Below are 115,343 nucleotides of genomic sequence, written 5' to 3' on the forward strand. Positions count from 1 at the left end.
GACTATTGATATTCGTAATTTGAATCAAGGAACATATATTTTGCAGATAAAAACCAGTGAAGGTACAGTAGGCAAGAAAATATTTAAGCAATAAAATGTAACCTGATACTTCCGCATCGAAGTTTATTCCGATGCGGAAGCGTCGGGTTACATTTCAATTCCAATGCCTTTCATCAATAAACTGGCATTAAAACTATGACAAACACCTGCTCGAAGTTTATAATCAAAAACTAAATCACCATTTACTACTTCCGAAGAAAAGCTATAATTCGCTACAAAACCTTGCTTTTCAAATTCATCCCCCAATTCCACATCATGCGTTGAAATAAAGCCCGAAGCCCTTGTTTTGTGTAATTGCAACATCAAAGCTTTTGCTCCATCATGGCGGTCTTTTGAGTTCGTTCCCTTCAAAATCTCATCTAAAAAGTAAAAAACAGGGAACTGATAACTGTTAACTGCTAACTGCTGACTGTTAACCGCCTGAATCAACGTCTTTAAACGTTTCAATTCTGCATAAAAAGAGGAGGTATCTTCTTCCAAAGAATCTTGAGTACGCATACTCGTAAAAACCTGTACGCACGAACACGCAAACGCATCTGCACACACCACCGAACCCGCCAAAGCCAAGATAAGATTTACGCCCACAGTTCGCTGAAAGGTACTTTTTCCTGACATATTTGAGCCTGTAATGATGACCGTTTTTCCTTCGCCTTCTATCTCAATACTATTCGTAATTCGCTTCGCTTTCCGTATCATCGGATGACCCAAATTTGTCGCTTTTAAAGTAATGGAATCATCCAAAATTTCGGGTTTTACAAAATCTGGATTGGCAAAATGTAAGCCCGCTAAACTGTTTAAGGCTTCAAATTCTGCAATGACCAAAAGCCATTTTGAGAGGTTTTCTCGGTGTTGACGTTTCCAATTTTCCAGTTTGATAAAATATTGAATATCCCACAAAGTAGGAATTCCCACAATAAACATAAAAAATGGATTGGCTCTATTTCCTAATTTGTTCAAAATATCTTCCAAAGCCTTAATCGCTGGACTTGCTTCTGATAATTCTGATTGTAATTGAGTAAGTTTTGGATACGTAAATTGCTCATTTACAATGATTTCAGAGAGATTCGCATAAGCTTTTAAAGCTCCCGTTATTCGCATTGTTTGGTCGAGAGCATTGGAAACTGTCTCATAAATTTGCTTGCCAATAAACCCATGAATTATCAACATCAAAAGCGGATAACCGATGGGTAGAAAATCAAATGCCCAAGCTAAAATTAATGGAATAGTAAGGTAAGGAAGGTATTTGCCATACTGAAAAATAGGCTTTTTAATTTCCTCATTTTCAGGAGATTGACTCCATTGTAGTAGTTTGTCTGTTGGTTCTGCAACTTCTTCAATCAAGATAGCGGAGGCTTCTAAATTTTGTCTAAAATCAATTTTAGAAGACAATTCTGCAATCATTTCCTGTCGGATTAAAATCTCTGATTTTTCAGCAGGACATTTCAACCATTCTGCCAACATACCCGCACCTGTATAAGTATGAGTACGATTGAGAAGTTTGAAAACGGATTGTTTTCCGAAAATATCTAAATCTGAACTATAAAAATGGTTGGTTTCGTTAAATTGTTCACCTGTTTCTGAACGAGTAAAAATATTATCTAACCGCTTTAATTCGTCTTCATTAAGCAATGACAATGCTTTGTTTTTGTCACGCAAGTGTTTTATTTTTAGATGATTAGATACAGAAGCTAAGAAAATAGAAATGCCAATAATTACGACAGGAATTACATAGTTTCCACCCCAAAATTGATATGTGACATAGCTAATAACGATTGTAGCAAGAAATAAAATGGCTCGAAAAATTGCCCATTGATTATACTTTTTTTGGAAATTATCAGCGAGATTTTGGAAGGTGTTTTGTCTATTTTGAAAGGTTTGGATTGGAGACATTTTGATTAGATATTGCTACTATTTACTATGGATTAATTGGGGATTTTCCCGTAACACAGACTTCAGTCTGTAAGTTTTGATAATATTCACAGACTAACTTCTGTAAGTTTTGATAATATTCACAGGTTAAATACAGTGTTTAATAAGTTTTCTGAATAATTTTCACCCTAAAATGTTTGATTGGAGAACTTCCCGAAAGTTCTAAAACTTTCGGGAAGTTTAAATAACTTATTAAACAGTGTACTAAAGTCTGTGTTACTAAATTTTATCGGATTCAATAAAATGAACCCCACTAATGCCTTGATTTGCCAGTTTTTGCATAGACTCAGCCACTTTTGATGCTTCTACGCCACGATATTTTTTGAGTCCACCAAGCAGAAAAGGCGATAATATTGTCATTAAAACAGTTCCAACTTTCTCGCCAAAACGAATATCTTTTCTGTTGCCAAGTAGTAAAGAAGGACGGAGACTAACAAAGTTTTCAAAGCCTAAACTTTTAATTTTCTGTTCCAAATCGCCTTTTGTTTTTAGATAAAAACTGTATGAATTGGCATCTGCCCCGATTGATGAAACCAAAATGTATTGCTTTATTCCATTAGCTTTGGCAATTTTTCCAATCTCGTAAGGATAAGTACAATCAATTTTATATTGAGCATCTTTAGAACCAGCCTTTGCCAAAGTTGTTCCAATAGCACAAAATAAATCATCCCCGACAATCTTTGAAGCATCGAGTTTGTCAAAATTAATGACTTCTTGTACAAGTTTAGGGTGGCTGATTTCCAGAGGTTTACGCAAAAGTAAAACTACTTTTGAATAATGAGGATTTTCCAAAATCTGCTCAACTAATTCACCTCCGATGAGTCCAGTTGCCCCAATAATAATTGCTATTTTCATATTTTACAATAAATTCCAACCAATTCCCATTTTTGCCAAACGGTAGCGGAGGGAAACTCTTAACACACCCAAGCCATATTTTGAACTTCGGGCAAAATTGATAGAAGATGCTTCATCAAAATATTTAGTCGGACAAGTAATTTCTGCTATCTCGAAGCCTTTCCAGAAAATCTGAGCAATCATTTCATTATCGAAAACAAAATCATCATCGCATTTCATAAAAGGGACTTTTTCTAATACTTCTTTTGAAAATGCACGGTAACCTGTATGATATTCCGATAATTTTTGAGAAAGCATTATATTTTGAAAAAGTGTCAAAAAACGGTTAGCAATATACTTATACATTGGCATTCCGCCTTTCAAAGCTCCTTTTCCTAATATACGAGAACCGAAAACCACAGGATAGAGGTCGTTGCCGATAATAGTAATCATCGCAGGCAGTAGGAGAGGCGTATATTGATAGTCGGGATGAACCATAATAACGATATCAGCCCCCAATTCAAGGGCTTTTGTATAACACGTTTTTTGGTTTCCTCCATATCCTTTATTTTTGTCGTGACGGATAATGTGCTTGATTCCTAAGGATTTAGCTACTTCCGAAGTGTTGTCGGGACTATGGTCATCAACTAAAATAACATCATCAACAAGGTCGAAAGGAATTTCACGATAGGTTTTTTCGAGCGTGAGAGCAGCCTTATACGCAGGCATTACAACAATAACTTTTTTATTATTATACATTTCAGGAATTGATTTCTATGGTTTTCTGATGCTAAATATTTAAACAGGGTCTATATATTACAAAGACCTACACAAAATGAATGCCATTTATATTTGATATGCAATTGATGCTATTTATTAGTAAATTTGACTATACACAATGTTGAAAATAATGAAAATGCTTGGAAAAATAACATTTTTTTTCGGTAAAGAATCGTCTCTTTCTACAATTCTTTGGTTTGGGATTGTACAGAGAATCCTAATTTTTATAGCGATGAATCCACAAAATCCAGACCCGCACCACGAAGTTTTGGAATTTATCGTTAAAAATGAACGATTGCCTTTATCCAATGAGCTTTTCTTGGCTTGTCATCCACCACTTTATTATTTGTTGGCTTTACCTTTTTATATTTTGGGAGGATTAAAATGTGTAGAGTTTTTTGGACTAATAACTTCGTGTATAAATCTTTGGGTGATGTCAAAATTGCTCAAAATGACAATTGAGGATGTTCTAATACGTAATGTAAGTTTTCTATTAGCGACATTTTTAGGAACTTACGTTATTTATTCCTTATTTGTTTCAAATGATACACTTTCTGTTTTGATGGGAACTTGGTTTTTTTATAATCTTGCAAAATATCTCAAAAATCAGACATTGAAAAATGAAGTAATTCTTTCATTATCAGCAGGTTTGTCTCTTTTGACAAAATTAACGTTGCTTCCTTTTATACCCATAACCTTACTCATGATTTTCTTGGTGAGAGTGCGAGGGGCGTTTATGAAAATGCTTTTTACGATGATTTTATGTGGAGCAATTATTGGCATAACTGGAACGTACAAACAATTTCAAAACTATCGAACACAACGTCAATTTTTTATCCATAATCTTGATATTTTTCCACTTCCGAGCAATTCCATTTTTTATCAAGGACCTAAAAGTTGGTATGATGTTAATATCTTGACACTCATAAAAGACCCCAATTTATCCTCTCGAAATCCCAGTATTCATTCTGCCCCGCTATTGTTGTATGGTACATTTTGGTACAAACATATCTATTTTGAAAATAACCTAACTTTTGGAAATTATTCGGGTTTTAGGTACATCGGAAGTTTATTTTTTATCATTGGAATATTACCTACACTACTGATTTTGATTGGTTTAGCTTTAATAATTCGGCAAGGGTTTATGTTATTATTTACTTGGTTTAAAAACTTTGGTACGGAAATATTTTGGCAAAATCTCTTCAAAGTAACCTGTACCATTTTGTTATTGGCGAGTCTTGCCACGATGTTTACAGGCATTATTAAGTATAATGATTGGGCATTTATGCACGTTAGATTGTTAGTTCATGTGTTTTATCCAATTGTGTTATTATTGGCTACAGGATTGAGTTTTGTCAAAGCCCATTTTCCTAAATTACTAAAATATACCGTTCTTAATCTTACGCTTTTTGCAGGATTAACGATTGTGTATTTTTCAGTAGAAAGTGGCGTTCTTGTATGGAATTACTTGAATTATGGCAATAAAGATGAAATTCAATGGTACGTGAACAAAAGTTTAGGATTATAAACAATACCCAAATTGGCAGAAAATACGCTACAAACAATTCTAAAATCGTATCAAAAAAGACTGACTAATCTGACTTCAAGAAACAAGTCATTATTGTTGCTCAGTCTTTCTTCGGAACAGTTTTTAGACATCAATGAACTTGATTTTTTACAAAATAAATCTTCATTCAACGTCATTGAGCAACTAATTGCTCAAAAAAATACCATTTCTCTTTGCGATACTCACGACCCACGCTATGAACGTGTCAATGAGGTCAGTAAACGCCTACGCAAAATTGCAAGAACCGAAAAATTTATTGAAGAAGAGCGTGGTTCGGAGGATTTGTACGTGGGTTTTCCGATGGTAAAAGGTAAGTTTTCAGACGGAACAGTAGTGCGTTGTCCGCTGATGTTTTTTCCTGTTCATCTCACGCAAAAAAATGAAACTTGGCAATTAAAAACTCGTGATGAAGCTGTTACGCTCAATCGGAGTTTTTTGTTGGCGTATTCTCATTTCAATCAAGTTCAGATTTCAGATGAATTTTTAGAGCAAAGTTTTGAAGATTTTTCAAAAGATTCGCTTGAGTTTAGAACGCAATTGTATGAATATCTACGAGACTCTCTGCTAAAAATAGATTTTAATAAAGACTTGTTTGTCAGTCAATTAAGCTATTTTGAAAAACTCATAAAAGCTGATTTAGAATTAACTGAACGTAATGGAGAATTAAAATTATTTCCGCAAGCAGTTTTAGGCATTTTCCCACAGGCAGGTTCATTTTTAGTGCCAGATTATGAGGAATTAGTAGGGGAGTTAAGAGTTGATGAGCTGGCAGATGTTGAGGGATTAATGACTCCTCTCGCCAATATTAATAAATATGAGAATAATTTAGAATCTTTATTTCCCAAACCTTTAACCTCAAACTCCCAACTCCCAACCACTATTAAAGAAGAAAACCTTCTAATGCCTTTCGCCGTTGATGCCACTCAAGAATTAGCTTTGCGACAAGTAAAATCGGGGGCTTCGTTGGTGGTTCAAGGACCTCCAGGAACGGGTAAATCTCAACTGATTTGTAATTTGGTGGCAGATTTTACGGCACGAGGCAAAAAAGTTTTGGTCGTTTGTCAGAAACGAGCCGCTCTTGATGTGGTGCAAGAACGCCTTTCACAAGCGGGTATGCGTGCCTTCGTGGGTAATGTGCATGACTTTAAGAATGACCGTAAAGATTTGTACGAGCAGATTTTACATCAAATTGAACAAATTGAAGAATATCAAAAGTTAAATAATAGTCTTGATGCCATTTTTTTAGAGCGAAATTATACCCAAGAAAGTCGTCAAATAGATAAGATTTCGGAGGTTTTACAAGAGTTTAAATACGCACTTTTTGATAGTTCAGAATGTGGAATTTCTGTAAAAGAGCTATATCTGACAAGTTCGCCAAATCAGGTAAGTCTGAATTTAAAAAATGAATATAAAAACTTTAAATTCAATGAAATAGAAGATTTCATAAGAACGTTCATTCAGTATTTGAATTATCAAAATAGACTATCTTTTACAACCGATACTGAAAATATTGAACCCAATGTTTTTTGGCAAAATAGACTTTCCTTCCAAAATCATAAATACTCAAATATTGCCCCAATAAATCAAGTAATAGATGAAGTGTTCAATTTTGTACAAAACCTTGAAAGCTTTTCTTCTAAAAAGTGTGATGACTTTGAAGATTTGAAAGCAATTTCTTGTGAAAAAGAGACTTTACAAGCCATATTGAACCTCTTGAAAAATGAAAAATCTTATCAGCTTTTCACTCGATTAATCAATGAGAAATCAAAAATAAATTCCTCAAAAGTAGTAGAATTAGAAGCACAAATGGGACAGTTTTTTGCAGGGCAAGGCATTGAAATTACGTTGCCAAGTACCAAATTACTACCTATTTTATCCAAAATAAACGAAGCAATTGACACAAAATCTAATGCTTTGGGAGGATTGTTTTGGGGATTTTTCTCAAAAGAAAAAGCTGAAATTAAAGATGTTACAACCGCAAATGGTTTGAGTCTTTCTTTGGAAGATTTACAAAAACTAAGAGAAAGAATCCAGAATAGAATTGGCTTAGAAAAATGGTGGAATGAATGGGCTGATTTATTCGAGAATAAGCAAAATAATGCTGAAGATGAACCTGTTTGGCTTCGAAAAGGCTACCGTTGGTTTGAGCGTAATTTTCAGCAATTATATCAAGTTGTTGATGCCATCAAATATTGGAAATCTTTAATAAAAAAATTGAAAAATAACCGTGAATTGTCGGTTCAAATTCTGGCTGATTCTCTTAATTTATCGTTTTCTGATTTTCAAAAACGTATTAATTATTTTGTCCAAAAATCGAATCAATTGTCTGAAAGTCAAATTGTTTGGAAACAATATTTGTCGCAAGAACAAATGGATTTATTGGCAGATTATACCAATTCAGAGCAAATCAAAACGTACTTGAAAGATAATTTTGAATTGCTCCAAGAATCCGATGAACTGAAAGCTTCGTTTGGCAGAACTGAATGGGAAATTATCGAAAAGTTTCTGCCTGAAAATGAGCCTGTTAACACATTTTTGAACAGTTTGAAATTAGCTTGGATTGAACACATCGAAGAAAAATATCCGATTTTAAGAAGTGTTAGTTCTTTGAAAATCAGTCAATTAGAAAGTGATTTGCAAGAATCGGTTAGAAAAAAACAAGCATTTAGTCAGGAGATTCTATTGCTTAAATTAAGAGAAGAAACGTACCGAAATTTAGAGAAAAATCGGCTTCAAAATGTGGTGACTTATCGAGATTTAAAGCACCAAGTTTCCAAAAAACGCAAACTTTGGTCGGTCAGAAAATTGATTTCCGAATATTCTGAAGAGCTTTTTAAACTCGTTCCGTGTTGGTTGGCATCGCCCGAAACCGTTTCTGCAATTTTTCCTTTACAGACCAATGAAAAAAAAGCATTTTTCGATTTAATCATTTTCGATGAAGCCTCTCAATGCTTTGCTGAACAGGGTATTCCTGCTTTGTTCAGAGGCAAGCAAATTGTCATTGCGGGCGATTCTAAACAGTTGCAACCCAACGATTTATACCGAGTTCGCTTTGAAAATGAAGCAGATGATTTACCCGAATTAGAAATTGATTCGCTCTTGGATTTGGCTTGTCAATACCTTCCGCAAACGCAATTGAAAGGGCATTATCGCAGTCGTTCTTTAGATTTAATTGATTTTTCTAACCGATATTTTTATAAAAATACTTTGTCTTTATTGCCTAATTTTGAGGATATTAATCTTCAAACACCCGCAATAAATTATATAAAAGTTGAGGGTGTTTGGGAAAATAATACAAACCCAACAGAAGCAGAATCCGTAATTAGTTTAGTAGATAAATTGACGGTACAATTTCCCGAAAAATCAATCGGAATAGTTACCTTTAACGCCAAACAACAAGGTTTGATTCAAGATTTATTAGAAGCAAAAACTCGAATTTTCAAGCATTCGCTTTTCGTCAAAAATATTGAAAATGTGCAGGGTGATGAACGAGATTTTATCATTTTTTCGGTAGGTTACGCTCCCGATGCGAAGGGAAAAATGAGTATGCAATTTGGCTCTTTAAACGCACAAGGAGGCGAAAATAGACTAAATGTTGCCGTAACCAGAGCCAAAGAAAAAGTATTTGTGGTGAGTAGCATTTTGCCCAATCAGTTGCGGGTTGAAGATGCTCAGAATGAAGGGCCAAAACTGTTGAAAAGCTATTTAGAATATGCTCTCATGGTGTCGGAAGGGAAATATGAATCAAAGCCTTTTCGTTCTGAAAAATATCAAGCTAACTGGTTATTGAAAGAGCAATTATTGAAAGCTAATTGTCTGTATTACAAAGAATTACCTTTCGCAGATTTAACCGTAAAAAACGCTCAAGAATACGAATCTTTAATCTTGACGGACGATGATTTATATTATGAGAGTTTATCCCCGAAAGAAACTTTTGCGTACATTCCTGCGGGTTTAAAAGCCAAAGGTTGGACTTTTGAAAGGGTTTTTAGTCGACAATTTTGGAAGAAGTAAATTTTGGCACGCAGATGACACAGATGCTTCGCAACGCAGATTTCCACAGATTTCAAAAAGAAATGATTGATTCTTGTATATAATTTTAAATGAATATTTTTTACAGCAGTTATAAAAATCTGTATAAATCTGCGTTGCGTAGCATCTGTGTTATCTGCGTGCCATACTTACAACAACATGAAAAACATCATCCTTCATCTTCGCATTCCATTTTCATTCTTTTTGATGCCTGTATTTTGGTTTGCGTTGAGCCAAAGTCAACATCCTTCGTGGGGTATTGCGGTTGGTCTTTTTATCTTGTTGCACCTGTTTATTTATCCTGCATCCAATGCTTACAATAGCTATTATGATAAAGACGAAGGAGCAATTGGCGGTTTAGAAAATCCCCCGCCCGTGAGTCGTGAGTTGTTTTATGTGGCTTGGATTTTGGACATTATTGCAGTCGTAGCGGCTTATTTTTTGAGTGGTTGGGTTTTGAGTGTTGCCTTATTTGTGTATAGTAGCATCTCAAAAGCATATTCAAATGATAAAATTAGGCTGAAAAAGTATCCCATTTTGAGTTGGTTGACCGTCGGATTATTTCAAGGAGCATTTACGTATTTAACCGTCATTCAAGCAGTTGATAATATTCCTTTGTCGGATTTATGGCAAGAAAAATACCTTTTTCCTTCGGCATTGAGTAGCTTAAATCTTTTAGGTTTTTATCCGATGACGCAAATTTATCAGCACGAAGAAGATGCTAAACGAGGAGATTTGACGATGAGTAGATTATTGGGAATTAAAGGAACGTTTCTTTTTACGGCAAGTATATTCTTGATTGTTACGGTTGGTTTTTTTGTTTATTTTCAAAATGTTCAAATCTTTAATATTCAAGCCTTTTTTGTGTATTTGGCAGTAATGTCTCCCGTTTTGATATACTTTAATCTTTGGTTTTTGAAGGTATTAAAAAACGAAAACCAAGCCGATTTTCACCACACAATGCGTTTAAATATGCTTGGTTCTGTTTGTTTAAACCTGTTTTTTATGCTTTTGTTGGTGTAATGTCTGTTCTTTTAAACTAACCCCTAAATCCCAACTCCTAACCCCTATATCACTTCTTCTGAAACTTAAAAAATAATTCATTTCCCGCTCTTTTGCTGAAAGAATTGTAGCAAGTTTCTAAAATTTTAATATCGAATTTCTCTGAAAATAAACCTTCGTATTCTGCTTTATTGCCTCCAAATGGAGGATTTTCTGGAAATTGAACATTGAAGAGTAAGCCAGCCAAAATCCCCGAAGGATTTAATAATTCATACATTTTTTCAACGTATTGAGGTCTTAATGATGGGTCGATGGCACAAAAAAATGTTTGTTCCAATATCAAATCGTAAGAATTTTCATGAGTAAAAAAATCATCACAAACAATATTGATATTTTCGTAATGGCTCATTGAATTTTTCATTTTTTCAACTACCAAAGGGGCAAAATCAACGACGGTGATACTTTTAAAACCTGCTTTCGCTAAATATTCAGCTTCGTAGCCACTGCCACAGCCTGGAATTAAAATGCTAATGTCTTTATTGGTAAGTTGGTCGATATAAGCTTTTAGTGGCGGAGAAACCATGCGTAAATCCCAACCCGTTTGCTCTGCTTCGTAACGGTTGTTCCAATAATCTTTTGTCAAAAAATCGCTCATAATAGTGCTTAATAATTACAATCACAGTGTTCAATACATTCAATCAATTTTATGACTTCACGCTCTTTTAACGAATAAAATACATTTAAGCCGTCTTTTTCAGAACGTAAAATTCCCTTCAATTTCATATTGATTAAATGATGCGAAAGGAGCGATTGTTCACAATTCAAAACCTCACAAATTTCATTGACCGACAGTTTTTCATTTTGCGAAAGTAAATCCACAATCGCCAAACGAGTAGGATGTGCCACCGTTTTTAAAATGAAAGCTGCTTTTTCGAGTTTATCCTTGTTAATTTGGTAGGCTACCGTTGCCATAGTTTTAAAATTTAATTACGATACAAAGATATGGAGAAGCTTTCACGCATCAATTTTTTAAATAAAAACCTCCCTACTAATTGCAACCGATTGAGCAAAATTCGATTTATCCAACTGTAAATCAATGTGTTGTTCTTCAAAGAATTGAATTAAGTTTTGTGTATTGATATTACCGACTAATTCATCTTCCGCCATCGGACAACCGCCAAAACCGCCAATTGCACCATCAAAACGAGTACAATTAGCCTCAAAAGCCGCTTTGATTTTGCCTTCCCAATTATCAGTTCGTGCATGAAAATGTCCTCCAAACTCAATTGTTGGATAGGCAGGAATTAAGCTTTTGAAAAGTGAAGCAATAATTTCGGGTTCAGCTACGCCAACGGTATCCGAAAGAGCAATGATTTTTATGCCCAAATTATTCATTTTTTCCGCCCAGTCTGCTACAATTCCTACATTATAAGGGTCGCCGTAAGGATTTCCAAAGCCCATAGAAAAGTAAACGACTAATTCTTTTTCATGTTTGAAGCAAAGATTTTGAATAGCTTCCACTGTTTTGAAAGCGTCCGCCACCGAGCTATTCGTATTTCTTTGTTGAAAAGTCTCTGAAATGGAAAAAGGAAAGCCTAAATATTTAATTTTCTCAAAACTAACTGCTGTTTCTGCCCCACGAAGGTTGGCAATTATCGCCAAAAGCTTTGTTTGGGTGTTTTCTAAATCCAGAGCATCATAAACATGGGCAGTATCCGCCATTTGCGGAATTGCTTTTGTGGAAACAAAACTGCCAAAATCAAGCGTATCAAAACCTACTTTTAATAATTGATTTAAGTATGAGATTTTTTTATCAGTCGGAATCCAGTTTACCCAACCCTGCATGGCATCTCGTGGACATTCGACTAATTTTATTTTTGATTGATTAAACATAAAAGGAAATCTTAAGTTTGTTGAATTGATAATTCGTTCAATTTATTGATTATCAGCAAACTATACAATCAAATCTTTCGTAAATACTATAAATAATCTAAAAAAAACGTACAATCGGCATAATTCTTGTACAGGATTAACCAAATAAAATTTTGTAAAATAAGTATTTCCAAATGATAATTTTGAATAATGAGTAAAAACCCCTATTCTGAGATGTCCAAACGAATAATGTATTGTTAATATTTGTTAATGGGTATAATTTTTTTATCATTTTGTTGGGAAATATTAACACAACTACTATCTTTGAATTAACCTTTCAGAAAAACTTCAAGAAAGAACAAGAAACGTCATTAAAAAAAATATAAACCGATACAATTTGAGGAAAAGCTTTACGTTAACTAAATAGATTTATCAGAATGGAAAAAGTCCATGTTAACGACAGTGAACTTGTATCACGTTATATCAAAAATAGTGACGAACACGCATTTGAAACTCTTGTTCGCCGTTACAAATCCAAAGTTTATACCACGATTTATTTGATTGTCAAGGATACTTTCGTAGCCGAAGATTTAATGCAAGATACTTTTATCAAAGCAGTAGATGTTCTTCGGTCTGGCAAGTACAACGATGAAGGTAAATTTTTGCCGTGGGTGCTTAGAATCGCACATAACATGGCAATTGATTATTTTCGTCGTGATAAACGCTATCCAAATGTTGTATTTGAGGATGGAAGTAGTGTATTCAACACATTAGATTTTGCAGAAGACTCGTATGAGGACATTCAAATTCGTGAAGAATCACACGCTCATCTAAGAAGCCTGATTAAAATGCTTCCCGACACGCAGAGAGAGGTTTTAGTGATGCGTCATTACGAAGACATGAGTTTTCAGGAAATTGCTGATGCTACTGGAGTTAGCATCAACACAGCACTTGGTAGAATGCGTTATGCGTTGATAAATCTACGCAAAATGATGAGCAAACATTCTCCAAGCTATGATACAAACCTTTACGCAGCATGACGTTATCCGTTACGTCTATCAAGAAACAACGGAAGAAGAAAACCTTTTGATTCAGGACGGATTAGTCCATGATGCCGAAATGTTAGAATTTTATTTAGATATGCTTGATGTTCAAGCGGGTCTGGATAGGAGTTATCGACAACCTTCCGAAAGAAGCATAGACAAAGTGCTTGCGTATTCGAGAAATACTAACAAAAGTCCCCAATTTCACGCTGTTTAGCGTGGATTTGAGGACTTTTGTTTATTTGAAAGGTTTTTAAAATTAGAGTTTAGAACAAGGAATTAAGAGTGGAGAAGTAAAACTTCTAAAATCTACATTCCTTGTTCTGCATTCTGATTTCAAAATTATTTACAATCTCAGCGTATCATGATGCTCCAAGAAATCTTGGTAGGCTAATGCTATGCCTTGTTCTAAGTCAATCGTGTGTTTCCAACCTTGTGCGTGGAGGCGTGATACGTCCATGAGTTTACGGGGTGTTCCGTCTGGTTTAGTGGTATCCCAAATTAATTCTCCTTCAAATCCTACTGTTTTCTTAACTGTTTCTGCCAATTCTTTGATGGTGACATCTGTTCCAGTTCCAACATTGATGAACTCTGCTTCACTATAATTATCCATTAAATACACACAGGCTTCAGCAAGGTCGTCGGCGTGCAAGAACTCACGCATGGGTGAACCCGTTCCCCAAAGTGTAACAGATTCATTTCCAGAGGTTTTAGCTTCGTGGAATTTACGAATCATTGCTGGTAAAACGTGCGATTTTTGGAGGTCATAATTGTCATTTGGCCCATACAAATTGGTTGGCATTACCGAAATAAAATCGCATCCGTATTGACTTCTGTAAGCTTCACACATCTTAATACCCGCAATTTTGGCAATGGCATAAGGCTCGTTAGTTTCTTCCAAAAAGCCACTTAGTAAATATTCTTCCTTGAGTGGTTGAGGAGCTAATTTTGGATAAATACAAGATGAACCCAAAAACATTAACTTCTGCACACTATTTTCATAAGAGCTATGAATGACGTTATTTTGAATCGCTAAATTTTCGTAAAGAAAGTCTGCACGGTAAGTATTGTTGGCAATAATACCTCCTACTTTTGCGGCAGCCAAGAAAACGTAATCAGGATTTTCTGTCTTGAAAAAATCAGAAACTGCTTGTTGATTGCGTAAATCGAGTTCTTTGGAGGTTTTCAGAACGAAATTGGTAAATCCCTTTTCTTGTAATTTTCTATGAATTGCCGAACCCACCATGCCTCGGTGACCAGCAATATAAATTTTTGAGTCTTTTTCCACGAATAATTGAATATTTGGACGATTTAGCGAAATGGAATGAATATTGTTATCTTTACCTTTAAGAATAAAAATAGTAATCTTTCGTTTTACAAAGGTAATACATTCGCTTTAATCATTCCTGTAATGAAAACTCTTTCGCTTTTATTTTCCATATTTCTACTATTATCTGCTATGACTTCATTGGCTCAGTCTGATGAATTTAAAACAACCGCTAAGCCCCAAACAGATACGTCTGCCAAGAAAAAAGCAGGACTTTTAGGAGGCTTGATTCAAACCGATATTTTGGATAATATCAAGAATGCCAAGAAGACCATTAAAGACGTAAAAGAAGATATTAAAAACAATAAAGAAGAATTTAAAAGACTGAAAGGTGAAGCTGGCGACCTTTCAGCCGATTTAGGTTTGAAAATTGGGAAGTCGAAAAAGAAGGCAAAAGTCAAGAAAAAACCGAAAGATGAATATGAAGATATTAAGTTTGAGCTTCGGATTGGAGAATATGGTTCGGGAACGAGATTGACGGTTGAAGAAATAAATGTTTTGCGTAACCCAGACGAAGCAGAGCCGAGTATTTATGCCAAAGAAATTTGGTGGTATGACCCCAAATTGAGACGTGTTACCAATGTTCCGAGAAAAGATAAAGACTATGGAGAGGTTTGTCATGGCCCGTACAAAAAATATGTAAATGATGAATTAGTTGAAGAAGGAAGTTTTTATGTAGGTGTAAAAGATGGACGTTGGGAGACATACACGCAAGACTATCTTTTATTGTCGAAAGAGAAATACAAGGATGGCTTTTTAGCGGATTCAAAGTTTTTTTATTACGATAAAGAGCAAGTCAAAATTAAAGAGGTCATTCCTGTCAAATTCAATAAAGTAACGGGTGAATATCGGTCATTTTATGATGGCGGACAGTTGAAAGAAGAAGGAAAATTTGATGATAGCGTAAAAGTTGGACGTTGGCGAGAATATCATCAATTTGGTTCTCAGGGGCGTTTAAAAAAGGAAACGATGTACGCCAAAGACAAATTTGATAAGTCAGAACCAGAGATTTTAGTCGAGCGAGATACAAAAGGAAAAATCATCTACGAAGCTCCTAAAAAGGCAAAAAAGAAAGATGATGAAGAAAATTAGTTCAGTGAGCAGTAAACAGTTATCAGTTAATATTAATCTGTGGGTAAAAATTAAAGTAATTAATTGAAACTTTAATTTCAAAATTGCCCTGTTTTAACTGATAACTGATAACTGATAACTGATAACTGATAACTGATAACTGTTTACTTTTCCATAAACTTCACGCCTGCATAATTAGTCTTAATCGTGATTTTCGTGGTTGAACCCTTGCCAATTTTACCTTTATAAGTTTTGGTTGGTTGCATTCCCATTTTACGGTCTTCATCATTGTTATCATCTGGATTAACGGTAAAACTCACTTTTCCCGTCGGGTAACGAAAATTGGCATAAGTCGTAGTTACTTCAAAATCAGCGTTACAATCGCCATTTACGGGTAATTTTACAGCCGTATAATTTGAGCGAATATCTAAAGTTTTGAGGGTTTTAGATAATTCAGAAAGTTGTACGCCGTCGGAGTAACTGATTGATAGTTTTCCTGTCTCATTAATTTTCCCAATTTTCCCACTTGAATACTGAAAAGTACCGTCCAAATGATTGATATTATCTAAGGTAACAGAGCCATAATTGTTTCTAAGAAATAGATTGTCCGCTTTGTCAACATTCAGTTTCGAATAAGAAATTTGGAGGTTTCCATCATCCATTTGCTTAATATCTCCCGAACCATATTGAACAAAAATATCCTTGTCCGTCCCTTTTAGTCGGTCGCAAGTAAAACTACCATAGTTAGATGATACCCTTAGAGGAGCATCGAATTGGGGAATAATGGTTTTCCCATATTTATTTGACACGGTAAGAGCATTGGTACGAGGCATATAAATCATATAGTTTATCTCAACCCCTTTTTTCCCATTAGGGCAGTTACAATCTTCTGCTTTCTTTTTGCTTCCCATCCAATTCCAAGCATTTCCCCAATTGCCGTTATCATCAGAACTTATATTGGTTTGGAAAGAAATATTTTCCCCATTGCCTTTGTTTACACTCGCTGAATAAATAGACACATTGTCAATCAAAGCTTGAGCTTTTTCTTCCGAAGTTCCGTAGCCAATAATCGTAATATCAACTTTGATTTCGTTTTTGTTCCAAAGCTCCACTTTTACATCGCCGTGTTGATTATTAATGGTTAGGCGGTCTTTTGCATCTACGGTAAATGATTTAGAAATAACCTTTTTCTTCTCGATGGGATTATCCTGTGCATTTTCCTGTGTTTCGTCAATACTAAAAGAGAAATTTGTTGGAGGAGTTGGTGGGGTCGGTGGAGTTGGGATTTCAACCGTCCAATTTTCTCTATTGCGAGATGCTTTATTTCTAAAAGTAATTACCCGAGTTTCAACTTGTTTTAATTCCTGAGTTAACTTTTCTAATTCGTGCTTTCCATTAATGATGATTATATCTTCTGTCGAGATTCTATTCTTCAAACTATCTTGTCCAAATGTATGAAACAAGATTAATCCGTTGAAAATTATGATGTTATATATCGTTTTCATGATTTTGCTTTGTTATACCAACCCTAAGTAAGTGGTTATTGGTAACTGGTAGATTTGTAAAGTTTTCATGATTAGTTATTATACTTTAAAATCATCCCGAGTAACTTCTAAATACTTTTCATGGGGTTTTGTTTGTACTCTTTTACTTTTTCAATAATTGTTAATTGGCGGTTTAAAATATCCACTTGAACTTGTAAATTTTGAATCATAGCTTTTACTAAGTCTTCCTGATTGGGCGTTGCAGAAAGTTCTGTTTGAAGGTTGTGATAATCTTTATTTAACTTTTCAATTTCCGTTTCAAACTCATTGTACAAAACTGGGTCGTGTTCTTCAATTTGTTTTATTTCTTCTCTTTTCGACTCAATTAAACTGGCATATTGTACCATTTGATTACCGTATTGTGGAGCAATATTAGCGACAATCTGTTCGGTAGAATTCGTTTTTGATTGAAATAAAAATACCGCAAAACACCCAATTAGTAAAATCAAACTGGCTGCCATTGCCCAAAATTTCATTTTAGAAATAGACGATTTCTTGAATTTGATAATAATTTCATCAGATTCTTCATTGGGGGCAATTCCTTTTTTATCGCTTTCACTAAGGGATTTATCAAGTTTATCCCAAAGTCCAGCAGGAACTTCGTGCATATCAAATTCTGCACGATTTTCTCGGATGAATTGTTCTAATCCTTGTGTATTTTTTTGACTTTTCATTTTTGGTAGCACGGGAATCTTTCCCGTGGGCAGGTACTACAAACACGAGAAAAATTCCCGTGTTACTATTTAATTCTTTAAAATTTCTAATAATCGTTTTTTCGCACGAATATATTGCGTGCGAGACGTTGATTCGGCAATTCCCAAAACCTCAGCGATTTCTTCGTGGTCATAACCTTCCAATAAATACAAACAAATAACCGTTCTGAAACCATCGGGGAGTTGCTGAATGGCGTGTTGCACTCGTTGAATGTCATAATTTAGACTTTCTTCGTCGTAAGATTCTTCATCACTAATATCTAAACTCTCGTCAATATCAACCAATTGTACTTTTCGGTTGCGTAACTGATTCAAAGCTCGATTAATCACAATTTGTTTTAACCATGCTCCAAACGTACTGGTTTGTCTGAAATCATGAATTTTCTGGAAAGCATCCAAGAAAGCGTCCTGTAAAACGTCTTCAGCTTCACCATTATGGTTCACAATTCTGACCGCCACGTTATACATAGACTTTGCATAAAGTCGATAAATCTCATACTGAGCCTTGCGTTCGCCCCGACGGCAAGCCTCTACGAGTGGGAGATGTTTGTCTATGTAAAGCGTTTGTTCCAGAGGAAGTTAGTTGTGATTTAGTGATTGAGTGAATTAACTCAAGTTCAAACAAATGACACAGAATGTTTTTAGAATGTTGCAAAAGTGGAAGAAAACTTAGAATAATTTTGAAAATACGACATTTGTCGTTAAATTTATGACAAATATTCAAAAGGGGGCTTGCGCTACCTTTCCTGTCTTATCTCTATGAATAACTAAATAGCGTTTTAAACTTATGCCTTTACCAAAAGTCCTGCCAATCCCGACACTCGTTGTATTGTTGGGTGGGCAAACTATCATCAATCGTCAAATCAGACATGATTTTGACTTGATTGAGATAGCAAAAGAAGGGCTTCCGAAACAAGCCTTAGACGCTCTGGCTCTGCAAATTTCTTTCTCAAACAAAGAAATGGCAGAGGTGTTGAATGTATCCGAAAGGACAGTTCAACGCTACCGAGACGACCAAAGATTAGACAAAGATGCCTCTGCGAAGCTAATTCGTTTGGCAAAATTGTATGAATTGGGTGAGGAAACTTTCGGAAGTCTTACGAGATTCAAAAGCTGGATGCAGTCTCACATTCCCGCATTGGGTGGAAAACGCCCTATGGATTTGTTGGATACGCCATTAGGCTATGAACTCATCGAAAGAGAGTTAATTTACATTGAGCATGGAATCTTTGCTTAGAAAATTTCATGCTCGCCTAATCCTAATAAGGTAGAAATGGAGGTTTTTAGAATTTGTAAGCACAAAAGAGCAAGAGATTTATCGGGTTATGGAGCAAGCCTAAAAGGTGCAAGGTGGAATCGTAGAGGTACTATGTTACTTTATACGGCATCGCACCGGTCATTGGCATTGTTGGAAGTATTGGTTCACATGGGTGAAACTTATCCAGAAGAGGATTACGCTATTGTTACATTAGAGATTCCCGATGATTCCATTATTTTACTTGATACTTCAAGTTTACCCGATGGTTGGTATAAAATATCAGACCCAGCAAGTCAGGCAATGTTTACGGATGATTGGCTGAAAGAAGAACAATCTATTTCAATGGGTGTTCCATCGGCAATTATTCCACAAGAAATTAATTATCTTATTAACCCTCTTCATCCGAACTTTCAAGATATAAAAATTAAATATATCGAAAGATTTAATTTTGATGAAAGACTATTTAAAGATGTCACAGACTAAGCCCGCTCAATTTTATATCAACGCCTACAATATGCAAAGTCATCCCGAAGGTGGATATTTTGCAGAAACCTACCGTTCGGCGGAAACTATTCCTCAAAATGCCCTTTCAAGCCGTTTTAAAGGCGAGCGTAGTTTTTCTACGGGAATTTATTTCTTGTTAGAAAGTCATCATATTTCAGCTCTTCATCGGATAGAATCTGATGAAATGTGGCATTTTTATACGGGTTGTCCGTTGAATGTTTATGTGATTGATAATCAGGGAGAATTGAACATTATTCGTTTAGGGAATAATCCCGAAAAGGGAGAAGTTTTTCAAGCTGTTGTTCCTGCGGGGATGTGGTTTGGTTCTAAACCTGCTGAACCAGATAGTTATTCTTTGGTGGGCTGTACCGTAGCCCCAGGTTTTGATTTTGAAGATTTTGAAATGAAAAGTAGAGATGAGCTATTGACTATGTTTTCACAACATAGAGAAGTCGTGGAAATGCTTACTTATTGATTGGTTGACTGGTTACTGGTGTATTGGTTATTGGTGTATTGGTTACTGGTAGATTGGTTATTGGTAGATTGGTTATTGGTGTATTGGTTACTGGTAGATTGGTTACTGGTGTATTGGTTACTGGTAGATTGGTTACTGGTGTATTGGTTACTGGTGTATTGGTTATAAGAATGCCACATCTGTCGATAACTAATTGACCAATAACCAATCCACCAATAACCAATACACCAGTAACCACTCTACTTGCTCGCCAAAACCTGCGATGTTACTATCGTTTTACCCGCAATATAATCTTTTGCAAATATTTTATAATTATCGAAAATCTGTCTTGTGGCTACTCTAAGTGCTTTTTCGTCAATTTTACTCGTTTCAGGTTGAGCAATTCCTGCTGCATATCCCATCCAAATTGGACGATTTGAGTCGTTCTCTACAAATTGAAGTAATAACGTCCCTTTTCTAAGTCTAACTCTTCTAAGTTCCTCGTTCATATTTTCTTTTCCCAACCCCCTAAATGAGCGTTGAAGAACCGATAAATTTACATCACTTGGAAAAAGAGCATAAAAAACAATAAGATTTGGGCGTTCTTTAGAGTCTTGATAACCCCGAAGTTTCATCTGGTTGCCAATTTCATCAATAACTGCTTGAAATTGATAGGTTGTATCAATGATGTTAAACTGTTTTTCAACTGTTGTAAATGACTGATAATTAGGTTTAAAGACTTCATCTTCAATTTCTCTATGACAAGCAGTGCCTATCTGGAAACCATTTCTATTGCAAGATGTTATTAAAGCAATGAATGCGACAAAAAATAATAAATAGATTTTTTTCATAATAGAGCTGATTTTAATGAACTAATGATTTAACCATCTGATTTTCAGATTGTTTTACATTGTTCTAATAAATTATGGAATTTAAGTAGCTTGTTGTTTTTTATTCGTAAAATAGATATTCACTTTGGTGAAATGTATTAATAAATTTAAACTATTAAATTGTGGCTTATTCGTTAAAGGTTTTCAGAATTGCCTTCAGCTTATGAAATGACTAAATAATGGGTAAATTAGAATTAATAAATTTTAAGATGAACAAAAAAATAAAAATTCGTGTAGATGTGGTTTCGGACATTGTTTGTCCTTGGTGTTATATTGGTAAGCGTAGGTTAGAAAATGCTATTAAATATACACAAACTTCTGATAATGTGCAAGTTGATGACATAGAAATTGTCTATCATCCTTTTCAACTTGACCCTTCTGTTCCAGCCGAAGGAATGGATTTTCAGCTTTATATGGAAAACCGTTTTGGCGGTAATTTTGTTGAGAAATTTCACCAAGTTGAACAAGCTGCTGCAACCGAGGGCTTGTCGTTTGATTTTGCTAATTTACCCAAAAGTATCAATACATTTACGCTTCACAGAATACTTACGGTGGCAGAGCAAGATGGGATTCAGGCGGAAGTGAAAGAGGCTTTTATGCAAGCTTATTTTGTGGATAAAATCGACCTAACTGTGGAGGAAAATATTATTGAAATAATGGCTAAATACGCTTGGAATGAGGCGAAAACCAAAGAGATTATTCATTCAGACGTAGCTTCGGATGAGGTAAAAGAAGAAATGAATTATTATCGTCAATTGGGCGTTTCGGGTGTTCCTTTCTTTATTTTTAATCAGAAATACGCCATTTCGGGAGCGCAATCATCGGATGTTTTTGTAGAAATTATCGAGAAAGTTGCTCAGGAATTAGAAGTGACAAATGTGGAGGGAGAAGTTTGTGATATTGACGGTGAAAATTGTTGAAATTAATAGCCCACAGATAATACGGATGATACAGATTTTCACAGATTTTTTCTTTATCATGTGAAAATCGGTTAAATCCGTATCATCCGTGGGCTAAAATTTACATATTTACCAAAGAATTACCCCTCAAAACTGGTAAAACATCATATAAATCATGTTGCAAACAATACGCTATATCTTTTTGAATACCAAGACGTTGTAATCTTTTTACGTGTGATGAAGAAGCTACGCAAGCCAATAAATCATCTTTACCCAAATTATAAAGACGTTGAGCCATCAAAGCGGCATCTTCTTCTATCATAAATTCGTCTTGCAAACGCTCAACCAAAGCACCCGCAAATAGCGTATCTTCTAAATTTGGTTTGCCTTTCCAACCCGCACAAAGTACCAAAACATCGTATTGTTGGTCTTTTAAATAGGTTGTTAAAGCTCCTAAATTCAAGAATGAACCCACCATTACTTTTACCGCATTTTTCGATTTTGTAATTGCCAAAGTTCCGTTGGTGGTTGTTACACAAATGGTTGAACCTTGTACTTTTTCAGCCATGTAACTAAATGGTGAATTGTCAAAATCGAAACCTTCGGGCGTTTTTCCGTCACGTTCAGCAGCGGCTAAATAGCCTTTTTGCTGATAAGCTATACATTCGTCAATTGTGGCAACGGGAATAATTGCTTCTACGCCATTGGCAAAAGCCGTTGTCATGCAAGAAGTAGCTCTAAAAATATCAACTACCACAACAATTGAATTTTCAATATCGTGAAGATGTAATAATTCAGGGGTTAAGCAAACGTCAATTTTTTTCATTTTGTAATCCGATGTCTCAGCATCGGGGGATAATTGTTCTTATCCGATGCGGAAGCATCGAGTTACACTTTCAAAAACGGCATTTTTGTTACAACTGCCTTCAAATATTTGTTACGGATATTGATATAAATTTCAGAACCATTTTTGATGTATTCTGTGGCAACATATCCCATTCCGATTCCTTTGCTCATGGATGGCGACTGTGTTCCTGAGGTAACTTCACCAATGATATTTCCTGCGGCATCCATGATTTCATAATGTTGTCTTGGAATACCTCTATCAATCATTTCAAAGCCTACCAATTTCTTAGTTACACCATTTTCTTTGATTTTTTTATGGAAATCAGAATTAATGAACTCTTTGTTGAATTTGGTAATCCAACCCAAACCTGCTTCAATTGGCGACGTTGTGTCGTCTATATCATGTCCGTATAAACAATAACCCATTTCGGTACGTAAAGTATCTCTTGCTCCTAAACCAACAGGTACGATATTGAATTCTGCCCCTGCCTCAAAAATGGCTTTCCAGATGGCTTCGGCGTGTTCGTTTGGTACATAAACTTCCATTCCTCCTGCACCTGTATAACCAGTTGTTGCAATTAAAACATCACTAATACCTGCCACTGTTCCTTCTTTGAAAGTATAATATTCCATCGAACCCAAGTCTAAGTCGGTAAGTTTTTGCATCGTTGCCACACCTTTTGGACCTTGAACCGCAAAAAGACTCATGCCTTCGCTAATGTCCTGCATTTCTACACCAAATGAATTGTGCGATTGCATCCAAGTCCAATCTTTCTCTATATTGGAAGCATTTACGACCAAAAAGTATTCATTGTCGTTACGTTTATAAACCAAAAGGTCGTCAACGATACCACCTTTGTCGTTTGGTAAACATGAATATTGAACTTTGCCATCTACCAAAGCAGAAACATCGTTAGAAGTAACGTACTGTAAAAACTCAGTTGCACGCTCGCCTTTTACCACGAACTCGCCCATGTGTGAGACATCAAAAACGCCCACTGAACTACGTACTGCCAAATGCTCTTGAATCAGGTTTGTGTATAAAACAGGCATTGAATAGCCCGCAAAAGGTACCATTTTCGCTCCAAGAGCAACGTGAAGGTCGTTGAGGTGTACAAATTTTAGTTGTTCAGTTTGTTCCATTGAATGATTTGTTCGTTTTTAATGCTACAAAAGTACAATAAAAAAACCTGATAGTCAGAATTGACCATCAGGTTATGTATTTTATCAATGAATAATTTTTAAATTACTCCTGATACAAAACTGATAAAACTGTTTGTCCAACTGCTTTGAGGGTATTTTTATCAATATTACTCAAATTATCTCCATGCGTGTGGTGATATTTCCAGAAGGTTTCAGGAGAATTTGGATGAAGCTCTACAATGTCAATCATTTGTATTTTACCCACTTCATTCACAGCCGTATGGTCGTCGGTTAATCCTCCGCCGTCAGCATCGATAAAAGTAGTAGAATATCCTAAACGGCTGGCAATGTCCCAAATATTTCTTACAATCATAGGAGCATATTGCATCGAAGTGCCTTCGTGTGGGAAAATCGCACCTTTTCCGCCTACCATATCCAATAAAATTCCGTAATAAGCAGTGTAATTTTGTTTGTGTTTATTCGCTGCCCAATATTGAGAACCTAATCCCCAAGATTCTGGTTTATGTTCGCCTTTGTAATCTTCTGGTTCTCCGTGGTCTTCTACGTCAAAGAAAATAATATCCACACCTACGTTTGGTTTTTGTGTTGCTTGTTGAATAGTACGAGCCAATTCCAATAAAACGCCAACACCACTACCACCGTCGTTTGCTCCGTCGATTGGAGAGTTTTTGTCTTTGGTATCTTTATCTGCTACCGAACGAGAATCCCAGTGAGCAGTTAATAAAATACGCTTTGGAGCAGATGGATTGATACTGCCAATGATATTACGAGCATTCATTTTAGTACCGTCGTATTTTGTTGCTACAAAATCTTGAGAAATGACCTCACAACCAAATTGCTTTAATTTTGCCACTAAATAATCGCCACAAGCTTTGTGTGCCTTTGTATTGGGAACTCTTGGTCCAAAATCTACTTGTGCTTTTACGTAAGCATAAGCTGAGTCAGCCTTGAAATCTGGGGCAGGATTTAGCGTAATGGCAACGTCTTCAACAGGAGTAGATTCTGTTGAAGCGGGTTTTTGGCAAGATTTAAAATAAACTGCCACACCCGAAAAGACGAAAATGGCTAAAAAAATAAGGGAAATGCGTTGTGTTTTCATTTTTGTTTAGTAGGACAGGTTTCTAACCTGTCATCGTCTTTATTTTTGACAGGTTGGAAGCCTGTGTTATTTATATTTATTTTGGAAGAATATCTCCTAAGCACATTTTAGTAGCGGTAAAAAATCGGTCGAATTTGTATGTTGATTTATGGTTGATTTTGCTTCTTAATTCGTTAATAAAATCTCTTCTGTCATTTAGAACAACGCCGTGATTCAAATAAAAAACGTTGTCAATCATGTGCTTTATTTCATTTCTTTTTGTCTCTTCTAAATCTGTATTAGGAATAAAACGATGCGTTTCTTCATCATAATCGAAATACTTTTCGGGCGAATAATCTTCTAAGTCTGGTTTTAGATAATCAACAATATCTTTGTCTGATTTTAAACCATTTATTTTTGCATCAATCATGAATAAATTATTCCAAAGCCAATATTGTTTTGCTTTTAAATGATGGTCAAAATGCTCTAATTCGCCTGCATGGTCGGTTCTTTTAAATTCAGCTTCGTCAGAAATTTTATAAGCACCATTAATCCAATTGCTTGATTCATAGAGATTTGTCGGACAAATGAATCTTTCTGTATAAGCACAAACTCCTTTTTGACAACGAAATAATTCCATTACGACATCATCGTAATAGGTTCTTGATTTTGGGTGAACTTGTTTTTTGTCTTCTAAATCATCAACCCATTTTTTATATTTGGTTGAAAGAATAGTGCTGTAGTTTTTATCTATTTTTTGCATTGCTTAATTCCACTTTGAAAGTTCTTTCGATAATTTTTCGATGTTTTTTACAATTTCCAAAGCTTCAACAGAATGTTCTTGTTCTTTTGTTTTTAGTTTTTTGAATTTGACATTTAACGTTGCTAATTCATCTAATTTAACTTTTCGGTCGGGTGAACCATCATCTTCTAAATCAAAAACTCTTTGTAAAATATCATCCCAACGCATATATTTTGGATTCCATTTGTAGTTGTCAACATGGTTTTCTCCTTCAAAATAGGTTTCTCTATAAACTTTTCCTTCTTTATTAAATTTCAGTTCTACAATTTCCCAAGGGTCAAAACTGGATGCAATGATAGGGGAGTGAGTTGAGTAGAAGAACTGACAACTCTCTGCTAAAGAGGAATAATAATTGACAACTGTTCTCTGTAAATCTGGATATAACGACCGTTCAGGTTCATCAAAAAGAATAACAGTATGTTTGGGTTTGAGTAAATACAAAGGCAAAGCACTCAGAATGACCTGTTTTGTTCCCGTACTCCAAAGCCCATGCGGTATTTCGTTACCTTCAAAATCTTCAACTTTGATAAAACCAATATCATCTTTGGTTTTAAAATCTAATTCGGTTTTTACTCGAAGCTTAAATTTTGCTAACAAGGGGTCTAAACAATTATCTGCTACGTCTTTGATTGGATTAAACTCTGAATTTTTCCAATCTTCTAATTGTTTAACGGCTTTTTGAATAGCCTCAATATCACTCGAAGATTTTTCTACAACTTTTGAAATATCTTGCCTAATTTTTAATTCTTGTTCTTGATAATTTTGAATTTTTTCAAGGATTAGATTCCAAACGGTTGAAACTTTATCTTCACTAAAATCTACAATGTTTTTTTTGTTAAAATCATAATTTTCATCTAAATCAATATTAAAATTTAGATTTGCTGGAAAGTAAATAAGTTTAGATCTTTTTCCCGTCCAATCTTGATAAACATTTTGGGTAATTTCATTTGTTTCAAAATCATTTTCGTCAAATACATCGTAGGCTAAAACATAACTTTGACCATCTCTATCAAGCTCATATTCTAAATAACTTTCATAAAAATAATCATAATTTTCTCCAAAATGATAAGTCGCTTGTATGTTTGATGTTCCAACAGCACTGCCACTTTTCTCAATAATATTAGTGTCATAATCAAATAAAAGTGGAGGTATCAACTCCAATAAACTCGTTTTGCCAGTCCCACTCTGTCCAATAAAACACACTTTATCCAAAGGTTGTCCTACCTTTTCGTGTCCTTGTGGGTAGGTCAAGTCAAGGGTAAAATCCTTAAATTGGTGGAAATCTTTAATATGTATTTTTGAAATTTTCATTTTTGAAATTCGTCATAAAATAAAAAACGATAGCAATTTTCAAATATAAAGCTATCGTTTTGCTTACGCAAATGTATAAATTATCGTGCAGGGCGGAAACCTGTGCTACGTCATTCCATCGACTTATAAACGATGTCCATTACTTTTCGTCTAATTTTCAGTGTGTTAATTTTATTGTTGCCAGCCGATGGATTTACTCGGTTAGACAAAAATACGAAAACTAATTCTTTTTCGGGGTCAATCCATACGAGTGTGCCTGTATAACCTGAGTGTCCGTAAGAACTTGATGAAACTTTATTTGACACGAAATTACTATCTCCGTCGGAAGGTAATTTGTCCCAACCCAAAACACGATAACTTCTCGTTGCTTTACTATTTGTAAAAAGGTTAATAGTTTGTTCGCTAATAAATTGTTTACTGCCAAACGAGCCTTTATTGAGATTCATTTGTAATAATTTTGCTAAGTCAGAAGCATTGCTGAATAAGCCTGCATGACCCGAAACTCCCCCTAACATCGCTGCGGTTTGGTCTTGAACCGTTCCTTGTAAAAGTCTTCCTCTGAATAAATTGTCGTTTTCGGTAGGAGCAATTTGATTTTTATTGATTTTTTTCAAAGGATTAAATCCTGTGGTATTCATCGCCAAAGGCTCATAAAAATTCTTTGTAGTGAAAGCGTCTAAAGGTTGATTGGATAATTTCTCCACGAGATGATGTAAAATCATTAATCCCAAATCACTATAAACGAAAGGAAAAGAACCGTCTTTTTCCCTTTTGTTGATAAGTGGAGATTTGATAACCCATTTCCAAACAGAATCACGAATGGAAGCCTTAGCAAACATTCCTTCGGCAACTTCCAATGGATATTCAGCCGACTGTTTTGTGTTGTAATATTCGGTTTTCCAACCCAAAGGAATACGAGTTTTTTCCCAAAATGGAATATATGCCACCAAACCCGCTTGATGCCAAAGAATGTCTCTGATGATGATATTTTCTTTATTTGTTCCCTTTAGTTCAGGTAAATAATGCGATGCTTTTTCGTCTAAACTAAATTTCTTTTGGTCGTAAAGAACCATTAAGGCTTGAAGTGTTGCTGAAACTTTTGTGACAGAAGCCAAATCGTAAACGGTATTTGAATTAACCGTTTCACTATTTGCATCATAACTCATTTTTCCGAAATTCTTTTCGTAAACAATTTTACCTTTACGAGCCACTAAAACCTGACATCCAGGGAAAATTCGTTGAGCAATGGAAGATTGAACGAGTTGGTCAATGGCAAATAATTCAATGCTTTTCATGCCAACACTTTCGGGAGATGATTTTGCGAATTTTCCTACTCCAGAAATGTTAATGCCTTCGCCTGCTTTGAATAGATTTTCCACCGAAACGGGTAATTTACCAATAGCAGGAATTTCGCCAAAAATAACTCTTGCCATAGCTGAATAAGCCGTTTGGTCATCTTCATAACCACAAATGAGCGAAGATGATTCTGGGAAATATTTTAAACTATAAGGGCTCCCAAAAACACAAACGACTACTTTTTGAGCTTTTTGTTCAAGGCGTTTTACGAAGTTTTGAATGTTATAACCAACCTCTAATTTATTGGCAGTTTTTTTATTAATATCATGAACACTCAAAATAACGGTTGAAGTGGAGTCAATATATTGAAGGACATTATTGAAAAAAACTTCGTCCGTTTTGGAGGCACTGGCAAAATGTTGAAAAGGCGTGATTCGACTCAATTCTTGTTGAAAACGATTGCCAAGAGCAATGTCTAAACCGATTGAAATAAATTTGGCTTCTGTTGGTGCAATTGGTAAAACGTTTTTAGCATCTTTCACAACCGTGATGGCATTATCAAAAAGCTCTTGCTTGATTTTATTTGCTTCGTTTGTGTTGAGGTCTTGGTATAAATTATTGCTGTCGATATACTTAAATTGATTCAGACCAACCCAATATTTAGCGTGTAAGATTTTTCTAACTCGATTGTCTATATCGGTTTGTTGAATTAAGCCCGCATTAATTGCTTCTTTAATTTTACGGATACCTTCTGGGATATTTTCAGAATAGAGCAATATGTCATTTCCTGCGATAAATGCTTGTAAATCAACCTCTCCAGAAGTAATGCCTTGTCCGTGACGCACACCTTTCATGTTTAACGCATCGGTAATAACCAAGCCTTTGAAGCCCATTTCGGTTTTCAATAAATTGGTAATAATACTCTGTGAAAGTGTTGCTGGCCGCCAATCGTAAAAAGGAACTTGCAAATGTCCAACGATAACTGTTTTGATAGAATCGTTTATTAGTTGTTGGAAAGGATATAGTTCTACGCTTTTCAAACGCTCGGCATTAAACGATAATTGGGGAAGTGTAAAATGGGAGTCGCCTTGCGTATCGCCATGTCCTGGAAAGTGTTTTGCACAAGCCAAAAGCTGATTGTTTTGCATTCCTTTCATGTAAGCACTACTTTTGAGGGCAACATTTTCACGCAATTCTCCGAAAGAACGATAACCAATAACGGGATTATTGGGATTAGAATTTATGTCAACAACGGGGGCAAAATTTAGGTGAATTCCTAAGCGTTTGCATTGACGGGCAATTTCACCTCCCATCTTGTAAATCAATGAGTTATCTTGTATTGCACCCAAAGTAATCTGTTTTGGAAATGCCATTGTTGAGTTTACCCGCATGGCCAAACCCCACTCGCCATCAATACCAATTAATAGAGGAATTCTTGTACCTGACTGAAAACGATTATTGAGACTGGCATAAGAAAATGGGTCACCTTGAAAGAAAATAAGTCCACCAATATGATTTGTTTGAATTAAAGTTTCAATACGTTTAAAATGAGCTTCTCCATGCGTTGGATTAATAGCAACCATAAAAAACTGACCAATTTTCTGGTCTGCATCCATTGAGCTAAAAACGCTATCTACCCATTGGTTTTCAGCCAATAAACTGTTTGTCGTAAAGGCTGGCGGAGGCATTAAAGCCTGATGGGGTGCTTTTTTTGTATCTGTAATTGAAGGCTTAAACCAATGTAAAAGCGTATTGTTAAACTCACCTATTACGGGCGTGCGAAACGCTACCCAGAGGAGAATAAGTGTTAGAAAAAACAATGAAAAACGCTTGACCATTTAATGATTTGTGGATTAGTATGCTAACGAAAAAGGTTACAAATTTAGTACAAAAGCCTTGCCAATGAAAGAATTTTAAAAGAGATGTTTACTGACAAAGTAAAATGAAAAAGCCGTAAGAATGATTCTTTACGGCTTTGATTACTGTAATATCTTAATTTCTTCTTATGCCTCCATTAAATAAGCCTTAATAAACTCGTTAATATCGCCATTCAAAACAGCCTCAGTATTTGAAGTTTGATAGTCAGTTCGATGGTCTTTTACTCGTCTATCATCCAAAACATAACTTCTGATTTGTGAACCCCACTCGATTTTCTTTTTACCTGCTTCCACCTCCGCACGGGCGGCATTGCGTTTGTCAATTTCTATCTGATAAAGCTTTGATTTTAAGATTTTTAAGGCAACTTCTTTGTTCATCAACTGCGAGCGTTCTTGTTGGCAAGCAATGATAATTCCAGAAGGTTTGTGGGTTAAACGTACCGCAGTTTCTACCTTGTTTACATTTTGTCCACCTGCACCACCCGAACGGAATGTATCCCAACTGACATCAGCAGGATTAACTTCAATTTCGATGGTATCATCCACCATAGGCGAAATATATACTGACGCAAAAGAAGTATGACGACGAGCGTTGGAATCAAACGGTGAAATCCTTACTAAGCGATGAACACCATTTTCTGACTTTAGATTTCCGTAGGCATATTCACCCTCTACTTCCATCGTAACTGACTTAATACCAGCAGTATCACCATCGTTATGGTCAACTTCTCTGATTTTAAAACCATTTTTTTCAGCCCACATAATATACATTCGCATGAGCATACTTGCCCAATCTTGAGACTCTGTACCACCTGCACCTGCATTAATTTCGATTACGGCAGACATATTATCGCCTTCGTCAGACATCATTTTGCGGAATTCTAATTCACTTAGTTTAGCTTCTAATTTAGCTCCTTCAGTATCGACTTCCTCTTCAGTTGCTTCGCCCATTTCATAAAACTCCCATATCGTTTCAAGGTCGCCCATGAGCTGATTTAATTGGTCGAAACCAATTGTCCAGAATTTTAATTCACGGATTTGTCGCATCGTCGATTCTGCTTTTTTAGAATTTCCCCAAAACTCAGGGTCGAGCGTTACGACTTCTAATTCTTCAATTTGAAATTTCTTGTTATCGTAGTCAAAGATACCTCCTCAAAGCCTCTACTTTGGCTTTCAGGTCATTGAACCTGTCTTTTGTCATGCGTGAAAATATAGTCGTTGGTCGTAAGTATGAAGGTCGTAAGTTAGGTTAAGTATGTTTACTTACGCCTTTTGACTGATAACTTACGCCTTTTAAGGCTACAAAGGTAACGATAAAAACAAAGCCCTCCGAATGTTAATTCTGAAGGGCTTTGTTTTGCACAGTATTATCTATTGGTAGAATTACGATTTATGATTAAAAACCATAATCTTAAATCAAGGCAGTCTATTACTCACTTTAAATCAATTAAATGTCAATTTTGCTGTTGAATTTGAGAAAGAAATTTGACCATTATTGAATAATTTTTTGGCTTTTGCATTAGTAGCAGAAACCGTAATATTATGACCTGCTTTAATTAAAACTTTATCCGTCAAATCTGGTATTCTTCCGCACGACCATGTAGCTGGGCTACTCCAATCCCCTGAGTTTATAGAGTAAATCATTCCTGAACACGGTGCAGAACATTCGCCTTGTTCTTCGTTGTAGAGTAGAAGAACTTCTTCATCAGTTAAAGTTCCGTTATATATTTTTACATCGTCGATTTTACCTTTGAAATTATGGATTGGTCCATTATTATATCTTGAACCAATTGTGGCTATGACTGGAGTACTGTAGTAAGGAGTAGTCGTACCTGTATAACTTACTGATAACTGCCCATTTATATAAATTCTTCGATCCGTCTGACTTCTAACAACGGCAAAATGAATCCAATTATTACTTGTTACAGATGAGTAGGATACTGCATAAGGTGTGGCTCCTGTACCATAACTAATAACTGAACCGTAGTTCCAAGCAGGTCCAGTTGAGAAGCTATTGTTGAAGAGCATAAAAAATTGGTCTCCTCCTGCATTCCCCACAGACATAACTGTTCTTAGGTCGCCATAGGCGGGCAATTCACTCGCATTTAACCAACCTGAGTAAGTATATTTATTCGGAGCTAAGTTTGCTCCAGGAATTGAAATATAACTACTAACCCCATCAAAATTATAAGCACTATTAGCATTTCCAAAGCGGTCAGTTGTCAGTGTTGCACCGTTCACAGTCCCATGATTAGTTCCTTTTGAATCCAAAGCATTTCCATTAAATGGATAACAAGCTAATAGTTGTAAGCCAGAGTTTACTGTAATGACTGCACTGCCACTGGTTGTTCCTGTTCCACACACATTATCTTTAACACTCGAAAGGGTATAAGTAGTAGTTACATTAGGCGAAACACTTTGCGTAACCAATGATGTTGATGAGCTATAAGTAGTTGTATTGGTACCGTCTGAAATACTATAAATCCAAGGGGCTGTTCCTGTTAAATTAACTGATAAAGTAGCGGTTTGTCCTTGTGTAATGGTAGTTGTTCCACTGATTGTTCCAGTAGCCGTTGGTAAAATTGTAATTGGTAAAGTATTGAAACTGATTGTAGAGCCATTAACAATTCGAACCCGATAGCCTGTCCCTGATGTAGTTACAGAAGTTGGTATCGAAATTTGAATAGGGGCAAGTGTTCCAGACCCAATGATTGTTGGATTACTGAATCCTCCATTGGCATCAGATAATTGAACAGTATAAGTTGACCCTGCTGTTACGCTACTTTGTTGGAATGATATTTCTTCTAATTGATTTCTACAAAGCGAACTATTGGTTAAACTTGTTAAAGAAATGAGTGGGGTATCAACAATGGTTGGGCAATTCAAGGTGGCATTAAATAGAGAAGATATTTCTAAATCGTTCAACCCTCCTCTAAATAAACGAATATCATCTACTTTTCCGTTAAAGAAATTTACTAAGCCCGAACTTTGCGAGCCAATTCTTCCAACAGAAGGGGAAGCATACGTAGAGCTAAGTCCTGAGGCTGGGGAACTTTGCACCAAAACCCCATTGATATACATTTGTAGAGCATTGGCTGTTCTTACAATGGCTACGTGATACCATTGCCCTACTGAAATTGAACCTGCATATTTTACATCCACATTACCGATGGAGGTTGAAGACCTAAAAACCCATCTTAATACACCATTATCGTTTTCTATATAGAGTTCTTGCGATAACCCAATTCCGCCAATAGATAAAATGTACTGATAATTTCCCGAAGTTGGTAAACTTGATGGAGATACCCAAAGCGAGTGTGTAAAGTTATTATTCAGTAAATTTGTTGTTGGAAATTCTACATAAGCTCCATTGCTTATGGACAATGCCGACGATGAAGTACCATTTCTATTTGATACATACGAAGCACTTCCACCATTACTAAAAACTGAGCCATTGTTACTGCCAATTTGGTCGTTTGGATTTCCATCAAGAGGTAAACAAGTAATTAACCCAACCGTTCTGGAAACCGTAACCGTTGCACTACCACTTGATGTTCCCGCACCACATCCATTGCTTATAGACGTAGCTGTATAAGTGGTAGTGCTTAATGGAGATACAGAAAGTGTTAATGGATTGGTGCTGGTTGTTCCCGTCTGACCATTAGAAAGTGTATAGCTATAAGGTGCTGCTCCTGTGAAATTTAAGGTAATATTGGCTGATTGACCTTGATTAATGGTTGAGTTTCCACTTATTGCAACGGTTGGGGCAACACAAGTATTGGCATTTAGTTTACAATAAGAAACCGTTCCTCCCGATGGTTGAGGAATCGTAATGTCAGTAATTGTATTTGAAAAATTTGTTACTAAAAGTACATATTTTTGACCTGCTAAAGCATTGCTGATTGTTAAATTGGCAACACTATTTGATGAATAATCACAAGAAATGGGGAGGTTATTAGTAGTTGTACAAACATTATTCAAATCTCCTCCAGATATTGGACCCCAAATGGCAGCATCAATATCTCTGTTACTGGAATTGTTAAAGCTGAATGATAAATTTCCACTTGTTTGTACCGTCACAATAAACCACATTTGGTTTGGTGTTGACCCTAAGCATCCATAATCTGTGGTTGGCGTTCCTATAAAACAATTATTATTATTGGTTGGAGCCGCATACGTAAAAGATGAAGCACAAGTATAATTTTGAGAGTTGGCAAATAATGAACAAGCAATAATATCATTCGTGCAGCCCGATATTGAATTAGTGATATATGGATTGACAGGACGTTTGCTTTGAGCATTTGTAGAGAAAATTGTAAAACACACAAAAAAGAACGAAAGAGCCACTGCTCTCTGTTTCCAAGAGGAAAAATGTAGCATAATCAAGTGAATTATGTAGGGATTGAAAAATTAATTTATCCTAAAAATAAGCCACGAACTTAGGGTAGTAACCGTCGGTGTATTTACGTATGTGCTTAGTTTTCACAAAGATATTGAATTTTAATAGTTTGATATGGAGGTTCCTATAAAATTATAATCATAGGCTTTCTAAAGTTTTGTTTACAATACTGATATTAGTCCGAAACATGACTGAAAAACCCTAAGATTTACATCTTTCCAAAAATATCTATTCTTTATTCTCTAATCTCTAACCTCTCTATTACTATCTTTGTAAAAAAATTGTATTATTCCCTTAAAATAAAACTAAATGGCACAAGTTTATGATTTAATCGTGATTGGCTCAGGTCCTGGTGGATATGTGGCGGCAATCCGTGCTTCACAATTGGGATTGAAATGTGCGGTCGTAGAGCGTGAATCTTTGGGTGGTATTTGCCTTAACTGGGGCTGTATTCCTACAAAAGCATTATTAAAATCTGCTCAGGTTTTTGAATACATCAAACACGCTGCCGATTACGGAATTACCGTTGCGGAGTCGCACGCTGACTTTGGTGCGGTTATTAAGCGTTCTCGTGGTGTTGCCGATTCTATGTCAAAAGGCGTTCAATTCTTAATGAAAAAGAACAAAATTGACGTAATTATGGGTAACGGAAAGGCGTTGAAAAATAAAAAAGTAGAAGTAACTGCTGCCGATGGTAAAGTAACCGTTTACGATGCCAAAAACATCATGATTGCCACAGGAGCAAGAGCAAGAGCTTTACCAAATATTCCGATTGATGGCGTGAAGGTTATTGACTACCGTAAAGCAATGTCATTAGAAACTCAACCAAAATCAATGGTTGTGATTGGTTCTGGAGCAATTGGCGTTGAGTTTGCCTACGTATATGAAGCTATGGGAACGAAAGTAACCATCGTTGAATTTATGCCAAATGTTGTGCCTGTTGAAGACGAAGACGTTTCAAAAGAATTGGCAAAACAATACAAAAAATTAGGCGTTGATATTCATACAAATTCATCAGTAGAGTCAGTTGATACCAAAGGTGAAGGCTGTAAAGTAGCAGTAAAAACGCCAACTGGAAATATTACTATTGATTGCGATGTTGTACTTTCAGCAGCAGGTGTTATTTCAAATCTTGAAAATGTTGGTTTAGAAGACGTTGGTATTATCACAGACAAAGGTAAAATTTTGGTTGATAAATGGTATCAAACAAACATTCCAAACTATTTTGCTATTGGTGATGTAACTCCAGGCCCTGCATTGGCTCACGTAGCATCAGCAGAAGGAATTATTTGTGTTGAGAAAATTGCGGGTCATCATGTTGAAGCGTTAGATTACTCAAATATTCCAGGTTGTACGTATTGCACGCCAGAAATTGCCTCAGTTGGTTTAACTGAAAAGAAAGCAAAAGAAGCAGGATACGATATTAAAGTAGGTAAATTTCCATTTGTAGCATCAGGAAAAGCAACGGCTGCTGGAGCAAGAGATGGTTTTGTAAAAGTGATTTTTGATGCAAAATACGGTGAATTCTTAGGAGCTCACATGATTGGATATAACGTTACTGAATTAATTGCGGAGGTTGTTGTAGCTCGTCGTTTAGAGACAACCGCTCACGAAATTATGACTTCAATTCACCCACATCCAACGATTTCAGAAGCTATCAAAGGAGCAACTGAAGCAGCTTATGGTTGTGCTGTTGATTTGTAAGAGGAAATTTTCAGAGATAAATAAAAAGTCCCTTCAAATCATTTGAAGGGACTTTTTATTTGATATTTTCTACGTAATAAACGGTCAAACCTTATTGTTTCTATGTGACCTATGATTCCCACATGATTACTAATTCATAATAATCTTCTCTTTATAAACAGGCTTCTCTTTTTCTGGAACGATTGGTTTTCCATTCATTAAAACCTTCTTTGATGCCGTATCAAATTTCATCGGCTCATGTTGCGGAAAATCCATTGGAAATTCAAACGTTTTTTTCTTTTCTACCGATGATTCTGGATTTGAAAAAACAGGCACAGATGAATACGAAGTCTGACTACCATAAGTCATACTTCGACTTTTACGTTCAGCCACAGGCATTGGATTAACGTTGTCATCACCTTTTTTCATGACAAAAACCTTCACCGTTGCTTTATGAACACCCGTTAAACCCAAATCATGAGCTACACTGTGCGTTAATTCAATAGAAGTTGATTGACTTTTTCCATTTACTTCTACTACTTCATTACGATTATTGACAGGATTCGTAATCTGAATTAACGAACCCACAGGCAAAAAATCATGTGAACAAGTACGGTGACGACTACTTAAATACTCGCCATTTGCCATTTTTTTGCCATATCGTCCGAGTGTATAAATACTTACCTCCTGCGTATATTCTTCTTGTGCAAATAATACGTTGGTGCTCAATATTGTAACTAAAGCAAAGGCTGTAAATGTTTTTAAAAACTTCATAATATTGTGTCTATTTAGTGAATAAGCAAGCAATAATCAAAGGTAGTATATAACCCATGAAAAACACTCCACTGAAAACGTTCAATGGGGTGTTTTGTTATGTTTTATAATATTTAAATTACTGTTTTATTAATGTAATCTGTTGTTTGTTAGGTATTTATCCGTTTACTAATTCTTCTTGGATTCTGTCGGTTTGACGTAATCATATTTCCTGAAATCTACCTTAAATTCAGGTTCTTTCTTGGCATTAATAGCAATGTTGCCAGTCGTTTTGCCCCAGCTAATAACCATAATTCTAACATCAATGATTTCATGTTTTTTCATTTCTAAAGCCTGAGCCACAGCATCTGTAAATTCAAGCGTTAGGTCTTCGTCATACACTTCATTGTCATTAATAATCACTTGAATTGTTTTTTTATTCCTTAGATTTACAAGCTCTATCAATGAGCCAATCGGGAAATATTCATGTGATGCCGTCAGTATTTTGGCATTTAAAATTTCGCCTGAACTTGTGGTATCTCCATAAGCTTCTGCTGGATAAGTGGTTGCTTTACCTTTAAAATCTTGTGCTGAAATTTTAATAATAAACAGTAAATTGGTGATTAAAGTAAGGATTAAACGGTATTTTAACATAATCTAAATAAATTGAGGGAATGTTAATGTAATATAGAGTCAATGAAATTTAATCTCAAAATGAAGGACAGAAGGCGGGGGAAATAATAATGTCCAGTTTTTACAAATTTGGTAAAAAATGCTGAAATACTCTAAATTTCTAACAATTTCTGTGCCATGAAACCATTTTTAAGTTTATTTTTTCTGATTTTATCATTAAAAAATGGCAATCCTGACAAAAGTAGGTTTAATCAGAATTAATAAATTGCCGATAAAATCATTGACGTATTTTATCATTGAAGCTGTTGTTTAGTAAGTTATTCTGACTAATTCTTATTCTAACATTTTTGATGGGTAACTTCCTGAACCAATATCCATTGCAAGTAAATACTTTATGAGTCAGGTTGATTAAAAAAGGTTGATTTTAAGCGTGAGCCTTGTACAATGTCGTAAAGACAGAGAGTCTTGCCCATCGCTAAAAAAGGGTTAATTTTGTAAAAAAAGGCATTTCAATTCGTAAAATCGTGAATCAAAATAAATTAATTATATTCCAAAATTTAGGTTTAATAGATTACCAAACTGCATGGGATTATCAAGAAAAAATTCATGCTGAAATCGTAGCTATTAAACTCGAAAATAGAAATTTAACAACTGAAAATCAGGTCAATACGCCCAATTATGTCCTCTTTTGTGAGCATCCTCACGTCTATACTTTAGGCAAAAGTGGAAAACCCGAACATCTTTTGTTGGATGATGAAGGTTTAGAAAACTATGATGCTAAGTATTATAAAATCAATCGTGGGGGCGATATAACGTATCACGGAAAAGGACAGTTGGTGGGTTATCCGATTCTGGATTTAGAAAACTTCTTTACCGATATTCACAAATATATGCGGTTTTTGGAAGAAGCCGTCATCAGAACTTGTGCCGATTTTGGTATTGAAGCAGGTAGAATTCAAGGACTTACGGGCGTTTGGGTGGACTATATCGAACAGAAAAACCCAAGAAAAATATGTGCAATGGGCGTAAAAGCCAGCCGTTGGGTAACCATGCACGGTTTTGCGTTGAATGTCAATACCGATTTGAGTTATTTCAAACACATTGTTCCCTGTGGTATCGACGACAAAGCCGTAACTTCAATGGAGCAAGAATTAGGAAAATCTCTTGATTTTCAAGAAGTGTCGGATAGAATGTTAAAAAACTTAGAAGATATTTTTGAAATGAAAAGTTAAGTCGCAAGTACAAAGTATTTGGTCAAAGTGATTAGGTTTATTATCAAACCATTTTCTTAATACTTTGTATCTAATACTCAACAAAATTAAAAATGAAAAAAGATATAGAATTTCGTCCCGTTGAAGGCGTAAAAATAACCATTGCCAGAAGTTTTAATGAAGCCAATGAGGCAGAGTGGGACGTTTATTTAATCAATCGCCTAAAAACCCCCATCAATACCGTTTTTGTTACGTCACGTGGCTACGGTTTTGACAAAGACGGAAACCAAGTAAAAACATCACAATTAAGGCATTTTCATAAAGATGTTGCTGCCGAAGAAATTATCAAAATAGAAATGATTACGCCCGACGTTTTTCATTTGAATAATGAATATTGGGTGAGTTATTTTGTTGATAATCAGGTATTTGATAAGAAATTTATTTTTGTGCCAGAGTCAATCACAGAAGAAAATTTAATTCATATCGAACAGCTAAATTTAAAAGGTGTTCTTCACGAATAATATTTAGGTATGAATGATGAGGTATAAGTTATGAGGTTAAACTTAAATCTTGAATCACAGTATTATTACCTCATCATTCATAACTTATACCTAAGAACATGGATTTTCAGAAAGTCGCAAAAAACTTATTATTTATTGATATTGAAACAGTATCGGCAGAGCCTGAGCTGAATCGCTTGCCCGACCGCATGAAGGCTCTTTGGTTACACAAAGCCAGTTATTTATCAAATCCGAATAATTTGAGTGCTGAGGATTTTTATTTCGATAGAGCGGGAATTTATGCCGAATTTGGAAAAATTGTAGCCATCGGCGTTGGCTTTTTTCATTGGAATGAAGAACAAGAAATTTGTTTGAAAGTAAAATCCATTAGTAGCGATGATGAAACGGATGTTTTGAAGGAATTTAAAGCACTTATTGAGAAAAAATACAAACCAACTTCTCTCGCTCTTTGTGCTCACAACGGAAAAGAATTTGATTATCCTTACCTCTGTCGAAGAATGCTTGTAAATGGCATCGAAATCCCGAAGGCCTTACAAATTTCTGGAAAAAAACCTTGGGAGATTCTACATTATGATACTTTGGATATGTGGAAATTTGGCGACAAAAAACACTATACTTCGCTTGAATTATTAGCGGCTATATTTAACATTGCCAGTAGCAAAACCGAACTCAGTGGCGACCAAGTAAATCATGCGTATCATCACGAAAATGATTTATCTAAAATCGCTCGTTATTGCCGTGAAGATATTATCGTATTGGCTCAATTGTTCTTGAAATACCAAAATATGGAAACCGTGAAAGATCATAATGTGGAAAGGATTTAATGGTTTTATTCGTCCATCTAACGCAGACAGGGTTCAAACCCTGTCTGCGTTGAAATTGTAGATAGTTCTGTTTCTTAATAAAATATTACTCATATTTCTTCGGAGCATACAAAAATCCAAACGCCTCAGCACCTTCACGAGTATGCACTTTATGATGCACATAATGAGCCTTCATAATACGTTTCATGTAGGGATGTTTGGCAATAAATTTTATCTTGATTCTGCGGTGAACAATGACATCGTGGAAAATAAAATAGAAAAGTCCGTAACACAATACGCCCAAGCCTACCCAAAATAAAAACCATAAAGAAGGAACGTAAGTCCCCAAAGCAAAAGTAGAGATAGAAACCGTTGCAAAAACTACTGCAAAAAGGTCGTTTTTCTCCAAAGGTTCGTTATGATGAACGTGGTGCGAGCGATGCCAACGCCACATAAAACCGTGCATGATGTATTTATGCGTAAACCATGCAACTCCTTCCATCAATAGAAATGTTCCAACAACTAATAAGAATTTTAAAAGCATGACTGAATATGTTTGATAATGTTTGTCAAAATTTCAACTATTTACTCTTTTAACCAAACGTATTTAGATTTGTTTGAGAATCAGTATTCAAAAATCGGTATTTGCGTACCTTTGTGGAATAAATTAATGCTTGCCAATCAAAATCTTATTTCGTTTTATAAAAATCTTAATTGGCATAATATGAAAAATATCATTTTAATACTGTTTCTAATAATGACTTTATCTTCAAGGACTTATACCCAAAATATCGGACATAAACTTCACGATGCTCATGCCAATTTTATAGAAAAAACGATTACGAAACGACGTTTTGGCTATAAAATTTTAGTAGATAAAATCGACTCATTGAAGCAAAATAAGTTGTTTGATGTATCTGTTGCCACAAAATCTACCGAAGGACGTGATATTTATCTAATAAAATGCGGGACAGGGAAAACCAAAGTGCTTTTATGGTCGCAAATGCACGGAGACGAAGCAACGGCAACCATGGCAATGGTTGATATTTTTAATTTTTTGGAGAATAAAACCAATAATTCTAAGCAAAAAACGGATGATGAATTAGAAAATCTCAGAACAGAATTGCTCCAAAAATGCACTTTTTATTTCGTTCCCATGTTAAATCCTGACGGGGCGGAGGCTTGGACACGTTACACGGCTTTAGGAATTGATATGAATCGTGATGCTTTGGCTCTTCAAACACCCGAAGGACGTTTATTGAAGCAATTAGTTTTCGACCTAAAACCAGATTTTGGCTTTAATCTACACGATAAACACCGTAGATATTCGGTTGGGCAATCGGGAAATTTAGCAACTATGTCATTTTTAGCCACCGCTTACAATGAAGCTGAGGACATTAACCCAACTCGTAAACGTGCCATTCAAGTAATTGTGGGCATGAATGAAGCCATACAGGAGTTTATTCCGAATTGCGTAGGACGTTGGAGTTCAGAATTTGAGCCTCGTGCTTTTGGCGATAATATCCAAAAATGGGGAACAACGTTAATTTTGATAGAATCGGGCGGTTATAAAAACGACCCCGAAAAACAATATATTCGTAAACTCAATTTTGTATCTATTTTAACGGGTTTGCATTTAATAGCGTCTGATAAATACAAAAAGCAAGACACCAAAGAATACGATAAGTTAGCGGTGAATAGCAAAGCCATTTTTGATTTAATTATCAGAAATGCGACGATTAAAAAAGGTGACACAATCTTTAAAGCTGACTTGGCAATTAACCGAATTGAACGTCCAGTAAAAGGAAAAGACTATTTCACGACGACTTCAGAAATTGAAGAAATTGGCGATATGTCGGTCTTTTTTGGAACTGACGAAATTAATGCCGAAGGTTTGGAAGTAGTTTCAGAAAAAGAAATTGGTTTAGGTTCAAAAGCCGATTTTCAATTAGTAAAAGAAGGTAAAATTTTATACGTGATTAAGAATGGCGTAATTCAGTAAGTAATTCACTCATTTAAAATTCACTCAATCACTCATTAGTACATAAATGGAAAATCCAGTAATTATTTTTGGAGCAAATGGTTTAGGAGCGGTTGCTCTTGATATTTTTAAAAGAAATAACGTAGTTGTTTACGCTTTTTTAGACGATAATAAAGAATTGCACAATACCGAAATCGACGATATTGCGATTTTGGGAAGCACCGACGACGAAGGTTTTACCAAATTAATTGGTAAAAAATGCGACGCTTTTGTGGCAATTGACGAACAAAAAGTGCGTAAAAACATCGTTGAAATGGTTAATGAAGTGCGTAAAGTACAAGTTATTAATGCCATTCACGACCAAGCGACTGTTGCATCGACCGCTGAAATAGGACACGGAAATTTAATAGCAGCAGGTGCAATTGTCAATGCCCGTGCAAAAGTAGGAAACCACAATATTCTTCATAGCAAAGTATTGGTAGATTACGATGCAGAAATTGGTGATTACGTACAAATTGGAGCAGGAAGCACCATTGGAGCAGGTGTTTCAATTGAAGATAATGTTTTTATCGGAACGGGCGTAACCATTGTAGGAGGAATAAAAATTGGTAAAGGAGCAAGAATTGGAGCAGGTTCAGTTGTTATTGAAGCCGTAAAAGCAAGAGAAACAGTGTTTGGAAATCCTGCTAAAAAGGTGTAACGTAGCACAGGAATCCCTCCTGTGACACGATAAAGAGTTTGTTATAAGACGAATCGACCACAGATAGTACGGATTTAACGGATTAACATTGATAAAATCAAGAATAAACCGTGTAAATCAGTAGAATCTGTTAAATCTGTGGTCTTAAACTGGTTCAAGCGTCCTCGCTTGAACCTTTATTTTTAATCTCAAAAATATTCCACCAAACTGGTTCAAGCGTCTTCGCTTGAACCTTTATTTTTTAACATTGATAAAATCAAGAATAATCGGTGTAAATCAGTAGAATCTGTTAAATCTGTGGTCTTAAACTGGTTCAAGCGTCCTCGCTTGAACCTTTATTTTTTAATCTCAAAATATTCCACCTCAACGCCAAGATTATCAAGCAATTGGCGTGTCCGTTCGGGTCGGGCATCCGTAATAAAAACCTGTGAAAATGTTCCATCGACCATCATTCTAATGAGTTGTTGAATACGGCGGTCGTCTAATTTATCAAAAATATCATCCAATAAAAGAATAGGAGGGAAGCCTTTTTGCTGAGAAAGCATTTCAAATTGAGCCAATTTCAAAGCAATCACAAATGATTTTTGCTGACCTTGAGAGCCAAATTTACGGAGTGTAAAACCATTAATCTCAAACGCAAAATCATCTTTATGTACACCCATTGTGGTACGTTGAGCCGCCAAATCTCTTTGTCGATTTCTTCTAAAAATTTGCGTAAAATTCTCCGCTCCAACTTCCGACTCATAAATCATCTCGACTTCTTCACGTGCATCCGAAAGCATAGCATAATGTTTTTTGAAAAGAGGCAAAAACTCCGTCACAAACTGTTCACGAGCTTGATGTAATTTTATGGCAACTTCTACCAAAGGGTCGGAGTAAATATCAAGCAGAAGGTCATCAACATAATTTCTTTCTGAAAACTGCTTCAAAAGCGAATTTCGTTGTAGTAAAAGTCGGTTGTATTGAAGGAGGTTTTCTAAATATTCAGAATTCAATTGAGCCATTACACCATCAAAAAACTTACGTCTTTCCTCGCTTCCATCTCGAATTACATCCGTATCATTCGGCGATAACATCACAACGGGAAATTTGCCAATATGCTCAGAAATACGTTCATAAGCCTTTTTATCACGTAAAACGGCCTTCTTTTGTCCACGTTGTAGAGAAATAGTTATGATTTCGGATTTTTGATTTCGGATTTCAGATTGTGTTGTCTCTAAATCCGAATTAAATTCTCCTTCAATCATCATGTATTCCGCTTCGTGGTTAATCGCTAAAGCATCTTGATTGGATATTGAACTTTTCGTTAATGCCAAGAAATAAATAGCGTCTAATAAGTTCGTTTTACCACTTCCATTTTCGCCCACGACGCAATTCACCCGCTCCGAAAATTTAAAAGATTCGTAATCATAACTTTTAAAATTCGCTAAACTTATTTTTTGTAAATACATTAACTCAGATTTAATGGGTTGACTCTTTGAACAAATACAAAGTTCTCATTTCTTTAAGGTTCAAGCACATTTTGAGATGAAAAATTACATATTATTTTACGGATACGCATATATTTTTTAATGAAGCAGTCATATTACGCTTTATTGTTTGTAAACAAATGATAATTACTCCATAAAAAATTATATGGTTTATTGGAAAAAAAATATGAATCAATACATTTGTTTATTCTTTAACCCCAAATTTATTGTATTATGATAATGAGCTTAATTATTGGAGGCATCGCTGGCTGGTTAGCGGGCTTAATTATGAAAGGTGATGGTTATGGAATCATCATTGATATTGTTTTAGGTATTGTTGGTGGTTGGTTAGGTGGCTGGCTTTTTGGTATCTTAAACCTACATTTTGGAGGTACATTTGGGGCTTTATTTACGTCGGTAGTGGGTGCAATAATTTTGATAGCCATTACGAGAGCCATTAAGAAGTAATTTTGATTTTTGTTTTAATTGGGCTAAAATGGGTTTTCAATAAACCTTTTTTAGCCCAATTATATTTTAAAATGAGGAGAAATACCAATCAAGGCTTCTTTTATGACTAAAGTGTCTGATAATTATCAGGAAGAACATTCAGTATTTTACTTAATCGCTCAAAACGTTTTGTCCATTATTGGTTTTGTCGTAATTTCGTACTGCAAATTAATGGTAGATTCATTAGAATTTAAAAACGTAGTTTGTATTCAGTAGATAAGTAAGAATGATGAGTTCTCATAGTATTCACTCATTCACTCATTCACTCACTCACAACTGTAAAAAATGGCAAAGAAAGCTGAAAACAAAGTAAAATACTCGAAAGAAACCTATATGTACTGGTACGAGTCAATGGCTCTTCAACGTAAGTTTGAAGAACGTGCTGGTCAATTGTACGGACAACAAAAGATTAAAGGCTTTTGCCACTTGTATATCGGGCAGGAAGCTTGTTCGTCAGGAGCAAAATCGGCTTTAAAAGACGGAGATAAGTATATTACCGCTTACCGTGACCACGGTATTCCATTAGCTTTAGGTTCAGACCCTAACGCAATTATGGCCGAATTGTACGGAAAAGCAACTGGTATCTCAAAAGGAAAAGGCGGTTCAATGCACATTTTTGATAAATCAGTTGGGTTTGTCGGTGGACATGGAATCGTTGGTGCTCAAATTCCTTTAGGTGCAGGTTTAGCGTTTGCTGAAAAATATAACAAAACTGGAAATTTAGCTATTTGTTATTTCGGTGACGGTGCTGTTCGTCAAGGTGCTTTACACGAAGCCTTTAACATGGCAATGACTTGGAAATTACCTGCAATTTTCGTAGTTGAGAACAACGGTTACGCAATGGGTACATCAGTAGCTCGTACTTCAAACGTAACAGATTTATATACTATCGGAGAGGCTTATGATATGCCATCAGAATCAGTTGATGCTATGTCAGTTGAAGCTGTTCACGAAGCAGTTTCTCGTGCGGCTGACCGTGCAAGAGCAGGAGAAGGACCAACTTTCTTAGAATTCAAAACGTATCGTTATAGAGGTCACTCAATGTCTGACCCTCAAAAATACCGTACTAAAGAAGAAGTTGAAGCGTACAAAATGCGTGACCCAATCGAACAAGTTAAGAAAGCTATTTTGGATAACGGTATCGCAACCGAAGAAGATTTAGCGGCAATTGATGCACAAATTAAAGTAACAGTTGAAGCATCAGTTAAATTTGCGGAAGAATCTCCTTGGCCAGACCCGAAAGAAATCTATACAGATGTTTATGTAGATGATTATACATTCCCTGTGGAATAATTGGTTTATAAAAAGAATGAAAAAGCCTTCTTAAATTCGTTTAAGAAGGCTTTTTTGTGATTGAAGCAAAGTAAATTTGGAAATCATCACCAAAACAAAAAGAGCCACAACTTACGTCGTGGCTCTTTTTTATGAAGAGAATTCGTTAATTACTTAACTTCAACTACTGCACCAGCTTCTTCTAAAGATTTTTTCAAACCTTCAGCTTCGTCTTTAGATACACCTTCTTTAACAGCTTTAGGAGCTCCGTCAACTAAATCTTTAGCTTCTTTCAAGCCAAGACCAGTTAAGTCTTTCACTAATTTAACTACTGCTAATTTAGAAGCACCAGCTTCTTTCAAGATTACGTCGAATGAAGTTTGTTCTGCAGGAGCTTCAGCAGCATCACCAGCACCAGCACCACCACCAGCTACCATTACAGCAGCAGCAGCAGCAGGTTCGATACCATACTCATCTTTCAAAATTGCTGCTAATTCATTTACTTCTTTAACTGTTAAATTTACTAATTGTTCAGCGAATGCTTTTAAATCTGCCATTGTATTAAGATTTTATTGTTTTACGATTTTGATTAATTGATTTTAATTTTAAACAATTTAAAGTAAACGATTAAATTATTAATTGTTCACTATCAATTGTTAATTGTATTATCCTTCTCTCTCTGAAAGAGTTTTCAAGATACCTGACAATTTCTGTCCACTGCTTTGAAGAGCAGAAACAACGTTTTTCGCAGGTGATTGTAACAATCCAATGATTTCTCCAATCATCTCTTGTTTCGACTTAACGTTTTCAAGAGCTGCTAATTGGTCTTCGCCGATGAATAAACCTCCTTCGATAGAAGCACCTTTGAAAGTAATTTTAGTTTTTCCAGCTTCTTTCTTGAAATCTTTGATAAGTTTCGCTGGAGTTTTAGGGTTTTCTGGTGAGAAAATAATCCCTGACAATCCTTTGAATACTGTATCGTTGAAAGAAGAGTAATCAACTCCTGTAGTTTCCAAAGCTTTTGCAATAAGCGTGTTTTTAACAACACGGTATTCAAAACCTCTTTGGAAGCACATTCTTCTGAATGCGTTAACTTCTGCAACTGTTAATCCTCCTGTATCAGTGATGTAGAAGTATGGAGTAGCAGCGAACTTTTCGCTCAACTCTTGGATGATAGCACCTTTTTCTTCTCTTGTCATGATTACAATCCTTTAACTGTTGCTTGGTCAATTTTAACACCTGGAGACATTGTAGAAGACAAGTTTACTGACTTTACATAAGTTCCTTTGGCTGATGATGGCTTCAATTTCAACAATGTGTTGATTAATTCCTGTGCATTTTCAGCGATTTTCTCAGGAGTAAATGAAACCTTACCGATTGAAGTGTGGATAATACCAGTTTTATCAACTTTAAAGTCGATTTTACCAGCTTTCACTTCAGTAACAGCTTGTCCTACGTTCAATGTTACCGTTCCCGATTTAGGGTTTGGCATCAATCCACGTGGTCCTAAAACACGACCTAAACGGCCAAGTTTCGCCATTACAGTTGGCATTGTGATAATTACGTCAATATCCGTCCAACCTTTTTCGATTTGTTGGATATAGTCGTCCAAACCAACGTGGTCTGCACCTGCCGCTTTTGCTTCCTCAACTTTATCAGGAGTACAAAGTACGAGAACTCGTACATCTTTTCCTGTTCCATGAGGCAAAGCAACTACGCCACGAACCATTTGGTCGGCTTTACGAGGGTCAACCCCCAAACGAACGTCGATATCTACTGAAGAATCGAATTTCGTATATGAAATCTCTTTCAAAATTTCAGCAGCTTGCGTAAGTGAATACGCTTGCGTAGCATCATATTTTGATTGAGCTTCTTTTTGCTTTTTTGTTAACTTAGCCATTTTTGTAAATTAGTTAATGGTTACTGGTTATTGGTTATTAGTTAATTGTGTAAACACTCATAACTCATAGCTCATAACTCATAACTCAAAATGGTTTTTCTCCTGTTACGTTCAAGCCCATTGAGCGAGCTGTTCCTGCTACCATGCTCATTGCTGATTCGATAGTAAAGCAGTTTAAATCAGGCATTTTAGTTTCTGCAATTGTACGAACTTGTTCCCAAGTTACAGAACCAACTTTTTTCAAGTTTGGTTGAGCAGAACCTAATTTAACTTTCGCTGCTTCCAATAACAAGATTGGTGCAGGAGGAGTTTTTACTACGAAATCAAAAGATTTGTCTTTGTAGTAAGTAATCAAAACTGGGAGGATAACACCAGGTTTATCTTGAGTTCTTGCATTGAATTGCTTACAGAACTCCATGATATTCAAACCTTTCGAACCTAACGCCGGACCAATTGGAGGCGAAGGGTTTGCGGCACCACCTTTGCATTGCAACTTAACGTAGCCTGCTATTTCTTTTGCCATTACGGTAAATGTTTAAAATCTTAGAATTGTTTGAAATTTCTCTGCCAATAAGGGTGGAAGCTTCCTTACCTGAGATTTTTCGGTAGTTGCATGGGGAGATTGTTCTGTAACGAAACAATCTGATTCACAGGCTTTTGATAGTTTTAACACTTATTTCAAGAACCTGCTCCACGAAACGGACTGCAAAATTACGGCTTTGTTCTTAATTTACAAAGAGTTACATGAGTTTTTTTAGAAAAAGAGAAAATATAATTCATTTAATCTCTATGTATTTCTTCCAAAATCTCATATATCAATATTTATCTCACCTTAATTGCTCTTGCTAAAAAATATATAATATTGATAAGTGTACTGTAAAACGGAGTACAAGGCGAAATATCCATTTAAGCCAAACTAAAACCATTCTTCACATTTTGGAATAAGTTCATCCAAAACACTCAATATTTGACGCATTAATCAACCAAAACAATAAAAAAATGACACTTTCTATTACCACCATCATCAGTATTGCAGTTCCTATTCTATGTTTAGTTTTCTACAAATTTTTATTCCGACTGTTTGGGATTATTATTATTCCCGAAGACCGAATTGGTTTGGTCACGAAAAAGTTTGTTCTCTTTGGAGATAAAAAATCGCTTCCCGAAGGACGAATTATTGCCACTGAAGGAGAAGCAGGTTTTCAAGCTAAACCTTTAGCCCCGGGGATTTATTTCTGGTATTGGATTTGGCAGTATGATATTACGCTACAACCATTAACGATTATTCCAACGGGTAAAATTGGCATTGTTCTCGCCAGAGACGGAAAGGAATCCGAAACGGGTTTTATTTTAGGAAGAAAAGTTGAATGTGATGGTTTTCAAGATACGGAGGCTTTTTTGAAAAATGGCGGACGTAAAGGACGACAATCGGCAGTAATTACGGCGGGTTCGTATCGAATCAATACTTTTCTCTTTGAAGTTGAGATTACGGATATGGTTGAAATTCACGAAAATATGGTCGGAATTATCACTACGATGGATGGTGCGTCAATTGATGCAGGTCAAATTTCGGGTAAATCGGTGGATGGACATAATAATTTTCAAGATGCAGATGCTTTTCTGAATAAAGGAGGAAATAAAGGTCTTCAACAACAAGTGATTTTGGCGGGTTCGTACAATATTAACCCTTGGTTTGTGAAAATCGAAGAAATTCACATGACAGAAATTCCGATTGGTAATGTTGGCGTGGTGATTTCGTATGTAGGCGAAGAAGGCGTGGATGTAAGCGGAACGGAATTTAAGCACGGTAATATTTTCACGAAAGGTTTTAAAGGTGTTTGGGCTGAACCACTTGGACCGGGTAAATATCCAATTAATACCTACATTCAACGTATTGAGGTTGTTCCAACGACAAATTTGGTTTTAAACTGGGCAAGTGCAAGGTCTGAATCTCACCAATTAGATAAAAACCTTTCGACGATTACGGTGCGTTCAAAAGACGGTTTCCCTTTCAATTTAGACGTTTCTCAAATTATTCACATTCCTAATTACGAAGCTCCAAAAGTTATCGCTCGATTCGGAAATATGCACAATTTAGTAAGCCAAGTTCTTGAACCAACCATTGGTAATTATTTTAGAAATTCAGCCCAAGATTCAGATGTGATTTCGTTCTTAGGTTCTCGGAAAGAAAGACAAGAAACGGCTCGTAGATATATTTCAGAGGTACTTTCTCAATATAACGTAAATGCGGTTGATACTTTAATCGGTGATATTGTTCCGCCAGAGTCATTAATGAAAACCTTGACCGACCGTAAACTTGCCGAAGAACAAAAAGTAACTTACGAAACACAAAAAATGGCACAAGAAACTCGTCAGGCTTTGGAGAAAGAAACGGCAATTGCAGAAATTCAGAAAGATATTGTAAAAGCCGACCAAGGTGTTGTTATTGCCGAACGTGTAGCCGATGCGTCCGTGAAAAAAGCCCAAGGTGAAGCACAAAGTTTGAAATTGCAAGCAGGAGCAGAGGCTGAAAGAGTAAAACTACAAGCCAGTGCGGAGTCAGAAAGAATTAAATTGATTGCCAATGCCGAAGCTGAAAAAATCAGTAAAACAGGTGCTGCCGAAGCCGAGAAAATTTTGGCAATTGGTAAAGCCGATGCTGAAGCGTATCAATTAGCTGTTTCTGCGATGGGAGAGGGTAACTTTACTCAATTGAAAATTACGGAAAGTATTGGTAAAGAAAAAATCAAAATTATGCCTGACATTTTGATTACAGGTGGCTCAAATGACCAAAATGGAGCTTTAAGTGGACTTTTAGGTATGAAATTAATGGACGAAATGGGTAGAAAATCTGAAAAGATACAAAATCCAAGTCAACCTAAAATTCAGAAGAAAGAAGATAAGTAGTGATTGGTTATTGGAAATTGGTTATTGGTAGAAAAACACCAGTAACCAATTTCCAATAACCAATCACTACTTTAAACCTGCATATTCCTTCGCAAAATACGTCAAAATCACTTTTGCACCTGCTCTTTTGATAGAAGTCAAACTTTCAACCATCGTTCTTGTTCCGTCTAACCAACCATTTTGTGCAGCAGCTTTTACCATTGCATATTCTCCCGAAACATTATAAGCCGCAATCGGAATGTTGAAATTATCGTTTAACAATTTTATAATATCCAAATACGCCAAAGCAGGTTTCACCATCAAAAAATCTGCCCCTTCTGCATAATCCAATTCCGCTTCTATTAAAGCCTCTCTACTATTGGCAGGATTCATTTGATACGTTTTTTTATCGCCAAATTTCGGAGCAGAATCCAAGGCATCACGGAAAGGGCCATAAAAAGCCGACGCATATTTTGCCGAATATGCCATAATGCTCACATTGGTATATCCTTCGTCATCAAGTGTTTCACGCAAATAACCGATACGTCCGTCCATCATGTCTGACGGTCCAATAATATCTGCTCCTGCCCGTGCTTGGGCAAGTGCCATATTTCCTAAAATTTGGAGTGTCTCATCGTTCAAAATATTTCCTTTTTCATCGACATACCCATCGTGTCCGTCTGATGAATATGGGTCCATTGCCACGTCACTCATGATGGCTATTTCTGGAAATTTATTTTTAATCTGATTGATTGCTTCCAAATACAAACTGCCCTGACGGTGGCTTTCTGTGGCAAATTTATCTTTTTTATCTTCTGAAAGTTGTGGAAAAAGAGCAATTGAACGAATTCCCAAATCTTGAACAACTGAAAGTTCTTCTAATAATTTATCTAAAGTATATCTAAAAACGTCGGGCATGGATTTTACCTCTGTGGTGAGGTTTTTCCCTTCCATGACAAACATTGGATAAATAAAATCATTAACCGAAAGGGTAGTTTCTTCTACCATCGCACGGATGGCTGTCGATTGGCGGTTTCTGCGGGGTCTTCTTAACATATTCTTGTGTTTTTATACGACTACAAAGGTACGAAAAAATGAAGGTCAGGGATAAAAAAAGGAGTACATCCTCTTGAATGTACTCCTTTTTTTTGTGTGTCTTTCGACAAATATTTATTTCTCAACTTGAGAATAACTCAATTCCATTGGAGTATCTCTACCGAAGATTTTCACAACCACATTAAGTTTCTTTTTATCATCAAAAATTTCAGAAACCGTTGCATCAAATCCAGAGAATGCACCATCAATAACTTTAACAGTTTCTCCTTTTGAGAAAGATAAACTTGATGATTCTTCAATTACTGCAACCTCATCAATTTTACCTAAAATACGTTTGATTTCTCCTGCACGTAAAGGAATTGGCGTTTTAGATGTTTTACCATCATTCCAACTCAAAAAGCCGATTACACCTGGCATTGACGTAATTAAGTGGGCAACCTCACCGTACTTAATATCTGCTTCCACAAAAATATATCCTGCAAAAAGAGTTTTTTCACGAACGACTTTTTTACCGTTACGCATTTCAAAAATCTTTTCAGTAGGAATAATGATTTGAGGAATATAATCTTCAAGACCTTGTCTGGTAATTTCGTTTTCCAGATACGTCCGTATTTTCTTTTCTTGTCCTGAAACTGCTCTCAGAACGTACCAATTAGTCTCTGCCATAATACTCTTATAATTTCGGATTATTAATTTCAGATTGTAGATATTTTAAATCCTAAATTCCGAAATTAAAATGATTGATAGAACAATTCTAAGCCTGATTTGAATAAAAAGTCAATCAAACCAACCACCATAGCAAATATCAATGATGCTACCAACACAAGTGTTGACGAAGCCTGTAATTCTGAAAATTTAGGCCATGTTACGTTTTCTGTAACTTCAGTCCAAGAATCACCGAAAAGGTTTTTAATTTTGTTCATGGTTATTTTTTTGTAAGTATTTTTATTTGTTTAGATTACAAGAATTACTTTTATTGATAATCACTCTTGCTATAAACTTTTAAGTTCCAGAATTTTAGAGTTCAAATTTCAAGCCAATTTGCAATTTCTTACAAAATCTTAAAATCTAAAATCCAAAATTTGGAACTTAATAATGGCACGGGAACAAGGATTCGAACCCTGATCAAGGGTGTTGGAGACCCGCATTCTACCGTTGAACTATTCCCGTATTCAATGGACTGCAAAGATAGAGGTTTATCTTTATATTTTCAAAATACTTTTTGAAAAATTTGCTTGAATGATTCTTTTTAAGAAAGTTTTAACATTCATCTTGCCAAAAAAATGAAACACAATCCGTCTCATACCACCTTTAGATACGAGTGATTTATTAGACTTAGCGTTATGGAAGGGATACTTCCTCAGCTAAAGAAAAGACTTTTAAAATTAGTAAAGGGTTTTATGATTTTTATTATCTTTAGCTTGAAGTTATTAATCCATATACGAGGTGTAATCAAAGAGTTATGATTAAGAAAGAACTGTTGAATGTTTTAGGATTCTTTATGGCAATATATGCAATTATTTGCTGGCATCTCTACATGAGTCAGGTAGGAATGATTTTCTTCCCTCAAAAGTTAAACAAGTTGTATGAGTTTCATTTTGGCCAAAATTTGATGAAATTAAAATCAAAATGAAAGATGAAGTTATGCTTGATGGAGTTCTATTTAAGGCTAACAACTCAAGAGGGCTTGTTTTTTACCTACATGGGAATGCTGGTTCAATAAATGTTTGGGGAAAGGTAGCAAAAACATATAATGATTTAAACTATGATGTTTTTCTTTTAGATTATAGAGGTTATGGGAAAAGTGAGGGGAAAATTAATGGAGAACAAGGGCTTTTTGATGATATTCAAACTGTTTATGATGAAATGAAGAAAAGATATTCAGAAGATAAAATAGTTGTTTTAGGCTATTCTATTGGAACTGGATTAGCAGCAAAACTTGCTTCTACTAACAAGCCACACTTATTAATACTTCAAGCACCTTATTATAGTTTGATTGATTTAATGGCAAACTCTTATCCTATCATTCCTACCTATATTTTAAAATATAAATTTGAAACAAACATTTATGTTAAAAAATGTAAAATGCCTGTTGTAATATTTCACGGGGATAAAGATGAAGTTATTTATTATGAATCGTCTTTGAGGTTAAAGGAATCTTTTAAGAGATATGATAGATTAATCATCTTAAACGGTCAAAAGCATAATGATATGACTGATAATAAAGACTACAAAAAAGAAATACAAAAAATATTAAACCCCTAAAACAACAAAAAAGCGTCTCCTTTTGAGAGACGCTTTTTTTATATACTTCTTAAATCTTAGTCTAAGATTTCAGTTACTTGACCAGCACCTACTGTACGACCACCCTCACGGATAGCGAAACGAAGTCCTTTGTCCATTGCAACTTTATTTAATAAAGTTACATCGATTGTCAAGTTATCACCAGGCATACACATTTCAACACCAGCTGGCAACATGATTTCTCCTGTTACGTCAGTAGTACGGAAATAGAATTGTGGACGATATTTGTTAAAGAATGGAGTGTGACGTCCACCTTCTTCTTTTGACAAGATATAAACCTCTGCTTTGAATTTTGTGTGAGGCTTAACAGAACCTGGCTTACAAATAACCATACCACGACGGATAGATTCTTTGTCAATACCACGTAATAATAAACCTACGTTATCTCCAGCTTCACCACGGTCAAGGATTTTACGGAACATCTCAACACCAGTTACTACTGATTTCAAGCCTTCAGCACCCATACCTAAGATATCTACTGCTTCACCAGAGTTGATGATACCAGTTTCGATACGACCTGTTGCTACTGTACCACGACCTGTAATCGAGAATACGTCTTCAACTGGCATCAAGAAAGGCTTATCAACATCTCTTTTTGGAAGTGGAATCCAGCTATCAACTGCATCCATTAATGCTTCGATAGTTTCAACCCATTTCGGCTCTCCGTTTAATCCACCAAGAGCAGAACCTTGGATTACTGGAATGTTATCTCCGTCGAATTCGTAGAATGATAATAATTCACGAATTTCCATTTCAACTAATTCTAATAATTCAGGGTCATCAACCATATCCACTTTATTCATGAATACTACTAATTGAGGTACACCTACTTGACGTGACAACAAGATGTGTTCACGAGTTTGTGGCATTGGACCGTCAGTTGCAGCAACCACGATGATAGCACCGTCCATTTGAGCAGCACCAGTTACCATGTTTTTAACGTAATCGGCGTGACCAGGACAGTCAACGTGTGCATAGTGACGGTTTGCTGTTGAATATTCTACGTGAGCAGTATTGATAGTGATACCACGTTCTTTTTCCTCTGGAGCTGAGTCAATTGAAGAGAAGTCTTTTTTCTCTGCAAGACCTTTTTCTGACAATACTTTCGTAATTGCAGCAGTCAATGTAGTTTTACCGTGGTCAACGTGACCGATTGTACCAATGTTTACGTGGGGTTTACTACGGTCAAAATTTTCCTTTGCCATGATATTTAGTTCTTAATTTGATTTTATAAAAAGAATGAAAAAACTTAATTAATCTGAAAATTTGAAAATGAAGAAATCTGAAAATGATTTAGATTTTATCTGATTAAAACAATAAGTCTAATCATAAAATCATTTTCAAATTTTCAAATTATAACATTAACAAATTGATTCGAGCCTTTGAGCAGAATCGGACTGCCGACCTCTTCCTTACCAAGGAAGTGCTCTACCACTGAGCTACAAAGGCAGATAGATTCCCTCTGAAACTACAAATGGTCAATTGTTAATTGTTTTTAGCTAAACTAATAACTATTAACTAATTAACAACCAACCACCTATCATAGTTCCTGATTGGAGCGGGAGACGGGGCTCGAACCCGCCACCTATAGCTTGGAAGGCTATCGCTCTACCAAATGAGCTACTCCCGCTTTTGAATCATTAGTTATCAGTTTCAATTAACAGTCTTATGAATTACAAAGTGTAAACAAATTATAATTTATTTACTGTTAATTGTTACTGAAACAGTGGGGGCGGATGGATTCGAACCACCGAAGGAATACTCCAGCAGAGTTACAGTCTGCCCCATTTGGCCACTCTGGTACACCCCCATTTTCTTTTACCTAAATAACTTTCGTTTAGTGTTTTGGTGAAAGAGTGTGCAAAAGTAGCTCTATATTTTGTTATCTCAAAGAGTATAGCAAAAAAAAATTTTCAAAAAATATCTTTTAATACTGTGTTTGGAGCAAAATAAAGAGGAAATATTCACGTAAATGTCTAAAAATAAACACGTTGTTGGAATATTACCTCTCTGTATTTTTTTTCATTTTTTTTTAATATTAAAGTCTAATTCCGAAGCTGATTCCTCCAATTTTAGGTCCTCTGTTGTCTTGGAAAAGATTATTCATGTCATAATTGACAAATAAATCTGGAAAATCTTTTAATCCTAATTCAAATGCTAAACCATATCGAACGTTGTTGAGGAAGAAACTACTGTGGTTCCAATCTTTTCGTCCGCTATCCTCTTCTTTTGTTTTTGTATAGCTGTCTAAACGATAGCCGATGTATCCACCTGCGGCAACATAGGTAATGGTACTTCCTTTTTTGAAGGCTACATAAGGCATTACTGGAATGTTGATATTGGCGACAGTTAATTTATTGCGAGATAAAGGAATTTGATTACGGTAATCTGCGAACCCAATGTTGTCAGTATTTTTGACGATATAGGCATTGTTTTCTAACATAAAGTTGTACCAAGAGAACTCTAAACCGTAGCTTATTTTCAAGGCAGCTTTTGTGCCTTTACTAATCATTCCGCTACGTGTCCAGCCAAAGCCAAAATATCTTGAGCCAAATGGACTTAATTCAAAATCTTTTGTATTGTAAATTCCACCAATGTTACCTGTATTTGTGAATGAATTTAAACCTAAATATATGTTGAACCCAGAACGGCTATTGAACCCACTATTTTTGCGATTAATTCGTGTTGAGTCTCTTAGTGTTATATTGGTTTCACGTCCTCCGTCGTTTACATAAACACCATTCCAACCAACTCTAACTTCGTCGTTTCCGTCTTTTACAACTACACCGCCTAATCCAACTTTTACTTGTTTTTCGTTGCTTGATGTTCCTCCGCTATTGGTATTAACATTGACGTTGGTATTTACATTACTATTTTTTGTATTGGTATTGATAACAACTTTGATACTTTTATCACTTTGAGTAATTACTAAAAGTGTATCTTTATTGAGGTCGCTATTGACAATTCTTCTGATGCCTCTCCAAGTATCATCATCCAGAGACATTCCGCTTTTTTGAAATAATTCTTGTAAGTTTTCTCTCAACGTTTTTGTGTTATTGCCTTGATTTAGAAGCGTTTGGTTTCTTTTGTCGATACTGATAACTGTTGAGTCTTTGTCGCCTCCGTTTGCCATTGCTTGATTGGTGGAGATGATAAAGGCAATGGTTGCGATAATTGAATAACTAATTTTTTTTAGTGTTTTCAAATTGATTATTGTTTTCATGATTGTACGTTTTAAATGTTTAGAGTTTCTTTTGTAATGTTTATATCAACACTTATTTTGGAAACTTAGTGATTGTTATTCTTTATACTTTGAAGATGCAAGCGAAGGATGGAAGGTTGCATCTATTTTTCATTATTTTCTCCTTTTGTCAAAGCATTTTCAATTTTGGCATCGGCACGGGCTAAAACTTTTTGTGGTTTTATACCAACTTCTCCCCAATTGACATCTTCACCGTTTTTTGCTCGTTTTAATTGTTGCCAAATTTTGCTGAAACGACTTTGTTTTCTAAGGTTTTCTTCGGTCGGGTCGATTTGCGTTATGGCTTCTTGTTTTGCTTCAATGAAGTTTAGAACAATAGTTTCTTCTTCTGCTTTGGTAACTTCAGATCTTGTATCTTCAAGCACTAAAACAATGGTATTTGTTTCAATAATTTCTTTAATATTGGGTAATATAGGGGATAAGCTATTTTTTACATTTAGAATTTCATTTGTTTTGGCAGTTTTTGTTATAGAATTTACATTTTGTAATTCTACTTCGTTCGTAATAGCAAAATGCTTTTTATGTTCATTTTGAGTTTCTTTACTAATTTCGATTGCAACAGATTTGTCAATTATTGGCTTTTGAATATTTTCATTTGTTGTATTCTTACGTGTTTGATTAATTGTCGCTATGGCTTCATTTGGTACTATTTTCTGCGAATTATACCAATATCCACCTATACCCAACAATAAAGCGACAGAAGCCGCAGAGGCGAATTTCCACCACAGAGGCAATACTTTGCTTTGTGGTTTGTCAAGTTTTGCTTGTAGTTTTTCCCAAGCTTCACTTCGTGGCTGACGCTCATAATTGTGTAAGCCTTCTGAGAATATTTTATCTATGTTTTCTGAATTTTTCATTTTCGTTTTGTAGCACAGACTTTAGTCTGTAATATGACAAACAGACTAAAGTCTGTGTTACGTTTCATACCATTTCCATTACTGCATTTTGTAAAATTACTCTTGCTCGTGAAAGTTGTGATTTTGAAGTGCTTTCTGTGATGCCTAATTGTTTGGCAATTTCAGCGTGAGAGTATCCTTCAATGGCGTAAAGATTAAAAACTGTTTTGTAACCAAGTGGTAGTTTTTCTATCAATTTTAAAAGGTCTTGACTTTCGAGGTCGGTTCTAAATTGTTCTGGTTCTGGTTCGTAAAGAATTTGGTCATAACTGATTTCAAATTGGGCTTTTTTATTACTTCTGAGATACATTAATGATTCATTTACCATTATTCGACGAATCCAACCTTCAAAACTGCCTTCCAATTTAAAAGTATTAATTTTTTCAAAAACTCTTACAAAACCTCCTATCATTATTTCTTCTGCTTCATAGTCATCGTGAGCGTATCTGAAACATATTCCTAACATTTTTGGGGAATATGTTTCATAAACTCGTCTTTGAGCTTTTGGGTCGCCTTTTTGACAGGCTTTCACCAGAGCTTCTTCGCTTTGAAATAAATTAAGTAGTTTCACGATACTGTTTTGGTTTAAATCTTTAGGTCTGAGATTTTATAAATTGAAGATGAAATAGATGATAGAAAGGTTGCATAAGAATCTATGATTTTTTTTCGGCTTTCGGCTTTTGGCAGATAGCTTTCGATTAATTTTGAAGAATAAACTTTACAAAGCTGATTGCTGATAGCTGACAGCCATAAAAATATGAATTCAAACCCAATTGGAATTTTTGATAGTGGCATTGGCGGTCTTACCGTTGCTCATGCCGTAACAACTTTATTACCCAACGAAAATATCATTTATTTTGGAGATACTGCACATTTACCCTACGGAGATAAATCTTCATCTGCGATTCAGGCGTATTCTATCAAAATTTGTAATGTGCTTTTACAGCAGAAATGTAAAGTTATTCTGATTGCGTGTAATTCGGCTTCTGCGGCTGCGTATGAGCTTGTACGTGAGTATGTAGGAAGCAAAGCGAAGATTATCAATGTAATTGACCCAGTAGTAGAATATTTGGCAAGTACATATTCCGAAAAAACGATTGGATTGATTGGAACTAAACAAACGGTTAATTCTAATATTTATCGGAAAAAAATTGATGCCACCGATAAAGGAATTACCTTGAAATCATTAGCAACGCCTCTACTTGCTCCGATGATTGAAGAGGGTTTTTTCAACAATAATATTTCAGAAAGTATTATTCAGGAATACCTCCGTCATACAGAATTGGAAGGGATTGAAGCTTTGATTTTGGGTTGTACACATTATCCATTGATTAAAACTCAAATTGAGAATTATTATCAAGGAAAAGTGTCAGTTTTGGATACTTCTGAAATTGTGGCAAATTCGTTGAAGAACTATTTATCAAATAACGATATTCTTTGCTCAATGAATTCTCATATTAAGCATTTTTATGTTTCTGATTATACGGCTTCTTTTGAAACTTCAACCAAAATTTTCTTTGGAGAACAAATACATTTAGAGCATTATCCACTTTGGGAGTAGTTTTCTCGTTTTAAAGTAAAAATCCCGTTCAGATTAAATTTAATCTAAACGGGATTTTTATGTTTTAACTTAATGCTTTTCTGATTCTTTGTCTCAAAATTGTTTGTGGAGACATATTTCTCTTTGAGCTTCTCCACCATAAATAGCCAACAATCACTACCAAGAGGTATGGTGCTGACAATAAATATAAAATACCATGATTTAGATTTGATGCAATCTGGCTACGCCCATTTGAAACGGTACTTTCTACCGTCATTCTGCACATTGCACATTGAGCGATACTCATTGATGTGCTAATCAAAAATAAAATTAAAGCTAAAAATATCTTTTTCATGTTTCTGAGAGGTTTTAGGTATTAAGTTTTAAATGTTCGCAATTTCCAAGATTTTATTAAACCTTGTTCACAAACCTCCTAAAAGCTACCCCTAAAGCCTAATTATAATATGGTGAAATCATCAAATATACTATCACTCCTGTTATCGATACATATAACCACAAGGGTAATGTCCATTTAACAATCCTCTTATGTTCTACAATTTGCCCACTTAATGCAAAATATACGGCACGAAGAACAAACCATACTACTCCAATTGATAAGACAATATGAGATACCAATAAAAAGTAGTAAATCGGACGTAAAATACCTTCTCCACCAAAAGGAGTAGATTGATTTGAAATATGATATAGAATATACAAGACCAAAAATAAAGCCCCTTGTATAAATGAAAGTCCCATCATTTGACGGTGTCTTGCTATATTTTTATTTCTAACAGCCATTAAGCCTAAAATGAGTGTAATGGAAGTCGTAGTGTTTAAAAGACCAATTACGTGTGGTAAAGTCTTTGTCCAAGCACCTAAATCGATTTTTGTTCTAATACCAATCAATAATGCTACTGCCACAGGAATAGCTATTGATAAAATCTTGACTAAGGTTTCATTCTTAGTGCTTTTTTCTAAAATTATGGGGTTCATTTTGCTGATGTGTTATTTCAACTTTTTGTTTCGTAAATTTTTACCAATACTCGTATTTCTAATATAAGTCTATCCACATCCTTTTTGTCAGTTCCATCATAAAAACCTCTAATGTGTCCTTCTTTATCTACCAATATTAACTTCTCAGAATGGATAAATGTTTTATCAGGAGTTTTAATAGCTTTATCGTACTCAGAAGCATCTGCCACAGGAACAAAATAACCTTGAACAGCTAATGGATAAATTTGAGATTTTGTACCCGTTAAAAAATGCCACTTTCCAGTTTTCGCATCATATTTTTTCGCATACTCTTTAAGCATTTCTGGGGTATCATGATTTGGGTCAACTGAGAATGACGCAAATTGTACTTCATCATTTTGTGAGAATGTGTCTTGAACACGAGTTAATTCATTTGACATTTTAGGACAAATCGTCTCACACCTTGTAAAGAAAAAATCTGCTACATAAATTTTCCCTTTCAAAGATTCTCCTAAAAATGTTTTCCCATTTTCATCAGTCAGTTTCCATGCAGGAATCGTATGAAAAACAGTATCCACTTCGGGTTCATTCCACTTTGGATTTGGGTTTTTCTTAATCATGACATTTCCCGTCGTAGAGTCTGTCAATGGAATCATGTAAGGCAATTCATAATGGTTTTCACCAAAGCCCTTTAGATATAAAAAAATTAAAGCTGGAACAACTAATGCGGCGATTAGGATTCCAGCTTTTATAGTTTTTTGAGGCATATTATTGGTTGTCAAAAGTTTGTATTATATGTGATTTTTATTTTTTTAAAAATGTACAATACAAACTTTTGACGCTTAAATTTATCTGTGAGCTCCTCCTTCAAGAAGTAGAGCAACTAATAACCATGCAATTGTAATAACAGGGAATAAAACTGCCCAAATTAACACTTTAACTTCATGTTTTAAGTGCATAAATTCACCTACGATAAAGAATGCCTTAACAATAGTCATTCCTGCAAAAATTGCTACTCTCAAATGATTATTTGGCATTGTGAATGCAATTACGAATTCTATTGCGGTCAATATTAGAAGAATCCAAAACGTTTTCCAAATAGCTCCTGTTTGTGCGGGTGCTATTACTTTTTCTTCGATTACTTGTGAATGTGAAGCCATTTTTTTAATATTTTTTGATTAACAAAATCTTTTGAGATTCCCTCGATAGGGAGTTTTAGGAGAGTAATTACACTAAATAGAAAAATGTAAATACAAATACCCAAACTAAGTCTACAAAGTGCCAGTAAAGACCAACTTTTTCAACCATTTCATAGTGTCCACGACGCTCATAAAGACCCGTTGCTGCATTAAAGAAAATGAGGATGTTTAGAATTACTCCTGAAAATACGTGAGTTCCGTGAAATCCTGTAATGAAGAAGAATAAATCTGCAAAAGCTGGAGGACCATAAGGGTTACGCACTAAATTTGCTCCTTCGATAGCGTTTCCTGCGGCATCTTTTGCTGCTAAAGCCAATTCTGGGCCATGTATAAAGTGTGACCATTCCCATGCTTGAGAACCCAAGAATGTAAAACCACCGATAATTGTCCACAACATCCATTTTTCCACATCAGCACGGTCACCACGATGTCCAGCTTCTACTGCTAAAACCATTGTAACAGAACTAAAAATCAAAATAAATGTCATAATTCCCACAAAGATTAATGGGGCTTCAACTCCGTGTAAAAACGGTAATGCAGAAAACACCTTATCTGGAATAGGCCAATGAGTTGTTGAGAAATAGAAGTTCTCAGTAAGCCCTGCATAAGCATTATTACTGAAACGAATCATTCCGTAAGTTACTAATAAGGCTGAAAATGTAAAGGTATCTGAAAGTAAGAAAAACCACATCATTAGTTTTCCGTAACTTGCTTTCATTGGTTCTGAACCACCCGTCCAAGTTAATTTTTCAGGAACGGCAGGAGCGTGTATTGCAGACATTTTTTAACGGTTTTAATTAAAAAAAATTATGTTAACAGTTCTCGAATTTTAAATAATTAAGTTTTGTTTGTTGGGTAATTCATCAGTTGAATGAAGCCCTTGTTTTTCAACTTAAAAACTTATAATTCTATCTATTGAAATATAAAAATAAAAACAAATATAACCAGAGAAAATCTAAAAAGTGCCAATAAGTAGCACATAACTGTATTCTGGTAAGGTTTTTCGATTCTTTTGTGAACTTAAAAGATGAAATTAATGAAATTAATAATACAATTAAACCAGAAAATACGTGAACTGCGTGTAAGCCAACCAGAACATAAATCCAAGAGGATGCTACATCACTTCCTGCAAAGTATAATTGATTTTTGATTAAATCAGAAAACCCAATGACTTGGGTCGCTAAAAAAGCTAAACCGAACACAAAAGTAATAGAAATTGCTGTTTTAAGCGTACTGAAATTATCTTTTTTTGCGGCTCTTACTGCAAAAAACATAGAAATACTACTTACTAATAGGATTCCTGTTGAATACCAGAAGATTTGAGGTAGTTCAAACTCGTGCCAACGTCCTTCCGCCTTACGTACTAAATATCCTGAAGTCCAACCTGCAAACATCATGATGATAGATACTATTGCGAGCCAAAGCATAAATTTTTTTGGATTCATGTTGAGCGTTTCTTCAGGCTCATCAAGTTTTATATTTGCTAAATGTTCTTGTGTCATAACGTTAAATTTTGTCCATTAAAAATGCTATCTCCACTATTGGTAGGTAAATAAATGAGCCAAACATCATCATTAATGCTGCTTTATCTGTTGTTTTAGACATTAAATAGAAGGTTTGTGATAAAAATAACACACCGCATAAAACGGCAATAATTGCTGAATTAAAGCCTGTCATACCCAAAAAATGTGGGATAAAACCACATGGGACAAGAAAGATGGTATAAATCATCATCGTTAATGCTGTCCTTATGTCTTTATGACCATTATTGGGTAACATTTTGAAGCCTGCTCTTTGGTAATCGTCATCAGCGACCCATGCAATTGCCCAAAAATGAGGGAATTGCCAGAAAAATTGAATGGCAAATAATATTCCAGGTTCTAAGCCAAAATGATTAGTTGCAGCCACCCATCCAATCATTGGAGGAAATGCTCCAGGTATCGCTCCGACAAATACAGAAATGGGTCCTACTCGCTTTAGTGGCGTGTAGGCAAATCCATATAAAAAGAATGATAAAATACCTAAAAGCCCTGATTTTAAATTAAACTCAAAAATTAAAATATAATTGGCAATTAGGAATAATATGATACAAAATATTAATGCTTCTTTGGTACTCAATCTTCCAGTGGGTAATGGTCGATTTTGGGTACGTTTCATTAATTTATCAAGTTCTTTTTCCTTGATTTGATTAACAATATTAGCGGCTCCAGTGATTAAAAAGCCTCCAAGACTTATTAATGTAATTTTCCACCAATCTATTTTATCTACTGCTAACGAATACCCGAATGCTCCAGAAAATGCAACCAATGCAGATAATCTGAATTTTAGTAACTCGTAATATGCCTTTACTTTGGCAAGACTACCCACAGATTCGTTTTGAAGAGAAACCTCTTTTTCTTTAGTAATCATCTTATTCACGACTCACTAAATCGTGTTACATTTTTAAAATTTAGTAATAGTAAGAGTACAAACTGTATTCCAACTGAAATAATAGCCAATGTTAAGTGGACTGGTTGAATATATGCAGGAACTCCAAAATACGCCATTATTATCCCAGTTAGTATTTCAACGATAACCATTATTACTAATGCTTTAGTAAAAGTTGAAATTAAACCTGTTTGTTTGGTGTTTTTTTGTAGCATCCAAATCAAGAAAATATGTAAGCCCAATACAATAATGGAAAAGGAGCGATGAATATAAAATGGTAATCCCATCTGTTCTATCCATGTACTACGGTTATAACCAAAGAATGGATTTGCAATGATTTTATCAATTGCTTCTCTAACTTGAGTTCCTATTAGGATTTGTGAAGTTGAAACGATGAGAACAACAATTAATAATTTTGTAATTGTGTTTTTATGCTCTACATTTTCAGTAATTATTACTTCCGACCACCCTCGTGCTATTGCATAAAGTAGTACAAATATTACTAATATCGCTAAGAGCATGTGCATCGTTACAACTCCCGGTTTTAGGAACGAATCCACAACATATTTTCCCAAAACGCCGTTTGCCCCAATCAAAATTACGCCTAAAAACGATAAATATACAATTGCTCTATCTTTCTTCCAGTAGTAAAAAAATGACGAAATGAAAGTTGCAAATACAATGATTCCTGTCAATGCTCCCAAAAGTCGATTCGCATATTCAATCCATGTTTTTGTTACATTGAATTCAACTTCTCCATGTAGTTTCTCTGCGTATATTTCCTGATAATTGGCAGGAAGTTGAGTAACATCTGTTGGAGGAACTAACATTCCAAAACACTTTGGCCAGTCTGGGCATCCCATTCCTGAGCCTGTACTTCTAACAATTCCTCCTGCTAAAACCAACAAATAAATGGTTACAATTGTTGCTATGCCTAATTTACGAAAGAGCATATTTGAGTTTTGTTTTAGTTAGTTAATTCAATTTTTGTTTTTTATACTTAAAAACTGTTAAGTACAAGGCTTTCTTTGAAAAACAAAAGTATGAATTGCTCTTAAAAAAAATTGAGAATATATTAACCAGAATCATCATAGTTAACATATTCTCAATTTTAGAGGTATTTACTTCTTAGTGACTATAAGAAGAATTTTGAATATCTAATAGCCCTTCGATTTCTTTTTCATTTGCAATTTCTTCATTCTCTTCTGGGAAGTTAGATTCAGGAGTTGCTGAATATGGAACATTTTGAGGAATGAAATCTACCGCTGAACCTGGCTTGCTATAATCATAAGCCCAACGATATACTGCAGGAATCTCTCCTTCCCAGTTACCGTGAATACCTTCGATTGGAGTTGTCCATTCCAAAGTAGTTGAGTTCCAAGGATTTTGAGTAGCTCTTTTTCCTTTGAAAATTGAGTAAAAGAAGTTTACTGCAAAAATCGCTTGTGCCAAGAATGTAAGAATAGCTGCAATTGAGATAAACATATTCATATCAACGAAAGCTTCCATTCTACCATTTCCTAATGCAGTAAATGAGTAATAACGACGTGGGAAACCAGCTAAACCAATATAATGCATTGGGAAGAATACGCAATAAACACCTACAAATGTTAACCAAAAGTGTAAGTAACCTGCGTTCTTATTCATCATTTTACCAAATAATTTAGGGAACCAGTGATAAACACCAGCCATCAATCCGAAGAATGATGCAGCACCCATTACTAAGTGGAAGTGAGCAACTACAAAATATGTATCATGCAGGTTAATATCAAGAGCTGAGTTACCTAAAATGATACCAGTAAGTCCACCTGATATAAACAATGAAACTAATCCAATTGAAAACAACATTGCTGGAGTAAAAATAATATTACCTCGCCATAAAGTTGTAATATAGTTAAATGCTTTTACCGCCGAAGGAACTGCAATAATCAATGTTAAGAACATGAAAACTGACCCTAAGAATGGATTCATACCTGTTACGAACATGTGGTGAGCCCAAACGATAAACGCTAAAAATGTAATCCCAAGCATAGAACCAATCATGGCACGATATCCAAAAATTGGTTTACGTGAATTTGTGGCAATGATTTCTGAAGTAATCCCTAATGCTGGTAATAATACAATATAAACCTCAGGGTGACCTAAGAACCAAAATAAGTGTTGATATAAGATAGCTGAACCACCAATATTTGGTAAAGCTTCACCACCAATATAAATTTCTGACAAATAGAATGATGTACCAAAACTACGGTCAAATATTAATAATAATGCTGCCGATAACAATACAGGGAATGATAACAAACCTAAAATTGCAGTGAAGAAGAATGCCCAGATTGTCAAAGGTAACTTCGTGAATGACATTCCACGAGTACGTAAGTTGATAACTGTACAGATATAGTTAATACCCCCCATTAATTGAGAAACAATAAATAATGCCATACTGGTTAGCCACAATGTCATTCCTAATCCTGAACCTGGCATTGCTTGAGGTAATGCACTTAAAGGAGGATAAATAACCCATCCACCTGACGCTGGTCCTGTTTCAATAAATAATGAAGAGAACATAATAATTGATGCCAAGAAGAAGAACCAATAAGATAGCATATTGATAAATCCTGATGCCATATCTCTTGCTCCAATTTGTAGTGGAATCAAGAAGTTTGAAAATGTTCCTGAAAGACCTGCTGTTAATACAAAGAATACCATTACAGTTCCGTGCATTGTAACAAGTGCTAAATAGAATTCTTTTTCTAATTTACCTTCAACTATCCATTGACCTAATACTGGTTTTAACCAAGTTAAATCCATATTAGGAAAACCTAATTGTAAGCGGAAGATAATTGACATTGCACCTCCGAAGAATGCCCAAATGATACCTGAAATTAAATACTGCTTTGCAATTGTCTTGTGGTCTTCTGAGAAGATATACTTCTGCACGAATCCCAGCTCGTGATGCTCATGCTCGTGGTCATGACCGTGTGCTTGAGAGTCTGTTGCGTGTAGTGTTGCAGTTGCCATAATTTATTGTTATTTATTCTATGTTGAATCTGATAATTATCTCAATGATGTTGCAGCGGCTGGAGTTGCACCACTCGCTTGTGTACTATCTGATGCCGCAGCAGGAGCCTCAATATATTTTTGTGCTTTGCCTTTCAATTTTTCTGGAACTTTAGCTAAGAAGTCAGGATTTTGTGTCAAGAATGGCTTTTGTTGCTTACACCATACTGCATAGTCTTCAGGCTCATCAACAAAAACTGTAATTGCCATACCGAAGTGACCACTTCCACAAATTTCAGTACAGTTTAGTTTGTAATTGAAATCAGGATTACCTGTGATATAACGCATCTCATCAGTTGTCTTATTAGGCACAAACCAAAACTTTGTAGGCATACCAGGAACAGCGTCCATTTTAACACGTTGGTAAGGTAAATATACCGAGTGTAATACATCTTGAGCTTTAATTTTCAACAAAACAGGAACTCCTTTTGGTAAGTGCATTTCGTTTGCAGTAAAGTCATCAAAAGATTTTTCATCTGTGTAGTCAATACCAACCGAATTTGTTGCGTCAATTAACTTGTAGTTATTATTTCCTAATTTGTTATCATCATTACCTGAGTAACGTACATACCAACCAAATTGGTGACCTGTAACTTCAATAACAACTGCATTGTCTGGTGCTTGAGATGTTATATCTCTCCAAGTTCTCCAACCTGTAAATACCAATACAGCCATTACTATCGCAGGAATTACTGTCCAGATTAATTCTAACTTATGGTTAACTGGATAAAATGTAGCTACATTTCCTTTTTTGTATCTATACAAGAACGGAAATATAAACAACAGTGCATTTGTTACGAAAAAAGCAAACGTAATAACGCCCATTGAAACCCAAAACATTTTATCTGTAATTAACCCATGGTCTGATGCTGCCACAGGAAGTAAGTCAGGTTTAGAATACAAGAATGACCATGCTGCTCCTATTGAACCCAATACTAAAAACACAATAAATCCTATTGCATTTGCATTATTCGCTCCATCTAATGGTGTATCTTGGTCTTGCTCAGTGCCTTGAATACCTTTTGAAAGAGACATACTCTTACTGACAATCATGATTGCCAATATTAAGAATACTACCGACAAAAGACCTATTAAATATGTCATTTTATTAGTTAATTTTTGGTTATAAATCTTCTATTTTAATATTGCCTGATAATAATTTCCAGACGCTATATTCTTTACTGTTCTATAAAAAAATGTTCAATATAAATGTTTTGAACATTTTGAGATTTTATAGAAAATAATAGGTTGTTATTTAACAACCTATTATTGCTTAAATATCGTGGTGAAGTGCCTCTTCCAAGAATGGGTGGTTTTTGGCTACTAAAGATGCTTTCGTCAATTGCATTGATACTACATAAATGAAAGCAGAAGCAAATACTGTAACCATTCCAAATTCCACTAATCCAAATCCACCATTTGGTCCAACTGTACCTGGCATAATCATTTGGTAGAAATCAAGATAGTGACCAACAATGATGAAAGAACAAGCAATTTTCAAGAAGATTGCTGTACGTTTTGCATCACGTGTCATTAAGATTAAAAATGGAAAGAAGAAGTTGCAAAACACGTTTAAGATTTCTGTCGCTTTATAAATTTTGTTATGACCTTCCCAACGCTCCAAGAAATAAATTGTTTCTTCAGGAAAGTTAGCATAATAAATCAATAAGAATTGCTCAAACCATACATAAGTCCAGAAGATAGAGAAGGCAAACATAAATTTACCTAAATCATGTAAATGGTTAAAGTTTACATATTGCATATAACCTTTGTCTTTCAACAATAATACGGTTAATGTGATTGTTGCTAAGCCAGTTACGTGCCATGAAGAGAACATATACCAACCAAACATTGTTGAGAACCAGTGAGTATCAATTGACATAACCCAGTCCCAAGCAGACATTGAACTTGAAATACCCATAACTACAATAAACCCTGTAGCAATTTTTACCATTGAAAAGAAATTTTCATTTCCACCGTTAAGGTCTTCATCTAATGACTTTTTACGCATCCAATTCCAAAGCACTAACCAAAGAGCGAAGAATGTAACCATACGTCCTAAGAAAAACCATTTGTTTAAATAGCCTGATTTTCCAGCGATGATTTTATCATAATTTTCACTTCCTTTTTCAGTTACACCATGATGCATCCAGTGAAAAATTACGTCTCCTTTAAACAAGAAAACTAATATTAATACTGTCCCTGTAACGATTAAAAATGGAGGAAATGCTTCTGCTACTCTTTTTACTACTGAAGACCAACCTGCTTTTGCCAAATACTGAATAGATACGAAAAACATACCAATTACAGAAATACCAGTGAAGAATACCCCATTCAACCAAAGATTGGCCCAGATACGATTTGTCCAATCATAGTCTCCATGATGAGCAACAGCACCTCCTGAAAGGTGTTCGCCATGCTCAGCACCGTGTTCAGCAACAGCGTGTGCTGCTTCGTGATCTCCACGAGATAACAAATAGATTCCTACAACAAGTGCTACTAATCCTGCTAAGAAAGCATAAATAACTCTTTTGCGACCTTCTGCCGTGAACTCAAAATGTTCTTCGACATTAGATGGGGAAAAATGTGAATGTCCCGCCATTATAATTTGAAAATTTTATAATTTGAAAATAACTGATATTGATTAGCAAGTTAACATTTAGTCAAGTAACGGTTGTTACTTAATTTTGCTATCATGTATTCTTATTGCTGTAACTGATGTACGTAAAGAACGATTTTCCAACGGTCAGCAGAAGAGATTTGTGAACCATGAGCCCACATACGACCTTTACCGTGTGTAATTGTATGATAAATATGACCGTCGTTAAGATTCTTTAAGGCATCTGATGAATAAACAGGTACACCTTTATACATTTTAGCTACCGCTCCATCGCCTTTTCCTGTTTCACCATGACAGTGCATACAAAATCTTTCATACTGAATTTTGCCAGCTTCAAGATTTGCTTCTGTTGGCTCATAAGGGTTTGTCAATAGAGCTTCAGATGAAGCCATATCTCCAGACTTTATATTACGAGAGGTCAATTCCATTTGGAGTAAATCACCATCAATAGAATCATTCTTTGCTTCTTGACCGTAATATTTACGAGGAACAGTTCCTTTTACTGGTAAACGCATATTCATTCCGTGAGGATTGATTTTGTTTGTATCTCCTTCACTTTGAGAAAGTGGTTCATAGCCAACAGAATGATACATATTCGGTGCAAATTCCGTACCCGAATCGTTATGTTTGTCTCCGCAAGATGTCATTGCCAAAGCAACGATTCCAGTTAGCAAAAGACTTTTTGTTTTATTGGTAAACATAATTTTGATTATTAGTCGTAAGTCATGTTAGGAATTAGTAATTGGGATTGGGGATTAGGGAAAAAATTATATTATTTATAACTCTCTACCTTATAACTCATATCTTATACCTTATACCTATGAACTAAAATTGTTTAACATTTACTTCGATAGCTCCAGATGCTTTCAAAATTGATTCGATTTCAGCTTCTGATTTTTTATTATTTGCCATATTGACAGCCATAATAAATTTATCATCAGTACTTCTTAAATCGAATGTTTTTGGTTGTTTACCTGGCCATAAGCTATTTGAAACTAAGAACGTTCCAACCATACCGAACGCAGTAAATAATACTGTACCTTCAAATGAAACTGGAATCCAGTCTGGTAATGCGAAGAAATCTTTACCACCAATAATCATAGGCCAGTCAAAGACCATTGTATAATTTATTAGGGAAAAGATACACGTTAAACCCAAACAACCGAACAAAAATGCTGCAATTGGAATACGTGTGCGTGGATGACCGATTGCTACATCAAGTCCGTGAATTGGAAAAGGAGTAAATACTTCTTCAATCTTTACGCCACTGTTTTTAACTTCCGTAACAGCGTGTAATACTTCCTCATCATCGTCGAAAACTCCTACTAAATATCTTTCTGTTGAATCCATTTTTTTATTTTTTTTATTTAGCAATCAGCCATTAACTATTTAAACTAATAGCCAATGGCTGAATTTCGATATATCTTAGTGAACTGTTTCTTTTGATTTATCTCCTGATGATTTCTTCTTAGCAGGGAAGTTTGTTGACACACCTCTCATTACAGATTTTACCTCAAACATATTGATTACTGGTAAAAATTTAGCAAACAAGAAGAATAAAGTAAAGAATAATCCAAAAGAGAAAATATAATCACCAATATCGTACATTGTTGGTGTAAACATCGCCCAAGAAGATGGAAGATAATCACGGTGTAATGACGATACAATAATTACAAAACGTTCAAACCACATACCAACGTTTACTACTACAGAAAGTATAAATGATACTAAGATGCTTTGACGAATTTTTTTGAACCAGAATAATTGTGGAGAGATTACGTTACACGTCATCATCATCCAATATGCCCACCAATAAGGACCAGTAGCACGGTTAATGAAGCAATATGATTCATATTCAACACCCGAATACCATGCAATAAAGAACTCTGTTAAATAGGCAATACCTACAATTGAACCAGTTACGGTAATGATGATATTCATCATTTCAATGTGTTCAATTGTAATATAATCTTCTAATTTGAATACTACACGAGTAATCAATAAAAGACTTTGTACCATTGCAAATCCTGAGAAAATCGCTCCTGCTACGAAGTATGGCGGGAAGATTGTAGTATGCCATCCTGGAATAACTGATGTTGCAAAGTCCATCGATACAATTGTGTGTACTGAAAGTACCAATGGTGTTGAAATACCAGCTAAGATTAATGAAACATATTCATAACGAGCCCATGTTTTGGCTGAACCATTCCACCCTAAACTGAATGCTCCGTACCAGAATTTGGCTGCTTTTGTTTGAGCTCTATCACGGATAGTTGCTAAATCAGGAACAAGACCTAAGTACCAGAATACTAATGATACAGAAAGGTATGTAGAGATAGCGAAAACGTCCCAAACTAATGGAGAGTTAAAGTTTACCCACAATGAACCAAATGTATTTGGTAATGGCAATGCCCAGTGAAATAACCAAGGACGCCCCATGTGAGCTAAGATAAATGACGCTGCACAAAGTACAGCAAAGATTGTCATCGCTTCTGCAGAACGGTTAATAGATGTTCTCCATTTCTGACGAAATAATAATAATACGGCTGAAATAAGTGTACCAGCGTGACCGATACCTACCCACCATACGAAGTTGGTGATGTCCCATGCCCAACCTACTGTTTTATTCAAGCCCCATACTCCAATGCCTTGCCACCAAGTGTAGCCTAAGCAATAAGCACCGTAAGCGAATACTATGCAAGATACACCAAAAGCGATTTTCCACTCTTTGGTAGGTTCGCCTTCAACTTGCTTACAAATATCATTTGTAACGTCATGATAAGATTTACCACCTGAAACAAGGGTCTCTCTTATGGGTGATACTACGTGCGACATATATTTTTTAATTAAAAATTTAGAATCAAAAATTATTTACAACCTAAGCGTGTTCTTTGTGTTCAACCGTTGCTTCTTCTTTCTTCACTTTTTCCTCCTTGTTTCGGATTTTAACTAAGTAAGAAATATTTGGCTTCACATTGATTTCTTCAATTACACCGAAGGCACGTCCTTTGTGTTCAGCTTCTAATAATTTCGAGATTTCTGATGTTTCATCATTCATATCTCCAAAAGTAATAGCATTAGTAGGACAAGATTGTGAACACGCAGTTTGAATTTCTCCATCTTTTGGTCTTCTCTTTTCCTTCTTCGCTTCCAATTTTCCAGCTTGGATACGTTGAACACACATTGAACATTTTTCCATTACTCCACGTGAACGAACTGTTACATCTGGATTAATCACCATACGACCTAAATCGTTGTTGAATTGGAAGTCATATTCATCCGTTTGATAATAACGGAACCAGTTGAAACGACGCACTTTATATGGACAGTTATTTGCACAATAACGAGTACCAATACAACGGTTGTAAGTCATTTGGTTCAATCCTTCTGAAGAGTGAGTTGTTGCTAATACTGGACAAACTGTCTCACAAGGTGCATTATTACAGTGTTGACAAAGCATTGGTTGGAATACAACCTCAGGATTTTCAGAAGCATATTCTAATCCTTTTACATCTTCAACATCTGCATCTGAAGAATAGTAACGGTCGATACGCATCCAGTGCATTTCACGACGATTAATAACTTCTTTACGTCCTACTACTGCAATGTTATTTTCGGCATTACAAGACACTACACAGGCAGAACAACCAGTACAAGTGTTCAAGTCAATGACCATTCCCCATGCGTGGTTATTATATTTGTGACCATTCCATAATGAAAGGTCTGTCGCTGTTTTCTTTCCTTCTGCTGTAGAAACGGTTGGTTTAAAACGTCCTGCTTCAACATTTTTCTTATAGGCACTCAATACTGTTTCTTGTACTACAGCTTCACGAGCCATAACAGTATTATGTGTCTGTGTACGAGCAATTTGTGCAGTATTACCAGTTGCTTTTACTTGTACATCTCCTGTATTTGAAAATGCAATATTGCCATTGATGAAGGATGCAAATGGGTAAATATTTGCTCCAACTTCATTCGCAGATTTTCCAGCCTTTGTACGTCCGTATCCAATTGCAATCGCTACTGTATCATTAGCTTGACCTGGTTGAACAATGAATGGTAATTTAACTGATTTACCATTTACAGAAACTTCAACTTCGTGTGTATCTAATTCTATTTCTTGGTCTAAGCCTAATTTCTTCGCAGTTGCTAAAGAAACCATAGCATAGTTGCCCCAACAAGCTTTTGATACTGGTTCTGGACATTCTTGTAACCAAGGGTTGTTAGCTTGTGAGCCTGTACCCATAATTACTTTTTCGTAGATTGCCAATTCCATTTTGTCAGAATTAGCTTTGTAATTCTTCGAAATAGAAACGACAGCATCTGCTAAACCTGTTTGAGGAACATTGAAAGATGCACTTGCCCCAGGTTCATATACACCATCATGCAATGCTTTTGACCAAGCTGATTTTCCTCCTAAAGTAGAAGACCAAGCATTTTCAAGGTATGTAGCATAATCTCCATTCAATCCAGCCCAAGTTAAGAAACTTGATTGTGCTTGACGAGTTTTGAAGATTGTTGATATTGTAGGCTGTGTAAATGAGAAGTAACCTCTTTTCGGTTCAGCATCATTCCAAGATTCTAAATAATGAGAATCAGGAGTATTATACTTACAAAGTGATCCTGTTTCGTCAGCACGATCATTTGTAGAGATTGTTAATCCAATTTTAGGCAATACTTCTGCTAATTCAGCACCACGTGGGTGGTTATAAACAGGATTAGCGTTGTAGAAAACTACTGCACCAATTTGACCTGCTTTTGCTTCATTGATAAATGAAGTCATTTCAGCATCAGAACCTTGTCTATAATTAGAAGGCATTCCTGCATCAATAGTCTTACCATAAGCTCCCAACATTGCATTGATTGCAATAACTACAGTTTGTACTGCAGGGTCATTAGAGCCAGAAACTACAATTGATGCTGCTTTTGTAGCAACTAAATCTGAAACAGCTTTGTCAAAGTGTTCTATTTTGATAGAGGCACCTCCAATTGGAGTAGCTCCTAATTTTGATGCAAGAGCATTGTAAAGACTTGTTACAACTAATCCTTCTTGTGATGGTTTATAAGTTGAACGATAATCGGCATTAGCTCCAGTCATTGACATAATTGACTCAAACTGATAATGACGAGACATTTCTTTATTTCCACCCTCGGCAGAACTTACTCTACGAGTTTTTGCCCATTGTTCAGAAAATTCATCTGCTGAAAGCCAAGTACCTAAAAAGTCTGCACCAATCGAAACGATAGTTTTTGCTTTGCTAAAATTGTAGCTTGGCAAAATACCTCCATTTGCTTGGATTAAACCAGATACAGAATTTGCATCATAGGTTACTAATTTAGCAGTAGAGTATTTTGCAATAAACTCACTAATAACTTTTTTTGTTGTTGGAGAAACGATTGTATTTGATACAATTCTTATTTGACCACCACGAGCAGAAATCTTACCTAACTCTGCAATAATTTCTTTATCGGTTGTTGCCCAGTCAGAAGGTTTACCTGCAATTGTTGCACCTTTTAATTTTTCATTATCATAAAGGCTCAATACTGAAGCATGAACTCTGGCTGATATTCCTTTCGTAATTGAAGACATTGGGTTTACTTCAACTTTGATAGGACGACCTTCACGTGTTTTCACCAATATTGATGCATAATCTCCACCATCGATGAAAGTAGAAGCGTACCAGTTAGCAATTGTTGGTTCAACGTCTTCTGGTTTATTTAAGTATGGAATTGCCTTTTTTACAGGTGCTTCGCAAGCTGCTAAAGCTACTGCGGAAACTCCAAAACCTAAAACCTTCAAGAAATCACGACGAACAGTGTTTGTTCCATCAATTAACGCTTCTCCTTTTTCATTTGCTGTTGGAGCATCGCCAAATTCACGATGTGCATATTTTACAAACTCTGCATTGTTTGTTAACTCCTCAATCCCTCTCCAATACCGTTTTGTATTATTTTCCATATTTGTAATATGTGATTAGCTTTTTTAGCTTCTGGCTTTTGGCTTTCGGCAATTGGCTTTTTTTTAATGTCTTGATTAACGTTTTTGCTTTTGGGTAGGTCATTTACTAATCACCATTCACCAATCACTAATTCACCAATTTATTAATAGTGACATTTAGAACACTCTAAACCTCCGATGTTTTGAACTTTCAATGGCTCTTTGTGGTCTTTACTGTGTAATTCTACCAATTTATCATAGTAAGCATTACCTTTCGTATTCACATCCGTTTTTCTGTGACAATCGATACACCATCCCATTGTTAAAGTAGAGCGTTGCTGAACAACTTCCATTTTAGCAATATCTCCATGACAGTTTGAGCATTCTAATCCGCCAACATTTGTATGCTGAGAGTGGTTAAAATATGCTAAATCAGGAAGGTTGTGAACACGTACCCATTGAATTGGCTCATCTTTCTCAAGAGAGCGATAGATTTTCTGAATTTCAGGAGATTCACGCTTGATTGAGTTGTGGCAGTTCATACAAATATTCGCAGAAGGGATGTTTGCCCCTTTTCCTTTGTAAACGCCTGTGTGGCAATAGTTACAATTGATTTGGTATTGACCAGCGTGAAGTTTGTGTGAGAATTGAATAGGTTGTTCTGGTGCATATCCTTGGTGGATACCTACGCCATAAGCTGCATCAATAGTAGCTTTCCCAATCAATAAAGTAATTAACAACGCCGCACCTGTTTTGAATGCACTATTTGCTGCCAACTTCTTGCCATTTTCAGCAAGTCTTTTTAACAATGGTACATCTTGAACTTCTGGAGAATCAGGAGAAACGTTTGCTAATTTAGATAGACTTGAAACGATTGATAATAAGGCAACTAATACCAAAACCATAATCAATAACAAGGCAACCATGATGTATTGCATCATTCCACCATTTGCAGACCCTTCAGTAGGAGCAGCACCAGCAGCAGGAGTTGCTCCGGCAGCAGCAGCAACTGGGGCAGCAGCTTGAGCGTCAATATAAGCAACAACACTTTTGATTTGACCTTCCGAAAGGTTCGGGAAAGCCGTCATTTGTGTTTTGTTATACTTGTTGAATAAATCAACAGCATATTTGTCGCCCGAAGCAACGACAGCTTGTGGATTGTGAATCCATTTTACAAGCCAGTCAATAGGTCTTCTCTGACCAATGCCTTTTAAACCTGGGCCTATCACAACTTCATCAGTTGCGGCATGGCAAGACGTACAATTGTTTTTGAAAATTTGTTCACCCTCAGCAGGATCTTGAGCCTTCACACTAACGACCGAGGCGAAGAAGCCTAAAACTGCCATTAAAGCAACAATTTTCAAGCGTTTCATGGTTATCATAATCGTTTTATTACAGAACATTTATATAAAATTACGCTAATTAAATTCAATTTTTTATCAAAACTTATTTTCCGTCTAAATGCAACACTTGATTTTTTCCTTTAAAAAACTCAAATTTTACACTTTTTCGGGCTACAAAAGTACAATTGGAATATTTACGAACCAATTAAAATATTGTTCAATTTTAGAAGTTTTATATTCTTTGGGAACTATTTAGATTTTTTCTAATTTAGAATGTTGAAATGTTTTTATTTTAAGTAGAAACTATTGGATAATATTGAGAATAAGTTTGAAGAATGATATTTATTACAAAAATACAAAATGAACTTATGTAATTGTTATTTTACATAAGGTTTAAAGTATTTGTGCTAAAAATTTGTTTAAAAGAAGTTCAATTATGTGAATTTAGATATTAAATGTGTAGATAAGCTTTTCGTATTGTGTAAAAGAGGGTATTTGTATCGACTGATGGAAGGGTATAAAGTGTACTGCAAGACCTTCTAATGTTACAAGGATAAGAAATTTTCTCTGATTCTAATTACATAGATGTGGGGAGAAAGCGTTTATTCGTTAGTATCGAAATATAGTGTCTTCGTTCATTAATAACGAAAATAAACGCTTATGCTTTAAAGATATGAATGTTCGCTGAACTCAGTAGTCAAATCTGGTTATTTGTTGTATAAATGGTCAAATCGAATTCATTTCATTATTAGAATATTAATTAATCAAGATAGATGGTATGATTAATTTTACGTAAGTTTTCGTATCTCAATTCTGATAACTTATCTTTTATTTGTAATCACTTCATTATCTTGGTCGTATCCCCGAAGAAACTTCATACATCTTTTCAGTAATTATACTTATTAAAAGTGTCAAATGAGTTATATTGGGTAGGGTTCATGGTAGAGATAAATGATAAGAATATGGCAAATTTATTGAAATCAGGGCAAAAAAAAACTCCTAAATTTAGGAGTTTTTAAATTTTGTGAGGTCTCGAGCGAACTATATAACGTGTTGTGTATAAGATGATTATGCCTTAGTGAGAGAGGAAGTAACAAAATGGTAACGAAAACGGCTCAAACCGTATAGTAGTTGAGCCGTTTTGCGAATTTAATACTTTAACTTTCTTCATCTTTAAATAGTAATTTGAATCTTTTTAAAGACGAATCATACACTGCTAATTTCTTCTCCACTCTGTTTTTCCAAAAGAGCTTGGCATCGCCTGAAAAAGTTTCTACATCGTTTGGCTCAATATCTTTACTTGAATAAATGTTTAAAATACTCCCGCCTAATTCTTCCCTAATTTCATTTCTGAGAAAATTATGCAAAAGAGTGCCATGACCTTTACGTGGTTCGGCTGCCCAGAAATTTGATACTCTATAATCTCCAATATTAAATTGAGAATAATCAATGTTCTCTTGCGTAAGAGTTGGTCTTTCCACCCATAATGCTACAAGCTCTATGTATGAACCATTACTTTGTTTTACTGATACTATTATATGACTTGGATTTTCTGGGAATGAACTATCTAAAAAAGTATTAACTTCTTCGATTTCTACATTTTTCATATTAATTATTATTTGTAAGAGGAGTGTCGTTAATTTGTTTATATCTCAATTTGGATTTGTACCTCATTTTCTACTTTAATTTTTTCATAGATTGCAATAGAATTTTCTAATGCTTCTATACTAATACTTATTGCAAATGGAACAGTTTGGGATAAATCGACTTCCCATCCTTTGTGACCGATAATTGCAAATGACAGTTCTTCTGGAAGTTGATTTGATTTCAGAATGCACCAATCTTTTTGTAATGTGCTATCTTGTCTTTTGAAATCTTTGATTTTACCATAATCGCTACGTTCTCTAATTGCCCAGTGAATTGTATCTTGATTTTCTTGAACATTAATTAAATCATTCCCTGATTCTAAGTCTTTGATGACTTGTACTTTAAATTGTTCAAAACTTTGCCCATTTTTAGAAGAAACCCAATCAACCCAAGTAGAAAGATATGATTTTGTTTTCATTCGTGTTCTTCTGGGATTAGCCTTATATGATAACGTAAATTCTATAAGAATATCATAGTTATCTCCTGCCTTACGTATGCTTTCAGGAATATTTACACTATATAACTTAGCTTGCTTAGGTGCAATATGGTCAGAAGCAATGAAAGTAATTCTATTGTCCGTATTACCTGTTGCTCTATTAACATCTGGAATGCCATATCCATAAAGTCTAATATTATCAGAAGTTGGGTTTTGAAAATATTTTTTTGGAAGACGTGCTGATTGTGCTATTAATGCTCTATATAACAAAGCATCATCGTTTGGCAATACGCTTTGTAACATTGCAGCAATATGGGTGACTTTGGGCGTGGCAAACGAAGTGCCAATATCTTTTCCAATACTTTTATTTCCTCTGAGTGTTGATTGAACGAGTTCAACAGAAGAATCATCTGTTGATTTAACAAAATGAATATTTGCAATTTTTTGTAAAACAAAATCACCTCCATATTCAACAACATCAGGTTTTATCATTCCCCATAGTCCAGGTCCAGATTTTGTAAAAGCGGATGGGTCATCGTTTTCTCCAAAAGAATGCTCATCTATCGTTTTATATTCTTCTAAACTAACAGAACCTACTGTTAAAGCAAAACTGCTTTGTGATGGATTAGATATTCTACTGGATTTTTCTAACAAAAAATTAGGATATTGTCTTGACGAATCTAAATGATTTTTCACTACTCCTTTACCTAAATTGCCAGTTGCCACAATGAATAAAACATCATTTTCATAAGTTAGTTTATCTATTGAGGCTGCCCACGAGGTCATGTGTTTTAATCTACATGGAGACTTTGAAGCAATAGATAAGTTATAGATTTTAGTAGGCAAAAAATCTGATATTATATCTTCCATGAGTTTAGGGAGATAGGTGTTTCTTCTATCAAGTACATTATTTTTATTCAAAACTCTTGCATTTTGAATCCAACATGGAAGACTATATATTCCCGATGTAGGAATAGACCGAGGATATAATATTGCTCCCGCTACCTTTGTTCCATGACCTCCATTTGAAACATAATCAGCAGTAGAATTATCACTTAGGACATATGATTTTGACGATGAAACATCAATTGCCAAATCCAATAAACGATGACTTTCTTGAATTCCGCTATCTATAACACATACTTTGGGGGCATTTGATAACGGTGCAATGAGTTGTAAGGACGTATCGTCTTGTAAATTATTTTCTATGTCATTTGGTTCAAAAGATTCTATTTGTTCCGATTCCGATAAATAAAATAAATATTGATAGTTAAGTGCTAAATCCTTCATCGCCTTAGCTGATAGTTGAATTTGGCAACAAAAACTGTCATTATTATCTATGAATCCCGAGAGGTTTTCACCTCCATAATCTCTTATAAATTTCTCAAATAAATCTTGCCGCTCTAATTCTATATCGCCTCTTTTTTCATTTGTGGCTTGTGTCTTTTTTCTCCAATTTTCTAACCTAATTTGATATTTTTCTTCTGTCTCCCTTTTTTTCAAAACAGGCATAGGTGATTTTTTTACATAACAAGCAATTGCTACATCTAAAATTAGAATTTCATCATCCGCAATACTACTCCATCTCTGGCTTAATTCTTCGGACAATATATGTTCCAAACGCCATTGAATACCAACTTCAATTTCCCATAATTTTGCAAGTTGGTCTTTAGATTGGCCTCTTTCTTGAATTAAGGCATCAATTTTTTCTTTCAGAGAGACAAAGTTTATTGCCGTAGCACCAACTACAAATCCATTTTCTTCTTCAAGTACAATCTCAATACCCAAACTCTTTAAAGATTCTATATCAAAATTTGGGTCAAGCTCTAAAAGAATAGGAACTACTTCAGATTCTGGTAAATCAGGAAACCCATCTTCTTTTCTTTGTCTTAGATTATCTTTCCAAAATCCTTCAAGATTTCCAAGACGAGTTTGAAGTTTTTGTCCATGCCCAAGCCTATTAACAAGATTACCTAACGTAATGGGTGATTTTTTTGCTCCACCTCCACCATTTTTAGGCTTATGAGTTCCAGTGTAAGTATTACGTAGTTGTAAATGTGGTAGTTCTGCCATAGTTTAAGTTAAATCTGAGGTGTTAAATCAATTATTATATGCTTTGTTTTCGGAGAGAGATTTCTTGAAATGAGTAAGTCCAATTTCAGACTTTCCACTTATTATTGCTAATTTGGCTGCATCATTAGCAACTTTTACGGTTAATGCAGCAGAAAAACCAATCATCTCTTTGGCTATCTCGTTTAGTTTGACATCTTTATTTAAGTGAATTGAGGAAAGAGTATTTTCTAAAATTTGTGCAATTTCTTGTTCTTGTGGACGAGTAATTTCTATCACATCATCAAAACGCCTAAATAATGCTTTATCAATCATGCCTTCTAAATTTGTTGTCGCAATAACTAATCCAGAGGCATCATACTCTTCCATTAGGTTAAGTAAAATATTTACGATACGGTGCATTTCACCAACTTCTTGTGATGACGTTCTTGACTTAGCTATGAAATCGAATTCGTCTAATAGTAATACGCATGGGAAAGCTCTAAGTGACTCAAAAAGAACTTTTAAGTTATTGGCAGATTCTCCTAAATAAGAGGATATAATAGCTTCAAACCTGACCTTTAAGAATGGGAGTCCAATATTCCAAGCGATTCTTTCTGCACTCATACTTTTTCCACATCCAGAAGAACCATATAGAAGTATTTTCTGACGAGGTTTTAATCCAAAATGAGCCAGCCGTTCTCTTGCAACAAACTCTTTTTCGATACGTGTAATTTTTTCCTCTATATCAGGGTTTAATACCATTTCGTGCCTCAACTTATCTCTTTCAATCTCGGTAGCCAGTGGTAGATTATTCCTTTTGTCAGTAGGTATTGAAACTCCTTCGGGTAGTATTCGCTTTAATTCATTTCTGTAATTCTTATAATTATTTAAGTTACTTTCGAGAATAGATTTTAAATGCGTTGCCAGTTTTTCATGCCCTTGTTCATTTTCATTTTCAATAATCGTATAAGCAACCTTAACTATATCGTCAGATTTATTTCCTTCAATAGACCTAAAAAGTCGAGTTAAAAGTTGTTTGTTCATAATTTTTTAAAATCAAAGATTTTATACATTGACTTTACGATAATATACTATATCCATGCCAATATTCACTCTTTTGAGAGATAGGAGTGTATGTTAAAATGCAAAATTAGTTAATATTATTACATTTATAGTCTCTATTATATGGTCAAGTAAATTATATTAGATAAATATAGACAATTTTATCTTTTTAACAAAGACTATTTAATAAGTTAATGAGACGAATATATACTTACATTTAGCAAGGCTATACTTTTATTTTCAGACTATATTCTTCATGTAATACTCAGTAGAATCTTCTGTTAATATTAAGGTGAAAATAAAGAACTTTGGGAGAAGTTGATTGCAAATAAAAGAGTAATTCAGGATTTTAATTTTGATATTTTTATAGTAATTAAATTTGGTAACAAATGCTTGCTAAATTACTTACCTAATACTTTGGTAGAAAGATTGTGAGATGTTTTATAGATGTAATATCGAAATCTCAATGATAAAAACAAAAGAAAGAATATTGTGCCTACAATGCTCTTTCTTTGTGCCTGCAATTTGGGGTGTTGTGCCTGCATGATATATAGATTGTGCAGGCAAATAAGCTAATACATTACTGTTGGATAGTATGCTTTAGTTAAATTGTGACGATTAATACTCTCTCAATGTTCGCAATTGTCTCAACGGTAAAATTATGCGTACCGCTTAACCAACCACTCGGTTATTTCAGAAGGTTTACGACCTACCTTGTCGGCAAATTGTTTTTTGCTTAAACCTTTTGCCTTCATTACATCATCAATAATACAAGCAATTCTCATTTTGCAGTCCGTTCTTGCTTGTTGCTCAGGCGTAATTTCCGCTAATAAATTATCTAAAAGTGCCATTGTTGTATGTTTTAAAAATCTTCGTTACCATCATCCTGATTTAATCGTTCTGTAAACTGCTGAATAGTTGGTAACGCTTGCTGAATCAGCGTAGGAAGCTGAGTATAAGTATATTCGCTAACGCCCATTGGTTTATTGGTGTCGTGTAAAGCGAAATCTACCACCACATCATTTTTAGTTTTGCACAACTGGTGAGCGATTTTTTCAATATGCTACTAATATTTAATGTTTTACTATTTGAGATTTTGCTATCGCCAATTGTTTAGGACGACAAAGGCTTCAAAGGTTACATCAATAAATCAATTCTGTAAAAACTTCAATTGAGCATTTGTTCCGTGAATAATAGTGCCATTATTCTCCAAGTTTTTCAAAAAACCTGTATAACCATTGGGCAAACTTATGGTATGAGTTTTGTTAATCAATACATTTTCGTCAATGGTTGGAATTGTACCACATGACCATGTGGCGGGATTGCTCCAATCTGCCGTTTTGATGCTTTGTTGTTTATCTCCAACTGATATTTTGATAGGGTCGGATTCGGCTGTACAAGTGTTTTGAGTTACTAAAACAGAGTAATTGCCTGATTGTGTAATATTAATGAATTGACCAGTAGATGAAATATTAATCCCATTTCTTTTCCATTGAATTGAAGAATACCCTCCCATTGGAGCCAATATTGTAAAGGCATTTTTGCATAACATTGTAGTATTGTAGGAAAATATTTTAGGTTTGGCTATATAATTTCTTTTTATAAGATTAATTTGGTTTGAAAATCCTTCACAACCTCCTACGGACACTTTAAGTTTATAAGCTCCTTCTGAATAAGTATTCAGTTGTCTTGTTGTTTCATTAGTTAAAATACTGCCATTTTTATACCATTGAAAAGTTGCAGCAGGATAAGGATAGTAACTCTCCATATCAAGGTAATAAAAAGCTTGTGAAGTACATGATATAGTATCATATAAAGATTTAATCCTGTATGATGGGGTCGCTCCAGCTGTTATTGTTACAGCATTAGTAAAATTAACATTATTACCTTCTGTTAGTTTTAAGCGATAACTGCCTGACTCTGTTGGGTTATAGCTTGAATTAATTGCTGATGGTATATCTATTTGATTCTTTTGCCACTGTAGAGTGCCACAGGTAGAATTATTATCCACATATAGTAATGTAGATATTACTCCTGCACAAATATTTGTAGTACCATAAAATTGAATATTTGGAATGGAATTTTGAGGTTTTAAAACTAATAATTTTGAAGTTGTACTACAATTTCCTTGTGTTACTTTTAAAGAATATGTACCTGAGCTTGAAGTAATAAAGTTGTCTTTTACCGCTCCTTCTATATTTTCTCCATCCTTTTTCCATTGAAAATTATAAGTAAGATTTTCTTTCTTATCTTGATTAGTGTTAAAATCGAAGTACATCTTATATGTTTTATTTGGACATATAAAAATGGTATCTTGATAATCATAATAACTAACTGAAACAATTGAAGGTATTACATTGCTAAAAAAGAGTTCTTTTTCGTCACTGTAACTATTATTGGTACAATTTAAGTCTGAAGTCTTAAGAGAATACATCCCAGATTCAGTCACATTCAAATATCCATTTGTTTCATTTGACAAAACAATACCATCCTTTTTCCACGTGTAACTTACATTTTGTGAATGATTTGTGGCTTGTAACTTAATTACACTTCCAGTACATTGATATTTATTGCCACTTTCAGTGCTAATACCTGCAAGTCCAGATGTTGAATATACATAAGTTGTAGATGGAGAGGATGTATATCCACATCCTCGTTTGGAAGCATAAACAGAGTATGAGCCTGCTTGATTAGTAAGATAGGTAGAGTTTGTAGCACCAGTAATGATTGAGCCATTTTTATACCATTCATAAACGACATCATTTTCATCAATTTTATTCAATTTAGCATATAATCTAACGGAACTACCTTGACAGAGTCCAATTGAAGTACTCCCAAGAACATTTTGCACTGAGGACGTAATTGGAGTAAAGAAAATAACTGAACTTGGTAAACTTTTTAATGGTGGATTTATAATATCGACAATTCGTAATTTATAAAGATTTCCTGTTTCGGAACTAAAATTTGGTAATGTAAAAGTAAGAGGACTGTTACTGCCAACCCCTATTACAGTTGGGTTATTACCGAATGTACCATCAAAATCAGAAATTTCTACTGAATAAAAAGTAGACGTAGTAATCGTGGAAGTAAAGCTAATTGTCCCTGTTTGCCCTGGGCAAAAATTAGTGGTTGATAAACTGGTAATGACAATGGCAGGGTCGAGCGTAGTTGCTTCTTTGCCAAATAATTGAGAACAAACTATCAAACAAAACACAAGGGTAGTGTAAATTTTCTGCATGGATGTATTATTAAATTAGTGATTAATAGATAATGGACATAATAAACTTATTAAGTTACTCTTGTTCGTTTCAATTAAGTATTGCATTTAAAACAACTCTAAAGTTCCTTTAAAAGTGTGTTCGGTAGTGTTGCCAACTTTAAATTTTCAATTAAGGTTTTCGATGTAATATTTTATACCCATTAGTGATTTGTGAGATAAAACTATATTCGTGCAATTTCGTAAAACTTGGCTATAAAACAAAAAAGAACATTGTGCCTACAATTGGGGGTAATGTTGTGCCTACTTTGTATATGAATTGTGCCTACAAATCTTCATCATCCTGATTCAATCGTTCAGTAAACTGCTGAATAGTTGGTAACGCTTGTTGAATTACAGTTGGTAGTTGCGTGTAAGTATATTCGCTAACGCCCATTGGTTTATTGGTATCGTGCAATGCGAAATCTACCACCACATCATTTTTAGTTTTGCAAAGCAAAATTCCGATGGAAGGTTTATCAGAGCTATCTTTTACCAAACGGTCAATGGCGGTTAGATAGAAATTTAGCTTGCCCACATATTCTGGTTTAAACTTGGTTACTTTTAGTTCAATGACTACGTAACATTTGAGTTTGGTATGATAGAAAAGTAAATCAGTTTTGAAGACTTCACCACCAACATTTATTTCAAACTGTCTGCCCATGTAAGCAAAACCTTTGCCCAATTCAAGAAGAAATTTTGTGATATTGTCAATCAATTTTTGTTCAAGTTCCAATTCTTTCACCTTACCTGAGAAAGAGATAAATTCAAAATTATAAGTGTCTTTCAAAAGAGCCTGAGCCAAGTCGCTATCAATTTCGGGTAATGTAGTTTTGAAATTGGTAATAGCTTTTCCTTGTCTTGCGTATAGATTTGTCTCTATTTGCATGACTAAAACGGCTCTACTCCAATTATTTTCGATAGTTTGTTCAACGTAAAATAGAGCTTCTGGAACATTCTTAATTTTTTGAACAATCACAATATGATGTCCCCACGGAATATTAAATATTTGATTTTCAATGTTTTGTAATTCGCCAACACTTTGTTGGCTTTTTGTAATGTTTTGATTTTCAGCGTTTTCCAATTGCGAAACAAGTTGCTTCGCAATTGGAAAACTACTTTCATAAAATAAAAACCATTGCCTAACCATCTCTAAATTTCTTTTAGAAAAACCACCCATTTCTGGAAATTCAGCTTTCAAGTCTTTACTGAGTTGGTCAATAAAGCCACTACCCCATTTGGCATTTTCTTGCTTGTCCACAATGTCTCGACCCAATTCCCAATGGAATTGAAGAACATGACGATTAACTGACAAAGATGCTTTGATTTGAACTTGTCGAATGGTCTTTTTCAGTTCAATAAGCCAATTTTTGTAATCTGAATTAGTTGATAAGGACATTTTGAGAATATTTATGTTATTGCAATTTCGGGAAAACTTAATGAGGAAACAAAACAACGAAAGAACATTGTGCCTACAATACTCTTTCGTTGTGCCTGCTATTTGGGGTGTTATTGTGCCTACTTGGTGTTTATGCTGAGTTTACTAAAGTATTTTGACTTTACTGTAATTCCTTCCGATAGTTCTCGATTGACTGAGCCTAAGTAGAGACGTTTTTTTTCAAGTTTCCCCTTTGTATTGCGAATATACTTGGTTGCATAATGAAACCTACCGTTACTCCTCATTTCGGTTTTCAGAGACCATCCACGCATTGATAAATAAACAATTTTGTCTTGTTTGGTTGGCAAAGCTGAGAATTCATTCCAATTCAAGTCATCGTGCGTAACACGTTGTTTCTCCTTTCTCGATAATCTTTTAAATTTTTGCTCAATGATAGGCTTATTAGGCTCACTACCATTCTCAATAGTAGGCACAACATTAGTCATTGGTGTAAATGCTGTGTTGTCAATCTTTAGCTTTTGAAATGTTGAGACAAGGTTGCTGTGTTCTGTTTGTATTGTTTTTGGCTGAGGAGTAGTTTCAATAATCGACTCAGTTGGTTGAACAGCATTACCAGTTGGGATTTGTAAGCCATTGTTGATTTCCTCTAATTTCTTGAAGACGAAACCGTTTAGTTTGCTTTTCGTTGCCATGCTCTTATTTTTTGATGTTCATTTTGTAGCGACTGCCAATTATCTCTCCTGTATTTCGTGCGTATTGCCAAGTTTCGGCTAAACTCTTGTATTCCAAAGCTACTTTTGTACGTGGGTTGGCTATGATTGTCGGAATGCCTGTGTAACCATCTTCAACCACTTTTAACTGTCTTGGTATCCTTTCTTTTAGCATAATTCCCATACCCAATTCTTTACTATCTTCAACTGAATCAATGAGTTCTTTATGGAGATTAGTGTTTTTCTGAAACATGGTGAAAAGAATACTTTTCGGTTTTTGTTTGAAGACTTTACTAATCTCTCTATCATGCCATTTGTCGAGAACAGAAACTAAAATTTGTACCCCTGTCATACTTGCTTTAGAAAAGTCAGTTACCAACATTAAATTGTCTGAAGCGTAAACCGCATTGATAGCATCTAAACCCAAATAGGGGGGAGTATCAATGATAATTTGGTCGTAATTGTGCTTTACTTTATCAATAATCTGTTTTAAAAGCCTGTAATCACTGAGTCCATTGGTTCGTTGGTAAGCATACAAATTATTGGGTATGTAATCGAAATAAGGAGTAGTTATAATAGCCTTCTGGGGGTCGATTCGTCTGTCTTGATAAAGACTACTAATTGTCAATGCTTTTGCATCTAAAACGGCATCTTCACTGCCTTGTAAATTTATCCCTACGTTTCCCTGTGGGTCAGTATCAATGACTAAAACTCTTTCTTTGAGTTTGGTTAGTCCTGCACCTAAATTGATGGTTGTGGTAGTTTTAGCAACACCACCTTTAAAGTTTATAATTGCTGTAATTAGTGTCATTTTATTGAAAAATTGTGCCTGCAATGGCGTAAAAAACGTTGTGCCTATCTTGTTGTTTTGTTGTGCCTACAATGCGTGATGCTATTGTGCCTACAATGTATATACGTTGTGCCTGCATTGTGTTAAGGTGGCTTTGTGCCTGCAATTAAGAATTCGTTAAAATCGTTGTAACCTTCATAGATAAAAGACTGGTCAATTAAGTTTGGGTTTACTTGTTTCAACTTTTCAAAAGCTTTGCGTCCTGCATCATCATTATCCAAATAGCAGAATACCTTTTTGTAGTCGCTAATGATGGGTAATGCTTTGTTTAGATTGCTTGTGGAATTTAGAATAATAGCCGTCATTGTGGGGGTGCGTCCAAAATGTTCGATAGCAGAAAGGAAATTAAAGAACCCTTCAAATATCATCACTGATTCACTATTGGGTATTTCTATGGAGGAATAGAATTGAACTCCAATGTTGATTTTTCCGCCCTTTAATTTGCTTCTAATCGCATAACCGCCTTTATCGTTGGTAAATCCTATGCCAAAGTATTTCTTATCGTTATTTACGGAGTATTCGACTTCTTTCAAGTATTGATAAGCCACTTTGAAACTAATACCTCTCAGTTGGCAGTATTCAATGAGTGCGTAGTGTTGTAGCGGTTTTACTGCTATGATTTGGACTTGGCTATTAGGCTTGTTATTAAGGCTTTGACTTGGTGAAAGAGAAATAATTTCCTTTTCTTTTACCAAGTCAAAACCCTCTAAGAGTTTACAAGCTTCATTAAAGTTTAGGCTTTCTATGAGCATTACCAACTCAATAATATTTCCCTTGTCACCGCTTCCTAAATCATTAAAAATATTCTTAGTAGGATTGACTCCGAAAGAAGGTTTTGAATCATCACGAATTGGGGAATGATACATAAACCAACTGCCACTTTTTGCACTTGGATTTATTCCTTTATTTGCCAAATAATCCATGATAGATATTTGTTTTAGCGTCTTTATTTGGTCTTGATTTCTCATTGGCTTTAAAAACTGAAAATTGCACAGCTAAAATTTGAAACCTTCAAAAGTCCAGTATTTGAGAAGTACCCTGTTTTTTTGGAACATGGAACATTTGGAACACTTGGAACAGGTTTGGAACATTTTTGGAACAATGTAAGTGCTTGTTATAGAGCTTTTTATAGGCTTTGTTCCAAATGTTCCAAAATTTTGGTACTTTTTAAAACAGGGACTTTTGAGGGGTAAAACCCTTTTTTCTTGTTCCAAAAGTGTTCCAAACCTGTTCCAAATGTTCCAAAACGAAACTTTTAGTTGATTGTGTGTTTGTACTTTTCTAAGAATAGCTTTCTCTGCTAAATAGGTAAGTAATACTGTTACTCTCTATTCTTGAAAGCATCCCCCGTTCTGCACCTGAAAGACTCAGAAAGTCATATCTTCCTTTCTTTTCAGACTGCTTTATTTGTAGTTCATTGTCAAGTGCTTTTCTTACCTTTTCCTTCTCCAAAAACCTAATATTACCTTTTAATTCATCCATGATATTGGTGATTGAAAACTGCAATTCAGTTTCATCGGGAAACATATTAAAAGTATCTCTCACTAACTGCTTTATTGCATGAGCAACCATTGAAATACTATTCTCATAGTAAAGCATGAGTTGTGCCGTTCGATAAACCTCTGGGGCAAAATACATTCTTGATTTTAATGGATATACTAACGTGCGATTAATTAGAAAATGTAGAAAAGCAGGTATTTCAGCCTGTATTTTTGAACTGATTTGAGGGTCGTCTTTATATCCCTTCTCTGCAAAAGTTGGAGCTTTGAAAACTGCCCATCTTGGGTCTCCTCTTTCAATTGGTAGGGCTTTACCTGCATCATTGGAAAGCATGATAAATTTTCCTATGAAATCAACTTCACGTTGTGCCTTATTTTTTTCATTAGAGATAACTTTTCCTGTTTCCGTTGAAAGTCGTTTCAGCATTTGCATCACCCCTTGTTTTTCAAGACTTGTTTCGTCCACAATCAGCAAAAGACGTTGCAACCAAAAACCGCTGAAATCGCTGTGTAAATCACTATTCCCAAGTTTCATGGCATTAAACTGAAATATCCAATACAACAGATTTGAAAATGTTGTTTTACCTGTGTTTTTTTCTTCGGATTCTACTAAAATAATAGGCAAGCATTGATTGGGGTTTGTGTATAAAATTTGGAGATAATCTAAAATAAATTCAAAGTGGCTTTCTCCAAAAATGTGTTTTAGAATATGGAAAATATTCTCGCAATCGCCTTGTATTGGAATGTGAGTTACTTCGTGATATTGGTTATAGAATCCGTTTATTGATTGTTGGTAATTGGTATGCGATGCTACGAGAGTAAAATCGTCAAACTTTCTGATATGCTTTAAGATAGCTTTAGTGTAATCATCCGTAATTGTTGTCTTGGATAATTTTAGGAGGTCTTTATAGAGCTTCCCAGACTTGTCTGGTCGATAAACAATCTTGTAATAGTCGTCTCTAATTCTTATGAAGTTTAGTGCAACTTGTTTAAGATTTTTTTTCTTCTCTTCTTCTTCTTTTTCCTCCAATTCCTGTTGGGTAATAGTATCTAATTTGATGATATTGTTTTCTTCAAACGTGGTTTGCTTATCTGATTTCATACTGTTAAATTTGCCCTCGTTATTAACTATTTAAGAAAAGTTATTCTTGCCGTTGTGTTCCTACCACAACGGCATTTTTGTTTGTAAAAGAGTAAGAGTTAAAAGATTCCAAAAGGGATATAAATTTTCTTATCTTTTCACGAAGTCTTTAGGGAATAAATTTTCTACTTGAGAGCGTAATACATAGGTTTTACGTCCTTTAGGGTCGGGCTTGATAGTGGTTAGGACTCCATCATTAATAAATTGATAGAACTTGCCTTTGCTGATTTTTAGAATGGAACAAACTTCTGTGGGAGTGAGGTAGTCGCCTGTGGGAGTGGGTTGATTGTTAGGTAATTGGCGTTTGATTTCTGCCAAGCTTGCAAGTACAAATTTCTCAAAATTGGTACTTGGAGTGAACTCTATTGTAGCTTTTTGCATATCCTTGGATTTTGTTAAATTTAATTGGATATGCAAATATCCGAAAATGTGTGAATAGTTCACTCATTTTGTGAAAAATGTTTCTATTATTCACTCATTTTTATAAATTAAGAGCCTTAATTAAAATTCAGCCTCTTAATGAAATTTTAAGGGATTGATTAATAAATCGAAATATCTGTAATAATATTTTGAAAATAATTTATCTAAATCAGATATAATATCTTTAGCAGATTGATTATTACTGTAAGAATTAATGAAGTTTTTCTGAAATGTTTTTGTTAAATAATCAAATATAGTAGGTGGAAAAGAGATTTCATATCCATCAGAATAATCTATAACACCAAACATAGATGTATTATGAAGTCTTATATAAATACTAAAAAACCAGATTTCGGAACTATATTTTTTTTTAATATCATTTAATTCGGGATGTTCAATTGAGAAATATTCTAAGTTAAGAAGTGCAGGACTGTCTAAATCAATTCGACTAAGGTATGCTTTAAATAAAATATTAATGTTTGGGTCTTCATTAAGTCTTCTTACTTCACATAAAGCGTTTTGAATTTCTTGCTTTAAACACCAATCAACAAAATGAGTTAACTCATAAGATTTTTGATGATAAATTTTAGGTAATTCAGATATATCAAAATTCTTAGGATTTGCCTCAACGTGAACATTGACAAGCCATTTAATTAAGTTCAAATCTCTTATCAAGGCATTTTCAAAATCACTTTCAGCTGCACTGTCATAGTACTCTCTATAACTATCAAAATTATCAAACACAACAGTTGAGAGAGGTGTATCATATACACAATATGGTATCTTACTTTTAAATTTTGTATTTTTTCTCTTATACGTTACTTGAACATATACAGGATAAATTGAATCTCCTATTTCATTTTTTACTTCAATATTGGTGTTCACATAATGCTTAACAGTAATTTTCTTCTCTGTCTTATGTTTCTGATATGTCCTTTTGGGCTTTTGTGTTGTTTCCATGTTCATTCCCATTTAATTTTGGCAAGTGCCTTTTTTTTAAATTCTGGATTTCTTTTCAAATACCCTTGAGTTGTTGATAACAGAGAGTGTTGCATTTCATCCTGTACGACAGTAATGGGTACTTTGGTTGACATTATATTGGCAAACGTGTTACGAGAATCTTTAAACTTAGTAGCTTTCTGTACGTTAGCACGTTTTGCGATTATTTTTAATTGTAGATTGACTTTTGGATTTGTTAAACCTTTAAAAAGAGCTTTGTTTTCGCTATTGATGTATTTCCTTGCTATCTGTTGGGGTTTGCCTCCAAAAAGTAGGTATAAGAATTTTTGTCCAAACTTCTGTGTCTTTCCAGCTTGATAATTGAGTTCTAAGCCTTCCAATGTGTTATAGAGGTGTGTTGGGTTAATTTTATAGACATCGCTAAATCTTAGCCCTGTATAACACGCAATCAGAAACATATCTCTGCTTCGCTCTAATAATAACTCAGATTCACTAAAAGTTAACTCTTCAAATCGCTGTAATTCCTCTTCTGTTAAATAATTACTCTCGCTATCTTGCTTAGGTATTTTAATGTGTAGGTATGGATTGTCAATGATTGCTATATGACGAGACTTAATTGCCTCTAATATGTATTTTCTTACGTGTTTGTGGTGCTTTGCTATTGTGTTTAAATTTAACGGCTTACCATTTTTCTTTCTCTTTTCGTGTAAGAATGAATTAAAAGCTTTTATCAAGTCGTTGTTGATTTCATCAAAGCTGACTTCGGAACGAAATTCCTTAAAGTAATCAAATGTCAATCTTCGTGTTCTTAATGACGGTTGTTTTAAAGGCTTTTCTATATCTAATTGTTCTCTAAAAAAGTCTGTAAATGATGTCTTCTTTTGTGGTGGTTCTGGTACAGGTTGGTCTTTTCGCTTTAAGTCTTCAATCGAAAACGTTTTATGGATAGCTCTGAATTCAGATTCAAATGTTTGATACTCTGAAATCATCGTTTGAATGTTCCTATTCATTAAGGCATCTTTGGGAGCATTCTTTTTTTTATTCCATTGGTCTTGCGTTATTCTGTAACCTGTACTTTTATAACTTGCTTTGCCATTGTAGTACATTCTTATTTCAATAAGTCCTGTACTTTCTTTGTCATTAGCGTCTAATTGACCTTTACGGTCGAAACGTAAGCTGAAATCTGCGAATTTTGTTACCATGTTTTCCGAAGTTTTAAATGTTCGGTTCAAACTTAGTAATGAATAGTCGGGGTACTACGGTAACAAAAACAGTAACAAACCCAATAGACTGAAATAGACTTTATAGTATTCAAAAGGGGTATTTGTTACCGCTGTTGAACCCCCAAAAACAACTAAAGCCCTGAAATACAGGGCTTTAAGGTGTTTTAGATGAGGTCTCGAGCGGATTCGAACCGCTGTGGAAGCTTTTGCAGAGCTCTGCCTAGCCACTCGGCCACAAGACCATCTTATTTATTGAATGGGTTACAAAACTAATGCCGTTTTCATTAAAATCAAAGTATTTGTGAAAGTAAATCACGTTTTTTATATAGGTTTTTTCGTTTTAGGAGGTATGAAGCTGAAAATCAATATTTTAAACTTTATATTTTTTTAATAAAAAAGTCCTGTTAACAAATGTCAACAGGACTTTTTCGTATTCTTTAAAAATTAGATTATTCAGCTTTTGCTTTTTTGTCTAATTTCTTTTTCGCTTCTTCACGAGCTGAATCTTCCATTTGAGCTTTCAATGCTGAAAGAGCATCTAAATCACCTAATGTAGATTTTTCCGCAGAATCAGCTAATTTCTGTACGTCTTTAGCTGTTTTCTTTTTCTCTTCTGCTACAACTTCTTCTTTCGCATCGTTGTAAACACGAACGTGAGAAAGTTGAATTTTGCGGTCATCTTTATTGAATTCAGTTACTTTGAAGTCTAATTGCTCACCAACCTCAGCTACTGAACCATCTTCTTTCACTAATTGCTTCAACGCTGAAGAACCTTCAATTCCGTAAGGTAACTCTAAAGTAGCTCCTTTATCGTTTTTCGAAGTGATTGTACATTTGTGTACTGAACCTACCGTGAAAATTGATTCGAAAGTATCCCAAGGGTTTTCTTCTAATTGTTTGTGTCCAAGAGCTAAACGACGGTTATCTGCATCAAGTTCTAATACGATTACGTCTAATTTATCACCTACTTTCACAAATTCAGATGGATGCTTGATTTTCTTAGTCCAAGATAAATCTGAAACGTGTACTAATCCGTCGATACCTTCTTCTAATTCAAGGAATAAACCGAAGTTAGTCAAGTTACGAACCGTTCCAGTATGCTTAGAACCTAAAGCGTAACGAGCTAATAAATCTTGTTTAGTCCAAGGATCTTCAGTCAATTGTTTGATACCTAATGACATTTTACGTTCAGAACGATCAAGTGTCAATACAACTGCTTCGATTTGGTCACCAACTTTCAAGAAGTCTTGTGGGTTACGCAAGTGTTGCGACCAAGACATTTCTGAAACGTGGATTAAACCTTCAACACCTTGAGTAATTTCTAAGAAAGCACCGTAATCTGCTACGTTTACAATTTTACCTTTCACTTTAGAACCAATCTCAGTTGTTTCTGCTAAAGCATCCCAAGGGTGAGCTTGTAATTGTTTCATACCTAACGAAATACGTTTCTTGTTTTCGTCGAAGTCCAAAACAACCACTTGGATTTTTTGGTCAAGCTTAAGCATTTCTTGTGGGTGGTTGATACGTCCCCAAGAAATATCAGTAATGTGAAGTAAACCATCAACACCACCTAAGTCGATAAATACACCGAAGTTAGTCATGTTCTTGATAACACCTTCCAATACTTGTCCTTTTTCAAGGTTAGTAAGGATTGACTGACGTTGTTGTTCAAGGTCTTTCTCAATCAATACTTTGTGTGATACTACTACGTTATCGTTAGCGTGGTTGATTTTAACCACTTTAACTTCCATTTTCTTTCCAACGAAGATGTCGAAATCACGGATTGGTTTCACATCAATTTGTGAACCTGGTAAGAATGCTTCTACACCATAGATATCCACGATAAGACCACCTTTTGTACGACGTTTTACGAAACCATCGATGATTACGTCTTGGTCAAGAGCATCTTCAATATTTTTCCAAGCTGTCATTACTTTAGCTAACTTACGAGAAAGAATCAATTGACCTGATTTGTCTTCTTGGTTTTCTACGTAAACGTCAACTACATCGCCTACTTTTAAGTCAGGCATATCTCTGAATTCTGAAGTTGGAACCAAACCATCTGATTTGAAACCAATGTTCATAATTACTTCACGGTCAGTAATCCCTACAACCGTACCTTTTACTACTGCTTTCTCAGTAACTTGGTTTAAAGTTCCTTCGATAAGTGCTTCTAATTGAGCTCTTTGTTCAGCTGAGTAACCTCCACCGAAACCTTTAGTACCGACCGAATCCCAGTCGAAATCTGCTAATTGATTAGCCATGTGTGAATAAAAAACCCTGTTTACATCATCGCCTCGGGCAAAGGGCGAAGAAATTTAGTTGAATTCCCCATTTGAATTGGGGGTGCAAAGATACAAATTTTTCTGTAATGATTTGAAAATGAGGAAGAAAATTTTTAAAAGTAGGACAGGATTCTATCCTGTCAAGATATGTACAACTGTTACAGGATGGAATCCTGTTCTACTTTTCTACCGCTTTTTTTACAAAATAGCCCAATCCTAAAATTGAACCGCCAATAAGTCCTAAAATCAGAATTTGTGATAAACTGCCTTCGCTTGGGTGTTCTATAAGTTTTTTTATTTCTTGGGCTTGCGTGCCAATCCATATTGAAAGGATGGTTCTGGGCAACATTCCGAGAAAACCAGCCGTCAAAAAGTTACGTAATTTTGTTCCAGAGAAGGAGAATAAAACGTTGGTTACCGCAAATGGTAGAACAGGAGAAAGTCGGGCGAGGAGAATAATTTTGAATTCGTCTTTTTGCAAATTTTCTAAGATTTGTTTCACTTTTGGTTTTTCAGAAAGAATTTTTAAAAATCGTCCTCCATCAATCATTTGAGCAGTTTTGAAACCTAAAAATGAGGCAATCCAATAACTTATGGCAATGGGTAAAAAAGCTTTCCAACCTAAAAAATACCCACTCAATAAAGCGATAAAAGTAGTAGGAGTAAGGGCAAATGCCATCGTAAAACAAGCAATTATAAAGGCAATCGTCCAATTTTGAAAGGTAAATGCTTGAATTTCTTGCTCGTGCGTAATTACCCAATAACTAATTGAGGAACTGACCAACAATGGCATGAGTCCCAAGAAAAAGGTATAAAGTAACGTAAATGAGTTTTTTTTGAGAAAATCAAGCATGGGGTTGGTTATTGGTTATTGGTTATTGGGAAATTGGTTATTTGGGAATAATGATTCTATTTTTTATTCCGTAATAACTAATTTCCCAATAACCGATAGCCAATCTAAAATTCATTAAATTTAAAAGGTAGTAAATCTCCAATGGAATCGGTGATTAATATTTGATTGTCAGCACCCAACATAATTAAACGAATGGGCTGCTTTTGACGATTTTCGTATTCTAACATTGCCTGACGACACGCTCCGCAGGGAGGAACGCCTCTGAAAACATCACCCGAACCTGGACGAGCAATGACGGCAATGGATTTAATTTTATGGTTTGGATAATTTGCTCCAATCCAGAAAATGGCTGATTGTTCCGCACAAGAACCCGACGGAAAAGCGGCATTTTCTTGATTATTGGCAGTAATGATTTGGTCGTCATCTAAAAGTACCGCTGCCCCCACATGAAATTTTGAATACGGAGCATAAGATTTATAAGTTGCTTTGCGAGCTTCTGATAAAAGTTTTTGTTCGATGGGTGTAAGTTCGTTTTCGTTGTCGTACTTCTCAAGCGAAATTGTTAAATTAAGTTTGTGCATATCAGTTCATTAGTTGTTTGTTTATGAGATTTTGAGATGGGGAAAATGATAACTAATTTCTGATAATAATAGTTCAATGTTTTTTATTGCGTGCCATAGAATAAGAAGCAATATTAAATTTCCATGAATTGTACAATTATTTCAAAATAATGTATAATTTGCAAGGGCGTAAAAGGTTGAAAAATATCGGTTAAATAAATTAATTCAAATGAAATTCACGAAGTACATATTCACATTATTTGCTTTTACAGTGCTAACAGGCTGTGAAGTAAACGATTATGTACAGCCAACGGAATTACCTGAGCCAACCCAAATGGGCAAACAGACTTTTGGCGTGAGAATAAACGAGGCAATTTGGACTCCTTTTCAACGATACAGGTCGAATCCAAACTTCAAACCTGTACCTGTGGTGTGGGGACGTTTGCAAAATGAAACGTTGAGATTGACTGTTACCAATCAAGAAACTCGTGAATCCATTAGCTTGATGGTTGATAAAGTGAAAGGCGTTGGAATGTATAAATTCATGACGTATTTTCCTAAAAATGCTATTGAGTTTACGCCTTATGCGAGTGTTTATCAGCGTTGTGTAGGCGGAAATTGCGGACAATACCCCGTTGCTCAAACAGGCGAAAATGAAGTAATTATTACTCATTTCGACCCAATTACTAAAATCTATGCAGGAACTTTCAAGGTAACTTTTCACAATAAAGATAATCCTTCTGAAATATTTACGTTGAAAGATGGACGTTTTGATGTGAGGGGGGAGTAGTTTTTTAGACCACAGATGGTACGGATTGAACAGATTTTACAGATTTATTTCTGTGCTAAGAATAGAAAGAGAGTTTTATCAATATTTATCAGTGTAAATCTGTATAATCTGTGGTCTAACGGTGTTCTCAATCATGTTCAAATACACGTTCTCAAAATCGCCACTGCCTCCTCCATCTCCTTCAAATTCATCGAAGAAAAGCCCATTCGACAAGCGTTTAGTCCTTCATAAGCTGAGCCATTTGATAGATAAAGCCCTTTTTTGCTCACTTTTTCGGATAATTTCATCAAAGAAATACTTTTGTCGAACTTTGCCCAAATAGCCATTCCGCCGTCTGGAATTTTAAAATCAATGACATTTACTAATTCATTTTTGAGTAAATCACAGGTAAAATCTCTTCGTTCTCGATAAGTTTTTAGAGCTTTTGTGGTATATCGTTTTAGTGTACCGTTTTCCAACATATCGGCTAAAGATAACTCCAAAATTGTATCGCCTTGTCTGTCCATAATTCTACGATATTTAGCTAATTCCTCAATAATTTCTTGTTTTGCCACGATGTAGCCAACCCGAAAAGTAGGAGCAATTCTTTTGGTAAACGAACCCAAATAAATGACCAAACCATGACGGTCTGCACTGGCTAAGGGCAAAACTGGACGATTGGCATAATGATAATCGTAGTCATAGTCGTCTTCAATGATGTAAAATCCATATTTTTCTGCCAAAGCCAATAACTTAATTCTGCGTTCGGGTTTGAGCGTGACTGTGGTAGGGTGATAATGGTGCGATGTGATATAAATCGCTTTAATTGGTGTGCCACTCATGTTTTTTTGCTTACAAATTTCCTCCACTGCATCTACTACAATTCCATCTTCATCAATCGGAACGATATTGAGTTTTAAGCCTAAACTTTCAAAAGTCATATTGGCGGCGGGATAATTGAGAGAACCAACCATCATTTCGTCATTTTTCTGAAAAAGAGCCGAGCCAATCAAGTAAAAAGCCATTTGGCTTCCTCGTGTTGTTAGGATATTTTGTGGCAAAATATTCATGCCACGAGTTTCATTCAAAAAAGCAGAAAACACTTCTCGAAACCGAATATGTCCATAAGGATTTGTGTATTGAAGAATAGACGAATCACCGAATTTGATATAATGTGCATACAAACGAGCCAATTCTTCACGAGGAGCAAGGCGTATATCGGGTAATCCATCATTAAAAGCCAAGCGATGTGTAATAACTGGCGGAATTTTAATAATAGCATTTTGAGCAATACTCAAATTAGGAATTTCAAGGATGGTATTTTCTTGTTTTATTGAAAACTCCACAGGTTTTACAGTCGGTAAATATTGGGCTACAAACGTTCCTTTTTTCGGGAAAACCTCAATCCAACCTTCTGAGTAAAGTTCGTCATAAGCAGCTACGACTGTTTTACGGTGAATTTCCAAAAGCTCCGCCATTTGTCGGGTACCTAATAATTTTGTGCCTGTTTTCAGAATTCCAGACTGAATATTTTGACTGATTCCATTGGCAATTTGGACGTAAATTGGCAAGGAGGATTGTTTATTGATTTCGAGTAATGTTTTGAATGGTATCTGCATCTGGACTACTTGTTGGTTTGGTTCTGGAGTAGTATGGGTATCCAGTAAAGGTATAAATTTGTAGAAGAATTAGAAAAGATATCAGTTCATAGACTAAAAGTAGATACTTTACTTTTGGGTGGTCTGACTATCGTCTGACCGATAAACACTTTACTTTTGGGTGGTCTGACTATCGTCTGACCGATAAACACTTTACTTTTGGGTGGTCTGACTATCGTCTGACCGAATAAACAACCTTGGTCAGACGGTAGTCAGACCACCAATAGCCCAATGAAATATATCTTATAGACCATATAAACGAATAAAACAATGTTACAAAAAACGCCCAAAACAACCCCAAGTCGCTACGCAAATCAGCGAATGCATTACGACGAAGCCATCGTTTTCCCAATTTTAGATGAAGCTTTATTTTGTACAATAAGCTATTCGGTAGATAATCAGCCATTTAGTATTCCTACGGCTTTTGTTCGTAAAGAAAATCAATTATATATTCATGGTTCGGTAGGAAGTCATTTTTTGCGAGAAATTGAAAAAGGGATTCCTGTTTGTATTTCGGTTATGTTAACCGATGCTTTGGTAGTGGCAAAATCAGCTTTTCATCATTCAGTAAATTATCGTTCGGTGGTGATATTTTCAAATGCTCAGAGAATTGATGATTATGAAGCAAAATATTTGTTTTTCAAGGAATTAACTGAAAAGATTGTTCCAAATAGTTGGGATTATTTACGTCCGATGAAGTCCAAAGAAGTGGATAAAACAATGCTTTTAGTATTTGATATTATTGAAGCTTCTGCAAAAACTCGTGAAGGAATGCCAAGTGATGATGAAGAAGACCAAAATTTGCCCATTTGGTCGGGTTTGATTCCGATTCCAAGCAATAGACTTACGCCAATTGCAGATGAATTAAGTGTAAATATTCCTTTACCTTCGCATTTATCGAACTAAATTTAGACCACGGATAACGCAGATTAAACAGATTTTTACTGATTTCATGAATATTTTATCCGTGAAAATCCGTACAATCAGTGTTATCCGTGGTCTAATTTGTATCATTTTAGAATTTAACAGAACATGAACATTTTACCTCCATCACCCATTGATGAGTTTGGGAATTTTAGTACCTATATCAACAAGGTTGTAGCCCACGATTTGCTGACAGGTTTACAAGAAAATCAGCAATTGGTTGAGCAAAAAATACTTGCTCTTTCCGAAGAACAACTAAACTATAAATATCAAGTTGGCAAATGGTCAATCAAAGAAGTGATTGGGCATATTATTGATACAGAACGGGTTTTTACTTATCGTGCTTTGCGTTTTGCAAGAAAAGATAAAACGTCTTTACCTGGTTATGACGAAGTGCTTTATGGAGATACCTCAAATGCAGGGCAAAGAGATATTCAAAAATTGATAGCTGAATTTGTGGCAGTTCGTCAAGCTACGATTTTATTGTTTGAAAGTTTTAGTGAAGAAATGCTTGAAGAAAGAGGTATTGCGAGCAATTTAGAGGTTTCAGTACGAGCATTGGGTTTTGCCATTTTAGGACATTGTATTCACCATTTGGAAATCATTGACGAACGATATTTGAATAGTAGTGGTGAATAGCATTCGCCATTTCATTGAGTGTATGGCGAATGCTATTCGCCATTACCAATCATTTTGGGCTAACGATAAATCTTCGTTAGCCTTTTTTATTGTCTTCAAAATGTTGGATTGTATATTTGTAATAGTGGTTAGTTTTGAGCTGTAAATGACACTTATAACTTATCACTCATAACTTATCACTTTAAAATATGCCGTTAATAAAACCCGTAAAGGGAATTTCACCCAAATTTGGGGAAAACTGTTGGTTTGCCGAAAACTCAACAATTGTAGGAGATGTGACGATGGGAGATAACTGTACGATTTGGTTTAATGCCGTTGTGCGTGGAGATGTTAATGCTATCATTATCGGTCATAATTCTAATATTCAAGATGGTGCGGTGATTCATTGTACTTACCAAAAATCACAAACGATTATCGGAAACTATGTATCAATTGCCCATAATGCAGTGGTTCATGGTTGCACGATTGAAGATAAAGTATTGATTGGTATGGGAGCAATTGTAATGGACGGTGCCGTGATTGAAACAGGCTCAATTGTCGCAGCAGGGGCTATTGTTACGCAAAATACTCGTGTTCCCGCAGGTTCAATTTACGCTGGCAATCCCGCCAAATTATTGAAACCCGTATCGCCCGAAGCCTCCGAAGTTTTTATGCGGACAGCAAATAATTATGTAATGTATTCAGAATGGTTTAAGTAGCGGTAAAGGGTAAACTGTGTAACGTAGTTCCTAACCCTTTTACCATTTACCTTTCACCCTTTACCGAAAAAAAATGACAATATTCACAAAAATCGTTAATGGCGAAATTCCTTGCCATAAAATTGCAGAAGATGAACGTTTTTTAGCGTTCTTAGATATTACGCCTTTGGCAGATGGACATACACTCGTAATTCCGAAAAAGGAAGTTGATTATATCTTTGATTTAGATGATGATTTACTATCGGGGTTGATGATTTTCGCTAAGAAAATTGCTCCTGCTATCGCACAAGCTTGTCCTTGTCGGAAAGTGGGGATTTCAGTAATTGGCTTGGAAGTTCCTCATGCTCACGTGCATTTAATTCCTTTGAATTCTATGAATGACATTAATTTTACAAGAGAAAAATTGAAGCCTTCGCAAGAAGAATTGAAAGCTACGGCTGATAGGATTAAATCGTTTTTGTAGGTTTCATTTGTAGAGACAAGGCACTGCCTTGTCTCAAATTGTTTAGCCAAGACATTGCCTTGTCTCAGATTTGTTTAGCGAAGACACTGCCTTGTCTCAGATTGTTTAGCAAAGACACTGCCTTGTCTCAGATTGTTTAGCAAAGGCACTGCCTTGTCTCATGCATAATAAATATTTTGACTTAGCAAAGACAAGGCAATGCCTTGTCTCTACAAGAGACAAATTTACAAATTTATAAATTTACAAATTACAGAATATCATTTTCCCTTTCGCTCAATTTCCTTTAAATTCTCCATTTTCTTGTTCCGCAAAAAACCGTTAATGTCTTCAAAATGCTCGGTTACTCGTTTATTACCAAATTCGAAGACTTTTTCGGCAAGTCCGTTTAAGAAATCTCTATCGTGAGAAATCAAAATTATTGTTCCTTCAAAAGCCTTTAAAGCATCTTTTAAAATGTCTTTAGTTTTTAAATCCAAGTGGTTAGTTGGCTCATCTAAGATTAATAAATTGACTGGCTCAAGGAGGAGTTTTACCATTGCCAAACGAGTTCTTTCTCCACCCGACAATACGTTTACTTTCTTGTGAACATCGTCGCCACCAAACATAAATGCTCCTAAAATATCTTTGATTTTTGTTCTAATTTCGCCAACTGCAATGTTATCAATCGTTTGGAAAACCGTTAAATCTCCGTCTAAAAGTGCTGCTTGATTTTGAGCAAAATAACCAATCATTGAGTTATGACCCAATTTCATTTCGCCTTCAAAGTCAATTTCGCCCATGATAGCTTTCACGAGTGTAGATTTTCCTTCTCCGTTTTTACCCACGAAAGCTACTTTTTCTCCTCTTTCTATCGTCAATCTTGCATCTTTGAAAACCAAATGGTCGTCGTATTTTTTCGTTAAATCTTCCACAATAACGGGATAATTGCCAGAACGTGGAGCAGGCGGAAATTTCAAATGTAAAGCCGAAGTATCCACTTCATCCACTTCCACAATATCCAATTTTTCGAGCATTTTCACTCTCGATTGTACTTGCAAAGTCTTTGAATAAGTTCCCTTGAAACGGTCAATAAATTCGGTGGTATCCGCAATAAATCGCTGCTGTTCGGCAAACTGTTTTTGCTGTTGTTCCTGACGTTCTTTACGAAGTTGGAGATAATGCGAATAATTTACTTTATAGTCATAAATACGTCCCATCGTGATTTCAATGGTACGATTAGTGATATTATCCACAAAAGCTCTATCGTGAGAAATAACGATTACGGCTTTGGCAGAATTCATCAAAAACTCTTCTAACCATTGAATTGACTCAATATCCAAGTGGTTCGTAGGTTCATCTAAAAGAATCAAATCAGGGTTTTGTAACAGGATTTTTGCCAATTCAATCCGCATACGCCAGCCACCACTAAACTCAGAGGTTTTACGGGTAAAATCTGTACGGACAAAACCTAATCCCAATAAAGTTTTCTCAACTTCTGCATCAAAATTGATTTCTTCGATTGAATAATATTTCTCACTCACTTCCGAAACACGCTCAATAATAGCCATGTAAGCGTCAGATTCGTAGTCTGTACGAGTTTCTAATTGATGATTTAATTCATCAATTTCGTTTTTCATGTCTAAAATTTTTGAAAAAGCCTTCGTAGTTTCTTCAAAAACAGTGCTGTCATCTTCCATCAAAAGATGCTGAGGAAGATACGCAATTACGGCATCGCCTGGAGCAGAAATTTTACCTCTGGTAGCTTTATCAGCTCCTGCGATAATTTTCAACAAGGTCGATTTTCCCGCCCCATTTTTACCCATGAGGGCTATTCTATCTTTTTCGTTGATGTTGAAAGTTACATCACTAAACAAAGCTCGTCCACCGAACTCAACCGTTACGTTATCTACTGAAATCATATTTAGGAATTAGGATTTAGGTTTGTCCTAAACACTAATATTCTTTTTAAGAATTGAAAGAAGGTGCAAAGATACAGGGCTTCAGCGGAGATTTATATGAAGTATTTGATAAAGGCATAATTTTTTGATGTAAACTTGTGATGAATTAAATGGTTAATGAGGACTGGGTTTATGAGTTTATAAGTGAAAAGGCAAACAATGACTTTCGATAATAGACTTAATACACTGTTTAATATGTTATTTCAACTTCCCGAAAGTTCTAAAACTTTCGGGAAGTTCTCCAATCAAACATTTTAGGATGAAAATTATTCAGAAAACTTATTAAACAGTGTACTTAATCTCTCATAATTTTTAATTCCTCAACCACTCTCCAATCGTTTTTTGGCTCAATTTATATGAATTTACGATTTACACTATTACTTTTTGCGGTTTTTATTACCTTCAATTTGGTTGCCCAAACTGATAGTATTCCTGTGCGTCCGAGGAGGGTTTTTAATATTGAAAAGAATAGTTTTATGTTGCCTCATGTGTGGAAGTCTGGGGAGTTAAAGGCAGCAGTGGGGCTTTCTTCAACAAAATTCCCCTTAGATTATGTAGAATCTGCTCTACGAATCCCATTGATTGATTTGTACGCCACCATCGGACTTCCGAAAGGTTTTGATGCTTCTGTAAATGTCAGTTCAATTTATATGGCAAATCAGGTGCGGACGGGTGTGCATTGGAATAAACAAGGGAAGGTTTTTTCTGCCAAAGTAGGTTATGATGTAGGTTTTATTTTTGGGGCATTAACCCAATATGGTTTTGATAATAGAACGTCCGCTTGGTCGCATTATCCCAATCTTTCCATCGGGTTTAAGGTAAAAGATATTGCGATTACGGTGAAATCAGAACTTAATGCAATTACCTACATAAATACTACGGCAGGAGGTATAAAAGTGACCGAATTGAAGGATTTTTTCAATGGTGGAGCATTAGGTGTGTATGTTGAACAACGCCTTTGGGCAAACCATGTGATGATTGTTGGTTGTCGGGATAATTACGTGAAATATTATTATCCAGTTTGGCCTGCTTTTACGGCTTTTAATCGTAAATATCATAACATAGAATTTTTCTTGGGATTGATTATTAAATAGGAGTGACACTGCTATTTTTTGCGTTAAATTAATTAAAACAATGATTTTATTTTTAGTATGAAATTGACAAAAAAATATAAATTCTGTAAAACGTTTGAAAATACAAACGCAGGTAGCGTTCAAAACGCTACCTGCGTTAAACATATATTACTTCTACTGATAATCACCTTACTGAGTAGTTGCAATGACTATGACCTCCCCGAAGCGGTAAACATTACGCCTCCCATTAGCGATGGACAACCATTAAGTGCAACTTCAAAACAGAAAATGGAAGGGATTTATAAGGTTACGAAAGGACGTGCCGTGTTTGGAGATACACTTATTTTGAAATGGAATAATCAAAATAATTTGTCCATTTTTGGAGGAGTAAACGGGCTTTATGCCGTGACAAAAGGCGTTAAAAAAGATTCGTCAATTTACGTTTATGGTTATTGGCGATACGCCCTAAATAGCGAAACAGGAGGTTTTAATTTACAACTAAATCCAAGTGATGGAAGCAATGTTATTTTGAGCCAAAATCAAGCACGAGTTCCCAATTTGATAGTAAAAGGAAGTTACGGTTTTGGGAATAATTCAGCGAAAGAAGAATTTGAAATGGTGTTTGTAAAACCATTTTCTCAAAAAGTTTTAAAAGATGATTTTCACATTTTAGCTCACCGTTCGGGAGGAAGAACGTCTGATTTATTATCTATTTCTGAAAATACCTTGGAAATGATTGGTGTTACTGAAAATTTTGGTTCAACAGGCATTGAAATCGACGTAAGACTGACCAAAGATAATGTGCCAGTTTTGTATCACGACGAAGATATTAACATAAGACTAACGAAAAAAAGCCCTTTGAATGGACCAATTTCGGATTATACCTTTGCCGAAATTTCGAGATTTATTCGATTAGTTAACGGCGAGAAAATCCCGACTTTGGAAGATGCCCTTTTGAAAGTCGTTGACAGTACCCGTTTGAATGTGGTTTGGTTAGATATGAAATCGGTAAATAATGCAATGGCGAAAGTTATTCCGATTCAACAAAAAATGTTGGAACGTGCTAAACAGAAAAATCGGGATTTGTCTATTTATATTGGCTTGCCCGAACAACAAGTTTTAGATTTCTTTAAGACTTATCCAAGCTATCAAACTATTCCGTCCTTATGTGAATTAACGGTTGATGATGTTACCAATATTAACGCAAAAGTATGGGCTCCGAGATGGACTTTAGGCTTATTAACGTCGGATATAAATACGATGCACGCCCAAAATAGAAAGGTTTTTTGTTGGACATTAGATAATGAAGGCTTCATCAAAAAGTATATCAGAGAAGGTGATTTTGACGGTATTCTTACAAATTATCCGACCATCGTTTCTTATTATCATTATTTGAGATAATACCATGAGAAAAATATTACACATACTATTCATTTGCTTTATGGCTCATGTAGGAACGGCTCAAAAAACTTGGAATACCCGAGATAGTGTAGCCAGAGGCGTGAGTATTACCGCAGGAACAGGTATCAGTCATTACATAAATACTTTACAAATTGACTCCCGAAGAGTAGGTTTACGACAAAATTTTAGTTGTTCATCCATTCGATTTATGTGGGAGCCTGAACACCGTTTGAGTTTGGGTATTGAGGCAGGTCATTATCAAGTTTATGAAGTTCAATTATCAGAAGGAAAAAACGTTAATACGGCAAGTTTATCAGTAACGCCCATTTTGTTTTGTGTCCAAATGCGAATATTCAAGCGGTTTTATGCTTCTGCGGCAACGGGCGTTTCTATTCATCATGCTTTGGCAAATGCTCTTGGCAATCAATCAGAAAGCTCAACGATGGCGTTTTCAAATTTGCAGTTTGCAGTGGGTTATATTTACCCAATCTCTAAGAAATTTGGACTTGGTGTGGAAGCTAAATTTTTGAGTGAAAATAAAACTGAAGATATGGTGTTTGCGGTACAGGCGGTAGCTCGTTATCAGTTCAAACGTCGGTTTAAGAGGATTCGGGAGAGTAAAAATTGAAAAATATAAATATCTGATTTTTAAAGAATTAAGGAAAAAGTTTTTCAAAAATTTACCGTTCACTCAATCTACTACATCCAAATATTATTCGTTTGTCGTTTGTTTTATAAATCAAACAACAAACAAATATGATTAAATTAAAGCAAAGTATTTTAGCCGTAGTCATCTTAATGACAGCCTCTGTATTGCAATCTTGCAATAAAAATGAAGATTCAGTAAGCCCTGATGATAATACTACAACGGGAGCGAAAGGAACGATAAATGTAGAAATTACAGACGCACCTTCAGATGATGCCAATGTAAAAGGAACATTTGTGACGGTGACGGAAGTGAGAATTGACGGTAAAAAATTTAGTGGATTTAATGGTAAAAAGACCATAGAATTATCAGCGTATCAAAATGGAAATGTGGCGGCTTTAGGCTTGGGGAATATTCAAACGGGAACATACAACAATATTTCCCTGATTTTGGACAATGCTACCGACCAAAATGGAAATGCACCAGGTTGCTATGCTTTGGCAACTGATAATACCAAGTATAATTTGACGGGTTCAGTTACTGGACAAACGGAAGTGGTGAGTTCAAAAGCGTTTGAGGTAAAAGAAAATCAACAGACCAATTTAGTGCTTGATTTTGACATTCGAAAAGCCGTAATGGATGAAAATGGAAGTGCTGCGGGTGGTTATCGTTTTGTGAGTTCGGGCGACTTGAACGCTTCCACTCGTGTGTTGGTAAAAACACAAGCAGGGGCAATCAAAGGAAATTGTGCCAATTACAAAGAAACCAATAGTAAGTTAATTGTTTATGCTTACAAAAAAGGCACTTATAATGCTACTGAAACGAAAGGACAAGGCAGTGGAAACGTACAATTTAAAAATGCAGAGACAAGTTGTGTGGCAGATGGAAATGGGAATTATAATTTAGCATTTTTGGAAGAAGGCGACTACGAACTCCGTTTTGCCAATTACAAAAATACAGGCAGTGGTCAATTTACCTTGCAAAGTATGGCTAATATCAATAGCTTAATTAGTTTGAGTAGTATTTCGGTGAAAGCAAATGCGTCTGTAACGTTGAATGTAACAATTTTGGGCTTTCTATCTTTGTAATAATTCTTAAAAAAGATACGGAATTATCTACTATTTGTCACAGAATAAAATTAGACCACGGATAGAACAGATAAAACAGATTTACACTGATTTTTCTTTGAATTTATCCGTGTAAATCCGTTTAATCAGTACAATCTGTGGTCTAATTTTATTCTGTGACAAATTGTAGATAGTACGGAATTATCTACTATTTGTCGCAAGACAAAATTAGCCCACGGATAGAACAGATAAAACAGATTTACACTGATTTTTCTTTAAATTTATCCGTGTAAATCCGTTGAATCAGTAAAATCTGTGGGCTAATTTTATTCTGCGACAAATTGTAGATAGTTCCGAAAAGATTAGCCAAACTCTAAAATCTGGCTAATCTTTTTAATCTAAATTTCTACTTCAAAAATCCTTTCAAAACCCCAATTTCAGCCATTGGATTAGCTTTTTCGTAGAGAATTCTATAAACAGAATCAATGATTGGCATTTCAACATCGTGTAATTCATTGATTTTATGGATACTTTTCACGGCATAATATCCTTCTGCCACCATGTTCATTTCTATTTGTGCCGACTTTACCGAATATCCACGACCAATCATATTTCCGAAGGTACGGTTTCTTGAAAATTGCGAATAAGCCGTTACCAATAAGTCGCCCAAATAGCCCGAACTGTGCAAATCTCGGTTAGCCTGTGGATAAACAATATCCAAAAACCGCTTGATTTCTTGCATCGCATTGGAAACCATTACCGCTTGGAAATTATCCCCAAAACCCAATCCATGCGTAATTCCGCACGCCATTGCCACAATATTTTTAATAACCGCACAGTATTCAACACCATACAAATCTGCTACGGGATTCGCCTGAATGTATCGGCAGGTCATTAAATTTGAAAACTCCTGAGCCAATTGAATATTAGGCGAACCGATAGTCAAATACGATTGCTTTTCTTGTGCAACCTCTTCGGCATGGCAAGGGCCTGCTATCACACACATTTGCGTAAGCGGTACGCCAAAGACTTTTTCCATCCAGTCGGTTACCAGCATATTCTCTTCTGGAATCATACCTTTAATTGCCGAAACAACTTTTTTACCCGCAAAATGATTGCGAGTTAAGTTTTTTAAGGCATCAGGCACGAAAGCCGCAGGTACTGCAAGTATCACATAATCAACGCCTTGTAGAGCATCGTACATTTTGTAATACGCTTTTACTTTTCTTGGATTGAGCGGAGCATCAGTCAAATACGAGGGATTATGATTGTATTTTTTGATAAAATCTACGTCCGATTTACGGCGTAACCACCACTTGATTTTTACATTATTTTCGGTTAAAATCTTAATGATTGCCGTAGCCCAACTACCACCACCCAATACTGCAATTTGGGTCGGGAGATTCTTTTTGAATGCTGGTATTTCTGTCATTTTGTAAAGTTAAAACATTTTTCGTGAGCCTAAATACTTCAGAGATTTAAACCTTGCATTGATTTCTATTTTCTTGGTAAAAGATTGTCATTTGGTGTAACAAAATAGAAAAATATATCGTTGAAAACTATAAGAAAGTAGGTTTTAGGTTTTAGTTGTTAGGCATTAGTGCTGTAACTTGTTATTAATCAAGGTTTAGAATCATTAGACCAACTTCTGAACCGAACGACTGTTGCATCTAATTAAACGCCATTTTTGATTTTATTCAAATGTCTGAAAATGATTCTTTTGTAGAACAAAATTCTAAATCCCAACCCCTATCAAAACTAAAGTAATTTTATGCAAGACCTTGAACCACATTATCGTTGGGAGGAATTTTATGTGGCTTCCCGTGATGCTCGCTCACCTTTTTACGAGCGACTTTATAATTTGGATTATTACGAAAACACTATTTACGGTTATTACATTCACCCAATGTGGGATGAAATTGGCTCGGAAACGCTCTATTGTAAAATCCTTTTTGCGGATTATGAACGAAAATTTGCCATCATCGAAATGTTTGGCGAATGGAATGATACGCTACACAATGACATCATGTTTTTCAAGCGTGAAGTTATCGACCATCTTGTTTATCAAGGTATCAATAAATTCGTTTTATTAGGCGAAAATGTTTTAAATTTTCACGGTTCAGACGATGAATATTATGCAGAATGGTTTGAAGATGTGGAAGATGGTTGGATTGCAGCTTGCAATTTTCAAGCACACGTAGAAAGAGAATTTGCCAAATATAATCTCGATATTTACATCAATATGGGTGGAACATTGAATGTAAATAATTGGCGAACCATGAAACCCTTACAGTTTTACGAAGTAATTAATAGTTTGATTGTGAGGAGGTTGAATTAACCTTTGAGAATCTAAACGTTCCTAAACGTTTAAAACGCTTAGGAACGTTAGTAATCTATTATTATGTTACAAAACCTCTAAAATAACCGATTCCTTCCCTCTAAAACTAAATTTATCATCAACGCCTTTTCCTAATAATAATGCTCCAATGGGCGATTGTGGCGAAATAATCATTATTTTTTTTCCATCCAAATCTACCTGACCAATACTTACCGAAAGGAAAAAATCACCCATTGAGGTTTTCAAAAATGCTCCCAAAGCACCTTTTCTGAAAGGGGCAGTTTCATCAATACGTTCTACCAATTTACGTTCCTCAAGCGTTTGCTGATACATACGGGCGTGCATATTACGGTCGAGTTGCCCCATGGCACGAGAGGTTTCATATTTATCACCTGCCGAAGATTTTGATTCACCATTGGCTGATTCTTGGGCAGCTTGCATGGCATCCAAAGAAGTTTGCATTCGTTGGTCTAAATAGGTTTTTACGTATTGAAGAATTTCTGATTTCATGATTTGTGATTAATAGCACACGGATTTTACGGATTAGACACGGATTTTTATTTTTCCTAATCTCTATGTGTAATTAAAAAATGAGTATTTTGTTTTTTGAGTAAAAAGAAAAAAACCGTGTCTAATCCGTAAAATCCGTGTTCCATTTGACTCACAACGTTTCTCTCCGAATCATATAAAACGGATTTTTTACTTTGATTTTTTTCTTGTCTAACAATAATGCCGCTGCCGTTCTGCCCATCGTTTCAAAGTCGGTTGTGATAACGGTAATGCCCAATAATTCCTTTAAAGTGGTATCATTAAATGAGATAATACCAATGTCTTTTCCAACTTCAAAACTCGACATTCGGGCTTTTTTTACCAAATCCGCCAAATCGGTTTCTTCCACGACCAAATAAATGGTTTGAGCCTGTAAAATTTCACCTTCAACGTTCTCTTTGATGACGAATTCTTTATGAGCATTTACACAAAAGTAACGAACTCCACGTACAATTTCGACAGGATAATTACCATCACTCGGGAAAACCAAGACAAGTCGCTGATACTTAGTGAGTAAGTCACTCGCACTTTCTAAGGCTTCCGAAACGTCACGTTCAAAATCTTGATAAACTGACAAACATTCGTGTTTTAAATCGGGTAAATCTTTGTCTAAAAGCACCAATTCATTAGCAGGAATTTTCTCTAAAATTTTGATTGCCATGCCTTTTTCTTCTTCAGGAAAAAAATGAGGCATTACGACATAGTAATTATATTTCCCTAAATTTTTATCAATAATTTCCTCAAAAAGTCGGGCGTTGTAATGATGAATTTGCAAATCAACAGAAGCTTTATCGCCCAAAACTTTCAAAAATGCGTAATAAATTAATTTCTTGTAAGAGCTTAATTTGTTGAAAATCAAGAGGATACGCATTTTTCTGGATTCTCCACTATTCACATAATACCCTTTGCCTTGTACGGAGGTAATGAACCCTCTTTCACGCAGTTCTCGATAGGCTTTTTCGACAGTATCACGAGCTAAATAATACTCTTCGCTGAGTTCGCTGATAGAAGGGAGTTGTTCGTTTTTCTTCAAAACGTTACGTTCAATATCCGCAATAACAGACTGGATAATCTGCTTGTATTTTGGCGTTTTATCGCTTGTATTTAGTTTTAACTGGTACATATTAGTAGGGCAATTACATCCGCCCGATTATGTGACTCTTGCATCATTTTACTTGCTTTAAACAGACAAGCCCATGATACACTTTGACTTTTTTTGATTTATTCTTGTATAAACTTAAAATTTACGAAGAAATAAAAAATCTTAACCTTCTTTCAAAACACTTCATGACATGAAAATTACTCAAAAATTACTTGGTTGTTGTTCTCTTTTTCTATTGATAACCTTTTCAACCTTCGCCCAAGTCCAAATCTCTGAAATGACTTGTGAACACAAACAAAATCCAATGGGCGTGGATGTTCAAAAGCCACGATTAAGCTGGAAGTTGAAGTCTTCTGAACGAAATATTTTACAAACAGCTTACCAAATTAGAGTATTCTCAAGCCAAACGTTTGATAAGAAAAACTTGGTTTGGGATTCTGGAAAAACTGCTTCGGGAGCATCTATTTTACAAGCCTACAAAGGTACGCCTTTACAATCGGGGAAAACTTATTTTTGGCAAGTAAAAATTTGGGATAATCAGGCTCGTGAATCGGTTTGGAGTAATTCGGCATCGTGGGAAATGGGTCTTTTATCGCTCAATGACTGGAAGTCCCAATGGATTGAACCTGCCGCACAAGTGATGTCGGAAGTTGGGAAATCGCCTGCGTCGATGTTAAGAAAAGGCTTTTCTTTAAAAGGAAAAATTGTTTCAGCTCGTGCTTACGTCACGAGTCACGGATATTATGAATTGAGTTTGAATGGTCAAAAAGTAGGGAATGAAGTGCTTACGCCAGGTTGGACAGCCTATCACAAACGCTTGCAATATCAATCTTATGATGTGACCAATATGTTGCGTTCGGGGGCAAATGCAGTGGGTGCAATGTTGGGAGAAGGCTGGTTTAGAAGCACGTTGGGTTGGACAAATAACAGAGGTTTCTATGGAAAACGCTTGGGACTTTTATGTCAAATAAACGTAAAATATGCGAATGGAACGGAAGAGACGATTGTTTCGGATGGTTCTTGGAAATACACAAATGATACTCCGATTACCGTAAACGAAATTTATGACGGAGAAAGTTATGATGCCACTCGTGAAATAAAAGCTTGGAACGAACCGACTTTTAACGATAATCAATGGGCAAATGTAACGACCGCCACTTTTGATAATAGCAATTTAGTATCGTCGGAAGGGGCAAAAATTGAGCGAATTGAAGAAATAAAACCTCTCAAAATTTTCCGTACACCCAAAGGGCTTTTAGTTGCCGATATGGGACAAAATATGGTCGGTTGGATGCGTTTGAAAGTGTCGGGAGCGAAGGGAACAAAAATTGTTTTACGTCACGCTGAGGTTTTGGATAAATACGGAGATTTTTACATCGAAAATCTTAGAACTGCCAAAGTTACGCTCACGTACACGCTCAAAGGTGAAGGCGTAGAAACTTACGAGCCACATTTTACTTTTATGGGTTTTCGTTATGTTTCAATTGAAGGCATGGATTTAAAACCTGAAAATCTAACGGGCGTAGTAGTACATTCGGGCATGAAACCGACGGGAACTTTTGAATGCTCAAATCCGCTTGTAAATCAATTGCAACATAATATTCAATGGGGACAAAAAGGCAATTTTGTAGATGTGCCAACGGACTGCCCGCAAAGAGATGAACGTTTGGGTTGGACGGGCGACGCACAGGCATTTTGCAGAACGGCAGCTTATAATTTTGACGTAGCGGCATTTTTTACGAAATGGCTAAAAGACGTAGCCGCCGACCAACGCCCCGACGGTTCGGTGCCGTTTGTTGTGCCTGATATTTTGAATAAAATGGATATGAAAACCGTACAAGGTTCAGCGGGTTGGGGCGATGTAGCCGTGATTGCCCCTTGGACGATGTATTTGACCTATGGCGATAAACAATTATTGGAAAACCAATATCCAAGCATGAAAGCTTACGTTGAATTTATGCGTAAAAAAGCAGGAGATAGTTATTTGTGGAAAAATGGTAGTGCTTTTGGGGATTGGCTCTATTACAAACCTGCCATGAATAGCCACACCGAACCCGACGGATACACCGACAGAGATTATCTTTGTCAGGCATTTTTTGCCTATTCAACACATTTATTGCAAGAATCGGCTGAGGCTTTGGGAAAAACAGAAGATGCAAAAATGTACGCTCAATTGTTAGAAAATATCAAAAAAGCCTTTAATGAACAATACGTTACGCCTTCAGGACGTATCGCTTCGGA

107 protein-coding genes and 5 tRNA genes (2 of these 112 cut by a window edge) are annotated in these 115,343 nt (G+C 35.3%); 34 read left to right on the forward strand and 78 right to left on the reverse strand.

Annotated elements, in window-relative coordinates:
- Positions 1-94, forward strand: partial view of a M4 family metallopeptidase gene (locus VB796_RS02275; protein WP_323344892.1) — the 3' end only. 3,539 nt of this gene lie to the left of the window's left edge; 94 of the gene's 3,633 nt are visible here — the last part of the coding sequence; its start codon lies off the left edge, out of view; its stop codon occupies positions 92-94.
- A 53-nt stretch (positions 95-147) separates the two neighbouring features.
- On the opposite strand, the gene VB796_RS02280 is transcribed toward VB796_RS02275, so the two are convergent.
- The 3 genes from VB796_RS02280 to VB796_RS02290 all read right to left on the reverse strand — a co-directional run bounded on the left by VB796_RS02280 (position 148) and on the right by VB796_RS02290 (position 3,582).
- Positions 148-1,950: a MutS-related protein gene (locus tag VB796_RS02280; RefSeq protein ID WP_323344893.1), complete on the reverse strand. Its 1,803-nt coding sequence runs from the start codon at positions 1,948-1,950 to the stop codon at positions 148-150.
- Positions 1,951-2,208: 258 nt separating this feature from the next.
- Positions 2,209-2,844 (reverse strand): NAD(P)H-binding protein, encoded by a 636-nt coding sequence (locus VB796_RS02285; RefSeq protein WP_323344894.1) that lies wholly within the window; start codon positions 2,842-2,844, stop codon positions 2,209-2,211.
- Positions 2,845-2,847: 3 nt separating this feature from the next.
- Positions 2,848-3,582, reverse strand: a complete 735-nt coding sequence (locus VB796_RS02290; RefSeq protein WP_323344895.1) for a glycosyltransferase family 2 protein — start codon at positions 3,580-3,582, stop codon at positions 2,848-2,850.
- A 151-nt stretch (positions 3,583-3,733) separates the two neighbouring features.
- Between VB796_RS02290 and VB796_RS02295 the strand changes: the two genes are divergently transcribed.
- The 3 genes from VB796_RS02295 (at position 3,734) to VB796_RS02305 (ending at position 10,225) form a co-directional block, all read left to right on the forward strand.
- The gene (locus tag VB796_RS02295) at positions 3,734-5,131 is read left to right on the forward strand and encodes a hypothetical protein (protein ID WP_323344896.1); all 1,398 of its coding nucleotides are present in this window, start codon (positions 3,734-3,736) and stop codon (positions 5,129-5,131) included.
- A gap of 12 nt (positions 5,132-5,143) precedes the next feature.
- Complete coding sequence (locus VB796_RS02300) at positions 5,144-9,184, forward strand: AAA domain-containing protein (protein ID WP_323344897.1); 4,041 nt, start codon at positions 5,144-5,146, stop codon at positions 9,182-9,184.
- 177 nt (positions 9,185-9,361) lie between these two features.
- Entirely contained in the window at positions 9,362-10,225 is an 864-nt protein-coding gene (locus VB796_RS02305) for a UbiA family prenyltransferase (protein WP_323344898.1), read from the forward strand.
- 49 nt (positions 10,226-10,274) lie between these two features.
- Here VB796_RS02305 and VB796_RS02310 read toward each other — a convergent pair whose 3' ends face one another.
- From VB796_RS02310 to VB796_RS02320, 3 genes are read right to left on the reverse strand one after another with little or no spacing between them, the layout of a single operon-like run.
- Positions 10,275-10,859: a methyltransferase domain-containing protein gene (locus VB796_RS02310; protein WP_323344899.1), complete on the reverse strand. Its 585-nt coding sequence runs from the start codon at positions 10,857-10,859 to the stop codon at positions 10,275-10,277.
- Between the two features lie 8 nt (positions 10,860-10,867).
- Positions 10,868-11,176: an ArsR/SmtB family transcription factor gene (locus VB796_RS02315; protein ID WP_109743965.1), complete on the reverse strand. Its 309-nt coding sequence runs from the start codon at positions 11,174-11,176 to the stop codon at positions 10,868-10,870.
- A gap of 57 nt (positions 11,177-11,233) precedes the next feature.
- Positions 11,234-12,097, reverse strand: a complete 864-nt coding sequence (locus VB796_RS02320; RefSeq protein WP_323344900.1) for a hydroxymethylglutaryl-CoA lyase — start codon at positions 12,095-12,097, stop codon at positions 11,234-11,236.
- A gap of 416 nt (positions 12,098-12,513) precedes the next feature.
- Between VB796_RS02320 and VB796_RS02325 the strand changes: the two genes are divergently transcribed.
- Both VB796_RS02325 and VB796_RS02330 read left to right on the forward strand, forming a co-directional pair.
- A complete protein-coding gene (locus tag VB796_RS02325) occupies positions 12,514-13,116 on the forward strand; it encodes an RNA polymerase sigma factor (protein WP_109743966.1) in 603 nt (200 codons plus the stop codon).
- Positions 13,091-13,336 (forward strand): hypothetical protein, encoded by a 246-nt coding sequence (locus VB796_RS02330; RefSeq protein WP_323344901.1) that lies wholly within the window; start codon positions 13,091-13,093, stop codon positions 13,334-13,336. Before VB796_RS02325 ends, VB796_RS02330 begins: the two co-directional genes overlap by 26 nt.
- Before the next feature lie 129 nt (positions 13,337-13,465).
- Here the strand turns inward: VB796_RS02330 and fcl are convergent, their stop codons facing one another.
- Complete coding sequence (gene fcl, locus VB796_RS02335) at positions 13,466-14,407, reverse strand: GDP-L-fucose synthase (RefSeq protein ID WP_323344902.1); 942 nt, start codon at positions 14,405-14,407, stop codon at positions 13,466-13,468.
- A gap of 36 nt (positions 14,408-14,443) precedes the next feature.
- Between fcl and VB796_RS02340 the strand changes: the two genes are divergently transcribed.
- Positions 14,444-15,538, forward strand: coding sequence for a hypothetical protein (locus tag VB796_RS02340; RefSeq protein WP_323344903.1), 1,095 nt, complete (start codon positions 14,444-14,446; stop codon positions 15,536-15,538).
- Positions 15,539-15,681: 143 nt separating this feature from the next.
- On the opposite strand, the gene VB796_RS02345 is transcribed toward VB796_RS02340, so the two are convergent.
- The 3 genes from VB796_RS02345 to VB796_RS02355 form a co-directional block, all read right to left on the reverse strand.
- Entirely contained in the window at positions 15,682-17,022 is a 1,341-nt protein-coding gene (locus VB796_RS02345) for a hypothetical protein (RefSeq protein WP_323344904.1), read from the reverse strand.
- Between the two features lie 107 nt (positions 17,023-17,129).
- Positions 17,130-17,735, reverse strand: coding sequence for a hypothetical protein (locus tag VB796_RS02350; protein WP_323344905.1), 606 nt, complete (start codon positions 17,733-17,735; stop codon positions 17,130-17,132).
- A gap of 69 nt (positions 17,736-17,804) precedes the next feature.
- Positions 17,805-18,347, reverse strand: a complete 543-nt coding sequence (locus VB796_RS02355; RefSeq protein ID WP_323345025.1) for an RNA polymerase sigma factor — start codon at positions 18,345-18,347, stop codon at positions 17,805-17,807.
- Positions 18,348-18,561: 214 nt separating this feature from the next.
- Here VB796_RS02355 and VB796_RS02360 point away from each other — a divergent pair, with 214 nt between their 5' ends.
- From VB796_RS02360 to VB796_RS02370, 3 genes are read left to right on the forward strand one after another with little or no spacing between them, the layout of a single operon-like run.
- Positions 18,562-19,011: an antitoxin Xre-like helix-turn-helix domain-containing protein gene (locus tag VB796_RS02360; protein WP_323344906.1), complete on the forward strand. Its 450-nt coding sequence runs from the start codon at positions 18,562-18,564 to the stop codon at positions 19,009-19,011.
- A gap of 36 nt (positions 19,012-19,047) precedes the next feature.
- Positions 19,048-19,515 carry an RES family NAD+ phosphorylase gene (locus VB796_RS02365; RefSeq protein ID WP_323344907.1) on the forward strand — a complete coding sequence of 156 codons (468 nt, stop codon included), beginning with the start codon at positions 19,048-19,050 and terminating at the stop codon, positions 19,513-19,515.
- Entirely contained in the window at positions 19,502-20,011 is a 510-nt protein-coding gene (locus VB796_RS02370; protein WP_323344908.1) for a cupin domain-containing protein, read from the forward strand. The genes VB796_RS02365 and VB796_RS02370 overlap by 14 nt, the downstream gene beginning before the upstream one ends.
- Here VB796_RS02370 and VB796_RS02375 read toward each other — a convergent pair.
- Both VB796_RS02375 and VB796_RS02380 read right to left on the reverse strand, forming a co-directional pair.
- Entirely contained in the window at positions 20,001-20,249 is a 249-nt protein-coding gene (locus VB796_RS02375) for a hypothetical protein (protein ID WP_323344909.1), read from the reverse strand. The genes VB796_RS02370 and VB796_RS02375 overlap by 11 nt on opposite strands.
- 1 nt (position 20,250) lies before the next feature.
- Entirely contained in the window at positions 20,251-20,841 is a 591-nt protein-coding gene (locus tag VB796_RS02380; protein WP_323344910.1) for a DUF4136 domain-containing protein, read from the reverse strand.
- Positions 20,842-21,089: 248 nt separating this feature from the next.
- Between VB796_RS02380 and VB796_RS02385 the strand changes: the two genes are divergently transcribed.
- Positions 21,090-21,800 (forward strand): DsbA family oxidoreductase, encoded by a 711-nt coding sequence (locus VB796_RS02385; protein WP_323344911.1) that lies wholly within the window; start codon positions 21,090-21,092, stop codon positions 21,798-21,800.
- A 100-nt stretch (positions 21,801-21,900) separates the two neighbouring features.
- On the opposite strand, the gene VB796_RS02390 is transcribed toward VB796_RS02385, so the two are convergent.
- The 8 genes from VB796_RS02390 to VB796_RS02425 all read right to left on the reverse strand — a co-directional run bounded on the left by VB796_RS02390 (position 21,901) and on the right by VB796_RS02425 (position 34,533).
- Positions 21,901-22,605, reverse strand: a complete 705-nt coding sequence (locus tag VB796_RS02390; RefSeq protein ID WP_323344912.1) for a 2-phosphosulfolactate phosphatase — start codon at positions 22,603-22,605, stop codon at positions 21,901-21,903.
- Positions 22,606-22,667: 62 nt separating this feature from the next.
- Positions 22,668-23,768 carry a glycine cleavage system aminomethyltransferase GcvT gene (gcvT, locus tag VB796_RS02395; protein ID WP_323344913.1) on the reverse strand — a complete coding sequence of 367 codons (1,101 nt, stop codon included), beginning with the start codon at positions 23,766-23,768 and terminating at the stop codon, positions 22,668-22,670.
- 103 nt (positions 23,769-23,871) lie between these two features.
- Entirely contained in the window at positions 23,872-24,888 is a 1,017-nt protein-coding gene (locus VB796_RS02400) for a M28 family peptidase (RefSeq protein ID WP_323344914.1), read from the reverse strand.
- Positions 24,889-24,964: 76 nt separating this feature from the next.
- Positions 24,965-25,630 (reverse strand): hypothetical protein, encoded by a 666-nt coding sequence (locus VB796_RS02405; RefSeq protein ID WP_323344915.1) that lies wholly within the window; start codon positions 25,628-25,630, stop codon positions 24,965-24,967.
- A 3-nt stretch (positions 25,631-25,633) separates the two neighbouring features.
- The gene (locus VB796_RS02410; RefSeq protein ID WP_323344916.1) at positions 25,634-26,980 is read right to left on the reverse strand and encodes an ATP-dependent nuclease; all 1,347 of its coding nucleotides are present in this window, start codon (positions 26,978-26,980) and stop codon (positions 25,634-25,636) included.
- Between the two features lie 110 nt (positions 26,981-27,090).
- Positions 27,091-30,114 carry a glycoside hydrolase family 3 N-terminal domain-containing protein gene (locus VB796_RS02415; RefSeq protein WP_323344917.1) on the reverse strand — a complete coding sequence of 1,008 codons (3,024 nt, stop codon included), beginning with the start codon at positions 30,112-30,114 and terminating at the stop codon, positions 27,091-27,093.
- Positions 30,115-30,279: 165 nt separating this feature from the next.
- Positions 30,280-31,354 (reverse strand): peptide chain release factor 2 gene (prfB, locus tag VB796_RS02420; RefSeq protein ID WP_323344918.1). Its coding sequence is split into 2 segments (ribosomal slippage): positions 30,280-31,293 and positions 31,295-31,354, totalling 1,074 coding nucleotides; the frame shifts between segments, so codons are not numbered across the junction.
- A gap of 242 nt (positions 31,355-31,596) precedes the next feature.
- Entirely contained in the window at positions 31,597-34,533 is a 2,937-nt protein-coding gene (locus VB796_RS02425; RefSeq protein WP_323344919.1) for a LamG domain-containing protein, read from the reverse strand.
- 328 nt (positions 34,534-34,861) lie between these two features.
- On the opposite strand from VB796_RS02425, the gene lpdA reads away from it, so the two are divergent.
- On the forward strand, positions 34,862-36,256 hold the full coding sequence (lpdA, locus tag VB796_RS02430; protein WP_323344920.1) for a dihydrolipoyl dehydrogenase: 1,395 nt from the start codon (positions 34,862-34,864) through the stop codon (positions 36,254-36,256).
- Positions 36,257-36,385: 129 nt separating this feature from the next.
- On the opposite strand, the gene VB796_RS02435 is transcribed toward lpdA, so the two are convergent.
- Positions 36,386-37,009 carry a hypothetical protein gene (locus VB796_RS02435; RefSeq protein WP_323344921.1) on the reverse strand — a complete coding sequence of 208 codons (624 nt, stop codon included), beginning with the start codon at positions 37,007-37,009 and terminating at the stop codon, positions 36,386-36,388.
- A gap of 168 nt (positions 37,010-37,177) precedes the next feature.
- Complete coding sequence (locus VB796_RS02440; RefSeq protein WP_323344922.1) at positions 37,178-37,642, reverse strand: septal ring lytic transglycosylase RlpA family protein; 465 nt, start codon at positions 37,640-37,642, stop codon at positions 37,178-37,180.
- A 503-nt stretch (positions 37,643-38,145) separates the two neighbouring features.
- Between VB796_RS02440 and lipB the strand changes: the two genes are divergently transcribed.
- The 3 genes from lipB to VB796_RS02455 all read left to right on the forward strand — a co-directional run bounded on the left by lipB (position 38,146) and on the right by VB796_RS02455 (position 40,177).
- Entirely contained in the window at positions 38,146-38,853 is a 708-nt protein-coding gene (gene lipB / locus VB796_RS02445; protein ID WP_323344923.1) for a lipoyl(octanoyl) transferase LipB, read from the forward strand.
- A gap of 92 nt (positions 38,854-38,945) precedes the next feature.
- Positions 38,946-39,353: a hypothetical protein gene (locus tag VB796_RS02450; RefSeq protein WP_323344924.1), complete on the forward strand. Its 408-nt coding sequence runs from the start codon at positions 38,946-38,948 to the stop codon at positions 39,351-39,353.
- A 98-nt stretch (positions 39,354-39,451) separates the two neighbouring features.
- Positions 39,452-40,177: a 3'-5' exonuclease gene (locus tag VB796_RS02455; protein WP_323344925.1), complete on the forward strand. Its 726-nt coding sequence runs from the start codon at positions 39,452-39,454 to the stop codon at positions 40,175-40,177.
- 85 nt (positions 40,178-40,262) lie between these two features.
- On the opposite strand, the gene VB796_RS02460 is transcribed toward VB796_RS02455, so the two are convergent.
- Complete coding sequence (locus tag VB796_RS02460; RefSeq protein ID WP_323344926.1) at positions 40,263-40,700, reverse strand: beta-carotene hydroxylase; 438 nt, start codon at positions 40,698-40,700, stop codon at positions 40,263-40,265.
- A 213-nt stretch (positions 40,701-40,913) separates the two neighbouring features.
- On the opposite strand from VB796_RS02460, the gene VB796_RS02465 reads away from it, so the two are divergent.
- Both VB796_RS02465 and VB796_RS02470 read left to right on the forward strand, forming a co-directional pair.
- Positions 40,914-42,158, forward strand: a complete 1,245-nt coding sequence (locus VB796_RS02465) for a M14 family zinc carboxypeptidase (protein ID WP_323344927.1) — start codon at positions 40,914-40,916, stop codon at positions 42,156-42,158.
- Positions 42,159-42,204: 46 nt separating this feature from the next.
- Positions 42,205-42,837 (forward strand): acetyltransferase, encoded by a 633-nt coding sequence (locus VB796_RS02470; RefSeq protein WP_323344928.1) that lies wholly within the window; start codon positions 42,205-42,207, stop codon positions 42,835-42,837.
- 335 nt (positions 42,838-43,172) lie between these two features.
- Here the strand turns inward: VB796_RS02470 and recF are convergent, their stop codons facing one another.
- Positions 43,173-44,288: a DNA replication/repair protein RecF gene (recF, locus tag VB796_RS02475; protein WP_323344929.1), complete on the reverse strand. Its 1,116-nt coding sequence runs from the start codon at positions 44,286-44,288 to the stop codon at positions 43,173-43,175.
- 252 nt (positions 44,289-44,540) lie between these two features.
- On the opposite strand from recF, the gene VB796_RS02480 reads away from it, so the two are divergent.
- From VB796_RS02480 to pdhA, 3 genes are all read left to right on the forward strand, one after another.
- Positions 44,541-44,774, forward strand: coding sequence for a GlsB/YeaQ/YmgE family stress response membrane protein (locus VB796_RS02480; RefSeq protein WP_323344930.1), 234 nt, complete (start codon positions 44,541-44,543; stop codon positions 44,772-44,774).
- 102 nt (positions 44,775-44,876) lie between these two features.
- Positions 44,877-45,029, forward strand: coding sequence for a hypothetical protein (locus tag VB796_RS02485; protein ID WP_323344931.1), 153 nt, complete (start codon positions 44,877-44,879; stop codon positions 45,027-45,029).
- Between the two features lie 69 nt (positions 45,030-45,098).
- On the forward strand, positions 45,099-46,106 hold the full coding sequence (gene pdhA, locus VB796_RS02490; RefSeq protein WP_323344932.1) for a pyruvate dehydrogenase (acetyl-transferring) E1 component subunit alpha: 1,008 nt from the start codon (positions 45,099-45,101) through the stop codon (positions 46,104-46,106).
- A gap of 149 nt (positions 46,107-46,255) precedes the next feature.
- Here the strand turns inward: pdhA and rplL are convergent, their stop codons facing one another.
- The 4 genes from rplL to rplK form a co-directional block, all read right to left on the reverse strand.
- The gene (gene rplL / locus VB796_RS02495) at positions 46,256-46,642 is read right to left on the reverse strand and encodes a 50S ribosomal protein L7/L12 (protein WP_109743996.1); all 387 of its coding nucleotides are present in this window, start codon (positions 46,640-46,642) and stop codon (positions 46,256-46,258) included.
- Positions 46,643-46,750: 108 nt separating this feature from the next.
- Positions 46,751-47,284, reverse strand: a complete 534-nt coding sequence (gene rplJ / locus VB796_RS02500; RefSeq protein WP_109743997.1) for a 50S ribosomal protein L10 — start codon at positions 47,282-47,284, stop codon at positions 46,751-46,753.
- A 2-nt stretch (positions 47,285-47,286) separates the two neighbouring features.
- Positions 47,287-47,985 carry a 50S ribosomal protein L1 gene (gene rplA, locus VB796_RS02505; protein WP_109743998.1) on the reverse strand — a complete coding sequence of 233 codons (699 nt, stop codon included), beginning with the start codon at positions 47,983-47,985 and terminating at the stop codon, positions 47,287-47,289.
- 85 nt (positions 47,986-48,070) lie between these two features.
- Positions 48,071-48,508, reverse strand: coding sequence for a 50S ribosomal protein L11 (gene rplK, locus VB796_RS02510; RefSeq protein WP_323344933.1), 438 nt, complete (start codon positions 48,506-48,508; stop codon positions 48,071-48,073).
- Positions 48,509-48,984: 476 nt separating this feature from the next.
- On the opposite strand from rplK, the gene VB796_RS02515 reads away from it, so the two are divergent.
- Positions 48,985-50,892: an SPFH domain-containing protein gene (locus VB796_RS02515; protein WP_323344934.1), complete on the forward strand. Its 1,908-nt coding sequence runs from the start codon at positions 48,985-48,987 to the stop codon at positions 50,890-50,892.
- A 66-nt stretch (positions 50,893-50,958) separates the two neighbouring features.
- Here VB796_RS02515 and hemB read toward each other — a convergent pair whose 3' ends face one another.
- From hemB to VB796_RS02535, 4 genes are all read right to left on the reverse strand, one after another.
- Positions 50,959-51,927 carry a porphobilinogen synthase gene (gene hemB / locus VB796_RS02520; protein WP_323344935.1) on the reverse strand — a complete coding sequence of 323 codons (969 nt, stop codon included), beginning with the start codon at positions 51,925-51,927 and terminating at the stop codon, positions 50,959-50,961.
- Positions 51,928-52,041: 114 nt separating this feature from the next.
- Positions 52,042-52,593, reverse strand: coding sequence for a transcription termination/antitermination protein NusG (nusG, locus tag VB796_RS02525; RefSeq protein ID WP_109744003.1), 552 nt, complete (start codon positions 52,591-52,593; stop codon positions 52,042-52,044).
- Positions 52,594-52,658: 65 nt separating this feature from the next.
- Positions 52,659-52,850, reverse strand: a complete 192-nt coding sequence (secE, locus tag VB796_RS02530; protein WP_323344936.1) for a preprotein translocase subunit SecE — start codon at positions 52,848-52,850, stop codon at positions 52,659-52,661.
- 173 nt (positions 52,851-53,023) lie between these two features.
- Positions 53,024-53,097 (reverse strand) — tRNA-Trp (locus tag VB796_RS02535).
- A gap of 459 nt (positions 53,098-53,556) precedes the next feature.
- On the opposite strand from VB796_RS02535, the gene VB796_RS02540 reads away from it, so the two are divergent.
- Positions 53,557-54,192: an alpha/beta hydrolase gene (locus VB796_RS02540; protein WP_323344937.1), complete on the forward strand. Its 636-nt coding sequence runs from the start codon at positions 53,557-53,559 to the stop codon at positions 54,190-54,192.
- A 56-nt stretch (positions 54,193-54,248) separates the two neighbouring features.
- Here the strand turns inward: VB796_RS02540 and tuf are convergent, their stop codons facing one another.
- The 7 genes from tuf to VB796_RS02575 form a co-directional block, all read right to left on the reverse strand.
- Positions 54,249-55,436 carry an elongation factor Tu gene (tuf, locus tag VB796_RS02545; RefSeq protein ID WP_323344938.1) on the reverse strand — a complete coding sequence of 396 codons (1,188 nt, stop codon included), beginning with the start codon at positions 55,434-55,436 and terminating at the stop codon, positions 54,249-54,251.
- A gap of 172 nt (positions 55,437-55,608) precedes the next feature.
- A tRNA-Thr gene (locus VB796_RS02550) sits at positions 55,609-55,680 on the reverse strand.
- A 105-nt stretch (positions 55,681-55,785) separates the two neighbouring features.
- Positions 55,786-55,861: transfer RNA gene (locus VB796_RS02555), tRNA-Gly, on the reverse strand.
- Between the two features lie 97 nt (positions 55,862-55,958).
- A tRNA-Tyr gene (locus VB796_RS02560) sits at positions 55,959-56,041 on the reverse strand.
- 228 nt (positions 56,042-56,269) lie between these two features.
- The gene (locus VB796_RS02565; RefSeq protein WP_323344939.1) at positions 56,270-57,454 is read right to left on the reverse strand and encodes a hypothetical protein; all 1,185 of its coding nucleotides are present in this window, start codon (positions 57,452-57,454) and stop codon (positions 56,270-56,272) included.
- 122 nt (positions 57,455-57,576) lie between these two features.
- Positions 57,577-58,350: a hypothetical protein gene (locus VB796_RS02570; protein ID WP_323344940.1), complete on the reverse strand. Its 774-nt coding sequence runs from the start codon at positions 58,348-58,350 to the stop codon at positions 57,577-57,579.
- A gap of 64 nt (positions 58,351-58,414) precedes the next feature.
- Positions 58,415-58,960, reverse strand: a complete 546-nt coding sequence (locus VB796_RS02575) for a sigma-70 family RNA polymerase sigma factor (protein ID WP_323344941.1) — start codon at positions 58,958-58,960, stop codon at positions 58,415-58,417.
- Positions 58,961-59,146: 186 nt separating this feature from the next.
- On the opposite strand from VB796_RS02575, the gene murI reads away from it, so the two are divergent.
- Positions 59,147-59,950: a glutamate racemase gene (gene murI / locus VB796_RS02580; RefSeq protein ID WP_323344942.1), complete on the forward strand. Its 804-nt coding sequence runs from the start codon at positions 59,147-59,149 to the stop codon at positions 59,948-59,950.
- Between the two features lie 64 nt (positions 59,951-60,014).
- On the opposite strand, the gene VB796_RS02585 is transcribed toward murI, so the two are convergent.
- The 34 genes from VB796_RS02585 to VB796_RS02750 all read right to left on the reverse strand — a co-directional run bounded on the left by VB796_RS02585 (position 60,015) and on the right by VB796_RS02750 (position 97,859).
- Entirely contained in the window at positions 60,015-60,284 is a 270-nt protein-coding gene (locus VB796_RS02585) for a hypothetical protein (protein WP_323344943.1), read from the reverse strand.
- Between the two features lie 98 nt (positions 60,285-60,382).
- Positions 60,383-60,922 (reverse strand): DUF420 domain-containing protein, encoded by a 540-nt coding sequence (locus VB796_RS02590; protein ID WP_323344944.1) that lies wholly within the window; start codon positions 60,920-60,922, stop codon positions 60,383-60,385.
- 17 nt (positions 60,923-60,939) lie between these two features.
- On the reverse strand, positions 60,940-61,668 hold the full coding sequence (locus VB796_RS02595; protein WP_323344945.1) for an SCO family protein: 729 nt from the start codon (positions 61,666-61,668) through the stop codon (positions 60,940-60,942).
- An 81-nt stretch (positions 61,669-61,749) separates the two neighbouring features.
- Positions 61,750-62,061 (reverse strand): cytochrome C oxidase subunit IV family protein, encoded by a 312-nt coding sequence (locus VB796_RS02600; RefSeq protein WP_323344946.1) that lies wholly within the window; start codon positions 62,059-62,061, stop codon positions 61,750-61,752.
- Positions 62,062-62,128: 67 nt separating this feature from the next.
- Positions 62,129-62,881 (reverse strand): cytochrome c oxidase subunit 3, encoded by a 753-nt coding sequence (locus VB796_RS02605; protein WP_323344947.1) that lies wholly within the window; start codon positions 62,879-62,881, stop codon positions 62,129-62,131.
- A gap of 127 nt (positions 62,882-63,008) precedes the next feature.
- A complete protein-coding gene (locus VB796_RS02610; protein ID WP_323344948.1) occupies positions 63,009-63,602 on the reverse strand; it encodes a cytochrome c oxidase subunit 3 in 594 nt (197 codons plus the stop codon).
- 4 nt (positions 63,603-63,606) lie between these two features.
- Positions 63,607-64,509 carry a heme o synthase gene (gene cyoE, locus VB796_RS02615; RefSeq protein WP_323344949.1) on the reverse strand — a complete coding sequence of 301 codons (903 nt, stop codon included), beginning with the start codon at positions 64,507-64,509 and terminating at the stop codon, positions 63,607-63,609.
- A 5-nt stretch (positions 64,510-64,514) separates the two neighbouring features.
- A complete protein-coding gene (locus VB796_RS02620) occupies positions 64,515-65,480 on the reverse strand; it encodes a COX15/CtaA family protein (RefSeq protein WP_323344950.1) in 966 nt (321 codons plus the stop codon).
- A 175-nt stretch (positions 65,481-65,655) separates the two neighbouring features.
- Positions 65,656-67,545 (reverse strand): cytochrome c oxidase subunit I, encoded by a 1,890-nt coding sequence (locus VB796_RS02625; protein WP_323344951.1) that lies wholly within the window; start codon positions 67,543-67,545, stop codon positions 65,656-65,658.
- 36 nt (positions 67,546-67,581) lie between these two features.
- Positions 67,582-68,688 (reverse strand): cytochrome c oxidase subunit II, encoded by a 1,107-nt coding sequence (locus VB796_RS02630; protein WP_323344952.1) that lies wholly within the window; start codon positions 68,686-68,688, stop codon positions 67,582-67,584.
- 169 nt (positions 68,689-68,857) lie between these two features.
- Entirely contained in the window at positions 68,858-70,186 is a 1,329-nt protein-coding gene (locus VB796_RS02635; RefSeq protein ID WP_323344953.1) for a quinol:cytochrome C oxidoreductase, read from the reverse strand.
- A gap of 101 nt (positions 70,187-70,287) precedes the next feature.
- Entirely contained in the window at positions 70,288-70,905 is a 618-nt protein-coding gene (locus VB796_RS02640; RefSeq protein WP_323344954.1) for a cytochrome c, read from the reverse strand.
- A gap of 124 nt (positions 70,906-71,029) precedes the next feature.
- A complete protein-coding gene (locus tag VB796_RS02645) occupies positions 71,030-71,554 on the reverse strand; it encodes a DUF3341 domain-containing protein (RefSeq protein WP_323344955.1) in 525 nt (174 codons plus the stop codon).
- A gap of 75 nt (positions 71,555-71,629) precedes the next feature.
- Positions 71,630-73,039, reverse strand: coding sequence for an NrfD/PsrC family molybdoenzyme membrane anchor subunit (gene nrfD, locus VB796_RS02650; RefSeq protein WP_323344956.1), 1,410 nt, complete (start codon positions 73,037-73,039; stop codon positions 71,630-71,632).
- 43 nt (positions 73,040-73,082) lie between these two features.
- Positions 73,083-76,163 carry a TAT-variant-translocated molybdopterin oxidoreductase gene (locus VB796_RS02655; protein ID WP_323344957.1) on the reverse strand — a complete coding sequence of 1,027 codons (3,081 nt, stop codon included), beginning with the start codon at positions 76,161-76,163 and terminating at the stop codon, positions 73,083-73,085.
- Between the two features lie 143 nt (positions 76,164-76,306).
- Positions 76,307-77,515 (reverse strand): cytochrome c3 family protein, encoded by a 1,209-nt coding sequence (locus VB796_RS02660; protein WP_323344958.1) that lies wholly within the window; start codon positions 77,513-77,515, stop codon positions 76,307-76,309.
- Positions 77,516-78,642: 1,127 nt separating this feature from the next.
- The gene (locus VB796_RS02665; protein ID WP_323344959.1) at positions 78,643-79,092 is read right to left on the reverse strand and encodes a hypothetical protein; all 450 of its coding nucleotides are present in this window, start codon (positions 79,090-79,092) and stop codon (positions 78,643-78,645) included.
- A 38-nt stretch (positions 79,093-79,130) separates the two neighbouring features.
- Positions 79,131-81,641 (reverse strand): S8 family peptidase, encoded by a 2,511-nt coding sequence (locus VB796_RS02670; RefSeq protein ID WP_323344960.1) that lies wholly within the window; start codon positions 81,639-81,641, stop codon positions 79,131-79,133.
- Positions 81,642-81,668: 27 nt separating this feature from the next.
- Positions 81,669-82,664 carry an ATP-binding protein gene (locus VB796_RS02675; RefSeq protein WP_323344961.1) on the reverse strand — a complete coding sequence of 332 codons (996 nt, stop codon included), beginning with the start codon at positions 82,662-82,664 and terminating at the stop codon, positions 81,669-81,671.
- 677 nt (positions 82,665-83,341) lie between these two features.
- Positions 83,342-83,533, reverse strand: a complete 192-nt coding sequence (locus VB796_RS02680; protein WP_323344962.1) for a hypothetical protein — start codon at positions 83,531-83,533, stop codon at positions 83,342-83,344.
- Between the two features lie 11 nt (positions 83,534-83,544).
- On the reverse strand, positions 83,545-83,721 hold the full coding sequence (locus VB796_RS02685; protein WP_323344963.1) for a hypothetical protein: 177 nt from the start codon (positions 83,719-83,721) through the stop codon (positions 83,545-83,547).
- Positions 83,722-83,832: 111 nt separating this feature from the next.
- Positions 83,833-85,920, reverse strand: coding sequence for a hypothetical protein (locus tag VB796_RS02690; protein WP_323344964.1), 2,088 nt, complete (start codon positions 85,918-85,920; stop codon positions 83,833-83,835).
- A gap of 304 nt (positions 85,921-86,224) precedes the next feature.
- Positions 86,225-87,337, reverse strand: coding sequence for a PDDEXK nuclease domain-containing protein (locus tag VB796_RS02695; protein WP_323344965.1), 1,113 nt, complete (start codon positions 87,335-87,337; stop codon positions 86,225-86,227).
- 119 nt (positions 87,338-87,456) lie between these two features.
- Positions 87,457-88,029, reverse strand: a complete 573-nt coding sequence (locus VB796_RS02700) for a hypothetical protein (protein ID WP_323344966.1) — start codon at positions 88,027-88,029, stop codon at positions 87,457-87,459.
- A 4-nt stretch (positions 88,030-88,033) separates the two neighbouring features.
- Positions 88,034-88,858, reverse strand: coding sequence for a ParA family protein (locus VB796_RS02705; protein ID WP_323344967.1), 825 nt, complete (start codon positions 88,856-88,858; stop codon positions 88,034-88,036).
- Between the two features lie 122 nt (positions 88,859-88,980).
- The gene (locus tag VB796_RS02710; protein WP_323344968.1) at positions 88,981-89,865 is read right to left on the reverse strand and encodes a toprim domain-containing protein; all 885 of its coding nucleotides are present in this window, start codon (positions 89,863-89,865) and stop codon (positions 88,981-88,983) included.
- 313 nt (positions 89,866-90,178) lie between these two features.
- Complete coding sequence (locus VB796_RS02715; RefSeq protein WP_323344969.1) at positions 90,179-91,498, reverse strand: primase-helicase family protein; 1,320 nt, start codon at positions 91,496-91,498, stop codon at positions 90,179-90,181.
- 129 nt (positions 91,499-91,627) lie between these two features.
- Positions 91,628-91,918: a helix-turn-helix domain-containing protein gene (locus VB796_RS02720; protein ID WP_323344970.1), complete on the reverse strand. Its 291-nt coding sequence runs from the start codon at positions 91,916-91,918 to the stop codon at positions 91,628-91,630.
- A gap of 135 nt (positions 91,919-92,053) precedes the next feature.
- Positions 92,054-92,917 carry a hypothetical protein gene (locus VB796_RS02725; protein ID WP_323344971.1) on the reverse strand — a complete coding sequence of 288 codons (864 nt, stop codon included), beginning with the start codon at positions 92,915-92,917 and terminating at the stop codon, positions 92,054-92,056.
- Positions 92,918-92,919: 2 nt separating this feature from the next.
- On the reverse strand, positions 92,920-94,119 hold the full coding sequence (locus VB796_RS02730; protein WP_323344972.1) for a site-specific integrase: 1,200 nt from the start codon (positions 94,117-94,119) through the stop codon (positions 92,920-92,922).
- Between the two features lie 192 nt (positions 94,120-94,311).
- Positions 94,312-94,382: transfer RNA gene (locus VB796_RS02735), tRNA-Cys, on the reverse strand.
- A 207-nt stretch (positions 94,383-94,589) separates the two neighbouring features.
- Positions 94,590-96,404, reverse strand: a complete 1,815-nt coding sequence (rpsA, locus tag VB796_RS02740; RefSeq protein ID WP_323344973.1) for a 30S ribosomal protein S1 — start codon at positions 96,402-96,404, stop codon at positions 94,590-94,592.
- Positions 96,405-96,603: 199 nt separating this feature from the next.
- The gene (locus tag VB796_RS02745; protein ID WP_323344974.1) at positions 96,604-97,278 is read right to left on the reverse strand and encodes a VTT domain-containing protein; all 675 of its coding nucleotides are present in this window, start codon (positions 97,276-97,278) and stop codon (positions 96,604-96,606) included.
- A gap of 104 nt (positions 97,279-97,382) precedes the next feature.
- Positions 97,383-97,859, reverse strand: a complete 477-nt coding sequence (locus VB796_RS02750; RefSeq protein WP_323344975.1) for a cytidine deaminase — start codon at positions 97,857-97,859, stop codon at positions 97,383-97,385.
- Positions 97,860-98,067: 208 nt separating this feature from the next.
- Here VB796_RS02750 and VB796_RS02755 point away from each other — a divergent pair, with 208 nt between their 5' ends.
- Entirely contained in the window at positions 98,068-98,628 is a 561-nt protein-coding gene (locus VB796_RS02755) for a hypothetical protein (protein ID WP_323344976.1), read from the forward strand.
- 137 nt (positions 98,629-98,765) lie between these two features.
- On the opposite strand, the gene VB796_RS02760 is transcribed toward VB796_RS02755, so the two are convergent.
- Positions 98,766-100,226 (reverse strand): PLP-dependent aminotransferase family protein, encoded by a 1,461-nt coding sequence (locus VB796_RS02760; RefSeq protein ID WP_323344977.1) that lies wholly within the window; start codon positions 100,224-100,226, stop codon positions 98,766-98,768.
- Between the two features lie 309 nt (positions 100,227-100,535).
- On the opposite strand from VB796_RS02760, the gene VB796_RS02765 reads away from it, so the two are divergent.
- The 4 genes from VB796_RS02765 to VB796_RS02780 all read left to right on the forward strand — a co-directional run bounded on the left by VB796_RS02765 (position 100,536) and on the right by VB796_RS02780 (position 102,989).
- Positions 100,536-101,171: a pyridoxamine 5'-phosphate oxidase family protein gene (locus VB796_RS02765; RefSeq protein WP_323344978.1), complete on the forward strand. Its 636-nt coding sequence runs from the start codon at positions 100,536-100,538 to the stop codon at positions 101,169-101,171.
- 126 nt (positions 101,172-101,297) lie between these two features.
- Positions 101,298-101,828, forward strand: a complete 531-nt coding sequence (locus tag VB796_RS02770; RefSeq protein WP_323344979.1) for a DinB family protein — start codon at positions 101,298-101,300, stop codon at positions 101,826-101,828.
- A 188-nt stretch (positions 101,829-102,016) separates the two neighbouring features.
- The gene (locus tag VB796_RS02775) at positions 102,017-102,526 is read left to right on the forward strand and encodes a gamma carbonic anhydrase family protein (protein WP_323344980.1); all 510 of its coding nucleotides are present in this window, start codon (positions 102,017-102,019) and stop codon (positions 102,524-102,526) included.
- Positions 102,527-102,599: 73 nt separating this feature from the next.
- Positions 102,600-102,989 (forward strand): HIT family protein, encoded by a 390-nt coding sequence (locus VB796_RS02780; protein WP_323344981.1) that lies wholly within the window; start codon positions 102,600-102,602, stop codon positions 102,987-102,989.
- Between the two features lie 257 nt (positions 102,990-103,246).
- Here VB796_RS02780 and VB796_RS02785 read toward each other — a convergent pair whose 3' ends face one another.
- Positions 103,247-104,887, reverse strand: coding sequence for an ABC-F family ATP-binding cassette domain-containing protein (locus tag VB796_RS02785; RefSeq protein ID WP_323344982.1), 1,641 nt, complete (start codon positions 104,885-104,887; stop codon positions 103,247-103,249).
- A gap of 395 nt (positions 104,888-105,282) precedes the next feature.
- On the opposite strand from VB796_RS02785, the gene VB796_RS02790 reads away from it, so the two are divergent.
- From VB796_RS02790 to VB796_RS02805, 4 genes are all read left to right on the forward strand, one after another.
- Positions 105,283-106,020: a hypothetical protein gene (locus tag VB796_RS02790; protein WP_323344983.1), complete on the forward strand. Its 738-nt coding sequence runs from the start codon at positions 105,283-105,285 to the stop codon at positions 106,018-106,020.
- 57 nt (positions 106,021-106,077) lie between these two features.
- Positions 106,078-107,400 carry a glycerophosphodiester phosphodiesterase gene (locus VB796_RS02795; RefSeq protein ID WP_323344984.1) on the forward strand — a complete coding sequence of 441 codons (1,323 nt, stop codon included), beginning with the start codon at positions 106,078-106,080 and terminating at the stop codon, positions 107,398-107,400.
- Positions 107,401-107,404: 4 nt separating this feature from the next.
- A complete protein-coding gene (locus VB796_RS02800; protein ID WP_323344985.1) occupies positions 107,405-108,028 on the forward strand; it encodes a hypothetical protein in 624 nt (207 codons plus the stop codon).
- A 128-nt stretch (positions 108,029-108,156) separates the two neighbouring features.
- Positions 108,157-109,134: a DUF4382 domain-containing protein gene (locus tag VB796_RS02805; RefSeq protein ID WP_323344986.1), complete on the forward strand. Its 978-nt coding sequence runs from the start codon at positions 108,157-108,159 to the stop codon at positions 109,132-109,134.
- 385 nt (positions 109,135-109,519) lie between these two features.
- Here the strand turns inward: VB796_RS02805 and VB796_RS02810 are convergent, their stop codons facing one another.
- The gene (locus VB796_RS02810; RefSeq protein ID WP_323344987.1) at positions 109,520-110,545 is read right to left on the reverse strand and encodes an NAD(P)H-dependent glycerol-3-phosphate dehydrogenase; all 1,026 of its coding nucleotides are present in this window, start codon (positions 110,543-110,545) and stop codon (positions 109,520-109,522) included.
- A gap of 339 nt (positions 110,546-110,884) precedes the next feature.
- Here VB796_RS02810 and VB796_RS02815 point away from each other — a divergent pair, with 339 nt between their 5' ends.
- Positions 110,885-111,451, forward strand: coding sequence for a hypothetical protein (locus VB796_RS02815; protein ID WP_323344988.1), 567 nt, complete (start codon positions 110,885-110,887; stop codon positions 111,449-111,451).
- 66 nt (positions 111,452-111,517) lie between these two features.
- On the opposite strand, the gene VB796_RS02820 is transcribed toward VB796_RS02815, so the two are convergent.
- Complete coding sequence (locus VB796_RS02820; protein WP_323344989.1) at positions 111,518-111,961, reverse strand: transcription elongation factor; 444 nt, start codon at positions 111,959-111,961, stop codon at positions 111,518-111,520.
- Between the two features lie 151 nt (positions 111,962-112,112).
- Complete coding sequence (locus VB796_RS02825; RefSeq protein WP_323344990.1) at positions 112,113-113,123, reverse strand: GntR family transcriptional regulator; 1,011 nt, start codon at positions 113,121-113,123, stop codon at positions 112,113-112,115.
- Positions 113,124-113,292: 169 nt separating this feature from the next.
- Between VB796_RS02825 and VB796_RS02830 the strand changes: the two genes are divergently transcribed.
- On the forward strand, positions 113,293-115,343 hold the 5' portion of the coding sequence (locus VB796_RS02830; protein ID WP_323344991.1) for an alpha-L-rhamnosidase. The gene runs 694 nt beyond the window's last position; 2,051 of the gene's 2,745 nt are visible here — the first part of the coding sequence; its start codon is at positions 113,293-113,295; the stop codon falls past the right edge of the window.

This window comes from Arcicella sp. LKC2W, assembly GCF_034931005.1.
GTDB lineage: Bacteria > Bacteroidota > Bacteroidia > Cytophagales > Spirosomataceae > Arcicella.

Bases quoted from the DNA above. Each gene is read 5' to 3' on its own strand.
- VB796_RS02715 (WP_323344969.1), bottom strand. From the start codon at position 91,498: ATGAAATCAGATAAGCAAACCACGTTTGAAGAAAACAATATCATCAAA.
- VB796_RS02410 (WP_323344916.1), bottom strand. From the start codon at position 26,980: ATGAAAATTTCAAAAATACATATTAAAGATTTCCACCAATTTAAGGAT.
- VB796_RS02280 (WP_323344893.1), bottom strand. From the start codon at position 1,950: ATGTCTCCAATCCAAACCTTTCAAAATAGACAAAACACCTTCCAAAAT.
- VB796_RS02770 (WP_323344979.1), top strand. From the start codon at position 101,298: ATGAACATTTTACCTCCATCACCCATTGATGAGTTTGGGAATTTTAGT.
- VB796_RS02350 (WP_323344905.1), bottom strand. From the start codon at position 17,735: ATGAAAAGTCAAAAAAATACACAAGGATTAGAACAATTCATCCGAGAA.
- VB796_RS02665 (WP_323344959.1), bottom strand. From the start codon at position 79,092: ATGAAAAATGTAGAAATCGAAGAAGTTAATACTTTTTTAGATAGTTCA.
- VB796_RS02325 (WP_109743966.1), top strand. From the start codon at position 12,514: ATGGAAAAAGTCCATGTTAACGACAGTGAACTTGTATCACGTTATATC.
- VB796_RS02470 (WP_323344928.1), top strand. From the start codon at position 42,205: ATGGAAAATCCAGTAATTATTTTTGGAGCAAATGGTTTAGGAGCGGTT.
- VB796_RS02805 (WP_323344986.1), top strand. From the start codon at position 108,157: ATGATTAAATTAAAGCAAAGTATTTTAGCCGTAGTCATCTTAATGACA.
- VB796_RS02815 (WP_323344988.1), top strand. From the start codon at position 110,885: ATGCAAGACCTTGAACCACATTATCGTTGGGAGGAATTTTATGTGGCT.
- VB796_RS02435 (WP_323344921.1), bottom strand. From the start codon at position 37,009: ATGAAGTTTTTAAAAACATTTACAGCCTTTGCTTTAGTTACAATATTG.
- VB796_RS02700 (WP_323344966.1), bottom strand. From the start codon at position 88,029: ATGGCAACGAAAAGCAAACTAAACGGTTTCGTCTTCAAGAAATTAGAG.
- nrfD (WP_323344956.1), bottom strand. From the start codon at position 73,039: ATGTCGCACGTAGTATCACCCATAAGAGAGACCCTTGTTTCAGGTGGT.
- VB796_RS02305 (WP_323344898.1), top strand. From the start codon at position 9,362: ATGAAAAACATCATCCTTCATCTTCGCATTCCATTTTCATTCTTTTTG.
- VB796_RS02600 (WP_323344946.1), bottom strand. From the start codon at position 62,061: ATGGCTTCACATTCACAAGTAATCGAAGAAAAAGTAATAGCACCCGCA.
- VB796_RS02570 (WP_323344940.1), bottom strand. From the start codon at position 58,350: ATGAAAAATTCAGAAAACATAGATAAAATATTCTCAGAAGGCTTACAC.
- VB796_RS02625 (WP_323344951.1), bottom strand. From the start codon at position 67,545: ATGGCAACTGCAACACTACACGCAACAGACTCTCAAGCACACGGTCAT.
- VB796_RS02820 (WP_323344989.1), bottom strand. From the start codon at position 111,961: ATGAAATCAGAAATTCTTCAATACGTAAAAACCTATTTAGACCAACGA.
- VB796_RS02320 (WP_323344900.1), bottom strand. From the start codon at position 12,097: ATGTTTAATCAATCAAAAATAAAATTAGTCGAATGTCCACGAGATGCC.
- VB796_RS02370 (WP_323344908.1), top strand. From the start codon at position 19,502: ATGTCACAGACTAAGCCCGCTCAATTTTATATCAACGCCTACAATATG.
- VB796_RS02695 (WP_323344965.1), bottom strand. From the start codon at position 87,337: ATGTCCTTATCAACTAATTCAGATTACAAAAATTGGCTTATTGAACTG.
- VB796_RS02295 (WP_323344896.1), top strand. From the start codon at position 3,734: ATGAAAATGCTTGGAAAAATAACATTTTTTTTCGGTAAAGAATCGTCT.
- VB796_RS02795 (WP_323344984.1), top strand. From the start codon at position 106,078: ATGAAATTGACAAAAAAATATAAATTCTGTAAAACGTTTGAAAATACA.
- secE (WP_323344936.1), bottom strand. From the start codon at position 52,850: ATGAACAAAATTAAAAACCTTTTCGGTGATTCTTGGACTGAAGTTACA.
- VB796_RS02390 (WP_323344912.1), bottom strand. From the start codon at position 22,605: ATGAAAAAAATTGACGTTTGCTTAACCCCTGAATTATTACATCTTCAC.
- VB796_RS02400 (WP_323344914.1), bottom strand. From the start codon at position 24,888: ATGAAAACACAACGCATTTCCCTTATTTTTTTAGCCATTTTCGTCTTT.
- VB796_RS02640 (WP_323344954.1), bottom strand. From the start codon at position 70,905: ATGTTTACCAATAAAACAAAAAGTCTTTTGCTAACTGGAATCGTTGCT.
- VB796_RS02745 (WP_323344974.1), bottom strand. From the start codon at position 97,278: ATGCTTGATTTTCTCAAAAAAAACTCATTTACGTTACTTTATACCTTT.
- VB796_RS02365 (WP_323344907.1), top strand. From the start codon at position 19,048: ATGGAGGTTTTTAGAATTTGTAAGCACAAAAGAGCAAGAGATTTATCG.
- VB796_RS02645 (WP_323344955.1), bottom strand. From the start codon at position 71,554: ATGGATTCAACAGAAAGATATTTAGTAGGAGTTTTCGACGATGATGAG.
- VB796_RS02760 (WP_323344977.1), bottom strand. From the start codon at position 100,226: ATGCAGATACCATTCAAAACATTACTCGAAATCAATAAACAATCCTCC.
- VB796_RS02710 (WP_323344968.1), bottom strand. From the start codon at position 89,865: ATGAGAAATCAAGACCAAATAAAGACGCTAAAACAAATATCTATCATG.
- VB796_RS02655 (WP_323344957.1), bottom strand. From the start codon at position 76,163: ATGGAAAATAATACAAAACGGTATTGGAGAGGGATTGAGGAGTTAACA.
- VB796_RS02585 (WP_323344943.1), bottom strand. From the start codon at position 60,284: ATGAAAAAGATATTTTTAGCTTTAATTTTATTTTTGATTAGCACATCA.
- VB796_RS02780 (WP_323344981.1), top strand. From the start codon at position 102,600: ATGACAATATTCACAAAAATCGTTAATGGCGAAATTCCTTGCCATAAA.
- VB796_RS02680 (WP_323344962.1), bottom strand. From the start codon at position 83,533: ATGGCACTTTTAGATAATTTATTAGCGGAAATTACGCCTGAGCAACAA.
- VB796_RS02330 (WP_323344901.1), top strand. From the start codon at position 13,091: ATGATACAAACCTTTACGCAGCATGACGTTATCCGTTACGTCTATCAA.
- recF (WP_323344929.1), bottom strand. From the start codon at position 44,288: ATGTATTTACAAAAAATAAGTTTAGCGAATTTTAAAAGTTATGATTAC.
- VB796_RS02730 (WP_323344972.1), bottom strand. From the start codon at position 94,119: ATGGTAACAAAATTCGCAGATTTCAGCTTACGTTTCGACCGTAAAGGT.
- VB796_RS02810 (WP_323344987.1), bottom strand. From the start codon at position 110,545: ATGACAGAAATACCAGCATTCAAAAAGAATCTCCCGACCCAAATTGCA.
- VB796_RS02610 (WP_323344948.1), bottom strand. From the start codon at position 63,602: ATGACACAAGAACATTTAGCAAATATAAAACTTGATGAGCCTGAAGAA.
- VB796_RS02800 (WP_323344985.1), top strand. From the start codon at position 107,405: ATGAGAAAAATATTACACATACTATTCATTTGCTTTATGGCTCATGTA.
- VB796_RS02785 (WP_323344982.1), bottom strand. From the start codon at position 104,887: ATGATTTCAGTAGATAACGTAACGGTTGAGTTCGGTGGACGAGCTTTG.
- VB796_RS02465 (WP_323344927.1), top strand. From the start codon at position 40,914: ATGACTTTATCTTCAAGGACTTATACCCAAAATATCGGACATAAACTT.
- VB796_RS02725 (WP_323344971.1), bottom strand. From the start codon at position 92,917: ATGGAAACAACACAAAAGCCCAAAAGGACATATCAGAAACATAAGACA.
- VB796_RS02755 (WP_323344976.1), top strand. From the start codon at position 98,068: ATGAAATTCACGAAGTACATATTCACATTATTTGCTTTTACAGTGCTA.
- VB796_RS02775 (WP_323344980.1), top strand. From the start codon at position 102,017: ATGCCGTTAATAAAACCCGTAAAGGGAATTTCACCCAAATTTGGGGAA.
- VB796_RS02750 (WP_323344975.1), bottom strand. From the start codon at position 97,859: ATGCACAAACTTAATTTAACAATTTCGCTTGAGAAGTACGACAACGAA.
- lpdA (WP_323344920.1), top strand. From the start codon at position 34,862: ATGGCACAAGTTTATGATTTAATCGTGATTGGCTCAGGTCCTGGTGGA.
- VB796_RS02460 (WP_323344926.1), bottom strand. From the start codon at position 40,700: ATGCTTTTAAAATTCTTATTAGTTGTTGGAACATTTCTATTGATGGAA.
- pdhA (WP_323344932.1), top strand. From the start codon at position 45,099: ATGGCAAAGAAAGCTGAAAACAAAGTAAAATACTCGAAAGAAACCTAT.
- VB796_RS02290 (WP_323344895.1), bottom strand. From the start codon at position 3,582: ATGTATAATAATAAAAAAGTTATTGTTGTAATGCCTGCGTATAAGGCT.
- cyoE (WP_323344949.1), bottom strand. From the start codon at position 64,509: ATGATTACTAAAGAAAAAGAGGTTTCTCTTCAAAACGAATCTGTGGGT.
- tuf (WP_323344938.1), bottom strand. From the start codon at position 55,436: ATGGCAAAGGAAAATTTTGACCGTAGTAAACCCCACGTAAACATTGGT.
- gcvT (WP_323344913.1), bottom strand. From the start codon at position 23,768: ATGGAACAAACTGAACAACTAAAATTTGTACACCTCAACGACCTTCAC.
- VB796_RS02590 (WP_323344944.1), bottom strand. From the start codon at position 60,922: ATGAACCCCATAATTTTAGAAAAAAGCACTAAGAATGAAACCTTAGTC.
- murI (WP_323344942.1), top strand. From the start codon at position 59,147: ATGAATTCAAACCCAATTGGAATTTTTGATAGTGGCATTGGCGGTCTT.
- VB796_RS02405 (WP_323344915.1), bottom strand. From the start codon at position 25,630: ATGCAAAAAATAGATAAAAACTACAGCACTATTCTTTCAACCAAATAT.
- VB796_RS02415 (WP_323344917.1), bottom strand. From the start codon at position 30,114: ATGGTCAAGCGTTTTTCATTGTTTTTTCTAACACTTATTCTCCTCTGG.
- VB796_RS02670 (WP_323344960.1), bottom strand. From the start codon at position 81,641: ATGGCAGAACTACCACATTTACAACTACGTAATACTTACACTGGAACT.
- VB796_RS02675 (WP_323344961.1), bottom strand. From the start codon at position 82,664: ATGAACAAACAACTTTTAACTCGACTTTTTAGGTCTATTGAAGGAAAT.
- VB796_RS02385 (WP_323344911.1), top strand. From the start codon at position 21,090: ATGAACAAAAAAATAAAAATTCGTGTAGATGTGGTTTCGGACATTGTT.
- nusG (WP_109744003.1), bottom strand. From the start codon at position 52,593: ATGGCAGAGACTAATTGGTACGTTCTGAGAGCAGTTTCAGGACAAGAA.
- rplJ (WP_109743997.1), bottom strand. From the start codon at position 47,284: ATGACAAGAGAAGAAAAAGGTGCTATCATCCAAGAGTTGAGCGAAAAG.
- VB796_RS02310 (WP_323344899.1), bottom strand. From the start codon at position 10,859: ATGAGCGATTTTTTGACAAAAGATTATTGGAACAACCGTTACGAAGCA.
- VB796_RS02720 (WP_323344970.1), bottom strand. From the start codon at position 91,918: ATGCAAAAAGCTACAATAGAGTTCACTCCAAGTACCAATTTTGAGAAA.
- VB796_RS02345 (WP_323344904.1), bottom strand. From the start codon at position 17,022: ATGAAAACGATATATAACATCATAATTTTCAACGGATTAATCTTGTTT.
- VB796_RS02630 (WP_323344952.1), bottom strand. From the start codon at position 68,688: ATGACATATTTAATAGGTCTTTTGTCGGTAGTATTCTTAATATTGGCA.
- VB796_RS02595 (WP_323344945.1), bottom strand. From the start codon at position 61,668: ATGCCTCAAAAAACTATAAAAGCTGGAATCCTAATCGCCGCATTAGTT.
- hemB (WP_323344935.1), bottom strand. From the start codon at position 51,927: ATGTTAAGAAGACCCCGCAGAAACCGCCAATCGACAGCCATCCGTGCG.
- VB796_RS02485 (WP_323344931.1), top strand. From the start codon at position 44,877: ATGACTAAAGTGTCTGATAATTATCAGGAAGAACATTCAGTATTTTAC.
- VB796_RS02605 (WP_323344947.1), bottom strand. From the start codon at position 62,881: ATGTCTGCAATACACGCTCCTGCCGTTCCTGAAAAATTAACTTGGACG.
- VB796_RS02540 (WP_323344937.1), top strand. From the start codon at position 53,557: ATGAAAGATGAAGTTATGCTTGATGGAGTTCTATTTAAGGCTAACAAC.
- VB796_RS02660 (WP_323344958.1), bottom strand. From the start codon at position 77,515: ATGAAACGCTTGAAAATTGTTGCTTTAATGGCAGTTTTAGGCTTCTTC.
- VB796_RS02765 (WP_323344978.1), top strand. From the start codon at position 100,536: ATGTTACAAAAAACGCCCAAAACAACCCCAAGTCGCTACGCAAATCAG.
- VB796_RS02565 (WP_323344939.1), bottom strand. From the start codon at position 57,454: ATGAAAACAATAATCAATTTGAAAACACTAAAAAAAATTAGTTATTCA.
- rplK (WP_323344933.1), bottom strand. From the start codon at position 48,508: ATGGCAAAAGAAATAGCAGGCTACGTTAAGTTGCAATGCAAAGGTGGT.
- VB796_RS02285 (WP_323344894.1), bottom strand. From the start codon at position 2,844: ATGAAAATAGCAATTATTATTGGGGCAACTGGACTCATCGGAGGTGAA.
- VB796_RS02315 (WP_109743965.1), bottom strand. From the start codon at position 11,176: ATGGCAACGGTAGCCTACCAAATTAACAAGGATAAACTCGAAAAAGCA.
- rplA (WP_109743998.1), bottom strand. From the start codon at position 47,985: ATGGCTAAGTTAACAAAAAAGCAAAAAGAAGCTCAATCAAAATATGAT.
- VB796_RS02450 (WP_323344924.1), top strand. From the start codon at position 38,946: ATGAAAAAAGATATAGAATTTCGTCCCGTTGAAGGCGTAAAAATAACC.
- VB796_RS02515 (WP_323344934.1), top strand. From the start codon at position 48,985: ATGACACTTTCTATTACCACCATCATCAGTATTGCAGTTCCTATTCTA.
- VB796_RS02690 (WP_323344964.1), bottom strand. From the start codon at position 85,920: ATGCAGAAAATTTACACTACCCTTGTGTTTTGTTTGATAGTTTGTTCT.
- VB796_RS02380 (WP_323344910.1), bottom strand. From the start codon at position 20,841: ATGAAAAAAATCTATTTATTATTTTTTGTCGCATTCATTGCTTTAATA.
- VB796_RS02455 (WP_323344925.1), top strand. From the start codon at position 39,452: ATGGATTTTCAGAAAGTCGCAAAAAACTTATTATTTATTGATATTGAA.
- VB796_RS02635 (WP_323344953.1), bottom strand. From the start codon at position 70,186: ATGGCGGGACATTCACATTTTTCCCCATCTAATGTCGAAGAACATTTT.
- VB796_RS02440 (WP_323344922.1), bottom strand. From the start codon at position 37,642: ATGTTAAAATACCGTTTAATCCTTACTTTAATCACCAATTTACTGTTT.
- VB796_RS02360 (WP_323344906.1), top strand. From the start codon at position 18,562: ATGCCTTTACCAAAAGTCCTGCCAATCCCGACACTCGTTGTATTGTTG.
- VB796_RS02480 (WP_323344930.1), top strand. From the start codon at position 44,541: ATGATAATGAGCTTAATTATTGGAGGCATCGCTGGCTGGTTAGCGGGC.
- VB796_RS02825 (WP_323344990.1), bottom strand. From the start codon at position 113,123: ATGTACCAGTTAAAACTAAATACAAGCGATAAAACGCCAAAATACAAG.
- VB796_RS02790 (WP_323344983.1), top strand. From the start codon at position 105,283: ATGAATTTACGATTTACACTATTACTTTTTGCGGTTTTTATTACCTTC.
- VB796_RS02340 (WP_323344903.1), top strand. From the start codon at position 14,444: ATGAATATTGTTATCTTTACCTTTAAGAATAAAAATAGTAATCTTTCG.
- VB796_RS02425 (WP_323344919.1), bottom strand. From the start codon at position 34,533: ATGCTACATTTTTCCTCTTGGAAACAGAGAGCAGTGGCTCTTTCGTTC.
- rpsA (WP_323344973.1), bottom strand. From the start codon at position 96,404: ATGGCTAATCAATTAGCAGATTTCGACTGGGATTCGGTCGGTACTAAA.
- rplL (WP_109743996.1), bottom strand. From the start codon at position 46,642: ATGGCAGATTTAAAAGCATTCGCTGAACAATTAGTAAATTTAACAGTT.
- VB796_RS02620 (WP_323344950.1), bottom strand. From the start codon at position 65,480: ATGCTCTTTCGTAAATTAGGCATAGCAACAATTGTAACCATTTATTTG.
- VB796_RS02705 (WP_323344967.1), bottom strand. From the start codon at position 88,858: ATGACACTAATTACAGCAATTATAAACTTTAAAGGTGGTGTTGCTAAA.